The sequence below is a fragment of the Vibrio vulnificus NBRC 15645 = ATCC 27562 genome (assembly GCF_002224265.1).
Taxonomy (GTDB): Bacteria; Pseudomonadota; Gammaproteobacteria; order Enterobacterales; family Vibrionaceae; genus Vibrio; species Vibrio vulnificus.
This window is the reverse complement of the sequence record NZ_CP012881.1, coordinates 865,072-980,414: the sequence shown is the minus strand read 5'-3', so window position 1 is coordinate 980,414 and position 115,343 is coordinate 865,072. Positions and strand designations below refer to the sequence as shown.

93 protein-coding genes, 3 tRNA genes, 3 rRNA genes, 3 pseudogenes and 1 other annotated feature (2 of these 103 only partly in view) are annotated in these 115,343 nt (G+C 45.2%); of the genes and pseudogenes, 75 read left to right on the top strand and 27 right to left on the bottom strand.

Annotated features, from left to right (window positions below):
- From lgt to AOT11_RS04430, 6 genes and pseudogenes are all read left to right on the top strand, one after another.
- A protein-coding gene (gene lgt / locus AOT11_RS04455; RefSeq protein WP_011078605.1) for a prolipoprotein diacylglyceryl transferase crosses the window boundary here: on the top strand, positions 1-412 show its 3' portion. 404 nt of this gene lie to the left of the window's left edge; 412 of the gene's 816 nt are visible here — the last part of the coding sequence; its start codon lies off the left edge, out of view; the stop codon is at positions 410-412.
- Between the two features lie 9 nt (positions 413-421).
- Positions 422-979, top strand: a pseudogene (locus AOT11_RS04450) (thymidylate synthase); the annotation flags it as partial.
- A gap of 146 nt (positions 980-1,125) precedes the next feature.
- The gene (locus AOT11_RS04445) at positions 1,126-2,379 is read left to right on the top strand and encodes a tyrosine-type recombinase/integrase (RefSeq protein ID WP_017419722.1); all 1,254 of its coding nucleotides are present in this window, start codon (positions 1,126-1,128) and stop codon (positions 2,377-2,379) included.
- Positions 2,376-4,931: a tyrosine-type recombinase/integrase gene (locus AOT11_RS04440; RefSeq protein WP_017419721.1), complete on the top strand. Its 2,556-nt coding sequence runs from the start codon at positions 2,376-2,378 to the stop codon at positions 4,929-4,931. Before AOT11_RS04445 ends, AOT11_RS04440 begins: the two co-directional genes overlap by 4 nt.
- Before the next feature lie 2 nt (positions 4,932-4,933).
- A complete protein-coding gene (locus AOT11_RS04435) occupies positions 4,934-6,997 on the top strand; it encodes a hypothetical protein (protein WP_017419720.1) in 2,064 nt (687 codons plus the stop codon).
- Positions 6,997-7,470: a hypothetical protein gene (locus AOT11_RS04430; protein WP_017419719.1), complete on the top strand. Its 474-nt coding sequence runs from the start codon at positions 6,997-6,999 to the stop codon at positions 7,468-7,470. The genes AOT11_RS04435 and AOT11_RS04430 overlap by 1 nt, the downstream gene beginning before the upstream one ends.
- Before the next feature lie 32 nt (positions 7,471-7,502).
- On the opposite strand, the gene AOT11_RS04425 is transcribed toward AOT11_RS04430, so the two are convergent.
- On the bottom strand, positions 7,503-8,363 hold the full coding sequence (locus AOT11_RS04425) for a thymidylate synthase (RefSeq protein WP_017419718.1): 861 nt from the start codon (positions 8,361-8,363) through the stop codon (positions 7,503-7,505).
- Between the two features lie 416 nt (positions 8,364-8,779).
- Between AOT11_RS04425 and AOT11_RS04420 the strand changes: the two are divergent.
- Positions 8,780-9,575 (top strand): annotated as a pseudogene (locus AOT11_RS04420) (IS5 family transposase).
- Positions 9,576-9,704: 129 nt separating this feature from the next.
- On the top strand, positions 9,705-12,158 hold the full coding sequence (locus AOT11_RS04415) for an SIR2 family protein (protein ID WP_017419716.1): 2,454 nt from the start codon (positions 9,705-9,707) through the stop codon (positions 12,156-12,158).
- Positions 12,159-12,365: 207 nt separating this feature from the next.
- Here AOT11_RS04415 and AOT11_RS04410 read toward each other — a convergent pair whose 3' ends face one another.
- Positions 12,366-12,737 (bottom strand): hypothetical protein, encoded by a 372-nt coding sequence (locus AOT11_RS04410; RefSeq protein ID WP_017419715.1) that lies wholly within the window; start codon positions 12,735-12,737, stop codon positions 12,366-12,368.
- A 763-nt stretch (positions 12,738-13,500) separates the two neighbouring features.
- Complete coding sequence (locus AOT11_RS04395) at positions 13,501-14,757, bottom strand: ParB N-terminal domain-containing protein (protein WP_017419712.1); 1,257 nt, start codon at positions 14,755-14,757, stop codon at positions 13,501-13,503.
- Between the two features lie 148 nt (positions 14,758-14,905).
- Here AOT11_RS04395 and AOT11_RS04390 point away from each other — a divergent pair, with 148 nt between their 5' ends.
- From AOT11_RS04390 to AOT11_RS04355, 8 genes and pseudogenes are all read left to right on the top strand, one after another.
- Positions 14,906-16,078 (top strand): hypothetical protein, encoded by a 1,173-nt coding sequence (locus AOT11_RS04390; protein WP_017419711.1) that lies wholly within the window; start codon positions 14,906-14,908, stop codon positions 16,076-16,078.
- Positions 16,079-16,334: 256 nt separating this feature from the next.
- Positions 16,335-17,405: a PD-(D/E)XK nuclease domain-containing protein gene (locus tag AOT11_RS04385; RefSeq protein ID WP_017419710.1), complete on the top strand. Its 1,071-nt coding sequence runs from the start codon at positions 16,335-16,337 to the stop codon at positions 17,403-17,405.
- On the top strand, positions 17,398-18,519 hold the full coding sequence (locus tag AOT11_RS04380; RefSeq protein WP_017419709.1) for a hypothetical protein: 1,122 nt from the start codon (positions 17,398-17,400) through the stop codon (positions 18,517-18,519). Before AOT11_RS04385 ends, AOT11_RS04380 begins: the two co-directional genes overlap by 8 nt.
- A complete protein-coding gene (locus AOT11_RS04375) occupies positions 18,479-19,174 on the top strand; it encodes a hypothetical protein (RefSeq protein WP_237342678.1) in 696 nt (231 codons plus the stop codon). The genes AOT11_RS04380 and AOT11_RS04375 overlap by 41 nt, the downstream gene beginning before the upstream one ends.
- Positions 19,175-19,561: 387 nt before the next feature.
- Positions 19,562-20,404: a hypothetical protein gene (locus AOT11_RS04370; protein ID WP_017419707.1), complete on the top strand. Its 843-nt coding sequence runs from the start codon at positions 19,562-19,564 to the stop codon at positions 20,402-20,404.
- Positions 20,382-20,786 (top strand): hypothetical protein, encoded by a 405-nt coding sequence (locus AOT11_RS04365; protein WP_017419706.1) that lies wholly within the window; start codon positions 20,382-20,384, stop codon positions 20,784-20,786. The genes AOT11_RS04370 and AOT11_RS04365 overlap by 23 nt, the downstream gene beginning before the upstream one ends.
- A gap of 168 nt (positions 20,787-20,954) precedes the next feature.
- Entirely contained in the window at positions 20,955-22,202 is a 1,248-nt protein-coding gene (locus AOT11_RS04360) for an STAS-like domain-containing protein (RefSeq protein WP_017419705.1), read from the top strand.
- Between the two features lie 340 nt (positions 22,203-22,542).
- Positions 22,543-22,836, top strand: a pseudogene (locus AOT11_RS04355) (thymidylate synthase); the annotation flags it as partial.
- A 58-nt stretch (positions 22,837-22,894) separates the two neighbouring features.
- Here AOT11_RS04355 and AOT11_RS04350 read toward each other — a convergent pair.
- Positions 22,895-24,043 (bottom strand): flavohemoglobin expression-modulating QEGLA motif protein, encoded by a 1,149-nt coding sequence (locus AOT11_RS04350; RefSeq protein WP_017419703.1) that lies wholly within the window; start codon positions 24,041-24,043, stop codon positions 22,895-22,897.
- Positions 24,044-24,169: 126 nt separating this feature from the next.
- Positions 24,170-25,318, bottom strand: coding sequence for a Na/Pi symporter (locus tag AOT11_RS04345; RefSeq protein ID WP_026050206.1), 1,149 nt, complete (start codon positions 25,316-25,318; stop codon positions 24,170-24,172).
- A gap of 380 nt (positions 25,319-25,698) precedes the next feature.
- Between AOT11_RS04345 and nhaR the strand changes: the two genes are divergently transcribed.
- Both nhaR and AOT11_RS04335 read left to right on the top strand, forming a co-directional pair.
- Complete coding sequence (gene nhaR / locus AOT11_RS04340; RefSeq protein ID WP_011078601.1) at positions 25,699-26,589, top strand: transcriptional activator NhaR; 891 nt, start codon at positions 25,699-25,701, stop codon at positions 26,587-26,589.
- Positions 26,590-26,717: 128 nt separating this feature from the next.
- Positions 26,718-27,014, top strand: a complete 297-nt coding sequence (locus tag AOT11_RS04335; protein WP_011078600.1) for an ArsR/SmtB family transcription factor — start codon at positions 26,718-26,720, stop codon at positions 27,012-27,014.
- 124 nt (positions 27,015-27,138) lie between these two features.
- Here the strand turns inward: AOT11_RS04335 and rpsT are convergent, their stop codons facing one another.
- On the bottom strand, positions 27,139-27,399 hold the full coding sequence (gene rpsT, locus AOT11_RS04330; protein ID WP_011078599.1) for a 30S ribosomal protein S20: 261 nt from the start codon (positions 27,397-27,399) through the stop codon (positions 27,139-27,141).
- A gap of 249 nt (positions 27,400-27,648) precedes the next feature.
- Here rpsT and murJ point away from each other — a divergent pair, with 249 nt between their 5' ends.
- The 6 genes from murJ to ispH all read left to right on the top strand — a co-directional run bounded on the left by murJ (position 27,649) and on the right by ispH (position 35,370).
- Complete coding sequence (gene murJ / locus AOT11_RS04325) at positions 27,649-29,211, top strand: murein biosynthesis integral membrane protein MurJ (protein WP_017419701.1); 1,563 nt, start codon at positions 27,649-27,651, stop codon at positions 29,209-29,211.
- 71 nt (positions 29,212-29,282) lie between these two features.
- Positions 29,283-30,218 carry a bifunctional riboflavin kinase/FAD synthetase gene (gene ribF, locus AOT11_RS04320; protein WP_011078597.1) on the top strand — a complete coding sequence of 312 codons (936 nt, stop codon included), beginning with the start codon at positions 29,283-29,285 and terminating at the stop codon, positions 30,216-30,218.
- Positions 30,219-30,282: 64 nt separating this feature from the next.
- The gene (ileS, locus tag AOT11_RS04315) at positions 30,283-33,129 is read left to right on the top strand and encodes an isoleucine--tRNA ligase (RefSeq protein WP_017419700.1); all 2,847 of its coding nucleotides are present in this window, start codon (positions 30,283-30,285) and stop codon (positions 33,127-33,129) included.
- Positions 33,130-33,207: 78 nt separating this feature from the next.
- A complete protein-coding gene (gene lspA, locus AOT11_RS04310; protein WP_017419699.1) occupies positions 33,208-33,714 on the top strand; it encodes a signal peptidase II in 507 nt (168 codons plus the stop codon).
- A gap of 241 nt (positions 33,715-33,955) precedes the next feature.
- Positions 33,956-34,387, top strand: a complete 432-nt coding sequence (gene fkpB, locus AOT11_RS04305) for an FKBP-type peptidyl-prolyl cis-trans isomerase (protein ID WP_017419698.1) — start codon at positions 33,956-33,958, stop codon at positions 34,385-34,387.
- Positions 34,388-34,407: 20 nt separating this feature from the next.
- Entirely contained in the window at positions 34,408-35,370 is a 963-nt protein-coding gene (gene ispH / locus AOT11_RS04300; protein WP_017419697.1) for a 4-hydroxy-3-methylbut-2-enyl diphosphate reductase, read from the top strand.
- A 68-nt stretch (positions 35,371-35,438) separates the two neighbouring features.
- On the opposite strand, the gene btsR is transcribed toward ispH, so the two are convergent.
- From btsR to AOT11_RS04285, 3 genes are all read right to left on the bottom strand, one after another.
- A complete protein-coding gene (gene btsR, locus AOT11_RS04295) occupies positions 35,439-36,167 on the bottom strand; it encodes a two-component system response regulator BtsR (protein ID WP_017419696.1) in 729 nt (242 codons plus the stop codon).
- A gap of 19 nt (positions 36,168-36,186) precedes the next feature.
- Entirely contained in the window at positions 36,187-37,869 is a 1,683-nt protein-coding gene (locus AOT11_RS04290; RefSeq protein WP_017419695.1) for a sensor histidine kinase, read from the bottom strand.
- Between the two features lie 168 nt (positions 37,870-38,037).
- Positions 38,038-39,522: a carbon starvation CstA family protein gene (locus AOT11_RS04285; protein ID WP_017419694.1), complete on the bottom strand. Its 1,485-nt coding sequence runs from the start codon at positions 39,520-39,522 to the stop codon at positions 38,038-38,040.
- A gap of 236 nt (positions 39,523-39,758) precedes the next feature.
- On the opposite strand from AOT11_RS04285, the gene AOT11_RS04275 reads away from it, so the two are divergent.
- Positions 39,759-40,100 carry a DUF2799 domain-containing protein gene (locus AOT11_RS04275; RefSeq protein ID WP_017419692.1) on the top strand — a complete coding sequence of 114 codons (342 nt, stop codon included), beginning with the start codon at positions 39,759-39,761 and terminating at the stop codon, positions 40,098-40,100.
- A 32-nt stretch (positions 40,101-40,132) separates the two neighbouring features.
- A complete protein-coding gene (locus AOT11_RS04270; protein ID WP_017419691.1) occupies positions 40,133-41,929 on the top strand; it encodes a cation:proton antiporter in 1,797 nt (598 codons plus the stop codon).
- A 41-nt stretch (positions 41,930-41,970) separates the two neighbouring features.
- On the opposite strand, the gene AOT11_RS04265 is transcribed toward AOT11_RS04270, so the two are convergent.
- Positions 41,971-43,134, bottom strand: a complete 1,164-nt coding sequence (locus AOT11_RS04265; RefSeq protein WP_017419690.1) for an anhydro-N-acetylmuramic acid kinase — start codon at positions 43,132-43,134, stop codon at positions 41,971-41,973.
- A 51-nt stretch (positions 43,135-43,185) separates the two neighbouring features.
- On the opposite strand from AOT11_RS04265, the gene nagZ reads away from it, so the two are divergent.
- The 3 genes from nagZ (at position 43,186) to tyrA (ending at position 46,584) form a co-directional block, all read left to right on the top strand.
- The gene (gene nagZ, locus AOT11_RS04260) at positions 43,186-44,172 is read left to right on the top strand and encodes a beta-N-acetylhexosaminidase (protein WP_017419689.1); all 987 of its coding nucleotides are present in this window, start codon (positions 43,186-43,188) and stop codon (positions 44,170-44,172) included.
- Between the two features lie 194 nt (positions 44,173-44,366).
- A complete protein-coding gene (locus tag AOT11_RS04255) occupies positions 44,367-45,437 on the top strand; it encodes a 3-deoxy-7-phosphoheptulonate synthase (protein ID WP_017419688.1) in 1,071 nt (356 codons plus the stop codon).
- A 19-nt stretch (positions 45,438-45,456) separates the two neighbouring features.
- Positions 45,457-46,584, top strand: coding sequence for a bifunctional chorismate mutase/prephenate dehydrogenase (tyrA, locus tag AOT11_RS04250; RefSeq protein WP_017419687.1), 1,128 nt, complete (start codon positions 45,457-45,459; stop codon positions 46,582-46,584).
- A 70-nt stretch (positions 46,585-46,654) separates the two neighbouring features.
- Here the strand turns inward: tyrA and AOT11_RS04245 are convergent, their stop codons facing one another.
- The 3 genes from AOT11_RS04245 to ettA form a co-directional block, all read right to left on the bottom strand.
- Positions 46,655-47,659 (bottom strand): M23 family metallopeptidase, encoded by a 1,005-nt coding sequence (locus AOT11_RS04245; protein WP_017419686.1) that lies wholly within the window; start codon positions 47,657-47,659, stop codon positions 46,655-46,657.
- Between the two features lie 28 nt (positions 47,660-47,687).
- Positions 47,688-48,062, bottom strand: a complete 375-nt coding sequence (locus AOT11_RS04240) for a PilZ domain-containing protein (RefSeq protein WP_017419685.1) — start codon at positions 48,060-48,062, stop codon at positions 47,688-47,690.
- Positions 48,063-48,177: 115 nt separating this feature from the next.
- Positions 48,178-49,845 (bottom strand): energy-dependent translational throttle protein EttA, encoded by a 1,668-nt coding sequence (gene ettA, locus AOT11_RS04235; RefSeq protein WP_011078580.1) that lies wholly within the window; start codon positions 49,843-49,845, stop codon positions 48,178-48,180.
- 317 nt (positions 49,846-50,162) lie between these two features.
- Here ettA and sltY point away from each other — a divergent pair, with 317 nt between their 5' ends.
- Both sltY and trpR read left to right on the top strand, forming a co-directional pair.
- Complete coding sequence (sltY, locus tag AOT11_RS04230) at positions 50,163-52,118, top strand: murein transglycosylase (RefSeq protein ID WP_017419684.1); 1,956 nt, start codon at positions 50,163-50,165, stop codon at positions 52,116-52,118.
- A 15-nt stretch (positions 52,119-52,133) separates the two neighbouring features.
- A complete protein-coding gene (gene trpR / locus AOT11_RS04225; protein WP_011078578.1) occupies positions 52,134-52,442 on the top strand; it encodes a trp operon repressor in 309 nt (102 codons plus the stop codon).
- A gap of 29 nt (positions 52,443-52,471) precedes the next feature.
- Here trpR and yjjX read toward each other — a convergent pair whose 3' ends face one another.
- The 4 genes from yjjX to AOT11_RS04205 all read right to left on the bottom strand — a co-directional run bounded on the left by yjjX (position 52,472) and on the right by AOT11_RS04205 (position 55,856).
- Positions 52,472-53,008 (bottom strand): inosine/xanthosine triphosphatase, encoded by a 537-nt coding sequence (gene yjjX, locus AOT11_RS04220; protein ID WP_038940322.1) that lies wholly within the window; start codon positions 53,006-53,008, stop codon positions 52,472-52,474.
- Between the two features lie 24 nt (positions 53,009-53,032).
- Positions 53,033-54,211, bottom strand: coding sequence for a prephenate dehydratase (gene pheA, locus AOT11_RS04215; RefSeq protein ID WP_011078576.1), 1,179 nt, complete (start codon positions 54,209-54,211; stop codon positions 53,033-53,035).
- Positions 54,212-54,224: 13 nt separating this feature from the next.
- Positions 54,225-54,346 (bottom strand) — a sequence feature (Phe leader region).
- Positions 54,347-54,454: 108 nt separating this feature from the next.
- Complete coding sequence (hpf, locus tag AOT11_RS04210; protein WP_017419682.1) at positions 54,455-54,778, bottom strand: ribosome hibernation-promoting factor, HPF/YfiA family; 324 nt, start codon at positions 54,776-54,778, stop codon at positions 54,455-54,457.
- Positions 54,779-55,130: 352 nt separating this feature from the next.
- Positions 55,131-55,856 carry an outer membrane protein assembly factor BamD gene (locus AOT11_RS04205; RefSeq protein ID WP_011078574.1) on the bottom strand — a complete coding sequence of 242 codons (726 nt, stop codon included), beginning with the start codon at positions 55,854-55,856 and terminating at the stop codon, positions 55,131-55,133.
- Positions 55,857-55,992: 136 nt separating this feature from the next.
- Here AOT11_RS04205 and rluD point away from each other — a divergent pair, with 136 nt between their 5' ends.
- The 10 genes from rluD (at position 55,993) to mepA (ending at position 67,210) form a co-directional block, all read left to right on the top strand.
- On the top strand, positions 55,993-56,970 hold the full coding sequence (gene rluD / locus AOT11_RS04200) for a 23S rRNA pseudouridine(1911/1915/1917) synthase RluD (RefSeq protein WP_017419681.1): 978 nt from the start codon (positions 55,993-55,995) through the stop codon (positions 56,968-56,970).
- A gap of 3 nt (positions 56,971-56,973) precedes the next feature.
- Positions 56,974-57,690 carry a peptidoglycan editing factor PgeF gene (gene pgeF, locus AOT11_RS04195; protein ID WP_172840595.1) on the top strand — a complete coding sequence of 239 codons (717 nt, stop codon included), beginning with the start codon at positions 56,974-56,976 and terminating at the stop codon, positions 57,688-57,690.
- Between the two features lie 117 nt (positions 57,691-57,807).
- The gene (clpB, locus tag AOT11_RS04190; protein WP_017419679.1) at positions 57,808-60,381 is read left to right on the top strand and encodes an ATP-dependent chaperone ClpB; all 2,574 of its coding nucleotides are present in this window, start codon (positions 57,808-57,810) and stop codon (positions 60,379-60,381) included.
- Between the two features lie 479 nt (positions 60,382-60,860).
- Positions 60,861-62,403 (top strand): 16S ribosomal RNA (locus tag AOT11_RS04185).
- A gap of 65 nt (positions 62,404-62,468) precedes the next feature.
- A tRNA-Ala gene (locus tag AOT11_RS04180) sits at positions 62,469-62,544 on the top strand.
- A gap of 279 nt (positions 62,545-62,823) precedes the next feature.
- A 23S ribosomal RNA gene (locus AOT11_RS04175) occupies positions 62,824-65,710 on the top strand.
- Between the two features lie 126 nt (positions 65,711-65,836).
- Positions 65,837-65,952 (top strand): 5S ribosomal RNA (rrf, locus tag AOT11_RS04170).
- Together the 16S, 23S and 5S rRNA genes with 3 tRNA genes alongside form the textbook arrangement of a ribosomal RNA operon.
- A 30-nt stretch (positions 65,953-65,982) precedes the next feature.
- Positions 65,983-66,059, top strand: a tRNA-Asp gene (locus AOT11_RS04165).
- 35 nt (positions 66,060-66,094) lie between these two features.
- Positions 66,095-66,171, top strand: a tRNA-Trp gene (locus tag AOT11_RS04160).
- A gap of 208 nt (positions 66,172-66,379) precedes the next feature.
- Positions 66,380-67,210 (top strand): penicillin-insensitive murein endopeptidase, encoded by an 831-nt coding sequence (mepA, locus tag AOT11_RS04155; protein WP_017419957.1) that lies wholly within the window; start codon positions 66,380-66,382, stop codon positions 67,208-67,210.
- A 34-nt stretch (positions 67,211-67,244) separates the two neighbouring features.
- On the opposite strand, the gene AOT11_RS04150 is transcribed toward mepA, so the two are convergent.
- The 3 genes from AOT11_RS04150 to rdgC form a co-directional block, all read right to left on the bottom strand.
- Positions 67,245-67,499 (bottom strand): YfhL family 4Fe-4S dicluster ferredoxin, encoded by a 255-nt coding sequence (locus AOT11_RS04150; protein WP_011078569.1) that lies wholly within the window; start codon positions 67,497-67,499, stop codon positions 67,245-67,247.
- A gap of 3 nt (positions 67,500-67,502) precedes the next feature.
- Complete coding sequence (trhP, locus tag AOT11_RS04145; RefSeq protein ID WP_017419958.1) at positions 67,503-68,903, bottom strand: prephenate-dependent tRNA uridine(34) hydroxylase TrhP; 1,401 nt, start codon at positions 68,901-68,903, stop codon at positions 67,503-67,505.
- Positions 68,904-69,045: 142 nt separating this feature from the next.
- A complete protein-coding gene (gene rdgC / locus AOT11_RS04140; RefSeq protein ID WP_017419959.1) occupies positions 69,046-69,960 on the bottom strand; it encodes a recombination-associated protein RdgC in 915 nt (304 codons plus the stop codon).
- A 218-nt stretch (positions 69,961-70,178) separates the two neighbouring features.
- Here rdgC and phoB point away from each other — a divergent pair, with 218 nt between their 5' ends.
- Genes phoB through AOT11_RS04125 form a run of 3 tightly spaced genes read left to right on the top strand, consistent with a single transcriptional unit; the run spans position 70,179 to position 73,137 of the window.
- Positions 70,179-70,868 (top strand): phosphate regulon transcriptional regulator PhoB, encoded by a 690-nt coding sequence (phoB, locus tag AOT11_RS04135; RefSeq protein WP_011078566.1) that lies wholly within the window; start codon positions 70,179-70,181, stop codon positions 70,866-70,868.
- A gap of 20 nt (positions 70,869-70,888) precedes the next feature.
- Positions 70,889-72,187: a phosphate regulon sensor histidine kinase PhoR gene (phoR, locus tag AOT11_RS04130; RefSeq protein WP_017419960.1), complete on the top strand. Its 1,299-nt coding sequence runs from the start codon at positions 70,889-70,891 to the stop codon at positions 72,185-72,187.
- Positions 72,184-73,137, top strand: coding sequence for a PstS family phosphate ABC transporter substrate-binding protein (locus AOT11_RS04125; RefSeq protein WP_017419961.1), 954 nt, complete (start codon positions 72,184-72,186; stop codon positions 73,135-73,137). Before phoR ends, AOT11_RS04125 begins: the two co-directional genes overlap by 4 nt.
- 44 nt (positions 73,138-73,181) lie before the next feature.
- Here AOT11_RS04125 and ppx read toward each other — a convergent pair whose 3' ends face one another.
- Positions 73,182-74,681, bottom strand: coding sequence for an exopolyphosphatase (gene ppx, locus AOT11_RS04120; RefSeq protein ID WP_017419962.1), 1,500 nt, complete (start codon positions 74,679-74,681; stop codon positions 73,182-73,184).
- The gene (ppk1, locus tag AOT11_RS04115; protein ID WP_017419963.1) at positions 74,665-76,767 is read right to left on the bottom strand and encodes a polyphosphate kinase 1; all 2,103 of its coding nucleotides are present in this window, start codon (positions 76,765-76,767) and stop codon (positions 74,665-74,667) included. Before ppk1 ends, ppx begins: the two co-directional genes overlap by 17 nt.
- A 197-nt stretch (positions 76,768-76,964) precedes the next feature.
- On the opposite strand from ppk1, the gene AOT11_RS04110 reads away from it, so the two are divergent.
- From AOT11_RS04110 to phoU, 4 genes are read left to right on the top strand one after another with little or no spacing between them, the layout of a single operon-like run.
- Positions 76,965-79,157: an ABC transporter permease subunit gene (locus AOT11_RS04110; protein WP_026050313.1), complete on the top strand. Its 2,193-nt coding sequence runs from the start codon at positions 76,965-76,967 to the stop codon at positions 79,155-79,157.
- Positions 79,158-79,184: 27 nt separating this feature from the next.
- The gene (gene pstA, locus AOT11_RS04105; RefSeq protein ID WP_017419965.1) at positions 79,185-80,855 is read left to right on the top strand and encodes a phosphate ABC transporter permease PstA; all 1,671 of its coding nucleotides are present in this window, start codon (positions 79,185-79,187) and stop codon (positions 80,853-80,855) included.
- A gap of 1 nt (position 80,856) precedes the next feature.
- A complete protein-coding gene (pstB, locus tag AOT11_RS04100; protein WP_011078559.1) occupies positions 80,857-81,675 on the top strand; it encodes a phosphate ABC transporter ATP-binding protein PstB in 819 nt (272 codons plus the stop codon).
- A 24-nt stretch (positions 81,676-81,699) separates the two neighbouring features.
- Positions 81,700-82,398 carry a phosphate signaling complex protein PhoU gene (phoU, locus tag AOT11_RS04095; protein WP_017419966.1) on the top strand — a complete coding sequence of 233 codons (699 nt, stop codon included), beginning with the start codon at positions 81,700-81,702 and terminating at the stop codon, positions 82,396-82,398.
- Positions 82,399-82,405: 7 nt separating this feature from the next.
- Here the strand turns inward: phoU and ppk2 are convergent, their stop codons facing one another.
- The 3 genes from ppk2 to AOT11_RS04080 all read right to left on the bottom strand — a co-directional run bounded on the left by ppk2 (position 82,406) and on the right by AOT11_RS04080 (position 84,858).
- Positions 82,406-83,182 (bottom strand): polyphosphate kinase 2, encoded by a 777-nt coding sequence (ppk2, locus tag AOT11_RS04090; RefSeq protein ID WP_017419967.1) that lies wholly within the window; start codon positions 83,180-83,182, stop codon positions 82,406-82,408.
- A 53-nt stretch (positions 83,183-83,235) separates the two neighbouring features.
- Positions 83,236-83,988 (bottom strand): copper homeostasis protein CutC, encoded by a 753-nt coding sequence (locus AOT11_RS04085; protein ID WP_017419968.1) that lies wholly within the window; start codon positions 83,986-83,988, stop codon positions 83,236-83,238.
- Positions 83,989-84,249: 261 nt separating this feature from the next.
- On the bottom strand, positions 84,250-84,858 hold the full coding sequence (locus tag AOT11_RS04080; protein WP_017419969.1) for a peroxiredoxin C: 609 nt from the start codon (positions 84,856-84,858) through the stop codon (positions 84,250-84,252).
- A gap of 197 nt (positions 84,859-85,055) precedes the next feature.
- Here AOT11_RS04080 and AOT11_RS04075 point away from each other — a divergent pair, with 197 nt between their 5' ends.
- From AOT11_RS04075 to aceA, 3 genes are all read left to right on the top strand, one after another.
- A complete protein-coding gene (locus tag AOT11_RS04075) occupies positions 85,056-85,961 on the top strand; it encodes a hydrogen peroxide-inducible genes activator (protein WP_011078550.1) in 906 nt (301 codons plus the stop codon).
- A 607-nt stretch (positions 85,962-86,568) separates the two neighbouring features.
- Positions 86,569-88,203, top strand: coding sequence for a malate synthase A (gene aceB, locus AOT11_RS04070; protein WP_026050314.1), 1,635 nt, complete (start codon positions 86,569-86,571; stop codon positions 88,201-88,203).
- Positions 88,204-88,330: 127 nt separating this feature from the next.
- Entirely contained in the window at positions 88,331-89,644 is a 1,314-nt protein-coding gene (gene aceA, locus AOT11_RS04065; protein ID WP_026050315.1) for an isocitrate lyase, read from the top strand.
- Positions 89,645-89,750: 106 nt separating this feature from the next.
- Here aceA and AOT11_RS04060 read toward each other — a convergent pair whose 3' ends face one another.
- Entirely contained in the window at positions 89,751-90,206 is a 456-nt protein-coding gene (locus AOT11_RS04060; RefSeq protein ID WP_017419971.1) for a CBS domain-containing protein, read from the bottom strand.
- Between the two features lie 225 nt (positions 90,207-90,431).
- Here AOT11_RS04060 and AOT11_RS04055 point away from each other — a divergent pair, with 225 nt between their 5' ends.
- The 6 genes from AOT11_RS04055 to secF all read left to right on the top strand — a co-directional run bounded on the left by AOT11_RS04055 (position 90,432) and on the right by secF (position 97,542).
- Positions 90,432-91,634, top strand: coding sequence for a trypsin-like serine protease (locus AOT11_RS04055; RefSeq protein WP_017419972.1), 1,203 nt, complete (start codon positions 90,432-90,434; stop codon positions 91,632-91,634).
- A gap of 215 nt (positions 91,635-91,849) precedes the next feature.
- Entirely contained in the window at positions 91,850-92,902 is a 1,053-nt protein-coding gene (gene queA, locus AOT11_RS04050; protein ID WP_017419973.1) for a tRNA preQ1(34) S-adenosylmethionine ribosyltransferase-isomerase QueA, read from the top strand.
- Positions 92,903-93,118: 216 nt separating this feature from the next.
- Entirely contained in the window at positions 93,119-94,255 is a 1,137-nt protein-coding gene (tgt, locus tag AOT11_RS04045) for a tRNA guanosine(34) transglycosylase Tgt (protein ID WP_013572355.1), read from the top strand.
- A gap of 117 nt (positions 94,256-94,372) precedes the next feature.
- On the top strand, positions 94,373-94,702 hold the full coding sequence (yajC, locus tag AOT11_RS04040) for a preprotein translocase subunit YajC (RefSeq protein WP_011078543.1): 330 nt from the start codon (positions 94,373-94,375) through the stop codon (positions 94,700-94,702).
- Between the two features lie 21 nt (positions 94,703-94,723).
- On the top strand, positions 94,724-96,580 hold the full coding sequence (gene secD, locus AOT11_RS04035; protein WP_011078542.1) for a protein translocase subunit SecD: 1,857 nt from the start codon (positions 94,724-94,726) through the stop codon (positions 96,578-96,580).
- Positions 96,581-96,594: 14 nt separating this feature from the next.
- A complete protein-coding gene (secF, locus tag AOT11_RS04030) occupies positions 96,595-97,542 on the top strand; it encodes a protein translocase subunit SecF (RefSeq protein ID WP_017419974.1) in 948 nt (315 codons plus the stop codon).
- A 132-nt stretch (positions 97,543-97,674) separates the two neighbouring features.
- Here secF and suhB read toward each other — a convergent pair whose 3' ends face one another.
- Positions 97,675-98,478: an inositol-1-monophosphatase gene (gene suhB / locus AOT11_RS04025; RefSeq protein ID WP_011078540.1), complete on the bottom strand. Its 804-nt coding sequence runs from the start codon at positions 98,476-98,478 to the stop codon at positions 97,675-97,677.
- A 244-nt stretch (positions 98,479-98,722) separates the two neighbouring features.
- Between suhB and trmJ the strand changes: the two genes are divergently transcribed.
- The 18 genes from trmJ to der all read left to right on the top strand — a co-directional run.
- Positions 98,723-99,451: a tRNA (cytosine(32)/uridine(32)-2'-O)-methyltransferase TrmJ gene (trmJ, locus tag AOT11_RS04020; protein WP_017419975.1), complete on the top strand. Its 729-nt coding sequence runs from the start codon at positions 98,723-98,725 to the stop codon at positions 99,449-99,451.
- 117 nt (positions 99,452-99,568) lie between these two features.
- Positions 99,569-100,075, top strand: a complete 507-nt coding sequence (gene iscR, locus AOT11_RS04015; RefSeq protein ID WP_013572351.1) for a Fe-S cluster assembly transcriptional regulator IscR — start codon at positions 99,569-99,571, stop codon at positions 100,073-100,075.
- A 30-nt stretch (positions 100,076-100,105) separates the two neighbouring features.
- Positions 100,106-101,320 (top strand): IscS subfamily cysteine desulfurase, encoded by a 1,215-nt coding sequence (locus AOT11_RS04010; protein WP_013572350.1) that lies wholly within the window; start codon positions 100,106-100,108, stop codon positions 101,318-101,320.
- Positions 101,321-101,363: 43 nt separating this feature from the next.
- On the top strand, positions 101,364-101,747 hold the full coding sequence (gene iscU, locus AOT11_RS04005; RefSeq protein ID WP_011078536.1) for a Fe-S cluster assembly scaffold IscU: 384 nt from the start codon (positions 101,364-101,366) through the stop codon (positions 101,745-101,747).
- A gap of 72 nt (positions 101,748-101,819) precedes the next feature.
- The gene (iscA, locus tag AOT11_RS04000; protein ID WP_011149601.1) at positions 101,820-102,143 is read left to right on the top strand and encodes an iron-sulfur cluster assembly protein IscA; all 324 of its coding nucleotides are present in this window, start codon (positions 101,820-101,822) and stop codon (positions 102,141-102,143) included.
- A gap of 60 nt (positions 102,144-102,203) precedes the next feature.
- Positions 102,204-102,719 (top strand): co-chaperone HscB, encoded by a 516-nt coding sequence (hscB, locus tag AOT11_RS03995; protein WP_017419976.1) that lies wholly within the window; start codon positions 102,204-102,206, stop codon positions 102,717-102,719.
- A 21-nt stretch (positions 102,720-102,740) separates the two neighbouring features.
- The gene (gene hscA / locus AOT11_RS03990) at positions 102,741-104,594 is read left to right on the top strand and encodes a Fe-S protein assembly chaperone HscA (protein ID WP_017419977.1); all 1,854 of its coding nucleotides are present in this window, start codon (positions 102,741-102,743) and stop codon (positions 104,592-104,594) included.
- Between the two features lie 11 nt (positions 104,595-104,605).
- Entirely contained in the window at positions 104,606-104,944 is a 339-nt protein-coding gene (gene fdx / locus AOT11_RS03985) for an ISC system 2Fe-2S type ferredoxin (protein WP_011078532.1), read from the top strand.
- 80 nt (positions 104,945-105,024) lie between these two features.
- On the top strand, positions 105,025-105,219 hold the full coding sequence (gene iscX, locus AOT11_RS03980; protein ID WP_011078531.1) for a Fe-S cluster assembly protein IscX: 195 nt from the start codon (positions 105,025-105,027) through the stop codon (positions 105,217-105,219).
- Positions 105,220-105,371: 152 nt separating this feature from the next.
- On the top strand, positions 105,372-106,670 hold the full coding sequence (gene pepB / locus AOT11_RS03975) for an aminopeptidase PepB (protein ID WP_017419979.1): 1,299 nt from the start codon (positions 105,372-105,374) through the stop codon (positions 106,668-106,670).
- Between the two features lie 63 nt (positions 106,671-106,733).
- The gene (ndk, locus tag AOT11_RS03970) at positions 106,734-107,159 is read left to right on the top strand and encodes a nucleoside-diphosphate kinase (protein ID WP_017419980.1); all 426 of its coding nucleotides are present in this window, start codon (positions 106,734-106,736) and stop codon (positions 107,157-107,159) included.
- A 196-nt stretch (positions 107,160-107,355) separates the two neighbouring features.
- Positions 107,356-108,480: a dual-specificity RNA methyltransferase RlmN gene (rlmN, locus tag AOT11_RS03965; RefSeq protein WP_011078528.1), complete on the top strand. Its 1,125-nt coding sequence runs from the start codon at positions 107,356-107,358 to the stop codon at positions 108,478-108,480.
- Positions 108,481-108,844: 364 nt separating this feature from the next.
- Entirely contained in the window at positions 108,845-109,807 is a 963-nt protein-coding gene (gene rodZ / locus AOT11_RS03960; RefSeq protein WP_017419981.1) for a cytoskeleton protein RodZ, read from the top strand.
- A gap of 5 nt (positions 109,808-109,812) precedes the next feature.
- On the top strand, positions 109,813-110,931 hold the full coding sequence (gene ispG / locus AOT11_RS03955; protein WP_011078526.1) for a flavodoxin-dependent (E)-4-hydroxy-3-methylbut-2-enyl-diphosphate synthase: 1,119 nt from the start codon (positions 109,813-109,815) through the stop codon (positions 110,929-110,931).
- A 35-nt stretch (positions 110,932-110,966) separates the two neighbouring features.
- Entirely contained in the window at positions 110,967-112,235 is a 1,269-nt protein-coding gene (hisS, locus tag AOT11_RS03950) for a histidine--tRNA ligase (protein WP_017419982.1), read from the top strand.
- Positions 112,236-112,304: 69 nt separating this feature from the next.
- Entirely contained in the window at positions 112,305-112,919 is a 615-nt protein-coding gene (locus tag AOT11_RS03945) for a YfgM family protein (RefSeq protein ID WP_017419983.1), read from the top strand.
- Between the two features lie 12 nt (positions 112,920-112,931).
- Positions 112,932-114,092: an outer membrane protein assembly factor BamB gene (bamB, locus tag AOT11_RS03940; protein ID WP_017419984.1), complete on the top strand. Its 1,161-nt coding sequence runs from the start codon at positions 112,932-112,934 to the stop codon at positions 114,090-114,092.
- A gap of 201 nt (positions 114,093-114,293) precedes the next feature.
- On the top strand, positions 114,294-115,343 hold the 5' portion of the coding sequence (der, locus tag AOT11_RS03935) for a ribosome biogenesis GTPase Der (RefSeq protein WP_017419985.1). Its footprint extends 441 nt past the window's final position; the window shows 1,050 of its 1,491 coding nt (coding positions 1-1,050); the start codon lies at positions 114,294-114,296; its stop codon lies beyond the right edge, outside the window.

Sequence of the window (115,343 nt, the reverse complement as noted above, 5' to 3'; positions counted from 1 at the left end):
GCCATTTGGTTTAGGGGTAGGGCGTTTAGGCAATTTTATGAATGGCGAACTTTGGGGCAGAGTAACCGATGTGCCTTGGGCGATGGTGTTCCCAACAGGCGGACCACTACCACGCCACCCTTCGCAATTGTATGAGATGGCATTAGAAGGTGTGGTGCTGTTCTTTATCCTCAACTGGTTTATCCGCAAACCGAGACCTTTAGGATCCGTATCTGGTTTATTCCTTGCTGGTTATGGTACATTCCGTTTCCTCGTTGAATACGTGCGTGAGCCGGATGCGCAACTAGGTCTGTTTGGTGGTTTCATTTCAATGGGACAGATCTTGTCGTCACCGATGATTATTGGTGGATTGGCACTGATGGCTTGGGCTTATAAACGTGGCCACTATCAAGACAAAGTAACCGTGAAGTAAGGAATTGAAGTGAAACAATATTTAGAATTGTGCCATCGCATCGTTGATGAAGGGCACTGGGTTGAAAATGAACGCACCGGTAAGCGCTGCCTTACTGTGATAAACGCGGATTTAACCTACGATGTTGCCAACAATCAGTTTCCTTTGGTTACCACGCGTAAGAGTTTCTGGAAGGCGGCAGTTGCAGAGTTGCTTGGCTACATTCGAGGCTATGATAATGCGGAAGATTTTCGCAAGTTAGGCACGAAAACCTGGGATGCGAACGCCAATCTCAATGACGCTTGGTTGAATAACCCATATCGCAAAGGCGAAGATGACATGGGGCGTGTCTACGGCGTGCAAGGTCGTGCTTGGGCAAAACCTGACGGTGGCCATATCGACCAATTGCGTAAAATTGTCGATGACCTGACGTGCGGAGTAGACGATCGCGGTGAGATCCTCAATTTCTATAACCCAGGTGAATTTCATATGGGCTGCTTGCGCCCTTGCATGTACAGCCATCACTTCTCACTGCTGGGTGATACGTTATACCTCAACAGCACACAACGTTCGTGTGACGTGCCTCTTTTATAACCCTTATCACAAAATGCACAATCAATAATAAACAAAACCCTCCAGCCTAGTTGCATATGAAATTATTGTGCTATGTTTAAGTTGCACAATACGTTATCAGTAAAGGTTAATCTGATTATCAATGCACAGTTCGAGGGTTTATGGATAAGGCAGTTATAATTTCTTCTGGTGGGAAGATTGATACATCAACCTCTGTTGCTCATGAAAGCAGTGATATGTATCCCAATGTCCTTTTTCTGGAAGAAGGGGTAGCCGTTTTCAATGACCAAATGGAATTGTTGCCACTTATCTCTGATTTCCTAACATACTATAGGTATAACCATAGTGATAAATCCGTAATAACTTACGCAAATAACTTGCTCTATTTGGTCAAGTACCTGACAACGTATGATAAGAACCACATCGGTTCCAAACGCGATGATTGTCTGTTGACAGTACACACCAATGAAATTCAGAAGTACTTTAAATACTGTAGAAACGATAAAAATAAAGACGAGTCAGTTAAGCATGCCTTAATGGGGAGCACCATATCCAATAGAGACGCTACGTATGGAAAGTTTTTCTCTCATTTTTTGTGTGCCCCCCCCACTGGCTACAAGCTCATTAGAGAAGAAGATCCTTATAAAAATGGAAGCCTATCCGTTACGGCTAAAGAATCATTAATTAAGCCTGCACAGTTCTTAGATATAGAGGCTTTGATTCTTGTTTCTAATCATGAAAGTGAAAGGTGTCTCATCCAATTCTTATATGACTCTGGTGTACGCCGAGCAGAAGTTAAAGATATTCTTCACGAAGATATCTTGAAACTATCCAGAGCATATCGACAGAGTGTAATTGTAGATAGTGAGACCTTTCAAATATCTAGCCAATATGTCGCGATGGAAATTAAAGGCAACAAGGGGCGTGCTAGAGAATCTAAATATCGATATACGGTTATTACAAAAGAAACTCTCAATAGAGTCCAAAAATATAACTCAAGTCTCGAATATAGAAAGCACAAACGAAAATGGGGCAAGGTCCCCATGCCTGCCTTTCTAAATCAAAATGGTAATCCTTATAATGAAAGGTCAGTCAGCAAGTTAATCACTAAGCTATCTAAAAGAGCTTTAAAGCTTGGGCTAATTAAAGATCCATTGTCACCACATAAGATTAGACATGGTTTTGGAGCAATGCTTCTCAACTCCGAAGACTTAGGTAAGACGCAGCTTGATAGGCTGTTATTGCTTCAACAATGCCTTGGGCATAAGTCACTAGATACAACACAAAAATATACAAAAATTCCTGTTGGAGTCTGGGAACGATTCTTGGATAGCAATGGTATAGCTTTGAAAAGATACCAACTGATGGAAAAACTAAAAAAACGGACTAGAACGAATAAAGGGGGCTTGAGTTGAGTATTGATGAATGTAGGGAACTTCTCATTGAATGGTGGCAAGGGTTAAGTGTTGACCAAAAGAAAATAGTCCCCATCAGTCGGAATAAAATTGACTTGCGCGACCTTTTTATTAATACAGAAATTGAGTACTTCAAATTACGGGGGTATCTAAAAAAAGATATTCTTGAGATCGAAAAAGAGCTTAAGGGGTTAGGTGTATTATTTAATGATGATGATGAAGTAATAAAAAAATTAATGCTTGATTTTATCTCTGATTGTAAAGTTAATCCAGATCTATTGTGGAGTGTAGAGTTAACAAACAAGGTTGGAAAATCAAAGTTGGTCAATGGAGATCTAGATAGTTACTTTGATAAATTTGGGCTTATAAATAAAACATATTTGGCAAACAAGTTTTCATGTAAACCAAAAATCCTCGATAAGCCTGCTTTACTTGATCTGAGAGGTCAACTTAACCAACTGTTGTTGAAATACGAAGTCTCTCTCCCATATAGTCAAATTAAAGATAGTAGTCATTCTGTCGGTTATGACCTTAATAATCGGAGAATTTTTATTAAGTGGAAAAATAGCTTAACAGATGAAGAAAAACTAGCACTCCCAATGTGGGGAAATGCTATTGACAAATTGGCTTTTAGTCATCTTATCCCACCAGAGCGCATGAGAGTAATGCTTCCATTATTACAGGCAGAATTTCAAAAATTCTCAAGTGAGATCTCTGAACTCAAAAAAACTAATTACAAATCAGTAAAAGAGCGTAATGAAATACGTGCAGAAAAAGCTTTAGATAAAGAAGAAAGTAATATATCAGCATTCCTTAAACTTCGAGATAAACCACTGGTGTCAATTGATGACTTTAGCTCTGAAAATGGATACTACGGGGATGTACAACATGCCTTTGCAGTTGGGTCTTTAAAAGCCACTTCGAAATCAGGAATTGACAATTACTACATCGGATATAAGCATTACTGTGACTTTTTAGAAAGTAAAGGAGTCTCCTCAGACAGTGGTCTGAATAAGTGCATTGGAGCATGGTCTTTAAGAGATTTCAAAGAATACCTTGGTGGTAAAGTTGGTAATGCCGAGCTATCAACATCATCGGCAAACACTATTTTGTCATCCGCGAGAATGACGCTAGATAAACTTAAATTAGTTCGGAATTTTGACTTCAATTATTACACCACCGATGGATTTGAGATTGTCAGAGAGTCGATAGCATATAAGCCATACTCGCCAAATGAGAGAAAGCAGTTACGTAAAATGCTAAAGGAAGAGATGGCGTTAGCTAAGAAGAAGTTAGCTCCATATCAAAAATTAGATAGAGAGAGTGCTAATCTTAATGATTCAAAAATCCAAGCAAGGATTATTTTTGAAGATGATTGTAACTGCATACCCACTTATTACGATTCAAAAGAGCGTACTGAAGGACAGGGAAAGTTTATTAGTTTTATTTCAACAAGAAGGCTTTCTCTTCCTGAACTCTACGATGATTGGGGAGTGAAAAATCGGAGAGTTACAACGCGTGCCGTTGGCGTATATGTATTAAAAATGGCACAAGTATTGGGTATGAATTTAAACTCTATTTTAGAACTTGATATGGATGACTACCAAGAGCATCACCCGCTCACAAATAAACCGTGCCTTACTTACTGGAAAGAGCGCTCAACAGGTGAAAAGATGTTACATCTTGATCTATTCCACGCCAATCTACAATGGTTGACAGTGAGTCAAAAGCAATTTGTTGAAACCATATTTAATGAGGTCGCTCTTTTGACATGTGAAGCGAGAGAATACGTCTCACCTGAGTTATCAAAGCGGCTTTTTATAAATTTTGAAACAGTACCCAAAGCGATGAATGAAAGTTCTATGTCTAGCCTGTATTCAGAACTAATCGAGGAATATCAGTTAAAAAATGATGATGGTGAGCCTTTGGTGCTTACCACTACTAGATTCAGGCCTACGCTTGTGAGTGAGTTAGTTGAAGCAGGAGTCTCGCTTAGAGAAATCCAATATCTGCTAGGGCACTCTTCTATTTATACGACAATGAATTATCTAGAAAAATTAGAATTCGATAGGGTTATAAAAGAAAAAGCAAGAAAAGCAATAGAAGATATTTATAATAATGCCGCTCATTCAGGTAAACCCGAATCTAGTTATCACCAACATCGAAAATTTGATGAAAGCCAGATTATCATGAAAACTCCGCTTGGCGGTTGCAAAAACATATTTGATCCACCTGATTTTATCAAAAAGTCATCTTTATACGTGAAGGGAAAGCCCTGCTCTCAATACAACAAGTGTTTATCTTGTGAAAATGTGATGCTGACAGAGAAGCACCTTCCAGAGTTGTTTGCTATGCAAAGAGACTATTTGGCAACACTAGAAAGTGGCGAAGTTGTCCATACGCCCTACTATGTGGTTGTGTTAGAGAACCTCTCATTACTGGATGACATCTTGAATCCTGAAACCTCAGAGTTTGATGAAGATATTTTAACGCAAGCGAAAGAAGACTCGTTATTTATTGAAACCACCATGTTAGATAACTGGGGCCGATAACAATGGATAAACAACACTTACAACATTTGGAAAAAATAGACAGTCATTGGAAAGGTGTTTTCTCTAACCTGATGATTTTAAATAAAGTTGACTCCGTAGTGGTAAGTGATCGGATCGACGCGTATGTAGCGAAACTCGCCCTATTGCCAGTTTCTGTCAAAAGTGTATTTCGTGACATGTTGTGGGATTATGATGTTGAAACCTCAAAGCGAGCTGCTTCTGTTGGCTTAGCAAAAGTCCAACTTGATTTTTCTACCTATACGCATATTCCATTGGGAATTATTACTGAGATGAAGTGCTTGTTTTTGATTGTTTATGCTTCACCAAAAGAGTTCGGTAGAAAGAAAAATGCACTTAAGCCCAATACTCTGATTAGTGCATTCAAAGGAGGACTTAATTTCTTGGATTTTGTCTTTTCTGAAGTAGAGAAGCGACTAGGTAAAGAATTTGTACAAGCAAGGTACAGTAGAATCTCAGATATTACGCAGCTAGATTTTGAAGAGGCAGCTCAAAAAACGACATTAAAATTATCATCCGGGAATGATAATAACAGAGATTATAGTAGGTTTTTTGATTACGTAAATAGCCATAAAGCCAAAGAAGTTATTGGTATTGAATGTGCTACTGATTATGATGCAATAAAAAAAGCATATAAAGATATTCATAAAAATAACAGCGATAAGCCCAAAAAAAAACTGTCTTACCTTGAAACAATTAATTTTGACTTGGCTCTAAAGATGGCTTCATTTAATGTTGTGAGTTTTTTAAAGGCGGTTGAAGAAAACGTAAATGATCCTGTTATGGATAAGCATTACCAAACACTAGCTTCAAGGTACACTGAGTTTTTATATTCAAAGCAAGACTTTGAGAACTATGGCGCTTATCGTTTGAGCAATAAAGGATATACAATAGGTTATATCAACGAAGTTTTCCCTGAGAATGAAATAGTGATATTTAATTCTAATTTTCCACCGACGAATGCAATGGTCGTGGAGAAATTTAGGAAAAAATTTGGTTCTAGTGAACCTTTTCGAATTGCAATTAATAAAGCTTTTTACTCTGCTTTATGGGTCATCGGAAGTCTGATGGGAGCAAGACCAAATGTGTATTCAGATTTAGAGATTGATAGCTGCCTAGACTTAAAAGACAACACCATTGTATCGGAAGAACATAAGGGTCGAGATAACAGATGGAATTTATTTAACGACCGCTGGGTAGCAGTACCAATCATGATCGATGCACTAAAAGTGGTTGAATTGATAGGCGGTAAAGTTTTTCAAAACACATATGTATTTGCAAACGTTGATACCTTAAAGCCAAATGATATAAATACCCCAATGCCAAACCTCACTCACACTATTAAAAGTGCCTTCTTGGTATTAACGGGGCTATCTGACAAAGATATTCCCACTAAGCTCAACGGCTATGTATTTAGGCACAGTTTAGCGCACCAAATGTTTAGAGCAGATGTCGGTTTACCTGTTATTTCTTACCAGCTAAAACACATAGTTTCAGCAACAGATGAGCTTTCACGTAAAGGTAAAGTTAGTCAAACAACAATTGGCTATGGCGGTATAGCTAATCAGTTGACAAGCGTCAGTGGTAAGTCTAAATCGTTAGACTTAAGGCATGTTGCTGAATTAGAGGCAGTTAAAGCCAACTTTGACCCGAATGGCAAATACATGGGAGGAAAAGCAGATGAACACCTCTCAAATATTAAGAAGTTCTTCAATGGCTGCATGGAAGCTGGATATTCAGAAGAAGAAATATACGAAGCAATGGTTGATCAAGGTATAGCGATCATTAATGTGGGCAGTGGTTACTGCTTTGGTGGAGTAGAAGATTTTGATGATAGCTTGCCATGCATCGGCGGTTTAAGGTGCAACCCAGTACGCTGTCGCAATGCTATAGTGGGAAAAGCAAATGCTCCAAAGTGGCGCGAAATATACTTTGATAATATAAAACTGGTTGGTGCTGCGGGGTACGAAGACAGGCAGGATCAAATAATTGAAGCGATAGAAGAGTCGAAAAGAGTATTAGAGTATTTAGGTGAGGCGTTGATCTGATGGCTGAATATGATGAAAAGAATCAAGCACTGTATGAAGAAAATACGAATAAAATATGGGCTGCGCTGGATGCTATAAGTAGGGATAAGAAGCTGGCTGCGACTAAAAATCAACTTGCCGAACTGACTCAAATGCATCGTAACTCTTTCGCAGAAAATGGCTCTAGGGGGTGGGTCAGTCAAGAGCTTGAGAGTATTAGACGGAAGCGAAAAGTAGACTTAAATCGCGACAAAGTTAGCAAAAAACAACAAGAAGAAAACTTGCAGAATTTACTCGAGCAATCAAAGCTTGAGATTTTACACTGGTTTACGCTCTACTCTGAGTCAGAAAGAGAATTAGATAAACTAAGAAAACGATTAAACCAGACAAATGAGAGTTTAGAGTGGTACAAAGAAGAACTTAGTAAAGAGCGGAAAGTCCTTCAGGAAAGAATAGAGTTATTAGAAAGCTTAGTTAGTGAGGATGGGGGGTAGACTTATGCTTGAAGTATACCCCGTAAGTCTTGCTAAACAGCAAATGGATATTTGATTGGTTCGTGGTGCAGGTAGTCTACAACCTCAAAATCATCAACAGTAACCCACGTTTCCAAGTCTTCTAGTGATTTTATTTTGGGATTAATAATCAGTTTTGGCGCTGCATATGGTTGTCGTGTTACTTGCTCTTTCATTAGCTCTAGTTGATCTTCATAGATGTGGGCATTGACAATTTTATGGAACGCCTTACCAGCCTTCAATCCAGTTATTTGAGCTGTAATTTGGAGCAGCCAAGCCACTTGAACTTGGTTGAAGACCAAGCCCAATGGCACATCACAGCTACGCTGAGTGCTATTCAAATATAGCGTGTCACCAAGCAATGAAAAATGGTGGTTGTACATACACGGACGCAAACAACCCATATGGAATTCACCGACATTGTAGAAAGAGAGGATTTCACCCCGATCATCAATTCCTTTTCTCAAGTCATTGATAATTTTCTTATACTGGTCAATGACTACACCATCTGGCCCTGACCATGATCTACCTTGAACACCATAGACACGACCCATATCATCCTCACCTTTACGGTGTGGATTGCTTAACCACGCTTCATTCAAGTTTGCGTTAGCATCCCAAGTCTTTGTGCCGAGCTTTCGAAAATCAGCGGCATTGTCATACCCGCGCAAGTAACCAAGCATTTCAGCGATAGCACTTTTCCAAAAAGCTTTACGTGTTGTAACTAAAGGAAATTCATTAGCGGCAACATCGTATTCTAAATCTGCATTAATGATGGTTAAGCATCGCTTTCCTGTTCTTTCGTTCTCTACCCAAGTGCCTTCAGCGATGATTCGCTTACACAAATCTTCATATTGGCTGGAATTAGTTTTCATGTTGTATACCAAGTATCTTTTCTTTGATCATATCAATTTTATCCTTCGATGTTTACATCAAAACTGACTTTTTGTCTCATTTATCTTGGTAGGGTAACGGGGGAAAAAATGCCTAGGCTCAAAGGCTCGTGACGATGCAGGCCCAGTTATGGGAAGGCTTCCTTCCTAGTTTTTGTTTAGCTAATATAGCAAAATCACTGGTATGGCTTTATCTAGAACCTTCAATTTTGATATTTGGTAACTCAGAAGTGCCCCGAAGCTTGTTAGCCTGAAGTTTAAGACGCTTTTTTTGCCATTAATTGACTTACTTTAGGTAATAGTAAATTTGCCTATAATTCTGGTGGCTATTCAAACATTAGAACCTATCTCAATAGGTGTTGTCTGAGTTAAATAAACACCTATCGGAAATATTGTAAATGAGTTCAACACAATACCTAATCTCTGATGCTCTTTTGGCCAAAATTGAGCCTCTGCTGCCTATCCATAAGACTAACCATCCTCTCGGAACACACCGAAAGAGAGTCGATAATCGTGATGCCATGAACGGAATTCTTTTTGTTCTCAGAACAGGTTGTCAGTGGAATGCGCTAAATGCGACTGGTATTTGTACCTCTAGCTCTGCACATCGTCGCTTTCAAGAGTGGCGGACGCAGGACTCTTTGAGCGATTTTGGCAAAATGACCTGATTTACGAGGGTGTTGATTGGCGTTCGATATCAATGGATGGCTGCCAAACTAAAGCGCCTTTAGCTGGCTCAAAAAAACAGGTAAGAACCCAACAGATAGAGCGAAACAAGGCGTAAAACGCAGTTTGTTGACGGACGTGAATGGATTGCCCCTTGCCGTTGTCAGCGACGGGGCGAATGTCCACGACATCAAGTTGGTACTGCAAACTTTAGATGCATTAGAGTGTTATCGCCCACCTTTGAAAGTGCCATTGTATCTGGACAAAGGTTATACAGGGCAGTGGTTACATGATGAGTTGGTCGCTTTGAACTACATTCCCCATGTTCAATCACGGGCTGAAGAGGCCGCGAGTTTAAAACAATCGGATGATTTTAAGGCTCATCGTTGGGTTGTGGAACGAACCCATAGTTGGCTAAATCGTTATCGTAGATTGCTTGTTCGTTGGGAAAAGAAAATAGAAAACTACGAGGCCATGCTGCATTTTGCTTGTGGCCTCATTGTTTGGAATAAATCCCTTTTGGGATAGATTCTTAGTTTTTTGAACTCGATACTAGAAAATGCTTACAGCTCAGTGGATTAATTGAATATACTAATTCAAATGTTGGTGAAAACACAGCAATGCTCAATAATACAATTGCCGCTGGGAGAAAACTTTATGCTAAAAGGTTTTGATATAACTAAAGCGAAAACTCAAGAAGTAGATACCGAGCTGCTCAAGCGAAGAATCTCTACAGGTAAAGCTATAGTATTTACAGGCGCTGGCTTTTCTTTTGGAACAACAAACGTTCTGAATACCGTTCCCCCCATGGCAGGCGCACTTGCAAAAAAGCTATGTTCACTATCAAATTTGGAAGAATCAGATGACTTGATGTTCGCTGCCGATGTGGCAATTGAGTATATAGATCATGACTCCATATTAGAATTACTTAAAGATAACTATACTCTTAAAGCGGTATCACATAGCCATGAGAATATATGTAAGCTTCCATGGAGAAGGTTTTTTACAACTAACTATGATAACTCTATTGAACTAGCGAGCTTAAATGCAGGTAAGCGCATCGAATCTGTAGACTTATCATATAATCCGATAACCTACTTAAGAAAGGATAATGTTTGCCTTCATATCAACGGAAAAATTGAAGGTGCGGAACCCGAAGATTTAATATCTAAAATCAAACTTTCAAACTCTTCATACCTTTCTCCTGATTCTTTCGTAAATTCAGATTGGTATTATCACTTCAAGAAAGACTTGGAAACTGCAAGTGCCATTGTTTTTATGGGTTACTCCATGTACGACATGGATGTAAAAAAGTTCCTTTTTGAAAACCCTTCACTGCAAGAGAAAACATACTTTATTGTAAGAGATGGGGCTGACTTCAAGGAGATTTTTACACTCAGAAAATATGGTCATGTATTACCTATAGGTATCGATGGTTTTTCTGAATTAGCCAAGAATGTAACAAAACAAGAGGTAGAAGAAGGTATTATATTTACCGACTCTTTAATTAAGCATGAAGTTTACGAAGGCCAAACTGATTTTCGTGATATTGATAGTGAAAAGCTTTTTCTCTATGGCGACTACGAAACAGAAAAGTTGCATGATGCACTTCGAAGGATAGAGTCGATACCTTACTTCATCAAACGTGATATTGTGTCCGTCTGCCTTGATAACATAAAAAGCAACAACAACTTACTTCTTATTGGTGACCTAGGTAATGGAAAATCAATAATTCTAGAGATGTTAGCCTATGAGCTTACTACAAATGGATACCACACCTATACATTATGTGACAATGGTGGGGATTACATTTCCGATCTTGATATAATCTCTAAGCATGAGCGTAACGCTGTAGTTATAGTTGATAACTTTTCAAACTACCCAGATCTAGTTAAGCATATCTATGAGACTAGGTTTGACAATTTGCTTTACATATTTGCTGATAGAAATTCAAGTAACCTCAAGAGCATGGAGTCGCTAGATTTCATCGAGCATCATGTCGATTTACTATCGAGCAAAGAAATCGAAAATGCAGTTAAAATTATAGATAACTTAGCGGCATGGCAGGATTTTTCTGCGTTATCTCTTGAAAGAAAAGGTAAGTTGGTAGCTGAAAAATATGGTTCCCAAATATCTTTACTGCTTCTAGGGCTTCTGAATAGTCCAAATATTAAAACTAAAATCCAACAACAGACTGAATTAATTTATAGCAATACTGAGTTTAAGAAAACAGTATTCGCTATTTGTGTTTGTGAAGTGGCAAATGTTAATCCAACAGCTAGTTTAGTGTCTGAAATATCTGGTTCTAATGCGATTTATAACATTTCACTTAGAGAACTAGACCCATTTAAGCAACTTTTCAAACTTACTGGAACGACAATCAAATCAAAGTCGAGTATTTTGTCTTTATCTTTGTTAAACAATACTTTTTCAGACATTTATGTAAGAGATACTCTCCTAGATATCGTTGAGAGAACAGATTCAATAAAAGACCAAGAGATTGAAATAAAGAAAATATTTAAATCACTGCTGAGATTTCATGTGGTTGAAAGAATACTACCTCAAAATCAGGCCGTTTTAGATAGATATTACGAACAATTGAAGTTTAGATGCACATGGTTGATTGAAAGCCCTCACTACTGGGTTCAATACGCAATGTGTCGACTGTCTTTCTCTGACTATCCTAGGGCTCAGAATTATCTAACTAACGCATACCAAAAGGCTGAAGCCAAAAATGGATCTTATCATACTGATAACATAGATACTCAACAGGCTCGCCTGTATCTTAATCAATGTATAGACACAAACAACGCTTCAGAGTCTTATCAGCTTTTCGAAAAAGCTCACAAGCTTCTAGATAGCTTGCCTATCGAAGGGCGGAAATTCAGACAGGTTTTGCTATATAAAAAAGTTTATGACACGAAGTTCCAAAGTTTCAATAATAAAAATAAAGTAGCTTTTGAACATGCGTGTAAGAGGCTGTTAGAGCAGGCTAAATGTCATAACTTAAATGACGACATACATCATAACAGCAAGATGGTTAAATTTATCTATTTAGCAGAAGATATATTGATAGAAATAACTAGCTCAATTCAAAACATAAGAAAGTAAACAACATGCCCAGAGGGTGGACAAAATGCCAAAACTTGAGACTTTACTGCATTCATAAAAGCCTTGAGGATTATCAGTGTTCGCGTGGATTTCCATACATTTCTTTATTCGAGATACTTTAGTTACAGCTCAATTTCTAACTCACTTATGTCCAAAACCTTCATAGTTGGCACTTGTAAGAAATAACTCAGTCTGCTGCTTTCATCTTTATTGGCTTTCTTCAATCAAATGCTTGACGGTTTTATCCATATTTACAGTGAGGCAGCAATCCAGTTGCATTAGTGAAGAGTGCTCTGCATTTTCAGTTAAAGCCTCTATTTTATAAACAAAATCATTATGTTTTAGCCATTCAATTACTCCAGTCTCAACCGCAACTTGTGTCTCATTATCAAGCAAGTACGCTGCAATTAGAGGTGTGTCGGCATCATGATATCGAACAAAAAACTGGTGCTCACCTTCCATCAGGTCTACGGTAAATCGATTTTGTTTACCACCAAAAGTTAGATTAATATGGTCATTAGTGAAAACAAGTGAGTCGGATGCGCCTTTGAACTCACTGAGTACAGATTGGTAACTCATATAGAACTCCATTTTATTTTTCATCGTATCGAAGTCTCTGATGCCATACACAGAGATTTTATGAATTAATCGCTAGGCAACCTTTGTTTTATATTGTTTTTTCTAATTCATGTCCATTTTAGCTTCGATGGTTAAACTCAATTATGAGTTATAAACTAGAACACGGTATGGGGTTTGCCAACTATTTTTGTGGAAATTTGAGCTAAACACCCTAATGCTCTTTCATCATTATTGGATTGGAAAATCAGTTGATTAACTCAGCCACTATTTTTAATAGCTCAGATGCAGGCCTTACCGATGCGGGAGTTTTGTAGACCACAACCTTATCGCCGTACTGGACTATAAGGTTTCCGGCATCACTGAGTGTGACCGATGCGATTACCTTCTCACCCATCTCGTCTTGTATTATGTGTAGTATGTCTTCCGAAGTCATGAAGTTAACCTCGTGGCCTCAAAGTATGACCCTGAAAAGTAGCTACTGCCAACGATGAATATGTCGTATTTGATTGTTACCTCTCTGGCTAGATTTGTGTGATCTATCTTAGCTTTTAGGCAGTGCTTACATGTTATGAGCCATCGGCTCAAAATCTGGGATGACGTTTGGATAGTTAAGTCAAACTCTGCAAAATTCCCTTGTATCCTCACATTATCGACCGTAAACAAATACAACGCATCAGTATCTAACAGGCTTAGTTCGTGGATAAGCTCATTCATAGTTTTTCCTTAAAATGGCTAGGCAGGCTCGTGTGCCTACCTAAAATCTCTATTTTTTAATTTCTACATTGCTTTGTTTCTGAACTCGTTTGGGCGTCGGCCCTTTGGGGAGGCAAGGGACGCAAAATGCCTCATTGATGTTACCTGCGGCAGGGAGCGGTATATTATTACCATTTTCATCTTTTTTATATCTAGCCACTCGACGCACACTAATTCGGTTCCCCGGAACTGAAAGGCCAAGATGGAGGTTCCAACCTTTGAAAATAGCGGACAGTTTACATAGCAACGAATAGGATGTTGATTCATGAACGATTGATTGAAGATAATTTCTAACCTGATATTCGATATCATCCTCGGAGCTAAGGCCTAATGAAGAGATTACGCGAGTGAGATACGTTTCTGGACAAAGAGGTAGGTTCTCATGCTCACAAACAGAAAGCTGTTTCTTTATTAGATAATGCGCGAACGCGTAGATAGTCTCAGACGCCTGACTCTCAAGCCTATGTTTTTTAAAAACTTCTGAAATAAAATGAACAGACAGGGCAAGTTCATTGTGTTCTTCTACATATGCTAATATTTCTGCGGGTTGAAATGACGTTCCCTGCGTTCCGCGAAAAGCATATGGATTTCTTGTCATATCATATGCTTTGGCGAGCATCGCAACGCGAGAAAGGACGGAAGCGCTTACCTTAACTCCAGCCATCTCTAAAACTTGCGATCTTGAACGTATATTTCCCACATCTATATGAGCAAAACTGAGATCGTCAGTAACACCATAAGTAATGGGCGCTATAAACCCAACACAAGCCTCACACGCAGCCTCTAGCCTATGATGTCCATTCAGAATTTCACCTTCATAAGAAATGATGATTGGCTCACCAGTTAGACACCATTCGCGTCGTTTCATCGATTCAGCGTATTTTCTGACTTTTGTTTTACTGAGACGTCGGTTTTTATTTTTTTTATTTACCGAACCTCGACTAGAAAACGTCAACATGTTTCTCGCTAACTGAGGACTAATAAAAATGGTTGTGTGCTTCAGTGTTGTTTGTACGACCTTTATTCCTGCGTAGTATTTAGCGTTAACCTTGAAGATTTCTTCTAGCTGAGCAGGTGTGAGTAAATCAGTGGCATTTTTCAGAAGAGTAGTAGAGCTGGCTAGATAGCTCGTTCTTTCGCTTTCATCAAATCGATTGACTAAGCTGCTGACAATCGAGTTCTCTAGATCTGCATTTGAAACCTCATCGGTATCACTGATATGTGGTTCTGTCATGTTTTTCATCCTGTGCCCTGCCTGTGGCAACATAGTGCGCAATCATGCGAGTAAGATTGTGATTCTCACCCATTATTGATCCGACACGCATGTCGGATCAAATTTAATTTTTAAATTACACTGCGAAAAACACGATATTGGACATAAAGAGTTGAAAGTTTTTGAGCAAAAAATCAGCGGCATGTTGTTTTCGACTAAGGAAAAAACCTTTAAAACCTTAATTTCAACTATTCCAATGGTTGAAATTGATGCCTATTTTTCTGCTGAGAATGTTCAGTCGGAGTTGAAGTGGGTTGTTGATGCTGCAACCAATTCGACTAACGTAGATAAGGTAAAGGCTATTCAGGCTGAGCTTGAGACACGAGTAATCAAGGATGATGTTTTTGCACCAGTTTCTCTTACCTTTGCTGTTGAGGGGAAGCCAATCTTAGATGGCACGTCCCGCACCCTTCCGACATTGTCTTTCAACTCAAACAGTACCTACATCGTTGGTAATGTGCTTACTTTCATTGCTATTTGCAGGATGCTTGGAGTTAAAACTTTCTTGTTTAGTTCAAGATTAAGCGCAAAAGAAATTAATCAAAAAAGCCTAGCTCGGCAGCGATTAGCCATGGAAAAAGTTGAAATTCGGATTATTTTCGACGATGAAAATGGGCTAGATGCCACAGATATCGTTCATTTATTTAAGAAGAATGCTCTCTTTGATACAGCTTTAAATCTGCCTCATGTTGGTGATGGAGATAGCTTGTCTAGTAAAGGTGGTTTCCCATTACACCCATTTATTCTTCAGTTGATCGAAGACACTGATATCGAGTCTTATGGTGGCGTCAGCTTTGATGCTAAGCATGTGAAAGTGTCTGAGAGTACTATCACCACTCAATATGTTTTGTTTAAGTTGCTTGTCGGTGCGGTAGCCGGAGCTGGTACTCAAGAATACAGTAAGATGCCTAAAGACATAACTTTGGAATCAGGAGAGAGCCTCACATCGATACTAGCTGGAGACTATATGAATAATATCTCTGCATTCATGAGTGGATGGCTGAAACCTTTGAAAGAATCGTTTGTCAGCAATCGTTCCGGATATCAACTGTCTCCTCAAGTGTGGCAAGCGTTAGGTCTCGTTATTTATCAACTAGTGAAGGATGGTATGTCGTCAGAGGAACTTGAAAATGCAGGGCTAGCGCTGGGTAAGCTTGACTATAGCAAGAATGCTAAGCATTGGAAAAACTGCTCTGTGATGGAACTAGATGCTCAAGGTCGACTTTATAAAAATGCCGCAAACTCTACACGTCAGTTTAGGTTTGGTTTGCAGGAGTACTTCCTGAAAGTGATCAGTGATGAGGCTTACAATTAATAAAGTACGCAAGTTTCCAGTTCGGCTAATGCCTCTTAAGCATAAATACAATGCAGAGTGAGCTGATGCGGATAGCCTAGAATTTCCCCAAGTTAGTTTGACCAACGTTAACGCAGCCGCTTTAGATAAGGCACATCACAATCAAGAGAAAAACTCTATGGTACATTGAGTTAGCCACTAGAAGCTAAGTAATCAATCGCATATTATGAAACTAAGTTTGGAGCAAATTTAACTTTCAATAGTAGGGGTAGAGTTAATGGCTGAAAATGGGCCTCGTGAAGAAATTGCAAAAGTTGTATCTTCCAATTTGCTAAGTATTTTTAGATGGGAGCAATATGGCCCATATGATCAAGATTTTCCATGCAGAAAACAAGACAAACACTTAGATAAAGACAAGACTCAAAAGCATACACATCCAGTTGATGTTGTTTTTGGCTATAGAGACCCTTATAGCAATAAGAACATTCTTTTTAATACCGACTTGAAAAGCTACGGTAAGGGTTCGATAAGCCCTACGAAGATAGAAGAAGCTTTAACATCACTAGCTAAGACGATTGACTGCGCAGAAAATAGCAAGCAATGGCAAGCCAAATACCTCATTCCTGCGGGTGACTTTGAAGTACGAGGATTGTTGTTTGTTTATAACCATGACAACCAATATCAAAAAGGCTTCTATGATTTTTTCTATCCACCTAAGCGAGAGAGAGGTCAGAAAGGCAAACTACCCAAGCCTGTTCAACTTTCAAAGATACCAGTCCCTAAAGACAAGAAATTGCACTTCGTTGAACCACTTCAGATTAACTATTGGATGACAATTGCCTCTGATATTAACGAGATGATTCGTCATAGCACGTTTCCGAAAACAGAGTTTGGTTTTTACTATCCAGAGTTGACGTTCCACAAGGTTGTTTCTTCTGAAAAGTACCTCCCTGCGACTATTGAGATGTTGTCATCCCCTTTCATTATCATTAAACACGATGAAGTGAATGATATCGTTGATCGAGAAATTAAGAAGGTTTATGAATCAGGTTACGTTGTCTACTACAACCGAGCGGCGAACACCGATAACGAATTTCTCTACCTTTTGGACCTACTATCAAAGTTTCAACTGTTAAATGCCGAAAATAAAATTCGACTGAAAGTGCCACATACTGAAACCAGTGGGTCAGCTCGCTCCCACTTTAACCGAGCATTAGAAAAGTACGCACATGAGTGGGGGTATGACGAAGAAATGAAGAAGAGACTCGATATCAAGCTTGAGTTGATTCCATACAAAATAGAGTTTTATAACTCAGAGGATATTGGTTGGAAGGGTGTTCATGCATAAAAATTACCTTTATAGCGTTACTGATAAGGCCTTGTTTGACGCGCTTAACACTTCGAAGATTAACAACTCTGAATTAAGGGATTTGTTCCTTTCTCGAGGCGTAATCATATCGACCGAAACTAAAAGAGAAGAACTCGCTCGTGAGTTTTCTAAGTACAACCACGATTACTACGACCACCAAAGAATTGCTTCGGCGATGGGCGTGGTTCAGCGTAAAGAGAAAACAACGACGAGCGACTACGCCACTGAGGTAGATAAAGATTCTTTAGAAAAGACGTTAAAAGTTCTTAAGAAGCAAATCACTGAAGAAAAGGATTTATGTATCTGGCATGAAGATGAAAATGGAAACTATGTCATTGATATAAATTACGAAACACCTGATTACACTAAGTCTGATTTCAAGCAAATCGTTAAGAAAGAAGCAACAATAACAATAGAGAAAACGGACTCTGGCTATACAGTCAGATACCCAGACAATCCCAAAGTAAAAGAGTATGAAAGAACGATTCGAGAGTCTGTTGCATTGACGGCAGAGGAAGCTGGTCAGAAATTCGACTCTACTCGTATCAATTTGGCTGCTATAGAGGACCCTGATGCCCGCACTAGCTTCTTCCGAAAGCTGCTGAATAGATTGGACGGATTTAAGCTATTGGATGTTACGGACGTTTATGTGTTCCATCCAATGCCAACAGATGAAGAAAGAGCCAAATCTGGGGATTCTGGCATACATATCAGCAGAGCTTCACTGAAAGGCGAGGGTGTACTCCAGTCTGGCGAGCTTCAAGAATTCTACAATCGCGGATTTTATATCTCCAAGATTAGATGGAAGTTTGAAGAAGAACTGGTGGGTTCGGACATCTATGTGATTGAGGCGATGTTCGGTGAGCCGGAGACTTTTGAGGATTTCTCCTATATCACAAGAGGTAAGTTCAAGTATAAAGCCAAAAATGAGTACAACAAAAACCCGTCTAAATTGGACAAGGAAGAAGAGTTACGGATATCTAGGCTAATCGAGAACACTGCGCGTGCAATAGTCGATGAAATCGTAGCAGAAACTCTAGGGGAGGACGAAAATGAGTCGTCAGAGGCTGAAGTTACTACTGATAAACAGTAAAAAGAGTGTTTCAGAAATGCTGACCAAATTGAGGCAGCAGTCTGATGAGCAGCATGACTTTACATTTCACGGCGTGTCGCTGAATGAATCTGAAGAACTTCACGCCACATACTCTGAAAAAGTAGAGTTTAGCGACGAAACCTATGACCAATTTGGCAATGTCATAGATGAGATATCGTACGTTACCTATAGAAACATTAACTTCCATATTGAGGCTCTCGATACAAATAAACTGTTAATGGTGATCTATAACTCGCCTAAGTCAACGAGGTCGTTTTTGGATTGCTTCGCAAGGCTGTTCGACTTTCAGGTTGGCTTCAGTAACCCAGAACTGAACTTGAAAACCTTTAAGGTTACACTAGAAAGTGATCTCAAGGCTAAACTAGAAGGTACGGGAAAAGTAAAAGTTAGTCGTGTAGTTATAGATAAAGCTGCGAAGGCCAGTATCGAGATAACAAGTATAAAAGACGCCTTTGAGTCGCTAGATAAGCTAATAGAAGGTAAAGAATACAAGCTAGACAAACTTAGTAGCTCTGTTTACGTTGATGGTCATACAGTTGATTTTGAACTTTCTAAAACTTGTAGTTTAAGGGTTAGGGATGAATATCTTGGTTATATCTTGCCATCAATTAAAATCACGCTCATAAACCAATAGCTGATCAGTTAAAGTAAAGATAACCCAGTTGATATAAAAATCAGTTGGGTTATCCTCGCATGCATCTGATCACGACTATTTCTCCTACTACCATATTAGAGCTAGATCTAATACGTTTATGCCCCAAAACGTTTTAGTCATATCGCTCTTTTCTATCCTGTTAATGCTAATTTGCCCTACTAAATGTTATCCAATGAGCATGCGGTAGGTCGCATTATAATGAGGTTTGATCATGTATGACTTTAAAAAATCGAGGTCGATACAAGTCGGCGACTTAAGAAGACAATATGTTTAGTCTGACTAATGGTGAGGTCAAACATTTGTTGGGACTTAAATATGATGTAAGATTCATAACCATATGAACAATAATGATTAACGGACTAGGAAATGGAAGCAACGGTTTTAGAGTTTCACCTTGAATACAACTCTAACAGGAAGAACCCTGCGGAAGTATTTCACGCTATGGGAGATTTCATTTCAGCATATCAGGAGATGGGGCAAATTATTGCTCAGGCTGTTGATTCAGAGATGATCTTTGATGTTGAGCTGCAAGAGGTTACTCATGGTTGCATTCTCGCTAAGTTGTTATTAAAGGTTGAGGAGTGGACAAGACCTGACTCCCTTTTCAGGGAGTTGACTGGTGAGATGTCTAAAAAAGAGCAGGTTCAACACATCACTAATAATGAAAGGGATAGACTGAAGAATGAGATGGCTAAAAGAGGTCGCTCAAGTCGACTTGATCCTTACATTAGTGATTTAGATGTTGCTTTAGTTGCTGAGAAGTGGTCTGAGGGCAATAAAAAGCTGTTACCTGATGAGTATCTTAAAGTTTGCAATGAAGGTGCTAAGTTAGCTGAGGTAATCCCTTTTGACCCTAACTTCAGATTCACAGGTAATGTCAAAAAGATGTTCTCTAGCGACCAAGGTCATTTTGACGGTGAAGAAATCGTTGAAGTTTTTAAGCCTTGTAAAAAGGCTACTTCTAAGTGGGAAGTAATTAGCACTAGGACTCATAAGAGATACAGCGCAGAAATTTTACACAAAGAGTGGTTGGATGAATATCTGAACTCTGAGGTTCGTCTGGGGGGAAGTGACTATCTGAGAGTTCACGCTGAGTATGATGTTGTCGTTGAGAAAGGTGAAGAACGTATCAAGAATGCAAAGATAAAAGAGATCAAAGAAGTCATTACTTATCGTGGAACTCAGAATGAAATACCAACATCAGAATGAGTTTAAGGCGGTAGCTACATCTTATCTGTTCATTATCACTCCATTCATCTTGCTTGTCTTGGTTAAGGTCTTGACGGGGAAGTATGATGATTTGTTGCTTACAGGTGATTGGTCTATTGCTAGTGCGATGATTTATTCAAGTTCAATTATCAATGTTCGAAGTGCTACTAGAAAGTACCATGGCAAGCTAAATGAAGTTGGTCTTGATTGGTTTATGACGATTACCAGTGTGATGTCAGCAATCAGCGTTACGATTTATGTAGTAGCTTTAATGCAACCTAGTAAATGGGTAGGCGCGTTGCAGATAACTCTATTCGTTGCTGCTTCATTTGCACACATGAAATATGGGAGATTAGCTTATCGCCTTAGAGGTGAGAGTTAAGCGACTTTCTATGTCTGAGTTAATTAATGGTTTGCTAACGCAAAATTGTTTTGGGGCTGGTTGGTGATGCATGAAGGATTGAATGAATTAAGCAGAATTTTGTGGATACGGACAAGTTCTGTTTGTTGTCTGTCTAACAACTGCTGTTAGCAATGCTGAGGAATTTTCGTGCTAAATAGAAGAAAAAATAAATTTAACTTTAGAGAAAATTTAACTGTACTCGATATTCAAAGTCTTGAACGGTCTATCTCATTGCAAGCGAGTAATTTTACAGAGTGGGTACTGGATTTTAAAGACCTTGAGTCTGCTCCGATGAGCGAAACACTAGGGTTGGTCTGTCAAGTGCTATCCAAAGCAAATGATGGTCATGATTTCACTGTTATTGTTCCGAAGAAAAATTCTTTAGCTAAAGAGTGGCGAGATAAAAATATTCTTAACCTTCTTGATAAAAAACATAGTGTATCTTCTTATCAAGGTTCCAGCTTCTATCCAGCACAACATTACACTAACTCGGATGATCATTTTGCTATAGTGAATAACGTGTTTAAAATGGTTCTTTCTGGTGCCGAAGGAATTTCTCGCTCTGATTATGCAGCTTTAGAATGGGCAATTAACGAGATCTCAGATAATGTTCTTGTCCATTCAGAATCACCAGTAGGTGGAATCCTGTTAGTCAATCGAATAGATAAGCAAAGTGGAAAAGTTAATTTTTTAGTTGCTGATTGTGGTCGAGGGATAACTAATACTTTAGGAGAAAAATTTCAAAATGAGTCGGAAGTATCCGTTCTCGATAAAGCTATTCGAGAAGGTATAACGAGGGATAAAAGTATTGGGCAAGGAAATGGTTTATTTGGCTCTTACGAGATAAGTCATCAAGGTAAAGGTTCTTTTAAAATACTTTCAAACAATGCGGTACTTCGTCATGAAAAAGGCAAACTAGAGATTAGCAAAATCGACTCAAACTATAGGGGAACTATTGTTGAAGCTACTGTCGATTTTTCTATTGAAAATTTGATGGCGAGTGCATTGACAATAAATGGTCAACAGTATGAGCCTGTAGATTTTATTGAATTGTGTTATGAAGCCCCTGATGACGACTATATTAATTTTCTGGTTCGGGTAGAAGCTAGTTCTTATGGAACAAGATTTGCTGGTGCTCCATTGAAGGGACGACTAGTTAATTTTGTTAATATGTATGACCATCGAATAGTCATAAATTTTAATGATCTCCCTCTAATTTCAAGTAGTTTTGCTGATGAAGTTGTTGGTAAGTTACTGTTACAGCTTGGTGAACATGTATTTAGAGCTAGGTTTACCGTAATTTGTTCAAACGAGCAAAATAATGCAATTATACAACGTTCGGTTGCACAGAGAATCAATGATTTGAATGAAGTTGCTTTATCTAATGCAGCCTAGTGTCACTAACACACGATCAAGGCATCAACATACTTTTCCTAATCTGACAGTACCCTTGTAGATCATCAGGTCGAACAAGGTTCTGTCCACTTGTGAGTTGCAACTATTGGGCCTTCTTAGTTTACCGAAGCCAAGTTCGATGCACTTTTACTAATGCTAGAGGAGATGTGTACCAGCCCGATCAGATACACCCTTGCTTGTTAACCCCATTTGTATGTATTAGCCTTCGTCATGGGTGTGCATAATTCTTAATGCACAGTGATAATAGCATGCTTCTTTACTATGATTGGCTTGTAAATGCTACAGGTTGTGCATATAGAGTTGGGGTCTAAATTTATAGGGGCTGAATTTCAACATGGTTCAAGTGTATGTGTTCTTGGCAATCATGGCGCAGATTACGGGCAAGAAACCGGGTCAAGCGTTTCATAAGATTGTGAATGCACATATTTATGAAGATCAGCTAGCGCTGATGCGTGATGTGCAACTCAAGCGAGAACCGTTACAAGCACCAACGTTTCACATCAATCCTGAGATCAAATCTTTGGAAGATCTGGAAACTTGGGTCACTTTGGATGATTTCTGGGTAGAGGGGTATGAACATCATGACCCAATCCAGTACCCATTCTCGGTATAACATCACGATGGTTGAAAAGGGCTCCTAGAGCCCTTTTTTGTTACTTGCTGCGTCAGTGCTATTTGAGCGCATTGGCGACAAACTTATAGATAGGATCCGCAGGCGCGGGTTTGGCGATAGCTGGACTAATGAATTTTGGTGGAAGAATAATGTCCTCTTTTATCAGCGATTTAATTGCTGAGAAGTAGCGTATCTCGGTTTTTCCAGCCAGCAATACATTGAAGTCATCGCCTAATTGGTCGTAGGCATTGAGTATCTCTCTAAAGCCACGCAAGTAGAGATAGTCTTTGGTGTAGCCACCGCCACGATAAACTCGAGCTGTGATGGTAAATGCCGTCATGTCTTCCACTTTGTACTGTTCTTTCAACAGCAAAAAAGTGTTTCTAAAATCACGATCTTTGATCATCGACTCTACCGCAATCACACGCAGCGCTAAGGTTCTAAGACGTTTAAGACTAAAGTGCCCAGAAAGGAACTCACATAAAATGGCCAAACCTTCCTGCGTGGTCGTATTTACTGGACAACCCAAGCTGAGTAACTTCAGTGGTTGCGCCCGGCCATTGAGCGTTGTTAATAGATGAACACCTAACTCGTGATGAGCGAGCGCATGAAGCTCTTTAGTTGTGATACTTGCAGAAGCGTTGATTTTAACTTTAGTGCCAGAGACCAACGCATTAGCAATCATACTGTTGCTGATTTCAATTTCACCAGTGTAACCATGATCTAGACAAAACTGCTGCATGAAGGCTGCAATCTCGTTGCAATCATGACGCTGTGGCGCCTCTTCTTCGATAGGGAGGTGCAGTAAGAAGTTAGCATTGCGAATATCTTTACTGCTTGGTTCACCATAATAGCGTAGGGAGTTGTAGAGAAACTCAGGTTGGCCAATGCTGCACAGTTGATCCAGTTTATCTGCGTACGATTGAATGACTTCGGCATAAAGTTGACGAAGCTGAGGGTGCTCTATTAGTTCAATCGGCAGAGAGTAGAGGTTTCTCTTAGCCTGATGTACATCGAAGGTTTGATTTTTATAAGTAAACACAGGTTCGACAGAGAAACGATTATCGAAAAATCGTTGTCGCTCTTCTTTGTAGTTTTGTGGCGTGACACTACTCAGAATATCAATGTTGTCTACTAACAGCGAAAGCTGCTCATCAATTTTTCCTGTTGCGGATAGAAGTTGTTGCTTATCTGAATGTTCCATCATTACATCACGGCTGTTTTTTCTTAGTGTGTATCAGACAAAGACTTTTGCCAATGAAAAGTGATGGTTATTGGAAATAAAAAAAGGAGAGCATGAAAGCTCTCCTTAAGTAACTTAGGCAACAGCCAACTATGTTGTTAGCGCCAAAATCGTACCTGGGATAAAGATAAAGACCGCGAGTAGGTAACCTGCTACCACAGCTTTGTTCTTAATCGCCATCTCTGAGATAAACTCAGCGCCTTTGATTGGCAGTTCACGCAGGAACGGAATACCAAAGATAAACAGTGTCGCTAATACGTTAAAGGTTAAGTGAACCAACGCAATTTGCAGAGCAAACACAGCAAACTCACCAGAAACTGCCGTCGCTGCAAGCAGTGCGGTAATACAAGTACCAATGTTTGCACCCAACGTGAATGGGTAAACATCACGTACTTTCAGTACACCAGTACCAACGAGTGGAACCATCAAGCTGGTTGTTGTTGATGAAGACTGAACCAACACCGTTACGATAGAGCCTGACACGATACCGTGGATAGGACCGCGGCCGATTGCGTTCTTCAGGATGTCACGAGCGCGGCCAACCATTAGACTCTTCATCAATTTACCCATCACAGTGATAGCAACGAAGATGGTAGCAATACCTAGAACAATCAGCGCAACACCTGCAAAAGTATCACCAAATGTGCTTAGTGGGCCTTTCACTGCACTTACGACAGGTTTGGTCATTGGCTTGATGAAGTCAAACCCTTTCATGCTCATATCGCCAGTGTTCAATAGTGGAGACACAAGCCAATGAGACACTTTCTCTAGAATGCCAAACATCATTTCCAGAGGAAGGAAGATGGCAACCGCGAGTAGGTTGAAGAAATCGTGAATTGTCGCACTTGCGAAAGCGCGCTTGAATTCTTCTTTACAGCGAACATGGCCAAGAGAAACCAAGGTGTTTGTTACTGTGGTGCCAATGTTTGCACCCATAACCATAGGGATTGCAGTTTCTACTGGTAAGCCACCAGCGACCAAACCGACGATAATCGAGGTCACGGTACTGGAAGATTGAATAAGAGCTGTCGCCACAAGACCAATCATTAGGCCCGCAACAGGGTGTGAGGCAAATTCAAAAAGTACTTTAGCTTGATCGCCAGTAGCCAGTTTAAAACCACTGCCTACCATAGATACTGCTAAAAGTAGCAGGTATAACATGAATGCCAAGTTAGCCCAGCGAAGCCAACGAGTTGTGCTCGAAATTGGCGTTGCTGCCGTAGTAGCTTGGTTCATCATAATTTTCTCCATTGACCGTCTAAATCTCAGTTTGGTCTGTTGTTGAAACTGAGGCCGATAGTAGAGATGAAATATTTCAGTAATATGACAATTCGGTGTCATCTGGATTTTTTCACCGCTGAGCACAAGCTAATTTGTTGAAATGAAAATAGGGTAAACTTAAGCTTTTGATTTTTATTTATTTTTAACCTTTTCTCGTGTGGTTGTTTTTTGTTCTATTAGTGGGTGATATGTCACAAAATATGACAATATGAAATTGATTGGCTCTGTTTTTTTTAATGTTATGGCGTTTTCAATTCGGTTTTTTCGATATAATTGGCGACATCTGTCATATTTGTCATGTTCTCAGGGACGGCAGTGGTTTCTTTTAAGGAAGGGTTATGTCACATCTCAATTATAATCACCTCTACTATTTCTGGATGGTTTGTAAGCAAGGTTCCGTTACTAAAGCGGCAGATGCGCTGTTTCTCACGCCACAAACGGTGACAGGACAGATCAAAGCGCTAGAAGATCGTATGAAAGGCAAGCTCACAAAGCGAAACGGCCGTACCGTTGAACCAACGGAGCTTGGGCAATTGGTATTCAAATACGCTGACCGCATGTTTGGTCTAAGTTACGAAATGCTCGATATCGTCAACTATAGCCAGCATGCCAATATTCTATTTGAAGTCGGTGTTGCTGATGCGCTGTCAAAACGATTAGTGAGTAAGGTGCTGAAAACCACCGTGCCTCAAGATAAAAAAATCCACTTATGTTGTTACGAATCGACGCACGAATTGCTGCTGGAACGTTTGGCACAACACAAGCTCGACATGATTCTGTCTGATTGTCCTGTCGATTCGACACAAAGTCCCGGCTTATATAGTAAGAAACTGGGTGAGTCGAGCATGAGTTTTTTCTCTTCCACCAAAATAGATAATGCTGAATTCCCAGCCATTTTGGAGCAGAAAAAACTATTGATTCCTGGGAGCCGAACGGCGATGGGACGTAAGGTTTTACAGTGGTTTGATCGCCAAGGGATTCAACCTGATGTATTAGGGGAATTTGATGATGTGGCCTTAATGAAAGCTTTTGCTCGTTACCATGATGATGTCATTTTCCTTGCCCCGACCGTTTATATCTCAGAAATCGAAGAAGATCTGACTTTACAACTCATTGGCCATGTTGACGATCTCAAAGAAGAGTATTACGTGATCTTTGCTGAGCGTATGATTCAACATCCCGCAGTAAAGAATGTGTGTGACGCAGATTTTAGCCAATTGTTTGAATGAAACCGTTCCCTTGAATACCCCAAATAGATTACTATCTACAAAAATATAAACCTAAATTATAAAATTGTTTAACACAACTATCTGCAACAACCGTTGGGACATGTGAGTTGTAGCTAGAGGACCAACACATGAACTTAAAAGATATGGAGCAGAATTCTGCTAAAGCTGTCGTATTACTCAAAGCCATGGCCAATGAAAGACGCCTGCAAATCTTATGCATGCTACACAATCAAGAGCTATCGGTCGGGGAACTTTGTGCCAAGTTACAATTAAGTCAGTCTGCATTGTCTCAGCATCTGGCATGGTTGCGTCGTGATGGTTTGGTGACCACGCGCAAAGAAGCACAAACGGTTTACTACACTCTGAAAAGTGAAGAAGTAAAAGCAATGATTAAACTGCTGCATAGTCTTTATTGTGAAGAATAATGCCTTTGCGTGCCGTGTAGAAAAGAAAAGCTGGCTTACAAGCCAGCTTTTTTTTATATGGGTAATTTGATAGCAATAAAAAAACCGGCATAAAGCCGGCTTTTTTCACTGAATCGAGACTCTATTAAAGAGCTTTGATTTGTGCAGCGAAACGAGACTTGTGACGAGCTGCTTTATTCTTGTGAATAAGGCCTTTAGTCGCCATGCGGTCTAGGATCGGTGTAACTACAGCGAATGCAGCAGTTGCAGCTTCTTTATCGCCAGCAGCGATTGCAGCAACAGTTTTTTTCATGTAAGTGCGCATCATTGAACGACGGCTAGCATTGTGCTGACGACGTTTCTCAGCTTGGATAGCGCGCTTCTTAGCAGATTTGTTATTTGCCAAGGGTCTAACTCCCAAAAACTTTAGTTCGGTGACAATTTAAGGGCGAGGAATATCCCTCATTTATGCCCGATTGTCAAATGATTTGTGCAAAAACCCATCGCGACCAAAACAAGTTTTGGTAAGAAAGGGCATCGCGGTTAAGATGGCGGGGATTCTATCAGCATTTTTAGACCAATGCTAATAAATATCCGCGTCTGTCCTAACAAAAGACGGATAAAAGTTAAGCTACGGTGATATTTCGAGGTTACAGTGAGTAAACGACTACTCAAGTCCGGCATGATCGTCAGCGCTATGACGTTGGTTTCTCGTGTTTTAGGCTTAGTGCGCGATGTGGTTGTCGCCAATTTAATGGGCGCAGGTGCCAGTGCCGACGTATTTTTCTTTGCCAACAAAATTCCGAACTTTTTAAGAAGGCTTTTCGCTGAAGGGGCCTTTTCTCAAGCGTTTGTTCCTGTGCTAACGGAATACCACGCCAGTGGCGATCTAAACAAAACACGGGATCTCATCGCTAAAGCATCAGGGACGCTCGGAGTGATCGTTTCCATTGTGACGATTTTAGGGGTGCTTGGTTCTGGCGTTGTCACGGCATTATTTGGCGCGGGATGGTTTATTGACTGGTTACATGGTGGGCCAGCCGCGGAAAAATTTGAGCTTGCCAGCTTTATGCTCAAAATTACGTTTCCTTATCTTTGGTTTATCACCTTTGTTGCTTTGTCTGGAGCGATTCTCAATACCATGGGCAAATTCGCGGTGTCGTCATTTACACCCGTTTTTCTCAACGTGATGATCATTCTCAGTGCATGGTACATATCACCGATCATGGCTCAACCAGAGGTAGGTTTGGCGATAGGGGTGTTTCTGGGTGGTCTAGTACAGTTTCTTTTTCAAATGCCCTTCCTTATTAAAGCGGGGGTTTTAGTCAAACCGAAGTGGGGGTGGCGCGATCCAGGCGTGGTCAAAATCCGTACCTTGATGATCCCCGCTTTATTTGGGGTGTCTGTCAGCCAAATTAACTTATTGTTTGATACCTTTATCGCCAGTTTCCTGCAAACCGGTTCGATTTCATGGCTTTACTATTCTGATCGTTTGCTTGAGTTCCCATTGGGCCTATTTGGCATTGCCATTGCGACGGTGATCCTTCCTGCGCTCTCTCGCAAACATGTGGATGCACACAGCGAGGGTTTTGCCCATACCATGGATTGGGGGGTTCGTATGGTCACCCTACTAGGCATTCCAGCGATGCTCGGTTTGATGGTGTTGGCCAAGCCAATGCTGATGGTGCTGTTTATGCGTGGTGAGTTTACCCCACAAGATGTGCATCAAGCCTCTCTGTCTCTTTTGGCGTACGCTTCTGGGTTGTTGAATTTTATGCTCATTAAGGTACTCGCGCCTGGCTACTATTCTCGTCAAGACACCAAAACACCAGTGAAATATGGCATTGTCGCTATGGTAACCAATATGGTGTTTAACGCGATTTTTGCGTGGTTCTATGGTTATGTTGGTTTGGCTATTGCGACCGCTCTGTCTGCCTTTGTTAACATGGCACTGCTGTACCGAGGTTTGCACATCGCTGGTGTTTATAAAATCTCTCGACGTACGTTTCTATTTATCAGTCGTTTAGTGGTTTCTGGTGCGGTGATGGTGGCGGCGATTTTGTGGCAACTTGATGAGATGAGTGTTTGGCTTGAGTGGACCACCGGCCATCGTGCCGCAATGTTGACGATGTTAATTGGCTTGGGTGCTATTGCATACACTGCTTGCGCCTTTTTGCTCGGGATTCGGGTAAAAGACCTAAAAGCTGGGACAGAGTAAGGTGGATTGGTATATAATCCGCCAGTTTGACACTGCATAAAACGAAAACAGAGGCATTTCGCTGTATCCAAATGGAACTGATTCGAGGTATACACAATATAAAACCACAGCATCGCGGCTGTGTATTGACCATAGGTAACTTTGATGGTGTGCATTTAGGGCACCAAGAAGTGTTGCGTCAAGTCTCTCTGCGAGCTCGGGAAATGTCGTTACCTTCTGTCGTGATGACATTTGAACCTCAGCCTTTAGAGCTGTTTGCCAAAGAGAAAGCCCCAGCGCGCTTAACGCGTTTACGCGATAAGTTCGTCCAATTAGGTAAGCTTGAGATCGATCGATTGTTGTGCGTCAACTTTAATCGTCATTTCGCTTCCTTAGATGCGGATGCCTTTATTCGCGACTTGTTGGTTGAGCGTTTGGGTGTTAAGTTTCTCGTTGTTGGCGATGACTTTTGTTTTGGTAAAGCAAGACAAGGCAATTTTGCCATGCTGCAAGAAGCGGGCAAAAAATACGGTTTCACAGTCGTGAATACCCAAAGCTTCTGTTTAGCGCAGTTAAGAGTCAGTAGTACCGCCATTCGTGAAGCGCTTGCTCACGATCAGTTAGCGGTTGCCGCTCAAATGTTAGGGCGGGATTATAGCATTAGCGGACGTGTTTCACATGGCCGTAAATTAGGCAGGACGATAGGTTTCCCTACCGCCAATATTCCGCTGAAACGCTGTGTTTCTCCCGTCTCTGGCGTGTATGTCGTTCAAGCGCTAGGCTTGGATAACAAACCGATTGGTGGTGTGGCCAATATTGGCCAAAGACCGACGGTCAACGGTGTTCGTCAGCAGTTAGAGGTACATTTATTCGACTTTCAAGCCAACTTGTATGGCAAACAGTTAGAAGTGGTACTTCTGCATAAACTGCGTGATGAAAAGAAGTTTGAGTCTTTTGACGCACTCAAACAGCAAATTGAATTGGATGCTGAGGCAGCAAGGGTGTGGCTGCGTCAGCTAAAGCGTTGAACGGTTTATTCCACCGAACAACATAATGTCTAACTTTCGCCCAATATAACGGAATTAAGAATCGATGAGTGAGTATAAAGATACCCTGAACTTACCTGAAACAGGGTTTCCGATGCGCGGCGATCTGGCTAAACGTGAGCCAGAAATGCTAAAGCGTTGGTATCAAGAAGACCTTTACGGTGAAATCCGTAAAGCTAAAAAAGGCAAGAAATCATTTGTGTTGCATGATGGTCCTCCATATGCAAACGGTGATATTCACATTGGTCACGCACTAAACAAGATTCTTAAAGACATTATTATTAAATCCAAAACACTTTCAGGTTTTGACGCACCTTACGTTCCAGGTTGGGACTGCCACGGTCTGCCAATTGAATTGATGGTAGAGAAAAAAGTGGGTAAGCCAGGTCAAAAAGTGACTGCTGCTGAGTTCCGTGAAAAATGTCGTGAATACGCAGCGGGCCAAGTAGAAGGTCAAAAAGAGAGCTTTAAACGTCTTGGTATCATGGGTGAGTGGGATAAACCTTACCGCACCATGGACTTCACGACGGAAGCCAACATCATCCGTGCGCTTGGTCAGATTGCTGATAATGGTCACTTATTGAAAGGTTTCAAACCGGTTCACTGGTGTACCGATTGTGGTTCTGCATTGGCAGAAGCAGAAGTTGAGTACAAGAACAAAGTATCTCCTTCTATTGATGTTCGCTTTAAGGCTGCTGACGAAGCGGCACTATTAGCTAAATTCTCTTTGAATGAAGGCCATCAAGGTCAAGGTGATGTTTCAATCGTCATCTGGACAACTACGCCTTGGACACTCCCTGCAAACCGCGCAGTGTGTCTACGTGATGATCTTGAGTACGTGCTTATCCAAGTTGAGGGTGACAACCCTGAGCGTATTATCGTTGCGGCGGAATTGGCGAAAGACGTGATGGATCGTGCGGGTATTGAGCACTTCCATAACCTTGGTTTTGCCAAAGGTGCAGATCTTGAGCTTACTCAGTTCCAACACCCATTCTACGACTTCACTGTTCCGGCGATCCTTGGTGATCACGTGACGACTGATTCAGGTACTGGTGTGGTTCACACTGCGCCTGGCCACGGTCAGGAAGACTTTGCGGTTGGCCAAAAGTACAACCTAGAAGTGGCAAACCCAGTGGGCTCAAACGGTGTTTACCTACCAGACACAGAACTCTTTGCTGGTCAGCACGTATTTAAAGCGAATGACGCTGTAGTAGAAACGCTAAAAGAAAAAGGCGCGCTATTGCATCACCACGCTTACGAGCACAGCTACCCACATTGCTGGCGCCATAAAACGCCGATCATCTTCCGTGCAACGCCTCAATGGTTCGTTTCTATGGACCAAGCAGGCCTACGTGCTAAAGCGCTTGAGTCTATCAAAGGTGTTCAGTGGATGCCTGAGTGGGGTCAAAGCCGTATCGAAGGGATGATTGAAGGTCGTCCTGAATGGTGTATCTCACGTCAACGTACTTGGGGTGTGCCAATTGCCCTTTTCGTTCACAAAGAAACCGCAGAATTGCATCCAAACACCTCTGAGCTGATTGAAAAAGTTGCTCAAGTGGTGGAGCAAAAAGGCATTCAAGCATGGTGGGATATCGATGCTGCGGAACTACTTGGTGATGACGCTGCTCAATATGAGAAAGTCCTAGACACCCTAGACGTTTGGTTTGACTCCGGCGTAACACACTACGCAGTGGTTGATAAACGTGAAGAGTTTAACGGTGCGGAAGCAGATATGTACCTTGAAGGTTCAGACCAACACCGTGGTTGGTTCCAATCTTCATTGATCTCTTCTATTGCGATGAAAGGCAAAGCGCCTTACAAGCAAGTGTTGACGCACGGTTTCGTGGTTGACGGCCATGGTCGTAAAATGTCGAAATCGATCGGTAACGTGGTTGCGCCAAAAGATGTCACCAACAAATTGGGTGCAGACATCCTGCGTCTATGGGTTGCTTCTACAGACTACACGGGTGAAGTTGCGGTTTCTGATGAAATCTTAAAACGTTCAGCCGACGCTTACCGCCGTATTCGTAACACTGCGCGCTTCTTCCTTGCTAACTTGAACGGCTTTAATCCTGAAACGGATATCGTGCCAGTTGAAGAGATGGTCGCGCTTGACCGTTGGGCAGTAGGTCGTGCACTAGCTGCGCAAAATGAAATTGTTAAAGCGTACGATGAGTACAACACGCACGCAGTAACACAGCGCTTGATGCACTTCTGTTCTATCGAGATGGGTTCATTCTATCTTGATGTGATCAAAGACCGTCAGTACACCGCCAAACTGGGTGGTCACGCGCAACGTAGCTGTCAAACCGCGCTGTACTACATCGTAGAAGCCTTGGTTCGTTGGATGGCACCGATTATGTCGTTCACTGCCGACGAAATCTGGAATCAAATGCCAGCTTCTCTTCCTAGTGGAGAAAGCCGTGACAAGTTCGTCTTCACCGGTGAGTGGTTCGATGGTTTGTTTGGTCTAGCTGAAGGCGAAGAACTGAATAACGCATTCTGGTCTGAAATGCAGAAAGTGCGTGGTGCGGTGAACAAACTGCTGGAAGCGGCACGCACTGATAAAACCATTGGTGGTTCTCTGCAAGCAGAATTGACTCTATTTGCTGACGATGCCCTAGCGGCGAAAATCAACAAGTTGGAAGATGAACTGCGCTTTGTTCTGCTCACGTCTGCCGCAACAGTGAAACCACTGAGCGAGAAATCAGAGGCTGCGCAAGCAACCGACATCGAAGGTCTGTTCGTCGAAGTTCGTGCAACGGAAGCTGAGAAGTGTGACCGTTGTTGGCACCACACTCCAGACGTAGGCACCATTGAAGGTCACGAGAAGATTTGTGGCCGTTGTGTGTCGAACGTGGATGGTGAAGGCGAAGCGCGTAAGTTCGCTTAATCGATCCTTTCAATACGATTGAACTTTTTTTAAATTTTATAGCCCCAGTATCGACTGGGGTTATTTTTAGGAAGAAAGATGAGCGGTAAAGCGCAGATATTCAAACAAACGGGTGTACGTTGGTTGTGGCTGGCACTGGTGGTCTTCTTAGCCGATATCGGTATTAAATTCATTGTGATGGAAAACATGGGGTATGGCTGGGCAAATCGCATAGAGGTTTTGCCTTTCTTTAATCTGCTCTATGTGCATAACTACGGTGCCGCATTTAGCTTTTTGAGCGATCAAGCTGGCTGGCAACGCTGGTTCTTCACGGGCATCGCTTTTGTGGTCACGGGTCTATTGACCTACTGGATGAGCAAGCTACCAGCGGCAGAAAAATGGAATAATGTCGCTTATGCCATGATCATTGGTGGTGCGATTGGCAACGTGTTTGATCGCATGGTGCATGGCTTTGTGGTGGATTACCTCGACTTTTACTGGGGTACTTACCATTGGCCTGCGTTCAACTTAGCCGACACGGCAATTTGTCTTGGCGCGGCGATGATCATTCTCGATGGCTTCCGGAAAAAGGAAGAAGAGAAGTAATCTTTGCGAGATCGCGAATAACCCTAAGCGTCGTCGGTTGATTCTGGCGACGCTTTTTAGTATACCCGTCATATTTGAAGCTGCGGCGTTGTTGACTGCGATAGTTCCCCGGTACGCCGGCCGTCCTAATTACATAGCGCATTATGCTCATAGGGATGAATTATCTTGTCGCCTAGCCGCAACGCCCACTATTTAGGGTATACACCAAGAAAAACAATAATGACCTCAAGGAAGCAGTAACGTGAGTACAATCAATCATAATTCCGCAGTCACACTGCATTTTACGATAAAAATGAAAGACGGTTCTGTCGCAGACAGCACGCACAATATGGGCAAACCCGCGAAGTTTGTTATGGGTGATGGCAGTTTAAGTGAGAATTTTGAGCAGTGTTTGCTCGGCCTCACCGTCGGGGAAAATAAAGCGATTGAGCTAAAGGCGGCGGACGCTTTTGGCATGCCTAACCCAGACCATATTCACCATATGGACCGCACAAAATTTGTTGGCGAAGCGCAAGTGGAAGTCGGCACAATCATGGCGTTCAGTGGGCCCGATGGAATGGAGATCCCTGGTATCATTACTGAAATAGCCGGTGATTCAGTGACGGTGGATTTCAATCATCCACTGGCCGGTCAAGATGTGACTTTTGAAGTTGAAATTTTGTCAGTAGAATAGCCAGCGAAAAGAAAATTACCATGAGCAATGAAATGAAAATCTTGTTAGCGAACCCACGTGGATTCTGTGCGGGTGTCGACCGTGCCATCAGTATTGTTGAGCGTGCACTGGAACTGTATCAACCGCCTATCTACGTACGTCATGAAGTGGTGCATAACCGTTTTGTGGTGGAAGGCTTAAAGCAGCGTGGCGCGATCTTTGTCGAAGAGTTGCATGAAGTGCCAGACGACAATATCGTTATTTTCTCTGCTCATGGTGTCTCTCAAGCGGTGCGTCAGGAAGCCAAAGAGCGTGCGCTCACCGTGTTTGATGCAACGTGCCCACTGGTGACGAAAGTGCATATGGAAGTGGCGAGAGCCAGCCGTAAGCATATGGAAGTGGTGCTGATCGGCCATGCGGGCCACCCAGAGGTAGAAGGGACCATGGGGCAATATGCCAGCTTGCAGGGCGGTATGTACCTCGTCGAAAAACCGGAAGATGTACTTGGCTTGCAAGCCATTGTTAAAGATCCGAGCAATTTGCACTACGTGAGCCAAACGACCTTATCGGTGGATGAAACCGCGGATGTGATTGATGAGTTGCGTCGAGTTTTCCCTGAGATCCAAGGCCCACGCAAAGACGATATCTGCTATGCGACACAAAACCGCCAAGATGCGGTACGTGAATTGGCGAAAGATGTCGACGTGGTAGTGGTGGTGGGTTCAAAGAACTCCTCAAACTCGACCCGACTAAAAGAGTTGGCGGAAAAATTAGGCACACCAGCCTACTTAACGGACTGCCCGCAAGACATCGAGCCACAATGGTTTGATGGCAAAGTAAAAGTGGGCGTAACGGCAGGGGCTTCTGCACCAGAAGAACTGGTCAATCAAATTCTAACCCGCATTAAAGAGTTGGGTGCTCAATCGGTTGAAGAAGTGCTAGGCCGCGAAGAGAACATGTTCTTTGAAGTGCCTAAAGAGCTGCAAATTAAGCAGATTGACTAACGAGTCGCCCTGATTTGAATACCTAAGCTCAACAGACCCTAGTAATGGCGATCTCAGTATCGCCATTTTTAATGGCTGAGTCCCAGCATTTCTTTGAGCAATTTCAGGTAGCGGCGGCTGACAGGCACTTCAAATCCGGTTCTGGTGACGATTTCCGCTAACCCATTTTCCAGCAGTTTGATCTCGCTAATGGCTTTAATACTGATCAGGTATTGGCGGTGGCAGCGCACCAATGAGGTTTTTTCTTCCAGCACTTTTAACGTGAGCTGAGTGCTGGCGGTTTGGCTGGCTGAGCGCACATGCACACCACTGATGTCGCTGTAGGCACATTCGACGCTCTCTGTCGCCATGATCACAATGCGGTTGTGACCAATACAGGGAATTTGATCGAGGGTCTCTGGGGCTAAACTGGCGATGTGCTGGCTCAAGGCGGAATGACTGGCGGCTTTACTCAGGCGTTTAACCGTTTTGCGTAAGCGTTCTGGATCAACGGGCTTGAGTAGGTAATCAAACGCATTGTCTTCAAAAGCTTGGATAGCGTATTGGTCGTAAGCGGTGACGAAGACGACGTAAGGCATGGTGTCGGGATCCATCATCCCTAGCAGTTCAATGCCCGTAACTTGTGGCATCTGAATATCGAGAAACACCACATCCGGTTTTAACTCATTAATTTTCTTTAAGCCGACAATCGCGTTGGCGGCATCGCCAATCACATCAATGTCACCTGTTTCGCTAAGCAGGTCTGTGAGCTCTTCGCGAGCAAAAGGTTCATCGTCGATTACCAGTGCGGTCAACATCCGTTTACTACCTTGTTGGCTAAATTGCAGTGTGATGGCTGCGGGGAATGATAAAGCTCATTTTAGTAAATTGATGCTCTTTCGCCTCGATTTTTAGTGCTGAGTCACGCCCAAAATGGTGTGTAAGCCGTTTATCGACAATTTCCATTCCCAGTCCCGAATGATTTTCTGCTGGGGGCTGATAGCTACCGGCATTATCTTCGACCACGATAAGATCACCTTGCTCACAAGGTTGGCTGTAAATGCGCACCCGTCCTCCCTCAAGCATATTTGAAATACCATGCTTAATGGCGTTTTCCACCAAAGGCTGCAAGGTAAAACTGGGCAGTTTGATATCAAACAGATCGGGCGTGATGTCAATTTCTATCTCTAGGCGGTCAGCAAAACGCGCTTTTTCAATGCTGAGGTAAGCATTCACATGCGCCAGCTCTTCTTTTAGAGTGACGGTATTGATGTTCTGTTTTAAGTTGCTGCGAAAGAAATGCGACAGGTTCTGAATCAGTTCGCGCGCTTTATCTGGGTCGCGGCGAATCACCGCGCTAATCGTGTTTAACGCATTGAATAAAAAGTGTGGGTTTACTTGAGCATGCAGCAGCTTAATCTCAGATTGCGTCAGCAGAGTTTGTTGCTGCTGATAATCGCCATAGAGAATTTGGCTGGAAAGCAGTTGGGCAATACCTTCTGCCATCGACATATTAATGGTTGAAAACAACTTGCGCTTCGGTTCGTACAGCTTAATGGTTCCTACCACCTCTTTACCTGCTCGCAGTGGAATGATCAGTGCCGAGCCTAATTTGCAGTCGGCCGCGAGAGAGCATTGATATGGACGCTCGCTACCATCGAGGTAAATGATGGCGTTTTGACTCATCGAATCAAGAGTGCTTTGCGACGAAATGGGCGTATTAGGCTTGTGGTGATCATCGCCGATGCCGACAAACGCGAGGATCTTCTCTTGATCGGTGATCGCAACCGCGCCCACATTGGTTTCTTCATAAATAATGCGGGCGATTTTTTCTGCGTTGGTGCTGTTAAAGCCTGTGTGCAAGATCCCGACAGAGCGATCTGCGATGGTCAATGCCCGACGTGAAAAGGTCGCTGAGTACTTTTCAAAGATGGTTTTTCTGTCTTGTAAAATGCTCATAAACAACGCTGCGCCCACCGAATTGGCAATGATCATCGGCGCAGCAATGGTCGAAACGAGGCTGTATGCTTGGTCAAAGGGCTTCGCGACCACCAGCAAAATGATCATTTGTATAATTTCGGCGACGAAGGTGATGCTAAAAACCACGGAGGGATTAAACAGCTGTGCGCCTTTGTTTCTCTTAATCAGATAGATATGCAGCAAGCCACCAATTAAGCCTTCAGCCGTGGTTGAAATCGCACAGGCTAAATCGGTGAACCCCCCTAAGGTGTAGCGATGTAAGCCACCGGTTAATCCCACCGCAAAGCCCACAATCGGCCCGCCAAACAAGCCGCCCATGACAGCCCCAATCGCACGAGTATTGGCTATGGCGTCATTGATGTGTAAACCAAAATAGGTGCCCAAGATACAGAAGGCGGAAAACAATAAGTAGCAAAGAACGCGGTGGCTCAAACGCGATGAAATGTTCAGCAGTGGTAAGATGATGGGGGTCTTGCTGAGCATATAGGCCAAAACAAGATAGACACACATCTGTTGTAGCAGTGAAATCACCAGTTCCATATTGCCCCTTCGTGGCTACTGTTTGTTGTCGGTGGCATCAGCGTTCGTGAGTCATGATTATTGACAACACCGAAAGTGAGAAAGCGTTAGTCTGCCTGAGTTTAGCGGATAAAAACAGAGCCTACACTTGGCAGGCTCTGTTGGGTTTAGCAAGCAAAGGTGGATTGATTAAGCGGTTTCAGTGACGCCTTGAGGTTTTTCCTCATCGGCAAGGTCCGTTTCGCCTTTGCCTTTTGATGTTTTAATCACGTAAGCGGTCACCGCTGTCGCGAAGAGTACGCCAGCGATAGTGGAGATTTGCATTGGCAAACCAAAGCCCAAAGCGCTGTTGTTGAGGATGAAGGTCACACAAACCGTTGTCATGAAGAAAGCGGGTACTGTCGTGATCCAATGTAGCTTGTTATGACGCAGTAGGTACGCTGATGCTGTCCACAACATCATGACTGCAGTGGTTTGGTTGGCAAAACCGAAGTAACGCCAAATGATGCCAAAATCGACTTGAGTCAGAATGCCACCCAGTACGAACAGTGGAACGGCCATTAATAGTCGGTTACGCAGGGTTTTCTGTTCCATGTTGAAGTATTCAGCAAGGATCAAACGGCTAGAGCGGAACGCTGTATCACCCGAAGTGATAGGAAGAATGACCACACCTAGGAAGGCTATCACACCGCCAAATACGCCAAGCAGACCAAATGATGCGCTGTAAACCACATTGCCAGGACCACCGTTTTTCACCGCTTCTGCGAGTCCTTCAAGTGTGCCGAAGAACGAGAGTGCGATAGCACACCAGATCAGTGCGATAACACCTTCACCAATCATCGCGCCGTAGAAGACAAAGCGGCCGTTTTTCTCGTTTTCCATACAACGAGCCATCAATGGTGATTGCGTCGCGTGGAAGCCAGAGATCGCACCACAAGCAATCGTGATGAACAGAGCAGGCCATAGAGGCATATCATTCGGGTTTAAGTTAGTGAACATGTCGCTGACTTGGAAATCACCCATCACGGTGTGCTCAGAAGAGAACGCAATCGCCGTCATCAGACCAACTGACATGAAAATCAGCAACGCACCAAACAGTGGGTAGAAGCGACCGATGATTTTATCAACCGGTACGATGGTTGCGATGATGTAGTAAGCAAAAATCACCACAACCATGGTGGTCATGCTCACTGAGAAGCTGGTTTGGTCATTGATCAGATTGGTGATCATGCCAGCAGGCGCGGATACGAATACCACACCAACAAGCAGCAGCAAGACAATGGCAAAAATGTTCATAAAGTGTTTCGCGCCATTGCCAAGGTAGCGACCAGTGATGGTCGGCACTGACGCACCACCGTTACGCACAGAAAGCATGCCAGAGAAGTAATCGTGTACTGCACCTGCGAAGATACAGCCGACAACAATCCAAAGCATCGCCGCTGGGCCGTATAGGGCACCCATGATTGGACCAAAGATAGGGCCAACGCCAGCAATATTCAGTAGTTGTACTAAGTAGACTTTTTTGGTCGACATTGGCACATAGTCAACGCCGTCGGTTTTTGTATGGGCAGGGGTACGGCGATTTTCATTGATACCAAATACTTTCTCAACGAAAGCACCGTAGATGAAGTATCCGCCAATCAGGGCTGCGACACAGGTAAGAAACCACATCATAGCAATTTGTCCTTGGATAATTAATTAAGCTCAGGATGGATAGTAAAGCGTGGTTTGGCGAGATGCATTCGGTGTTGAAGTCAGTGGTCGAATATCGAGTTGAGTGGTCGATGGGCCAATTAAGTGGTTTTAACGTTTGCTCAACGGTCAGAACAAAACTATTTTTTGTGCACGAGCGGCATATTCGCTGTTTTGATGATAATGTATTTGCACAAACAATCAGTTAAGGAAATGGAATGAAAACAAGTGCGCTAGGATTGGCCGTGCTTCTATTGGTGGGCTGTGTCGCTTCAACAGAGCAACTTGCTCAGCAAGGCGATTGGCAGCAAATTGGTTATCAAGATGGCATTGCTGGACACACTCAGCGCAGCTATAAAGCGTTGGCGGAGTTAGGTGAAGTTAACAAAAGTGACTATGAACAAGGTTATCTGGAAGGAGTAGCGGAATATTGTAACCCCGATTTTGCCTATCAGATGGGCCTCTCTGGTCAATACTATGAAGGTGTTTGTGAAGGGACAGAGCAAGCACAAAAATTCCGCATGGAATGGCAGCGTGGTTGGAATGAATACCAAAACTAATTCTAATTAATGCAACGAATGAGGCAACGGATATGCAAACCGAAACAATCGCACTATGGCTTGCGGGTATAGGGATCATAGGACTTGCCTGTCAGTGGTTCGCTTGGCGGTTAAAATTGCCTGCGATTCTATTTTTATTGGTGGCGGGCTTATTGGTTGGACCCGCGAGTGGTTGGCTTCAGCCAGAGATTCTTTTGGGCGATTTGCTTTTTCCTATGGTGTCATTAGCGGTCGCTGTGATTCTGTTTGAAGGCAGCTTAACGCTGAACTTTCGAGAAATACGCGGTGTCAGTAACACCGTTTGGAGTATCGTTACGCTCGGCGCAGTGGTTTCATGGGGATTAACCAGTACCGCGACTCATTATCTACTGGGGTTTGATTGGCCGCTTGCGTTGTTGTTTGGTAGCTTGACCGTAGTAACCGGACCAACGGTGATTGTGCCGCTGCTGCGTACCGTTAGACCATCGACGCGTCTTTCCAACATCTTACGCTGGGAGGGAATCTTGATCGATCCACTCGGTGCTCTGTTTGTGGTGATGGTGTATGAGTTCATTGTCTCCAGCAGTGAAACGCACAGTTTGGTGGTATTGGCGTGGATTCTGGCCATTGGCCTCGGGTTAGGCGTTTTGTTTGGTCAGTTTCTCGCGGTGGTGCTGCGACGTGGCTGGTTGCCTGAATACCTGCAACCGTTTGCCGTTTTAAGCTTAGTGCTGGGCGTGTTTGCGCTCTCGAATCATCTGGAACATGAATCAGGCCTATTAACGGTCACCGTGATGGGGATGTGGTTAGCCAACTCCAAAGGGGTGGATATCAAGCATATTCTTCACTTTAAAGAGCATCTCACCATTCTCTTTATCACTGGCTTATTCATTTTGCTGGCGGCGCGCATTCAGCCGGAAGACTTTTACACACTCGGCATCAGTGCCTTGGTCTTATTTGCGTTTATTCAGTTTGTCTCTCGTCCGGTCTCTATCTATCTTGCGACGCTGCGCAGCTCGCTGAATGGTAAAGAAAAGGCCTTTTTGGCTTGGGTTGCGCCACGTGGCATTGTCGCCGCCTCCATTTCGTCGTTATTTGCGATCAAGTTAGAGTCACTCGGCATGTCTGAGGCTGCGTTGTTAGTGCCACTTACCTTTATGGTGATTATTGGCACTGTGGTTCTGCAAAGTGCAACGGCTCGCCCAATGGCGGTGGCACTAGGGGTGTCAGAACCCGCTCCAAAAGGTTTCTTGATCATCGGGGCGAACGATGTCGCGCGTACATTAGCGCAGGCAATCAACAAGTACGATTGCCGCGTAGTGTTAACGGATTCGAACTGGGATTACATTCGTCAAGCGCGTATGGCTGGGCTGGATAACTATTTTGGCAACCCGGTATCAAGCCACGCGGATGAGTATCTTAACTTAATTGGTATCGGGCATGTGGTGGCGCTGAGCCCTGATCGCTACTTCAACATTATGGCGTGCATGCACTTTCTCAACGACTTCAGTGATAAGCGGATTTTCTGTTTATACGATAAGTCCAATGGCAATGGTTCGGGTGACAAACATTCGGTGTCCGATGGTTACAAGGGGCTGCCATTCTTAGATGAAGCGATCAGTTATAAAAAGTTAGCCAGTCTGATCAACCAAGGGGCGGAAGTGCGTCACACCAAGATCAGTGAAAACTACACGTACGCAGCTTATCGTGAGACTCACGCGAATAGTTATGTGTTGCCGCTGTTTGTGGTGGACACCAATGGGCGTGTGCAAATTTGCCACAACAGTGCGAATTTCTCGCCAAAAGAAGGCGAAACGATTGTCTCTTTGATTAAGGTGCAAGCCGCCTAATTTTACGCGGTGACAGGTATCGATTCGTCACCGCGTGTTATCTAGGCTTTGGGATAGAGCACACCGAGACTCGCCAAGCGGCTCGCGCCAGTCACTTCGGGTAAATTACTCGGTAAGCGGTGCAGGTGGCGATAGGCTAACCAAGCAAACGCCATGGCTTCCATGTAGTCACCACTGATCCCTTTTGCATCGGTCGTTGAAACCTGCCAGTGAGGCAGTTGCTGCTGCAATCGTTGCATCAGCAGAGGGTTGCGAGCCCCGCCACCACAAACCAGCAATTGTGGTGTTGGACCATAGCGAAAGCGCTCAACTTCTTTACTAATGGTTAAGGCGGTGTACTCACACAAGGTGCGCTGTACATCTTCGCTTCGATAGTTCTGCCCCTGTAATTTTGCTGCCAGCCATTCCATGTTGAAAAGCTCGCGCCCAGTGCTCTTTGGAGCGTCTTGATGTAAATAAGGCTCTTGCAACAGCGTATTCAGTAATGCCTCGTTCACCTCTCCTTGGAGAGCAAACTGCGCGTCTTTGTCGTAATTCTGTTGTGTGTGTGTTTCACACCAAGCATCCATCAACATATTCCCAGGTCCTGTGTCGTAACCAAGAACGGGGCGAGTTGGGTGGAGCACGGAGATATTGGCAATCCCGCCGATGTTCAACACCACGGTCGTGGAATCTTGCAGCGCGAACACATTTTGGTGAAAGGCCGGAACCAAAGGAGCGCCTTGACCACCCAATGCCATGTCTTTGCGACGAAAATCTGCCACGGTGTCAATGTTGGTGCGGGTGGCAATAATGTTGGCGTCGCCCAATTGGATGGTAAAAGGAAACGCGCCATTCGGCTGATGAAATACCGTCTGGCCATGATTACCGATAGCGCGAATCTGGCTCGCATCGACGCTTGTTTGGTTGAGTAAATCCATCACGGCATCGGCAAAGAGATGACCGAGGCGGTGATCAAGTTCGCCGATCTGCTTTAAGTTGGTGGTTTGACCGGTGCAAACGGAGAGCAGTTGCTGGCGCAAGTCTGCTGGCATCGGGTAGTCACTGTGGGCAATTAAGCGGACTTGCTCTTGGTCGAACTCCACGAGGGCACAATCTACCCCATCCATACTCGTGCCGGACATGACACCGATATACAACTCTTTTGTGCTCACACTCATTTCCATTGTGTTTTCATCATGCAAACCATTGTAATGCAAATTCATTCGGAATAACCTCGATGAGTTTGAGATATTCCGTCGATTTTGGAGAGAAAAATGGGGCCACTTTGGGTTGATGTCGCAGGTTATGAACTGAATGCAGAAGACAAAGAAATTTTACAGCATCCATCCGTTGGCGGATTGATCTTATTTACCCGCAACTATCACGATAGTGAACAGCTGTTGGCGCTCACATCGGCCATTCGTCAAGTGGTCAAGCGTCCTTTTCTGATTGGTGTCGACCAAGAGGGAGGGCGAGTGCAGCGTTTCCGTGAGGGTTTTTCTCCGATTCCCGCCGCGGCAGAGTATGCCAAACAGGCCAATGGGGAAGCAATGGCACAAATGGGCGGTTGGCTGATGGCGGCCGAACTGATTGCCCATGATATCGACCTGAGTTTTGCGCCCGTGTTAGACCAAGGCTTTGGATGTAAAGCGATTGGTAACCGAGCGTTTGGTGAAGACTCGCAGGCTATTTTGCGCCATAGCAGCGCCTACATGCAGGGCATGAAAGCGGTGGGGATGGCAACCACGGGCAAACACTTCCCTGGTCATGGCGGCGTAGTAGCCGATTCGCATCTTGAAACCCCGTTTGACCAAAGAAGCGATATTGTTGAGCAGGATATGGCGATCTTCAAAGCGCAAATTGATGCGGGAATCTTAGACGCCATGATGCCTGCGCATGTGATTTACCCGCATTACGACCCTCAACCAGCGAGTGGTTCAGAATATTGGTTAAAACAGGTGTTACGCCAGCAATTAGGCTTCAAGGGCTTAATTTTTTCTGATGATCTCACCATGGAAGGGGCCGCCGTGATGGGAGGCCCTGCAGATAGGGCTTTACAAGCATTGAATGCGGGCTGTGACATGCTTTTGATGTGCAATAAACGTGATGCTCAAGTGGCCGCCTTGGATGCACTGCCTATCGTCGAGGTTCCTTTGGCATTATCTTTGTTGAAGAAACGCAGCTTCAGCCTCTCTGAACTGAAATTGGCGCCGCAATGGAAAGAAGCAAGAGAAAACATGCTACGTATAGTGGGCCACTAAAACTTAAGAAAAGACGAACTTGAAAACCAAAGCGAGATGCTTTGGTTTTTTTATTGTATGTAATTAATATTTTACACTTTATGTTTTTTATTGTTTACGGTTGATTTTTAATTCAACCCTGTTAAGTTGTTTTCAAACAGACTTCGACTCTCAGGGATATGAGGGTGTAAAAAATAATATACAGGTTAAATGCCATGCAGAAAAGTGAACTAAGCAATATCAATATCAGCGATGAACAAGTTCTGATTACGCCAGAAAAGCTAAAACAGAAACTGCCACTGAGCGACAACGCCCGCCGCTTCATTCAAGAATCGCGTAATACCGTTGCCAATATTATTCATAAGCAAGATCATCGCCTGCTGGTGGTTTGTGGCCCTTGTTCTATTCACGATCTGGACGCAGCAAAGGATTACGCGCGCCGCTTAAAAGCGCTCTCTGCCGAGTTAAGCGATCAGCTGTATATTGTGATGCGTGTTTACTTTGAAAAACCTCGTACTACTGTGGGTTGGAAAGGGCTCATCAACGACCCTCATCTGGACGGTAGCTTCGATATTGAGCATGGTCTGCATGTTGGCCGTCAATTGCTGGTAGAACTGGCTGAAATGGAGATCCCTCTGGCGACAGAAGCGCTCGACCCAATTAGCCCGCAGTACTTGGCTGATACATTCAGTTGGGCTGCGATTGGTGCGCGCACGACAGAATCACAAACTCACCGTGAAATGGCCAGTGGTTTGTCTATGCCGATTGGTTTTAAAAATGGCACGGATGGCAGCTTGTCAACGGCGATCAACGCAATGCAAGCGGCCTCTTCCAGCCACCGTTTTATGGGGATCAATACGGAAGGCCAAGTGGCATTGCTGACAACTCAAGGTAACCCAAATGGTCATGTGATTCTGCGTGGTGGTAAGCAGACCAACTACGACTCTGTGTCGGTGGCGGAGTGTGAGCAAGACATGGCCAAAGTGGGTTTGGATGCGTCATTGATGGTGGATTGTAGCCATGCCAATTCACGCAAAGATTACCGTCGTCAGCCTTTAGTCGCTGAAGATGTGATTCATCAAATTCGCGAAGGCAACAAATCGATCATTGGTTTGATGATTGAAAGCCACATTAATGAAGGTAATCAATCCTCAGATTTACCGCTTTCTGAGATGCAGTACGGTGTTTCTATTACCGACGCCTGTATCAATTGGCAGGCAACTGAGGCACTATTGCGTAAAGCACACAAAGAGTTAGTGCCGCATTTAGAAAACCGTCTCAAATAAGGATAGAGCAAGGTAAATCATGGCAGTTGAACTGAACGCATTGCGTGACCAGATTGATGCAGTAGACAAACAGATGTTGGAGCTATTGGCTCAGCGTTTGGCATTGGTAGAGCAAGTTGGTCATGTGAAAAGCCAACATGGCTTACCCATTTATGCACCCGATAGAGAAGCGGCGATGTTGGCCTCTCGTCGTGCAGAAGCAGAAAAAATCGGTGTGCCACCACAGCTTATTGAAGATATTTTGCGACGTACCATGCGCGAATCTTATGCCAGTGAAAAAGACTCCGGTTTTAAATGTTTGAATCCTGAGCTGCGCTCTGTGGTAATTATTGGCGGCCATGGTCAATTAGGTGGTCTGTTTGCTCGTATGTTTACCCTCTCGGGTTACCAAGTCAAAATCTTAGGCAGTAAAGATTGGCACCGCGCTGATGAGATATTGGATGGGGCTGGATTGGTGGTGGTCACTGTGCCGATTCATTTAACCGAAGGTGTGATTGAAAAGCTGACCCAACTGCCATCGGATTGCATCTTGTGTGACCTTACTTCGATCAAATCGAAGCCGCTGAAAACCATGCTCGATGTGCACTCGGGGCCGGTTGTTGGTTTGCACCCTATGTTTGGTCCCGATGTGCCGAGTTTAGCCAAGCAAGTGATTGTCTACTGTGATGGTCGAGGCGCTGAGCAATATCAGTGGTTACTGCAGCAGTTTAAAATTTGGGGTGCAAGCTTGTGCCAAATTGAGGCCAGCGAACATGACCACGGCATGACGTTAATTCAAGCGTTAAGGCACTTTACCTCCTTTGCGTACGGCATGCATTTGAGTCAGGAAAATCCAAGTCTGGATAAACTGCTGAAACTGAGCTCGCCCATTTATCGTCTTGAGTTAGCGATGGTGGGGCGTCTGTTTGCCCAAGATCCAAATTTGTATGGTGACATTATTCTTTCGTCGCAAGAGAACATCGACATGATCAAGCGTTTCCATCGCCGCTTTGGCGAGGCGCTAGAGATGTTAGATCAGCACGATAAAACGCGTTTTGTTGAACGTTTTACTCAAGTGAGTGACTGGTTTGGTGGTTACTCGCAGCAGTTTATGGCGGAAAGCCAAAATTTGCTCAAACAAGCGAATGACAACTTGCATCGCGATTAACCTTTAAGCGTATTAGCAATAGAAAGAGCAGCCTGATGCTGCTCTTTCTATTTTCGGCTTACCCATTGCATTAGTTGGTTTGTAAGCTTGGGTCGAGGGTATTCTCTTCACTGGAAACCGTGTCAATACTGGTGTCACGATAGGGAGATTTGGTGAGATTGACTTGTAAGCGAACCACGTTATCAATCATCTTGACCAAAGGACTCCATTTTACCGTTTTCTCTTTTTCAAACAGATAGTTGAAGTTCTCTTGGTTCCAATCCATGGTGTACTGTGGATTGAGGGCTCGGCCCAAAAAACGCACTTCGTAATGCAGGTGAGGGCCGGTTGAGTTTCCTGAGTTACCACAGGTGGCAATCACATCGCCTTTACTGACAAATTGGCCGCTTTTGACGTTGAAGCTCTGCAAATGCGCATAAGAGCTCATGAAACCAAAAGAATGGCGCATGGTGATGAAGTTGCCAAAGCCTTTCTTACTTGGACGCACTGTCTCAATCACCCCATCAGCAGGTGCCACAATTTCTTCCCCGCGTTTACAGGTGAGATCGATACCGGTATGGGTATGGCGTTTACCAGAGATAGGATTGGTTCGACGTCCGAACGAAGAAGAGACACGCAAGTAAGAGATTGGTGAATCATTTGGGATCAAACGGAACATGGTGGCTCGCACCGCAGAGTCAATAGCAGCGGTATCGATGCGCTCTTCCAGAGAGTTCTCATCGACGATGACCTCTTCATCGGCAATGCCGAGTACGGATTCCACATCAAATACCCGTTTGCCTAGCAACTGAATTTGGTTGCTTTTTTCGGTTAACGTCTGCGACAGAGAGTGATTGGTATCAAGCTGCTCTTGGTAGTCGGCCATCAATTGCTGCTTTTCTGATGTCAATACATCAAGTTGAGCACGCAATTGTTGGGATTGTTCGCTTTGTTGTTGATACCAATACCAGCCGCCACCGAGTACCAATGGAAAAGCGGTGATAGAGAGCAGTAGGGTAGCAACGGTACCTTTACCCAAATAAAAAAGCTGATCCCCATTTTTAGTGGGGATCTGCATAGTAATTTTTTTCGACATAGCTATATGATTATATTCGTCAGGCAATCTAACTTGCTTCGTCACCGAGATCAGACAAATGTTCTATTTCTCGATGAAGCAGCGTGTCATCACCCACATTAAGTTCAACCAAGCGTTTTAAATGACTGATACTATCTATATCAATGTGGGTAATTTTAAGTCTAATTGTCTGTTGATCAAAGCCCACAACATCTGCTTCGAGACTGATATCAATATCACTATCAGAAAGTGTGAAGTCCACCAACACAGTGTCGTTGTTCCTTAACGTATGCATTGAATCAGTACGTAACAACAGCCCGTGCAGTGAGAGATCCTGAATCGTAGTATGCAACACATATTGCTCCTGTTTTACTATCGCAGGGACTTGATACATGATGCGTGAAAATCGACGTCGTTCAGCCATATTTACTCTCTCAAAGTTTCCGTTTTGGGCTGGATGGCAATGGGAACAGTAGACCGTAATTAAAACAAAGGCCGCTATATTAGCGGCCTTTGCACAAATTTCAAGCAATAATCGATTACTTAGTCATACGCTTGTATTTGATACGGTGTGGTTCCGCTGCCGCAGGACCTAGAGTCTTCTTCAGCCACTCCATGTACTCAGTATAGTTGCCTTCGTAGAAGTTAACCTGACCTTCATCACGGTAATCAATGATGTGAGTCGCAATACGGTCGAGGAACCAACGGTCGTGCGAGATCACCATGGCACAGCCAGGGAACTCAAGCAGCGCTTCTTCAAGTGCACGCAGTGTTTCAACGTCAAGGTCGTTGGTTGGTTCGTCCAGTAAGAGAACGTTGCCACCGGCTTTGAGCAGCTTCGCTAAGTGAACACGGTTACGCTCACCACCCGAGAGTTCGCCGATCACTTTCTGCTGATCCACGCCTTTGAAATTAAAACGTGAGCAGTAAGCTCGTGCTGGAAGTTCGAAGTTGTTGATCTTGATGATGTCCGCACCTTCAGAGATCTCTTGGAATATGGTGTTCTTATCATTCATTGAATCACGGAACTGATCAACCGACGCCAATTTCACCGTTTCGCCCATCTCGATAGTACCGGAGTCAGGCTGCTCAACACCACTTAGCATCTTGAAGAGCGTTGATTTACCCGCACCGTTGGCACCGATGATGCCGACGATCGCCCCCTTAGGCATGCTGAATGATAGATCGTCGATCAGAACACGACCGTCGAATGACTTAGTCAAATTCTTCACTTCGATGACTTTATCACCTAAGCGCTCACCTGGTGGGATGAACAACTCGTTGGTTTCGTTACGTTTCTGGTGGTCGGTATTTTGCAGCTCTTCAAAGCGTGCCATACGCGCTTTAGATTTGGCTTGGCGACCTTTTGGATTTTGACGAACCCATTCCAGTTCTTTCTCAATGGTTTTTTGACGAGCTTTTTCTTGCGAGGCTTCTTGTTGTAGACGCGCATCTTTTTGCTCTAGCCATGAGGTGTAGTTACCTTGCCATGGAATACCTTCACCACGGTCAAGTTCTAAAATCCAGCCTGCGGCGTTGTCTAGGAAGTAACGGTCGTGGGTGATGGCCACAACAGTGCCTGAGTAATCTACCAAGAAGCGTTCAAGCCAAGCGACAGATTCTGCATCCAAGTGGTTGGTTGGTTCGTCAAGCAGCAGCATATCTGGTTTTTCAAGCAGTAGACGACAAATAGCCACACGGCGACGTTCACCACCGGACAAGTGCGCCACTTTTTGATCCCACTCTGGAAGACGCAGTGCATCCGCAGCACGTTCAAGCGCGTTATCTAAGTTATGGCCATCTTTTGCTTGAATCAGAGCTTCAAGTTCGCCTTGTTCTTTTGCAAGCGCATCGAAATCCGCATCAGGATCGGCATAAGCGGCGTACACTTCATCAAGACGTTTCAATGCTCCTGCCACATCGGCAACCGCTTCTTCTACCACTTCACGGACAGTTTTGCTTTCATCAAGAACAGGCTCCTGTGGAAGGTAGCCCACTTTCAAACCGGGTTGTGGACGTGCTTCACCATCAATATCGGTGTCCAGACCTGCCATGATGCGCAATAAGGTTGATTTACCTGAACCGTTTAGGCCCAAAACACCGATTTTTGCACCAGGGAAGAAGCTTAGAGAGATGTCTTTAAGAATTTGACGCTTAGGTGGCACGATTTTGCTCACCCGCGACATGGTATATACGTATTCAGCCATTGCCGATCGTTCCTAATTTTAAATCCACATAGAGGCAGTATTTTATATCAACTGCTGAGGATTTGTTACTGTCCAAAGAGAAATTCAGTGGCCATTCCACACTACTCCGCTCACAGAGATTGGTCTGCAAATGAATAAAATTGACAACACGATGACCGCATTAATGTGTAACTGTGTTTCATTAAAATGAAATCACTATTATTTACATCTGTCATCTTTACAACACTATAACAGAACGGTGTAATTGGATGCATATCGTGAGTTATTTGGCCCTAATACCCTTATGGGCAATGAGCGGTAAAAAAACGTCTGGGGATATGACGCTAATGAGTTTAAAAAATATTGGGAGAGAGTCGGCCACAAAATGGCTGATGGCAGCGTTGTGTGGCGTGGCGATGAATGTCAGTGCAGCGGATGTGGTGACATTAGAAAAACAGCGCGTCTTGTATGAACAAGCGCAAAAACTGTTGGATGACAAAAACGATGAGGCCTATGTACAAGTGCGTTCTCAACTGGACGAGTATGCTCTTACGCCTTATCTCGATTACCGTTTTTTCTTGGCGCAGCTGTCAAAAAAATCGCCAACAGAAGTGGAGCAATTTATCACTCAAAGTCGTGATTACCCGTTTTCACAACGTATTCGCGCGCCGTATCTTGATGCTTTATATCGCCAACAAGCATGGTCTGAAGTGGTGTCATTTCAGCAGCAAGAGCCGAGAGGCGAAAGTTATCAATGTATTTATTACTACGCGCAATACAATCAAGGGCAGAAAAAACTGGCCTATCAAGGCGCAGAGCAATTATGGCTAAGCGGATTAGAAATTGCAGATGAGTGTGATCATTTGTTTACGGTTTGGGAGCAGGCGGGAGGCCGAACCGACAACCTGATTTTGCAACGTATGTTGCTTGCGTTTGAGCAGAAAAACAGCAAGTTAATGACTTATCTGCTGAAATTGCCGAAAAGTAGCCAAGCGAAAAAGCAAGCCCAAGAGATGAAAGCGCTGTTCAATCGTCCTGAGTCGGTGTTGGAGTTTGCCAAGCAGCATAAAGCCAACGAATTTTATCGTAAGCAAACCGAGCTAGCACTAGAGAAACTGGCACGTAAAGATATCAAACGTGCTCAAGAGCAGTACGCACAGGTCATCAAAGCTCAAAAGTTTTCATCGGTACAAGCTCAGGAGTTGGCCGAATATTTGGCTTTCCGTTTGATTAATACCGAATCGGAAGCGCTGGCTCAGTGGCGTGATGCAGCGCTGAAAAAATCACATAAGCAAAACCTCATTGAGCGTCGAATTCGTCTTGCTTTACAACAGGCGGATTGGAAAGGCGTGCAAAGCTGGGTTGCTCAGTTGGATGATGAACATCGAAACTCATTGCGTTGGCAATATTGGTTGGGGCGCAGTGAAATTGAAATGGGCAAAGCAACCCAAGGGAAGCTGCGACTGAGTAAACTGGTTGGCCAACGTAATTTTTATAGTGTCGCGGCAGCGAAAGAGATCGGACAGTCTATTAATTATCCTACCTCCACGTTGAAGTTGGATAGCAGCTTGGTTGAACCTTATCGTCGTTCATTAGCGCGTATCGAAGAATTGATTGCGCTAGACAAAATTGCCGCAGCGAAAAGTGAGTGGCAATACCTGCTGTCTCGCAGTGACGAACAAACTCAAGGTATGCTTGCGGTCTATGCGGCCTCTAAGCGTTGGTATCATTTGACGGTGACCGCCAGCATTGCGGCGCAAATGTGGGACAACATGGAAATTCGCTTTCCGGTGGCGCATCGCTGGTGGTTCAACTTCTATGCTGAGAAGCACGATATTGATCCTATCATGTTGATGTCACTTGCCCGTCAGGAGAGTGGTATGGATGCCGAAGCAACCTCTCCAGTGGGGGCTCGCGGTATCATGCAAATAATGCCGGCAACTGCCAAGTACACCGCTCAAAAGTATCAATTGAGCTATGAAGGTTCTGATGATTTATACCAAGTCGGTAAGAACATCGAAATTGGCAGCCACTATCTCAATGGTTTATTGGAACAGTACGATAATAATCGAATTTTTGCATTTGCCGCTTATAATGCAGGTCCACATCGAGTAAAAAGCTGGCGTGAACGTACTGGCGGGAAATTGGATGCGTACGCGTTCATTGAAGCCATTCCATTTAAAGAAACACGTGGGTATGTACAAAATATCCTGATGTTTGAAACCTATTATCGAGATATTCTCGGGGTAGATGGTGCGTTCCTAAATCAGCATGAGCTTGAGACTAAATACTGAGATAGGTAAAGAGTAATGTCGCAACAACCAGAATATACAGACTGGCAACAAATTGTGGATTTGGTCAAGCACAGTGTCGAGCAAAAACAGCATGATATGTTATTGACGATGCTAATGACGCCTGACGAACGTGAAGCTTTAGTCTCTAGAGTGAACATCGTTCGTGAGTTACTGAAAGGCGAGCTTTCCCAACGACAAATCAGCCAAATGTTGGGTGTTGGTATTGCGACGATTACTCGAGGTTCCAACGAGCTGAAGTTAAAGTCAGATGAAGACAAAGCGCGCTTGAATCAGTTATTGGAAGGGACGAAAAAAGGCGGTTGATACCGCCTTTTTGCTCTTGAGTTCTTATCCTAGCTTAAGTTGGCAGGGAAATGCTCAGGATTGGTAAAAGGAATTAAGGCTAAGATCAACGCTTGATGGTAGACCGAACTACGCGTGAGCTGGTTTTGCGTCAATAAACTAATGGCCCCACCTTTTTGTTTTATATTCTCAGTGCCAAATACCTCATCCATCACATCGCCCAACTCGTTTGCATTGGCCAATTTGGCAATGACATTCGGTGGCAACATCAAACTGGCTGAACGAGATTCACCACGATGAGTGTGGGATTCAATCACCATCCAAGCGAAGGTGACGTTACCATCAATGCCCGCTTCCAAACCAACATAAAATGCACCGTCTGATCGGCGATCCTTAGCATTTCTTACTCGATTAAGAGCACCAAGGTGAGTTTCGCTGTCGCTCATTGGTTGATCGGCCACTTCACTAGGGACATTCACCCCCACAAACTCAAAGGTACCGTCGGGAAAGGCGCTTGTGAATGCGCTTTCCACTGCGGTAATTTTGGCTGGGTTCAGCGAAGCAATAATGACTTTTTGAGTTGCCATGATCTTTTTGCTCATTCTGTACTTTTAGCTCAGTTTAACTTGGGTCGGTTTAACATTTTCACTGGGGTAGCAACCAAGCACTTTCAGATGTTTGGTGATCTTAGTGAGTTCTCCAAGTGCCAGTTGCATCTCTTCAGAATCAAGATGTGCTTCGAGATCGACGTAGAACATTTCTTCCCAAGGATTGCCCATGATAGGGCGCGATTCTAGCTTGGTCATATTGATACCATAGCGTTGCAACACCAACAAAGTTTCTACCAACGACCCCGCCTTTTGTGAGGTAGACATGATCAGTGTCGTCTTGGCTGGGATCTGTGCGGACACTTCAACTGGCTTACGTGCCACGACAATAAAACGTGTGTGGTTCTCTGTTTGGTTGGCGATGTTGCCCTGAATCGGTTGCAGCCCGTAAAGTTTGCCACTGGATGCGTTGCCAATCGCCGCCACATCATCACGGTTTAGCTCTTGTACCTTCTTCATCGCATCGGCAGTGCTCGCGCACGATTTGAGGGTAACGCCTTTAAGGCGGCCCAAAAACTCGCTGCATTGTTGATGAGGCTGTGGATGAGAGTAAAGCACTTTTATTTCTTCGAGACGCACGTCTTTGGTGGCCACTAAGCAATGCTCAATAGGTTGTGTCAGCTCGCCAACAATGTAGAGCGTGGTATGTTGCAGTAAATCGTAAACTTCGTTGATCGAGCCTGAGCTGGTGTTTTCAATCGGCAAAACGCCAAAATCTGCGTGGCCCGATTCCACGGTTTGGGTGACTTCTTTGAAGTGATCACAATTGAGTTCGATCAGCTCAGTGTTTTTGCGACTAAAGTATTCACGGCTTGCCAGATGCGAGTAGGAGCCCTTAGAGCCTAGAAATGCGACTCGAGCGAGAGGTTTCCGGCTCTGCTCAGGGTTGAGCAGGTTTTGCAGGTACGATTGCTGTAGCAGCACTGAATCTTCAATAATGGTATGGAACAGCTTGGTGATGTACTGAGCGTCGAGCTGATATTTCTCACGGCCATTGGTGATCAGTTTTACCAGTAATTGTTGTTCACGCGAGGCGTCTCTGACTGGTTTCGAGGTTTCAACTTTGCTTTTAGCAACTTCAATGCTGAGCTTGCGACGCTCAGAGAGCAAGCTGAGTAGTTGGTCATCTAAATCATTTAATCGCAAACGAATCTCATCGAGAGAAAGTGGCTGTTCAGTCATCGCTCATTTCCTTAATAAAAAAGCCCCCCGATGTGGGAGGCTTTCTGTTTGTTTTTGACTTTTCTTTCACAAACGAGTTAGCCCCTCCGCTATCGAAGAAAAAAGAAGTCAAAAATAAACAGAGAGTGGATTTGCATAAATAGTAAACTTTTGTGAATGTGGGAACACAATAAGCAAGCCGGCATTGAGCGTCAAGCAAAAAAATGGCGCCTTTTGGCGCCATTCCCTCAATCTGGTTGATGATTACTCTTCTTCTACGACTTCTGGTTTTTCAGCTCGACGTGCATCAGGCTTATGTTGCAGTTTGTTCAATTGTCGTTCTAGTTTTTGTTCCACCTCGTTGATGGCTGCGTATAGATCTTCATGAATCGCGGAAGCAATTAGCTGTCCTTTAGGAACCTTAATCACGGCCTCGAACTTCATCTGTTTTCCAGGTGCTTCACTAAAGGTCGTTTGACAACTAATAATGTCGGTTTGCCATTTTTCTAGCTTTTTAAATTTGCTCTCAATGTGATTGCGGATAGCAGAGGTGATTTCGATGTTTTTACCAGTGATGTTTAGTTTCATAAATGCGTTTCCTCTGTTGCATCCCTCATGGGTTGACTCCAGATTACGATTTTAAGGATAAAAAAATGTGACACGAATCACATTTTGATGGGCATTTTTTATTGTTCAAGAGGAATGTGATCTTTCGCAAGCCTTGTTGTTTTTTCTTTGAAAAAAGCTTGTGCTTCGATAGGAAAACAGTAGATTGGGTAGAGTAGATGGCTGAAATTCAACTGGTTTTCAGGGGAGCTGTTCAGCTTAAATAACGAGTTGTATCAAAAAGTAACCAATATCGATTTGTGATCTTTGTCGCTATGATTCATATAAAAACGCCGCTGTATAGCGGCGTTTTGTGTTTCTTGTCATCGTGGCATTAGAGCGGATTCAGACGTATCAACTCTTCGGTGCGTGCGATGGCATCTTGTAAACCTAATTGTTTATACGCCTCAAGCTGGATTTTGAGTGATTTTCTCGCAGCGATGGTATCTGGATAGGTTTTCTGCAACTCCTGAGAACGGTTGATGGCTGCAATCCAAGCTTCGCGACGCAAATAATAATCAGCGGTTGCTAGGTCATATTCTGCTAAACGGTTTTTTAGAGCAAACATGCGCTTTTGCGAATCTTCCGCATATGGGCTGTTTGGGTAGCGCTCAAGCAGTTTTTTGAAATCATCAAAAGCTTGCTTTACTGGCTCAGGATCGCGATCGCTACGATCAATGTTAAACAAGTCATGCATGAAGTTACGATCTTGTGCCATGTGGGTGAGACCACGCATGTACAACACCCAATCCATTTTCTCATGTGTTGGATTTAAACGCGTAAAACGCGAAATGGTCGCTAAACCCAAAGCCAAATCATCGTTCTTGTAATAGGCGTAAATCAAATCAAGTTGTACTTGTTCTGAGTAAGCACCAAAAGGGTAGCGGGAATCTAGCGCTTCTAGTTTCTCAATCGCGGTGAGCCAGTTTCCTCCTTGAAGAGAGGTTTGTGCTTCTGCATACAGCTCTGCTGGTGGCACATCCGGCACAATTTGTTCACTGCTTGAACAGCCAAACAACACTGATACCGCGAGCAGGCCTGCTAAAGTATGGTGTTTCATGTCAGGAGTCGATTCCTTGATTCTAAATATTTCTTAAGCTTCCGTTACTTTCTTGTCAGTAACAGATACAATGTTGCAATACACTATTTTTCCACAGTAGTGAGCATTAGTCTCACAGTTTTTAAAAAAGTTCGATATGGCTCAGCAGATTGAATTAACAAATACCGTAAAAGATAGCCAATTAGGCCAACGCCTAGATCAAGCTATCGCAGAGTTGTTCGCAGACTTTTCTCGCTCGCGCCTGAAAGAATGGTTGCTTGACGGAAAAGTCACCGTGGACGGTAACGTAGTCACCAAACCCAGAACGAAAGTGATGGGCGGGGAGGTGATTACTGTTTTGGCCGAGCTGGAAGATGAAGTGCGCTGGGAAGCGCAAGATATTCCTCTGGATATTGTCTATGAAGATGACGATATCTTAGTGATGAATAAGCCTCGTGATTTTGTCGTCCACCCAGGAGCTGGTACGCCAGATGGTACAGTGTTAAACGCATTGCTGTTCCATTGTCCTGAAGTGGCGGAAGTGCCGCGTGCAGGCATTGTTCATCGTTTGGACAAAGACACCACGGGTCTAATGGTTGTGGCGAAAACCGTACCGGCGCAAACACGTTTGGTGCGTGCTCTACAAAAACGCCATATTACGCGTGAATACGAAGCCATTGCCATTGGTCGAATGACGGCGGGGGGCAAAGTCGATAAACCGATTGGCCGCCATGCAACAAAACGCACCTTAATGGCGGTGAGCCCAATGGGTAAGCCTGCTGTGACGCACTTCCGTGTTGCCGAGCACTTCCGTGAGCACACACGTATCCGTTTGCGTCTTGAAACCGGCCGTACTCACCAGATTCGCGTGCATATGTCTTACCTACAACACCCTTTATTAGGTGATGCAGCTTACGGTGGGCGCGCGCGAATTCCTGCGGGTGCTTCTGAAGAGGTTACGGCAATGATCCGAAACTTTGATCGCCAAGCGCTTCATGCGGTGATGCTGCGCTTTGAGCATCCTATCACGGGTGAAGAGATGGAGTTCCATGCGCCTGTGCCAGACGATATGGTTGAGTTGACCGAAACTTTACGTCGTGATGCACAAGAGCATGGTCTACCAGACGAGTACTGATTGATGATAATCCCCAACTGGCCTGCGCCTAAGAATGTCAAAGCATTATCGACGACTCGCCAAGGTGGCTATTCGACGGGTGTTTACGCTGGTTTGAATTTAGGCACACATGTTGGGGATGATTTCTCTATAGTAATGAGAAATCGTCAATGGTTAGCCGAACAGGCGCAGATGCCTAGTGCACCGATTTGGCTCAATCAAACTCATTCCACGACGGTGATGGAAGCCACAGTTCCAACCGAAGTCATCCTTGATGCTGATGGGGTTTTTACCCATTCTTCTGGTGTCGTTTGCAGTGCGATGACTGCTGATTGCTTACCTGTATTAATCACCAACACTTCAGGAACACAAGTTGCAGCCGTGCATGCTGGCTGGCGCGGTTTGGCGGGTGGGATCGTTGAGGAAGCACTTCGTCAATTTTCACAAGATGTGCTTATTTGGCTTGGTCCTGCGATCGGTCCTCAGGCTTTTGAAGTCGGAGACGATGTAGTGGAGGCCTTTTGTCAACAACACCCTCAAGCAGTGAATGCGTTTTCTGCTCATACCACACCAAACAAGTGGTTGGCAGATATGGATCAGTTAGCGCGTATCCGTCTCTCTTCAATAGGGGTTGAGTCGATTTACTCTTCTAAATTGTGTACCTATCAAGATTCACGCTTTTATTCTTACCGTCGAGAAGGTGTCACTGGACGTCAAGCGAGCTTTATCTGGTTTGAATAACATCCGTTTTACTTTACCGAGCGTTAGTTTTTAATTCCCCCTTGAAAAACGATTTTTGCGTAGCCATCTTTCATACTGATTAAAGAATTTACTTCAGTTGAGGTTAGGAAGGTAGCTATGCGTCTTGATCGATTTACCAGCAAATTTCAAATCGCTATCTCTGATGCACAATCATTGGCGTTAGGGCGCGATCATCAATACATTGAACCTGTTCACTTAATGGTGGCGCTGCTTGATCAAAATGGCAGTCCTATTCGTCCACTGTTGACCATCTTAAATGTGGATGTCACCCACCTACGTTCAAAACTCAGTGAAATGCTGGATCGCTTACCCAAAGTGAGCGGTATTGGTGGTGATGTACAGCTCTCCTCGGCCATGGGCGCGATGTTTAACCTGTGCGATAAGATTGCACAAAAACGCCAAGATGCTTACATCTCATCTGAAATCTTTTTGCTCGCAGCAATCGAAGATAGAGGGCCACTTGGTCAACTCTTCAAAGAACTTGGCTTAACCGAACAAAAAGTGAGTCAAGCTATCGAGCAAATTCGCGGTGGTCAAAAAGTGAATGATCAAAATGCGGAAGAACTTCGCCAAGCGTTAGAGAAATTTACCATTGATCTGACGGAACGCGCAGAGCAGGGCAAACTTGACCCTGTGATTGGTCGTGACGATGAAATTCGTCGCACCATCCAAGTATTGCAGCGTCGTACCAAAAACAACCCCGTGATCATTGGTGAACCCGGTGTCGGTAAAACCGCCATCGTTGAAGGCTTAGCGCAACGCATCATCAATAACGAGGTGCCTGAAGGTTTGCGTGGTCGCCGAGTGTTATCACTCGATATGGGCGCTTTGGTGGCTGGAGCGAAGTACCGTGGTGAGTTTGAAGAGCGACTTAAATCCGTATTGAATGAGCTCTCTAAAGAAGAAGGCAATATCATCCTCTTTATTGATGAGCTTCATACCATGGTTGGCGCAGGTAAAGGTGAAGGTTCGATGGATGCCGGCAATATGCTCAAGCCCGCACTAGCGCGTGGTGAGTTACATTGTGTGGGCGCCACGACACTCGATGAGTATCGTCAGTATATCGAGAAAGATCCGGCTCTTGAGCGCCGCTTCCAAAAAGTGCTGGTGGATGAGCCAACAGTGGAAGATACCATTGCGATTTTGCGTGGTTTAAAAGAACGCTATGAGCTGCACCATCACGTTGAGATCACCGATCCTGCGATCGTTGCTGCGGCCAGTTTGTCGCATCGCTATGTTTCTGATCGTCAATTACCGGATAAGGCGATCGATCTTATCGACGAAGCAGCATCCAGTATTCGTATGCAGATCGATTCTAAACCCGAAGCCCTGGATAAGTTGGAGCGCAAAATCATCCAACTTAAGATAGAGCAACAGGCGCTGAGTAATGAACACGATGAAGCAAGTGAAAAGCGTCTGCGCTCACTCAACGAAGAGTTGAATGAGAAAGAGCGTGAGTTTGCTGAGTTAGAGGAAATTTGGAACGCGGAAAAAGCAGCTCTATCTGGCACTCAGCATATTAAAGCGGCGTTAGAGCAAGCGCGCATGGATATGGAGTTTGCAAGACGAGCTGGGGATCTTAGCCGCATGTCTGAGCTTCAATATGGTCGTATTCCAGAGCTTGAGAAGCAACTTGACTTAGCAACGCAAGCGGAAATGCAGGAAATGACCTTGTTGAAAAACAAAGTCACCGATAATGAAATTGCGGAAGTGCTTTCAAAGCAAACGGGTATCCCTGTCTCCAAAATGCTTGAAGCAGAAAAAGAAAAGCTGCTTCGCATGGAAGAGGTGTTGCATAAACGCGTCATTGGGCAGAAAGAGGCGGTGGAAGTTGTTGCGAATGCGATACGCCGAAGCCGAGCAGGCTTGTCTGATCCCAATAAACCGATTGGTTCCTTCTTATTCTTAGGTCCAACCGGCGTGGGGAAAACGGAACTGTGCAAGACATTGGCGACCTTCATGTTCGACAGTGAGGATGCCATGGTGCGTATCGACATGTCCGAGTTTATGGAGAAACACTCAGTGGCGCGCTTAGTCGGTGCTCCTCCAGGCTATGTGGGTTATGAAGAAGGTGGCTACTTAACGGAAGCCGTTCGACGTAAGCCTTATTCAGTAATTTTGCTCGACGAAGTGGAAAAGGCGCATCCTGATGTGTTCAACATCCTGCTGCAAGTCTTGGATGATGGTCGATTGACGGATGGACAAGGTAGAACAGTGGATTTCCGCAATACCGTGGTTATCATGACATCAAACCTAGGCTCCAGCCGCATCCAAGAAAACTTCGCTATGTTGGATTACCAAGGCATCAAAGAACAGGTAATGGAAGTGGTAACCAAGCACTTTAGGCCGGAGTTTTTGAACCGTGTTGATGAGACTGTTGTCTTCCACCCACTAGGCCAAGACCACATTAAGTCGATCGCTGCGATTCAACTTAACCGCTTGGCGACTCGCATGGAAGAGCATGGCTATCAATTGGAAGTGTCCGATAAAGCGCTCGACTTGATCGCGCAAGTTGGTTTTGACCCGGTTTACGGAGCAAGACCATTGAAACGAGCGATTCAGCAAAGTATCGAAAACCCGCTGGCGAAATCTATTTTGGCGGGCTCGGTGCTACCGGATAAGAAAATACAGCTTATCGTCAACAACGACCAAATTGTGGCACACCAATAAATAGAGTGATTTTCTCTTCTTTGGGGGAGGGAGATAGTAAATCAAAAGAGGCGAAACGCCTCTTTTGATGTTTTTAAATACAACCTGAGCAAAAAGCAAGCAAACGATTTGCTTTTTTCTTTTTTTTCCAATTTTGCTCTTGTGCATGTGAAGAAACTACCTATAATGCGCATCCACTGACACGGCAGACAGCGTAAGGCTTCAGCAAGTGGAAAGTTAAGGTAAGTTCCTGAGAAATAAATTTGAAAAAGTGTTTGACTCTTCAAATTAACTCGCTAGAATGCACCTCCGCTTTGAGAGAAAAACTTCTCGAAAAGCAAAGCTCTTTAACAATATAAACCTATCAATCTGTGTGGGCACTCGTTGATGATAATCCAAAAGATTTATCAATGAACTGAGTGACCAAAACGATACTAAGTATCGGCACAGTCAATTTATTCAGTATTCATTGAGCCGAAGCGAAAGCTTCAAAAAACTTTTAATTGAAGAGTTTGATCATGGCTCAGATTGAACGCTGGCGGCAGGCCTAACACATGCAAGTCGAGCGGCAGCACAGAGAAACTTGTTTCTCGGGTGGCGAGCGGCGGACGGGTGAGTAATGCCTGGGAAATTGCCCTGATGTGGGGGATAACCATTGGAAACGATGGCTAATACCGCATGATAGCTTCGGCTCAAAGAGGGGGACCTTCGGGCCTCTCGCGTCAGGATATGCCCAGGTGGGATTAGCTAGTTGGTGAGGTAAGGGCTCACCAAGGCGACGATCCCTAGCTGGTCTGAGAGGATGATCAGCCACACTGGAACTGAGACACGGTCCAGACTCCTACGGGAGGCAGCAGTGGGGAATATTGCACAATGGGCGCAAGCCTGATGCAGCCATGCCGCGTGTGTGAAGAAGGCCTTCGGGTTGTAAAGCACTTTCAGTCGTGAGGAAGGTGGTAGTGTTAATAGCACTATCATTTGACGTTAGCGACAGAAGAAGCACCGGCTAACTCCGTGCCAGCAGCCGCGGTAATACGGAGGGTGCGAGCGTTAATCGGAATTACTGGGCGTAAAGCGCATGCAGGTGGTTTGTTAAGTCAGATGTGAAAGCCCGGGGCTCAACCTCGGAACTGCATTTGAAACTGGCAGACTAGAGTACTGTAGAGGGGGGTAGAATTTCAGGTGTAGCGGTGAAATGCGTAGAGATCTGAAGGAATACCGGTGGCGAAGGCGGCCCCCTGGACAGATACTGACACTCAGATGCGAAAGCGTGGGGAGCAAACAGGATTAGATACCCTGGTAGTCCACGCTGTAAACGATGTCTACTTGGAGGTTGTGGCCTTGAGCCGTGGCTTTCGGAGCTAACGCGTTAAGTAGACCGCCTGGGGAGTACGGTCGCAAGATTAAAACTCAAATGAATTGACGGGGGCCCGCACAAGCGGTGGAGCATGTGGTTTAATTCGATGCAACGCGAAGAACCTTACCTACTCTTGACATCCAGAGAATCTAGCGGAGACGCTGGAGTGCCTTCGGGAACTCTGAGACAGGTGCTGCATGGCTGTCGTCAGCTCGTGTTGTGAAATGTTGGGTTAAGTCCCGCAACGAGCGCAACCCTTATCCTTGTTTGCCAGCGAGTAATGTCGGGAACTCCAGGGAGACTGCCGGTGATAAACCGGAGGAAGGTGGGGACGACGTCAAGTCATCATGGCCCTTACGAGTAGGGCTACACACGTGCTACAATGGCGCATACAGAGGGCAGCCAACTTGCGAAAGTGAGCGAATCCCAAAAAGTGCGTCGTAGTCCGGATTGGAGTCTGCAACTCGACTCCATGAAGTCGGAATCGCTAGTAATCGTGGATCAGAATGCCACGGTGAATACGTTCCCGGGCCTTGTACACACCGCCCGTCACACCATGGGAGTGGGCTGCAAAAGAAGTGGGTAGTTTAACCTTCGGGAGGACGCTCACCACTTTGTGGTTCATGACTGGGGTGAAGTCGTAACAAGGTAGCGCTAGGGGAACCTGGCGCTGGATCACCTCCTTATACGATGATTATTGCGATGAGTGTTCACACAGATTGATGGTTTATAACGTTATAGAGATAGATGTGGGGCTATAGCTCAGCTGGGAGAGCGCTTGCATGGCATGCAAGAGGTCGACGGTTCGATCCCGTCTAGCTCCACCATTACTAAAGGTTTTCATTTAGAATCTTTAATAATGGTTTCGAAAGAAATCTGCTCTTTAACAATTTGGAAAGCTGACAAAACAACAATTTATTGTTGTTTGTAAAGTTCTCAATGTTTGTCTTTATGACAAACACCAACAAACACATTCAAGTGTTCTTGGGAATGTCACTGTTAAGTGACTATTCGAAATTGAGTCCGGCAAAATCAACGCTATCTCGCTCATTCAAATAATGAGATAGCAACTTTGGTTGTTTAACAAAGACCCTTTGGGGTTGTATGGTTAAGTGACTAAGCGTACACGGTGGATGCCTTGGCAGTCAGAGGCGATGAAGGACGTAGTAACTTGCGATAAGCGTAGATGAGGCAGTAACAGCCACTTGAGTCTACGATTTCCGAATGGGGAAACCCACTGGCATAAGCCAGTATCATTGAGTGAATACATAGCTCAATGAAGCGAACCGGGAGAACTGAAACATCTAAGTACCCCGAGGAAAAGAAATCAACCGAGATTCCGAAAGTAGCGGCGAGCGAAATTGGATTAGCCCTTAAGCTTTACATGTGTTAGACGAACGGTCTGGAAAGTCCGACGATACAGGGTGATAGTCCCGTAGTTGACGATGCATGTTCAGTGAAATCGAGTAGGGCGGGACACGTGTTATCCTGTCTGAATATGGGGGGACCATCCTCCAAGGCTAAATACTCCTGACTGACCGATAGTGAACCAGTACCGTGAGGGAAAGGCGAAAAGAACCCCTGTGAGGGGAGTGAAATAGAACCTGAAACCGTGTACGTACAAGCAGTAGGAGCACCTTCGTGGTGTGACTGCGTACCTTTTGTATAATGGGTCAGCGACTTATATTCAGTGGCAAGGTTAACCATCTAGGGGAGCCGTAGGGAAACCGAGTCTTAACTGGGCGCCATAGTCTCTGGATATAGACCCGAAACCGAGTGATCTAGCCATGGGCAGGTTGAAGGTTGAGTAACATCAACTGGAGGACCGAACCGACTAATGTTGAAAAATTAGCGGATGACTTGTGGCTAGGGGTGAAAGGCCAATCAAACTCGGAGATAGCTGGTTCTCCCCGAAAGCTATTTAGGTAGCGCCTCGGACGAATACTACTGGGGGTAGAGCACTGTTAAGGCTAGGGGGTCATCCCGACTTACCAACCCTTTGCAAACTCCGAATACCAGTAAGTACTATCCGGGAGACACACGGCGGGTGCTAACGTCCGTCGTGGAGAGGGAAACAACCCAGACCGCCAGCTAAGGTCCCAAATTACAGCTAAGTGGGAAACGATGTGGGAAGGCTTAGACAGCTAGGATGTTGGCTTAGAAGCAGCCATCATTTAAAGAAAGCGTAATAGCTCACTAGTCGAGTCGGCCTGCGCGGAAGATGTAACGGGGCTAAGTTGTAAACCGAAGCTGCGGCAATGTTCTATGAACATTGGGTAGGGGAGCGTTCTGTAAGCCGTTGAAGGTGTGTTGTAAAGCATGCTGGAGGTATCAGAAGTGCGAATGCTGACATGAGTAACGACAAGGGGGGTGAAAAACCTCCCCGCCGGAAGACCAAGGGTTCCTGTCCAACGTTAATCGGGGCAGGGTAAGTCGACCCCTAAGGCGAGGCTGAAAAGCGTAGTCGATGGGAAACGGGTTAATATTCCCGTACTTCTTACAATTGCGATGGGGGACGGAGAAGGCTAGGTGGGCCTGGCGACGGTTGTCCAGGTTCAAGTGCGTAGGCTGAGTGTTTAGGTAAATCCGGATACTCTTAAGGCTGAGACACGACGTCGAGCTACTACGGTAGTGAAGTCATTGATGCCATGCTTCCAGGAAAAGCCTCTAAGCTTCAGATTGTAAGGAATCGTACCCCAAACCGACACAGGTGGTCGGGTAGAGAATACCAAGGCGCTTGAGAGAACTCGGGTGAAGGAACTAGGCAAAATGGTACCGTAACTTCGGGAGAAGGTACGCTCTTGATGGTGAAGTCCCTTGCGGATGGAGCTGACGAGAGTCGCAGATACCAGGTGGCTGCAACTGTTTATTAAAAACACAGCACTGTGCAAAATCGTAAGATGACGTATACGGTGTGACGCCTGCCCGGTGCCGGAAGGTTAATTGATGGGGTTAGCGTAAGCGAAGCTCTTGATCGAAGCCCCGGTAAACGGCGGCCGTAACTATAACGGTCCTAAGGTAGCGAAATTCCTTGTCGGGTAAGTTCCGACCTGCACGAATGGCGTAATGATGGCCACGCTGTCTCCACCCGAGACTCAGTGAAATTGAAATCGCTGTGAAGATGCAGTGTACCCGCGGCTAGACGGAAAGACCCCGTGAACCTTTACTACAGCTTGGCACTGAACATTGAACCTACATGTGTAGGATAGGTGGGAGGCTTTGAAGACGTGACGCCAGTTGCGTTGGAGCCGTCCTTGAAATACCACCCTTGTATGTTTGATGTTCTAACGTTGGCCCCTAATCGGGGTTGCGGACAGTGCCTGGTGGGTAGTTTGACTGGGGCGGTCTCCTCCCAAAGAGTAACGGAGGAGCACGAAGGTGGGCTAATCACGGTTGGACATCGTGAGGTTAGTGCAATGGCATAAGCCCGCTTAACTGCGAGAATGACGGTTCGAGCAGGTGCGAAAGCAGGTCATAGTGATCCGGTGGTTCTGAATGGAAGGGCCATCGCTCAACGGATAAAAGGTACTCCGGGGATAACAGGCTGATACCGCCCAAGAGTTCATATCGACGGCGGTGTTTGGCACCTCGATGTCGGCTCATCACATCCTGGGGCTGAAGTCGGTCCCAAGGGTATGGCTGTTCGCCATTTAAAGTGGTACGCGAGCTGGGTTTAGAACGTCGTGAGACAGTTCGGTCCCTATCTGCCGTGGGCGTTGGAAGATTGAAGGGGGCTGCTCCTAGTACGAGAGGACCGGAGTGGACGAACCTCTGGTGTTCGGGTTGTGTCGCCAGACGCATTGCCCGGTAGCTAAGTTCGGAATCGATAACCGCTGAAAGCATCTAAGCGGGAAGCGAGCCCTGAGATGAGTCTTCCCTGATACTTTAAGTATCCTAAAGGGTTGTTCGAGACTAGAACGTTGATAGGCAGGGTGTGTAAGCGCTGTGAGGCGTTGAGCTAACCTGTACTAATTGCCCGTGAGGCTTAACCATACAACACCCAAAGGGTTTTGATGGACTCAAAGCAAGAACGAATTGAATGTGTAGAGAACGCAAACAGCTTTCCAGATTTTTTGCCTTCAGTTTTTAGAAAAAGCTGAAAGTAAAAGCAAGAATTTGCTTGGCGACCATAGCGTTTTGGACCCACCTGAACCCATTCCGAACTCAGAAGTGAAACGAAATAGCGTCGATGGTAGTGTGGGGCTTCCCCATGTGAGAGTAGAACATCGCCAGGCTTTTAATTTAGACTTAGGTCTAACCAGTGCGGAGCGGTAGTTCAGTTGGTTAGAATACCGGCCTGTCACGCCGGGGGTCGCGGGTTCGAGTCCCGTCCGCTCCGCCACTTATTCGAGAGTCGTCTCATTAAAAACGAACTACAGGGGTGTAGCTCCAATTGGCAGAGCAGCGGATTCCAAATCCGCGTGTTGGGAGTTCGAATCTCTCCACCCCTGCCATATCCAAGGCTCTGAACGAAAGTTCGGAGCCTTTTTCATTTCTTTTCCATTCCTATACCGATAATCGTTGCCTAATCATCCAATCCTTTAGACGATGGATGTCACTGTTACTTGTATTTCACGCTTTTGTTCGCTTCAATTGAGAGCATGACTTCCTGGCAGTAATATGCTGTAGAAGCCTCTCTTCACAATAAGCAAGGATCAATGGATGTTCACTAAAATACTGGCATCATTGTGCGCGATGTATTCAATACCTATTTGGGCATTGCAAATGACAGCGTGGGAGCTGGTGACGACACCAACACGTGAACGCGCTCAATCGATAGGATCGTACGCAAATGGCTGTTTAGATGGTGGTATCGCTTTGCCACTAGAGGGGGCGGGGTATCAAGTTGTGCGTGCAGAGCGTAATCGCTACTTTGCGCATCCAGAAACCGTCACTTTTATACAAGAGTTAGGCTATTACGCGGATACACGTTTGGCTTCTACTCTAATGATTGTGGATGTCAGCTTACCACGAGGCGGCCGTTTTTCTTTTGGTCATGCGAGTCATCAAACCGGACTCGATATTGATGTGTGGCTTAAGCTAAACACTTCTCCTTTGAATAAATATGAGCTTGAACAGGCCAAGACAGCGAGTGTCGTCAATTTCGATACCATGACAATTCGTGCCGATGAATGGCGTGAGGAGCAATTCGAGTTGATCCGAGCCGCAGCCGAAAATGGTAGGGTAGCGAGAATTTTTGTCCACGCCGTTATCAAGCAACGTTTATGTCAAATGGAAACATCCAGTCATAGGTCGTGGCTGAGAAAGGTAAGGCCTTGGTGGGGGCATTCTTCACACATGCATGTGAGACTCTCTTGCCCACAAGGAAGCGATGACTGTGTTGAGCAACCTTTGCCGCCGGAGGGGGATGGGTGTGGTGAAGAAGTGTTGAGTTGGATAGAGCGTCCAACACCACCGGCGAAAAAAGCGCAGGAGCCAGCGCCTATTTCTGAGGCATGTGTGACAGTACTAAAGCAGAAACGTGAGAAATAAATAAAGCGCTCATTGGCGCTTTATTTGATATCGATTAGGCTAAGCCTTGGATGATGACAAACTTTTCAAGCAGTTGCTCTTCCGTTTCGATGTGGTTTGGATCCGTAATGATGCATTTTGTAATAGGACAAACCGACTGACAGGTCGGCTTGTCGTAATGCCCTTTACACTCGGTGCAGAGGTTCGGGTCGATTTCAAAGATCTTATCGCCCATTGAAATTGCCCCATTTGGGCATTCAGGATCACACATGTCACAGTTGATGCACTTATCCGTGATAAGCAATGCCATAGCTTAGTTACCTGTTGGGTTACGGGTATCCTGACCTTCGTTTAGGTTACGCATAAGTAACGCGTAGCTCAGATCCATATCCTGTGGAACTGGAATAAAGACGAAGTGACCGTTGCCTTTGGCATCGTCAATTGACTCAGACTTACGGTTTTCCATTTGTTCAAGAGTGAAAACAACGTTACCTTTTGGCGTCATTAACTCTAGGCTATCACCCAGAACAAATTTGTTTTTCACTTCTACTTCCGCCAAGTCACCGCGACGTTTGCCAGTAAACTCACCAACAAACTGTTGAGCATCGGAAACGGAGTAACCATAGTCATAATTTTGGTATGCGTCATGCGTGTGGCGACGTAGGAAGCCCTCTGTGTATCCACGGTGAGCAAGGCTTTCTAGAGTGCCCATTAGCGTTTCGTCAAATGGTTTGCCCGCTACCGCATCATCAATGGCTTTGCGATAAACTTGCGCTGTACGCGCGCAATAGTAGAAGGATTTAGTACGGCCTTCAATTTTCAGAGAATGAACCCCCATTTGGGTTAAGCGCTCGACGTGTTGAACTGCACGGAGATCTTTTGAGTTCATGATGTAGGTGCCGTGTTCATCTTCAAATGCTGCCATTTTTTCGTCAGGGCGATGGCTTTCTGATAGAAGAACAACATCATCGATGGGTTTGCCACGGCCAATGGTGGTTTCTGGGCGCTCTTCTTGTACTTCAATCGCTTGCGCAGCATTTGGATCAAATTGTTCTACAATTTGGCCAGCATCGTCTTCTTTGCCTTGCTCAACTTTGTATTCCCAACGACAAGCATTAGTACAAGTGCCTTGGTTAGGGTCGCGTTTGTTGATGTAGCCAGACAGTAAGCAACGGCCTGAATAAGCCATACACAATGCGCCATGGACGAACACTTCGAGTTCTGTTTCTGGACACTGTTGACGAATCTCTTCGATCTCTTCGAGTGATAGCTCACGAGAAACAATGACACGCTCTACACCATATGCAGCCCAAAACTTGACTGTTGCCCAGTTCACCGCGTTGGCTTGAACTGAAAGGTGAATCGCCATATCAGGGAAGGCTTCACGCACCATCATGATCAAGCCTGGGTCAGACATAATCAGCGCATCTGGGCCCATATCCACAACCGGCTTCAAATCTCGGATAAACGTTTTTAGCTTAGAGTTGTGTGGTTGAATGTTACATACCACATAGAACTTCTTACCTAAGGCATGCGCTTCGTCGATACCAATTTTTAGGTTCTCGTGATTGAACTCATTGTTACGAACACGAAGGCTGTAGCGAGGTTGCCCTGCATAAACCGCGTCAGCGCCATAAGCAAATGCGTAACGCATATTCTTTAGGCTACCCGCAGGCGACAATAGCTCAGGAACAAAGGATGTATTTGATGTCATTGCTTGAATTCTCTTTTTATCTGATCACAGGTCAGTACGATTCCACCATATGGAATCGGGGCGCAAATTTTACGCCAAATTGTGATCATTGACTAGGTAAAAGAGAGAAAAACGCCTTCTGTGGTGAAGGCGTTGAAAAGGCTTAAGCGTTAGGGTGAGGTAAACCACCCAGTGCTTGAAAAAGATTAGGCAAAAATGCAGACAGCTCGCCACACATGAGAGAAAAGTCTGCATCAAAGCGTGCTGCTTGATCTTCTCTTGGAATATCGTCGTTCTGATCGCGTAATTCATCAGAAAACTTCAAACGTTTGATGCTCGCGTCATCGGCCAGAACAAACTCCAATCGCTCTTGCCAATTGAGAGCTAGTTTTGTCACCACTTTATCTGCAGCGATATGGCTGAGAATTTCGTCGCTGGTGAGCTCTTGCTTCTTACAGCGAATAATGCCGCCATCTTCCAGAACAGATTTAAGTTCGGCTTCATCGAGTAAATGGAAACCTTGTGGTGTTTGGCCTGTTTTTACCCATTCAGTCAACGTAGTCTCAACCGCTTTTTCTGGAATCGCAGGTACAACAGGTAGGCTACCCATAGTTTTGCGCAGCAGTGCGAGCACGTCTTCCGCTTTTTTGTAGCTGCTGGCATCGACCAAAATAAACCCTTCTTTTGGCAAGATGAGCACATAGGTGTGACTACTGCGGCTGAAAGCTCGTGGTAGAAGATCGATAATGATGTCTTCTTTAAGTGTTTCTTTCTCTTTTTTCTTCAGCGGGCGGCCTTCTTGGGCTTCCATCGCTTCCACTTTGGCATTCAGTGATTCTTTGATCACCGAAGCGGGCAGCATTTTTTCTTCTTTTTTAGCACAGATAAGAATGCGGTCTTCTGACACGTGGGTCATCATATCACCGTGTCGTCCCATCGCGCTTACCCAGCCAAATTTTTGCTTATCCTGGCTGCCACAAGGCGTATAACGGAACTCTGCCAATTGTTTTTCAAGTTGATCTGCGTTGAATTCAATCTCGCGATTCACGCGATAGACCATACAGTTTTTAAACCACATAGCGCTTCTCTAAGATAAATACAGGGGCAACATGATAGGCAATTTTTTCTAGCTTGTCCTAATCGAGTTGGAAAAAAACAAGATGAATCAACAAAGACAGTTATATGAAAATTTGTTTGCAAAGGTCACAAAAGTGTCATAATTGAACGTGATAATGCTTTCAGTTGCAAAGGGCTAGGGCCTATAAATTATTCAAACTTACATAAGGTTATTCAATTATGTCTAGAAGGATTCTGGTAGTAGAGGACGAAGCGCCAATTCGCGAAATGTTGTGTTTCGTGCTTGAACAGAAAGGTTACCAGGCGGTTGAAGCTGAAGATTATGATACGGCAGTAAACAAACTTGCTGAACCCTTCCCAGATTTAGTATTACTGGACTGGATGCTGCCAGGTGGCAGTGGCATCAATTTTATTAAGCACATGAAGCGTGAAGAGCTGACTCGTAACATCCCTGTGGTGATGTTGACGGCTCGTGGTGAAGAAGAAGACAAAGTTCGTGGCCTTGAAGTCGGTGCGGACGATTACATTACCAAGCCTTTTTCGCCAAAAGAGTTAGTGGCTCGCCTTAAGGCGGTGATTCGCCGTGTCACGCCAACCGCACTAGAAGATGTGATCGATGTTCAAGGGCTTAAACTCGATCCTGTTTCTCACCGTGTGACGGCCAATGACGCGCCTGTTGATATGGGGCCAACAGAGTTCAAGATGTTGCATTTCTTTATGACCCATCAAGAGCGCGTATACAGTCGTGAGCAACTGTTGAACAATGTGTGGGGAACCAATGTTTATGTGGAAGATCGCACGGTTGATGTTCACATTCGTCGCCTGCGTAAAGCGCTAGAAGATGCAGGGCATGATAAACTGATTCAAACAGTGCGAGGCGCGGGCTATCGTTTCTCTACGAAAGCGTAAATACCATGTCGGAGTCGTGAGTGGTTGAAAGATTAACTTGGAAAAAGCTGGCATGGGAGCTGGCTTTTTTTTACACCCCCTGGGTGATTGTGGGGTGGATATTCGGATATATGCCGTGGCTGCTTTTGGTGGCGACGGCTTTGCAGCTTGGTTGGCATTTAAACAATCAGGTACGTTTGTCTGCGTGGCTCTGGGATGAAAAGCGTTTAACGCCACCGTCGGGCAGTGGCAATTGGGAATCTCTGTTTAATGGCCTTTATCGCTTGCAGCAAAGACAGCGACGCAAGCGCAAAGAACTGACGAATTTGATCCGTCGTTTCCGCAATGGGGCAGAATCGTTGCCTGATGCGGTTGTGGTGTTTCGTGCGGAGGGCAACATTGTTTGGTGCAATAAACTGGCGCAACATCTATTAGGTTTCCATTGGCCTGAAGATTCTGGTCAGCCTATTTCTAATCTTCTTCGTACTCCTGACTTTATTAAATATCTCTCTGGCAATGATTTTTCTGAACCGTTGGAAATGTGTTCGCCACTGAACGTTGAACGTACGCTGGAACTGCGTATTGTTCCTTATACTGAAGGCGAGCACTTGATGGTGGTGCGTGATGTGACGCAGTTGAAACAGCTAGAAGGCATGCGTCGAAACTTTTTTGCTAATGTTTCCCATGAGTTACGTACGCCAATGACGGTGCTTCAGGGTTATCTCGAAATGACCGAAGACCCGGACATGTTGGTTGGCCCCATGTGGGGTAAAGCCCATCGTGTGATGACGGAACAACTGAATCGAATGAACAGTTTAGTGAATCAGTTGTTAACCTTGTCCAAGATCGAAGCGTCGCCAATCCATGAGTTGGATGAAGTGGTTGATGTGCCTGCCATGCTGGAAGTGTTAGAGAAAGAAGCGGTAAGTTTGAGTGGTGAGAATCAGCACGCCATCTCTTTCCAAGTGGATAAAGCGCTCAAAGTCTATGCCGATGAAGATCAACTGCGCAGTGCTATTTCGAACCTAGTATACAATGCCGTAAAGTACACACCAGCTGGTGCAAAAGTACAGGTTCGCTGGTATCGCAATAGCAAGGGTGCTTGCCTAGAAGTGGAAGACAGTGGTGATGGTATTGAACCGCAACATATCCATCGTCTGACAGAGCGTTTTTATCGTGTTGACAAAGCACGCTCTCGCGACACCGGGGGCAGTGGTTTAGGTCTGGCGATTGTAAAACATGCTTTGACTCATCACGACACACATTTGGATATCCAAAGTAAAGTTGGCAGTGGCAGTAAGTTTTCATTCGTTTTACCGGCAAAGTTGGTGGCGAAATGAAACGATGGTGGTTGAGTTTAGTGTTGATGGGTGGAATGAGTGCGAGTGCTCAGGCATTGGATAAACCGTTGCAACCTTATCAAAAGCTTCCCGGTGTTTCTGGGAATTTGTTATCTGTCGGCTCGGATACGCTCGCGGGGATGACCACGCTATGGGTGGAAGAGTTTAAGGCACTTTATCCGAACATTAATGCTCAGGTGCAAGCCTCTGGCTCTTCAACGGCACCTCCCGCGCTGACGGAACAAACGGCGCAGTTTGGTCCGATGAGCCGTCCGATGCGTTTAAGAGAAGTGGAAGCGTTTGAGCGAACTCATGGTTATAAACCCACTGCGTTGCGAGTTGCGATTGATGCCATCGGTATTTTTGTTCATCAAGATAATCCGGTTAAAGGTCTCAACTTTCTGCAGTTGGACGCTATTTTCTCTGCAACTTTACGCTGTGGTGCAGAGGATTTTGTCAGCACGTGGGTGCAACTGGGTATTAATGCGGAGTGGGCAAAGCGCAACTTTCAGCTCTTTGGGCGCAATTCGGTTTCTGGAACCTACGGTTACTTCAAAAAGCACGCCCTGTGTGGCGGCGATTTTAAAAGCCAAGTGAATGAGCAGCCGGGGTCGGCTTCGGTAGTGCAATCGGTGGCCTCCACGCTCAGTGGCATAGGCTACTCTGGAGTGGGTTATCGTGTGGCGGGTGTGCGCCTACTTCCTATTGCGAAGCGAGGTAATGAGTTTGTTTATCCGAGTCGAGAAAATATTCTGACTGGCGATTACCCTCTATCTCGCTACTTGTACGTTTACGTGAACAAACACCCCAATAAACCGTTGAGTCCCATTGAAGCGGAGTTTATTAAGTTTATCTATTCTGCTCAGGGACAAGCGTTAGTGGAAAAAGATGGCTATGTTTCTATCACCCGTGATTTTGCTCAAGCAGAGTTAGCAAAAGTTGGCCTATAAAAAAACAAGGCTTACACAGCCTTGTTTTCAGTCCTTGCGGAGGATTATTTTAGCTCAAGCTTCCAATTCACTTGTGACCAACGTTCTTGCTCACTTTGTAAATCGGCAGAAAGCAATTTGTTGTTCTCCAACCAATCTTTGTCTTTACCGCTGAGTAACCAATGATCATCGTTCACTTCCAAAGTAAAGTCTGGCAATGGGTCATCGTTGCGTTGACCATTGATGAGAATGGCGAGGCGCAAAAGGCGAATAAGATTGATCACTTGTTCTCTACTGTAGAGGTGGAAATCGGGCAGTTCGGTGAGCTTAAGGGATTTGCGCTGATAGCGAGTGAGCGAGGCCAGCAGAAGTTGTTGTTCACTGTTAAAACCTGGCATATTCGTGTGTTGTAAGATATAGGCTGAATGGCGATGAAAACCACGTAAGCTAATGCTCAGTCCGACTTCATGAAGCAAGGCGGCCCATTCCAATAAGTGGGCCAATTCACTCTCACGTATTATTCCTAACTTTTTATGCGCTTGCTCAAGCAGTTCACCGGCTAAACCTTTAACACGCGCAGCATGTTCCAAATCCACCAAGTGCTTTTTGGCTAAGTTCTCGGTTGTTCTCATTCTCAGATCTGAACGAGCAAAGCCACTTTCCATTTCATAGAGTAAGCCTTCACGCAGAGCGCCATCAGAATAGTGCATTTCTGACAATTTTAGTGTTTGGAAAACCGCCATGAGGATTGCCACCCCAGCAGCAAACACGGGTTTTCGCTCGTCAGTGAGCCCGGCCAGTTGAATGTCATCGATAGTATCAAAGCTACACAACATGTCGATCAAAGTGCCGAGCCGATTTTGGGTAATAATGCCATCTTCAAACCCGAGGCCTACGAGTACTTCGTGAATCGCCTTAATGGAACCTGATGAACCATAGGCTATCTCCCAACCTTTTTTGCGATACTGGCTAGCGATGGATTCCAGCTTTTGCTCACCCGCAGTGATCGCTTTGTTGATGTTCTTTTTGGTAATTTTTCCGTTGGAAAAGTAACGACTGGTGAAACTGACGCACCCCATTTGCTTACTGTTGAGTAGCTCTGGTTCAAAATCGCGACCGATGATCAGTTCGGTACTGCCACCGCCAATATCAACCACCAGTTTAGAGGAGACTTCTAATTGTGTATGTGCCACGCCGAGATAGATTAAACGCGCTTCCTCTTCTCCCGGAATTATTTCGATGGGGAAGGGTAGGACTTGCTTGGCGCGTTGTAAGAATAGATGAGCATTATGCGCTTGTCGTAAGGTATGCGTGGCCGCGATGCGAACATTATCTGGTTCAAAACCTTGCAGTCGTTCGGCAAACATGGCTAAGCACTCAAGCCCTCGCTCCATCGCTGAGTGGCTCAGATTCATTTCGTTATCCAAGCCATCAGCAAGGTAAACGCGCTGTTTATGGCGACTGATTAATTGCAGATCTTCATCGACGACTTTGGCTACTATCATATGGAAACTGTTGGAGCCTAGGTCGATAGCGGCAATATCTCGACTATGGGTTGTTGTCATTCTGTTCTACTTGCCCTTTTTGCTTACGCGTGTGTTTCTCAACATTTTTAAGATAGTCGTAAATGGCTATCTGAGAACGTATTTTTTTCCGATTGCCGCGTTCAACATAGTTATTGCTCATCTCTTTGTCGATTCGGCGCGCCTTCACTGTATCAGTAAACTGGATGTTGAGAATATCGATAATGCGTTGTTTGATTCGTGGATCACGTACAGGAGACATCACCTCAATACGGTTATCGATGTTGCGTTCCATCCAGTCAGCAGAGGAAATATACACTAACGGTTCACCATCATTATGGACAACCAAGACTCGGGGGTGTTCTAAGAAACGATCGATAATACTGATGATTTCGATGTTGTCACTGAGTCCTTCTAACCCAGGTACCAACGAGCACATGCCGCGAATGATCATGCGAATTTTCACCCCGGCACTGCTTGCCTCATAAAGTCTACTGATCAGCCCTTTATCGACAAGATTGTTCACTTTGAGTGTGATAGCGGCTTTTTTCCCCGCTTGTGCATTGGCAATTTCGTTATCGACTAGACGATATAGTTGTGAGCGAGAGTTTCGTGGCGATACAATCAAGTGACGAAATCTAACGGGCTGGAAGGGGTTCATGATGTAACTAAACACCCCTCTTACCTCAGCAGCGAGTTCTTGATCAGCCGTGAGGAGGGAAAAATCGGTATAAACACGGGCTGTCCGCTCGTGGAAGTTCCCTGTGCCAATATGCGCGTAGCGCATGAAGCCCTCTTCTTCACGGCGGGTGATAAGGAGTAACTTGGCGTGAATTTTTGTGCCGGGCACACCAAAAATGACGTGCACTCCTGCATCGGTTAGGCGTTTAGACCATTCAATATTGGCCTCTTCGTCAAAACGAGCCTGTAACTCAACAACCACGGTGACACGCTTGCCGTTATGCACTGCATCGATCAATGAGTTCATTAATCGCGAATTTTTGGCAACACGATAAACGTTGATCTTGATGCTGACGACTTTAGGATCAAATGACGCCTGACGTACCAGTTCCGTGATGTGCTCAAAGCTGTGGTAAGGATAGTGCAGCAGTATGTCTTGATTGCGAATGGCATCAAAAGCGTTGGCGTAGCCTTCAAAATCTGCGCAGGTCAATGGTGGCAGTGGTTTGTTCTCCAAGTAGTCGCGTCCAACATTTGGGAAGGCGATAAAGTCCTTAAAGTTGTGATATCGGCCACCGGGAATCAAGCTGTCGTAGTGAGAGATTTTGAGTTTGTAGCAGAGATATTTGAGCATGTCCTCGGGCATATCTCGCTCGTAAACAAAGCGCACTGGCAAGGCAGTTAGGCGCTGGCTGAGGCCTTCAGACATCTGCTCTAGCAAGCTGTATTCAACTTCATGACGCAAGTCGTATTCGGCGTCTCGGGTCATTTTCATTGCATAGCCGTTGAGCTCCTCGTAGTCAAAAAAACCACCGAAAATGTCGTTTAAACAGAAGCGAATAATGTTGTCGAGTAGAATAATGGTTTTCTTCCGCTTGCCTTTTTGCTCCGGAACCATAATGAAGCGAGGAAGGTGATCGGTGGGGATTTCCAGCAAGGCGTATTTCGATTGTTCTTGCTTCTTCAGTTCGACAGCAATATAGGCATATTCATCTTTGAGAAACTGCAATACGTCGATTTCGTCAGTCAACATGAGGGGCGTGATGTGAGGAAGAACTTCTTTTCGGAAGTACTTCACGATCCACTTTTGCTGAGCTTCATCGAGTTGGCTTTCGTTGACAAGAAAAATATGCCGTCTTGCCATATCTCGGATCAGTTCATTGTAGAGTTCATCAAAGCGTTCGTTGAGTTTCAAAGCTTTACTTTGCATTTTTGACAGTAAGTGCTTTGAGATGTCATTGCCACCTTGTTCTCGATTAATCAAGATTCGGCGTTTCACATCCGAAAATCGCACTTTGTAAAACTCATCCAAGTTATTGGAGAAGATACCAAGAAAGCGAATGCGCTCAATGAGCGGCACGGTTTTGTCGGCGGCTTCTTGTAATACCCGTTCATTGAATGATAGCCAGCTAAGCTCTTTTTCTATATAGAATTTATCCGCACTCATAAATTGGCCTGACGTTGATCATGTAATTAAAAATGGACTCAATAAGGAGGCACAGTATGTGTTTTTTGTTACAGATTTATTTCATACCATGACTATCATAATAGTTGTATTATTTTCATATGGTTAATGTGATCTGTAATATAATTGTCATCTTAACGAAATATTATGTCAGCACGTCAAAAAGGGTAGAAAATTCGATGGCCAGAGCCGAGTTCACATTGCAGACCAGAGACAAGTCGAGATTGTTAAAAGATCGCTTGGTTCGTATGGCTGTAACCAGTGGCGGTGTTGGGGTTTTGGCTGCGTTAGTGTTGATTTTTGTCTATTTAGCGATGGTGGTGATCCCACTCTTTTCGGACGCTAAACTAGAACCCAACAAACTCAGTATGCCTATTGCGACGAAGCCGCCCGTCGCGATTGCTGTTGATGATTATGGCCTTAGAGCATTAACTATTACCGAAGGTGGTCGTCTAACGTTTTGGCAGCTAGATAGTGGTGAAGCAGTATTCGAAGCACAAATCAGTGAGAATCCGACCGCTTTTGCCAAGAGTGTTTCTGCTTTAGACAGCTATGGCTTTGTTTCTCAGCAAGGGCTAGTGACGTTATTTAAACCTCGTTTTAACAGCTCGCTGGCTAAGAGTGTGCAGCGACCTGAGGTTGAGATTTATTCCCCTAGCTTTGATTTTCGTCTTGCGGCGCAAGGCAGTGATATCGCACGCTTTGCGTTCAGTAACTTAGAACCTTCTCCAACGCTAACTTGGCTAACAAACGATGGACGAGTTCATGTTCGCTGGCAGCAAAGTGTGCAAGGAGAGTGGGTGCAACGCGATTTCCAGTTCGCAACCACCTTTGATGTGGCATCGCAACTTCTTATAACGCCAGATGGAGAGACTCTCTATGTGCGTTCTGGTTCTGAGTTGGTGGTGGCGAAGAAGCGTGATGAGCAATTTGTCGTGCGAGAGATTGTTGATCTCACCTTGGGTGACCAGAAGCACTCAGTACGTCAAATAGACCTGCTTGCAGGAGCCTACTCTTTATTGGTCACTCGCAATGATGGCCGAGTGTCGCAATGGTTTGATACCCGTCAGCAAAATCAGCGCAAATTGACGCACATTCGTGATTTTAAGTTAGCTTCAGAAGTGCAATTCCTCTTGCCGGATACGCATCGTAAAGGTTTCTACAGTTTTTATACCAACGGAACGTTACAGAGCCACTATACCACCAGTGAAAAATTGGCTCTGTTTTTACGCGCTTATCAACAAGCCCCGCAGATGGCGGCCATGTCGAACAACGAACAATACCTTTTAGCGTATTTTCCAGAACGATTAACACTGGCGACGGTGGATAACCCATACCCTGAAATTTCGCTGTCATCGCTTTGGCAAAAAGTGTGGTATGAAGGTTATCCAGAGCCTGAGTTTGTTTGGCAGTCAACGTCTGCCAGCGATGATTTTGAACCGAAGTTTAGCCTTATTCCTATCGCATTTGGCACAATAAAGGCGGCCTTGTTTGCCATGCTTTTCTCGGTGCCGATTGCCGTACTTGGGGCTATTTATACCGGGTATTTTATGGCGCCGAAAATGCGTCGTATCGTCAAACCTTCCATTGAACTGATGGAAGCGATGCCAACGGTGATTATCGGTTTTCTTGCCGGCTTGTGGTTTGCACCGATAGTTGAACAGCACTTGATCAGCGTGGTCACCTTGATGGTGGTGTTACCGTTGAGTACCGTCTTCATTGGTGGACTCTGGACTCTGTTGCCAGCGACGATACGACATCGTATTCCTAATGGTTGGCATGCTCTGATCTTAATCCCGAGTATGGTGCTGGTCGTCGCGCTCGGAATGCAGTTTGCTCCTGAATTGGAAGCGCTATTTTTTTCCGGCGATATTCGGTTATTTCTATCGCAGCATGGGATTGGTTTTGACCAGCGTAATGCGATGGTGGTGGGATTAGCCATGGGCTTTGCTGTGATTCCAACCATTTTTACCATAGCGGAGGATGCGATTTTCTCCGTGCCTAAGCATCTCTCTGATGGTTCTTTGGCGCTGGGCGCGACAGCGTGGCAAACGCTCACTCATGTGGTGATTCTCACCGCGAGCCCGGGAATTTTTTCTGCCATCATGATGGGGCTTGGGCGTGCTGTTGGCGAAACCATGATCGTTTTAATGGCGACTGGAAACACGCCGCTAATGGATTGGAATATTTTGGAAGGGATGCGCACCTTATCTGCGACCATTGCTGTTGAGTTGCCGGAATCAGAAGTGGGCAGTTCGCACTTCCGATTATTGTTTTTAGCAGCCCTATTGCTGTTTGTTTTCACCTTCGCCGTCAATTCGCTGGCCGAGTGGGTGCGCCAAAGATTAAGAGATAAATATCGTGCGCTGTGATCATAGTCGAATGTTAGGAGAGCTAGCGTGCTGAAATGGATTCGTTCGGGAGCGCCGTGGATTTGGCTGACAGGGGGGGCGGTCAGCATCAGCTTGCTTTCGGTGTTGGCACTGCTGCTTTTGATTGGTTGGAAGGGGCTTAATTACTTCTGGCCAGCGCCTGTCTATCAGTGGACGATAGTAAAAACCTCACCTCAGTTGTCGCCACAAACATCGGTTGGAAGCCTTGTGATTGGCCAGGTTTATCAGCGAAACCAAGTAGACTCTTCGCAACTGCCGCCATCTTTACAGGCCATTGTGCAAGATGAGCAAGAAGCTGTTCGTTTGAAGATCAAAGTGGCGAATCGAGGTCTGTATCCCTCCGAATTTATTTCGGTGTTGGAGTTGCAACTCAGTGAACCGACAACTCCGGAAGAGATTGTTGTGTTTGAACGCAGCAGTGGCGGCGATTTCTATGGCCGCTACTTGGCATTTCGTGATGGCGATACTCAGACCAGCGAGAATATTTTCCCATTGTTGCAAGACAAGCTCGAATACGCTGAACGTTTACGTGAAGAAATTGCGCTGGTGGTTGAGCAAAACATCAAACCGTTAAGTTGGAAATTGGAACAGCTCCGTCTGGATAAGCGGCGCAAAGAGCTCAATGGCACGTTGAGCGCCGAGTATTTGCAGCAATATCAAGCAGAACGCGAGCACTATGAGCAGGAGTTGGCCAACTACGACCAGCAGCTTGATGGGTTACGTTTGCAACTCACGGGTTACACGCTGCTGGTGGAAGAAATGAGTGGTAATGTGGTCTCTATTCCTCTCAGTGAAATTTTGGATTTTTGGCAGCCAAACAAAATGAATGTTGGCGATAAAATTGTGCACTGGGGGAGAGAAATTTGGAAATTCCTCTCAGAAAATCCACGAGATTCCAACTCGGCAGGTGGCGTCTTTCCTGCCATATTTGGTACGGTGTTCCTTGTTTTGATCATGTCGATTATTGTGATGCCGTTGGGGGTTATTGCTGCGATCTATCTGCATGAGTACGCCAAAAATAACGCCTTTACTCGTATCATCCGTATCGCAGTCATTAATCTTGCTGGTGTGCCTTCCATTGTGTATGGTGTTTTTGGTTTAGGCTTTTTTGTTTACACCATCGGTAGTTCAATTGATAACCTATTTTATGCAGAGCGCCTTCCTGCTCCAACCTTTGGGACGCCGGGGCTGTTGTGGTCTGCACTGACCTTGGCTGTATTGACGCTGCCCGTGGTCATCGTGACAACGGAAGAAGGATTAACACGCATCCCCAACTCGGTTCGACACGGCTCACTTGCGCTTGGAGCGACGCAATTTGAGACGTTGTGGCGTGTGGTCTTACCGATGGCGACTCCCGCCATCATTACGGGATTGATTTTGGCGATTGCACGCGCGGCAGGAGAAGTGGCACCGTTGATGTTGGTTGGTGTGGTTAAGTTGGCGTCCAGCTTACCCGTGGATGGCCAGTTTCCTTATATCCATCTTGAGCGTAAGTTTATGCATTTGGGCTTTCATATCTATGATGTGGGCTTCCAAACATCTAACATCGAAGCGGCGCGACCACTGGTGTATGCCACGTCCTTTTTATTGGTGACGGTGATTGTCGGCTTGAACTTAACGGCTATCAGTATCCGCAATAATTTACGCGAAAAATATCGAACATTGGGGCAAGACTAAGATGTATTCTTTCAATGACACTCTGGGCTACCACGCCCCTTTAGATGTGAATAATCTGCCTGACGATAAAACGGCCATTACGATTGAGAACTTGGATCTGCACTATGGTCAAAGTCAGGCACTGTACGACATTTCGATGCGCATTCCTAAAGGGAGAGTGACGGCATTTATCGGTCCGTCAGGTTGTGGTAAGTCAACGTTGCTGCGTTGTATCAACCGCATGAACGATCTGGTGGAAGGATGCAAAGTGACAGGTAGCGTTAAACTGTATGGTAGCAATGTTTACGATCCAAGTGTCGACGTCGCGACCTTAAGGCGTCGGGTTGGGATGGTGTTTCAAAGGCCCAATCCATTTCCTAAATCCATCTATGAAAATGTGGTGTATGGTTTACGTTTGCAAGGTGTGAAAAATAGCCGAACGCTTGATGACGCAGTAGAGCGCTCTTTGCGCTCGGCAGCGTTATGGGATGAAGTGAAAGACCGCCTGCATGAGAATGCCTTTGGTCTCTCTGGCGGGCAACAGCAGCGATTGGTCATTGCCCGAGCGGTCGCCATTGAGCCAGAAGTGCTGTTATTGGATGAACCTACATCGGCTTTGGATCCTATATCAACTTTAACGATTGAAGAGCTTATCAACGACCTAAAGACTCAATATACTGTGGTCATTGTCACTCACAACATGCAGCAAGCTGCGCGAGTCAGCGACTATACTGCCTTTATCCACATGGGTAAGCTTATTGAGTATTCGGACGCAGACACTATCTTCACCTCTCCGATGAAAAAGCAAACTGAAGATTACATTACCGGCCGCTACGGCTAGCACATATTTTAGATAAGGATCGTTATGCATTTCGGGCGTCATATCTCAGGGCAATTCAATGTAGAACTTGAGTCTATTCGTACTCATGTCTTGACGATGGGAGGCTTGGTTGAACAGCAGCTTTCTTTTGCCATGCAAGCGCTGCATAACGACGATATCGACCTCGCCAGACGAGTGGTGCGTGATGATCACAAAGTCAATGCGATGGAAGTTTCCATTGATGATGCCTGCACGAGAATCATTGCCAAGCGCCAGCCAACCGCAAAAGATTTGCGCCTTATCATGGCGATCATCAAAACCATTACCGACTTAGAACGCATTGGTGATGTGGCAACTAAAATGGCCTATGTCGCCATCGAAAGCCCTTCATCAAAAGAGCGTCAGTTTAATGTTTCCTTAGAGCCACTGGCTCGACAAGCTATTCAGATGCTGCACTTGGTGTTAGACGCGTTTGCTCGGATGGACGTGGATGCGGCAGCCGAAGTGCATAAAATGGACGATAAAATTGATGCGGAATATGAGGCGGTGATTCGTCAGCTCATGACGTATATGATGGAAAATCCGAAGAATATCCCCAACATCCTTCAGGTGATGTGGTCTGCTCGTGCTATTGAGCGAGTTGGGGATCGTTGCCAAAATATCTGCGAGTACATCATCTATTTCGTCAAGGGAAAAGATGTGCGTCATTTAGGTGATCAAGGGATCAATGACGCACTGAAGTAACTGCGTGCTAATAACGTTCAGGCACAAAAGTCTGCTCTTCAACAGGGGAGCGAACATACCCTTCTTTGTTGAGTTCAGGAAGTGTCACAGGAGGATGAACCACTTCTTGGTAATCAATGCTACTGAGCAGGTGACTAATGCAGTTAAGGCGAGCTCGGCGTTTTTCATCTGAGGGAACGACCCACCACGGGCAATGTTTCGTATCGGTATAAGCAAACATCTCATCTTTTGCTTTGGAATACTCGGCCCATCGATTGCGCGATTCAAGGTCCATTGGGCTAAACTTCCAGCGTTTGATTGGCGTATTGATCCGTTCAATAAATCGTTTCTCTTGCTCTTCGTCAGAAACCGAGAACCAATATTTCAACAGGATGATACCAGAGCGCTGCAGCATGCGTTCAAATTCGGGGCAAGATCGCAGAAACTCTTCGTATTCCTCATCGTTGCAAAATCCCATCACTTTCTCAACACCTGCGCGGTTGTACCAGCTGCGGTCAAACAGCACAATTTCACCGCCGGCAGGTAAATGTGCGACATAACGTTGAAAATACCATTGCGTTTTTTCTTTCTCTGTCGGAGCAGGCAATGCTGCGATGCGACAGACTCGAGGATTCAGTTTTTCAGTGATGCGTTTAATAACACCGCCTTTACCTGCGGCATCTCGCCCTTCAAAAATGACGACGACTTTGAGTTTTTTATGCTTAACCCATTCTTGAAGTTTGACTAACTCAATTTGTAAGTTCTCGAGTTCTTGTTCATAGAACTTTTTTTTCAGCTTTCCCATACGCCCTCCTTTGCTTTGTTAAATCATAGCATTGAAGGAGGGAATTCGGGCAGTTAGCGGATTGATTTGAGAGCTAATACGGTATCGCGAATGGTGGTTGTATGAGTTACCGGAACAACAAAATCGTCTTGATCCGCTGCGCCCATCTTGCTGTCAGAAGCAATAAAGGTCATTTTACTTGGACGAGTGTGCTTGCCTGAAAGATGCAGCTCTTTAACCCCCGTTGTCAGTGCCAGATCGGCAACGTTAACAGGGGAGACTCCTGCGCCAGCCATGATAGCGAGGCGAGACTGGCTTTGAACCACGAGCTGAGTCAGCGTTTCTTTACCTAAAGGCGCGCTGGCGGAAAGCCCGGAGGTTAAGATTCGCTCGCATCCAAGGTCAATGATTTGCTCTAAAGCGGTAAAGGGATCTCGGCATTGATCAAAAGCACGGTGAAAAGTTACGCCAAGCCCTAGTGAGTGGGCAAGTTCGACCAACACGCGCGTTCTTGCGACATCAATCTCGCCGTCTGCTGTCAGCAGGCCAAATACCACGCCTTGTAAGCCCGCCTGTTGAGCAGACAAAATATCTTGCTGCATGATCGCAAACTCATCATCACTGTATAAGAAGTCTCCCTGCCTTGGCCTGATCATGGCGTAAACCGGAACCGTCGACAATTTTGCCGCAAGGGTCATAAACCCATAGCTAGGGGTTAGCCCACCTAATGCGAGGGAAGAACAAAGCTCGATACGAGTCGCTCCGCCTTCAAGAGCATTGTGTAGAGATTCGATATTATCGATACAAACTTCGACTTGGTAACTCATGTTTTTTCGTTTGAATAGAGAGAACAGAAGTTCATCATAGCAGGAGCATGATGAAGAATAGGGGTAAACTTTTTCGCTTCAATTACCGGGTTTTAGAGGATGTTTTGCGCGAAAAAGAAAAGCCCGATGCAATGCATCGGGCTTTGGAAGGACTTTACTTTATACTGATTGGCGTGTTGCGGTTTCCGCAATCTATTGTTTTATTGCGCTCTTTGAGCGTTTCCAACCATTCACCCGTTTGAGCTCGGGTGTTAAAGAACCTTATTTTTTAAGGTCAGCTGCGTGCTCAGATAGGAACGCTGCAACACCTTGAGGTGATGCGTCCATACCTGCTTTACCTTCTTCCCATTGAGCAGGACATACTTCGCCGTGCTTCTGGTGGAAGTTTAGTGCATCAACCATGCGTAGCATTTCGTCGATGTTACGGCCTAGAGGAAGGTCGTTCACTACTTGGTGACGTACAAGACCATCTTCGTCGATTAGGAAAGAACCACGGAAAGCAACGCCTGCTTCTGGGTGTTCAACATCGTACGCTTTACAGATTTCATGCTTAACGTCAGCAATAAGAGGGTATTTAACTTGACCGATACCGCCATTTTCAACTGGCGTGTTACGCCATGCGTTGTGAGAAAACTGAGAGTCGATAGATACACCGATCACTTCAACGCCTTTTGCTTTGAAATCTTCGTAACGGTTGTCGAATGCGATCAGTTCAGATGGGCAAACGAAAGTGAAGTCTAGTGGGTAGAAGAAAACAACGGCTTTCTTACCTTTAGTAAACTCTGCAAAATTGAAGTTATCAACGATTTCACCGTTACCTAGAACAGCAGCTGCAGTAAAATCAGGGGCTTGACGACCTACTAGTACCATTTTTTTGCTCCTAAAAATGTCTTATTTCTAAACCAGAGATTAAGTTTTTGGCTTAGTCCGTGTTTGTACGCGACAAACTATAGTACAGATTGTAGTATTGAAAAAAGCGAATTAAATAGATTAACTTCATCGAAAAAAGCGATAAGAGCAATTCTATCGAGTTAATCATACAAACGACGGTAAGTATTAATAATTTTATGAATAAATGGCCCAGTCTGAAGCAGTTACACTATCTTATTACTCTGCATGAAACACGGCATTTTAGTGATGCGGCTGAACGTTGCTTTGTGAGCCAATCGACGTTAAGTAAAGGCATACAAAATTTAGAAGAGTTGATCGGCTGTCCTCTCTATGAGAAGAAAGACAAAAAAAGCCCTTTGGTTTTTACTCAAGCAGGTGAACTGGTTGTAATGCATGGTAGAGAGCTATTGGCAAAGGGGCAAGACTTGGTTGAACTGGGTAGCCTTTGTCAAGGAGACAGCATGCAAGGGCAATTGAAACTGGGTTGTATTCCTACCATCGCTCCATTTTTGTTGTGCGATTTAGTACAAGAGATCAATCAACGTTTTCCTCAACTGAATCTTCTATTGCGTGAAGATACAACAACCAACTTGTTGACGGCTTTACGTCATGGTGAACTGGACGTATTGATCCTCGCTTTACCGGTTGAGATCGATGGGATGGAAAGTCGCGTTGTCGGACAAGATCCTTTCAAAATGGTGATTAGCCGCCATCAAGCTGGGGCAATTAAAGTTCCGATCAAATACGATGACCTTCCCGATGAATCGGTTTTCCTACTGGAAAAAGAACATTGTCTCACTGAGCACGCGGTGTCGGCCTGTAAACTGACTGACAAAGAGAAGATTAACCCATTTAGCGCGACCAGTTTGCATACCTTAGTACAAATGGTGGCAAATGGACTTGGCACTACCTTTATTCCTCAAATGGCCATCGATCACGGCCTGCTGGACAACCAAAACTTAGTGGTGATCGAGCCTCCTGGCCAGCAAGCTTATCGTGATATTGGGTTGGTTTGGCGGCCAAGTTCTTCACGCAGTAAAACATTTAATCAACTTGCAGAGGTTGTTTCAGAACTGCTTTAGCAAATAGTAGTAGCCAACAAATCGCCGTAATGAATAAAAAGCGCACTAATTTTAGTGCGCTTTTTAGTATTTTATTCTGATGGTGTAGTTTGACTTGTAAAATTTCACATAACTTTCTTAATGAAGCTTTCATAAAATTGTGAAATTTCACATTGTTAATTTTACATATACAACTTGTTTCTTTGTTTAAACTTCCACCTCAAATCTCTCTCGAAGTCTTAACTCTACAGGCTTTCACTCCTTTTAGATGAATTCATACGCTTGTTTAAAACTGATTTTTGTAAGCTCACTTGGTGTAATTAAATTACGTAATTAATTACATATTGATATCAAAAATCAAGCACTTGTTTGAAACGGAATAAAACTTTGAATTTAACCTTTTGTTTACTTTTGAACTTTTACTCTAATGGTTGTTGGTGTAAGTTATTTAAAGGCTTGTAAGACTTATGTCTAGATTGTCATGTGACGTCTCATCATGGATGTTATAAGCCTAAAGACGAAGTGCCAGATGGATTTTTGAACAGGATGTAGTTTGATTTTTTGTGGTTTAAAACTTACAAATGTTGTTCTGGAATCGTCGTAAAGCAAAATGAAAGGAAGAAGAATGATGCTTGCTCAAACGCCCGAAAAAGAAAACACACAGGCTGAACAACAGACCCAAGGCATGCTTGAAGTAACAGGAACCCTGTCTCCTGAACATCAAGCTATTTTCCCTGTTGAAGCCCAAACCTTTTTATCTCAGCTGTGTGAGCGATTCTCATCGCGCGTCGATCAATTGTTAACTGCCCGAGAAGAGAGACAGAACAAGATCGACCAAGGAGAGTTACCTGATTTTCTTGCAGAGACTCAGGATATTCGAGAAGGGAGCTGGAAAATTTTGGGGATTCCCAACGATCTACAAGATCGTCGAGTCGAAATTACCGGGCCAACTGATCGCAAAATGGTGATCAACGCTCTAAACGCCAATGTAAAAGTCTTCATGGCGGATTTCGAAGACTCGATGTCTCCAGCTTGGGATAAGGTGTTGGATGGCCAGATCAACTTGCGTGATGCGGTCAATGGCACCATCTCTTACACCAACCCTGACAATGGCAAGCATTATCAGCTGGCGGAAAATTCAGCGGTGTTGATCTGCCGTGTTCGCGGCCTTCATCTAAAAGAAAAGCATGTAACGTGGCACGGTCAGATCATTCCAGGTTCCTTATTTGATTTTGCACTTTATTTCTTTAACAACCATAAAGCGTTGTTGAAAAAAGGCAGTGGTCCTTACTTCTATCTTCCCAAGTTACAGTCTCATCATGAGGCGAAATGGTGGAGTGAAGTGTTCCATTTCACCGAAGAGTATTTCGGTTTGGATACCGGCACCATCAAAGCCACGGTATTGATCGAGACGCTGCCTGCCGTCTTTGAAATGGATGAGATTCTCTTCTCGTTAAAAGAACATATTGTTGGCCTCAACTGTGGCCGTTGGGATTACATTTTTAGCTACATCAAAACGTTGAAGAAGCATCCAGACCGTGTGCTGCCGGATCGTCAGGTGGTGACCATGGACAAGCCGTTCTTAAATGCTTATTCGCGTTTACTTGTCCGCACTTGTCATAAACGTGGCGCGTTTGCGATGGGAGGGATGGCCGCCTTTATTCCAGCCAAAGATCCACAAGAGAATCAAAAGGTATTGGATAAGATCCAGAACGATAAATCACTCGAAGCCAGCAATGGCCATGATGGCACTTGGGTTGCGCATCCTGGTTTAGCCGACACCGCCATGGACGTGTTTAATCGTGCTCTAGGTGAGCGTAAAAACCAGCTTGATGTCACTCGCCAAGACGATGCGCCGATTACAGCTAAACAGTTACTGGAGCCTTGTGATGGAGCAAGAACAGAACAAGGTATGAGACACAATATTCGTGTTGCATTGCAGTACATCGAGGCATGGATCTCGGGTAATGGCTGTGTACCGATTTATGGCTTGATGGAAGATGCCGCGACCGCAGAAATCTCACGCGCTTCTATCTGGCAGTGGATTCAACATAGTAAGTCGTTAGATAACGGTGAAATGGTGACCAAAGCGCTGTTTAAGCGTTACCTCGACGAAGAGATTCAGGTCGTGAAACAAGAAGTGGGGGAGACTCGTTTTGACTCAGGCCGTTTCCATGAGGCCGCAGAGTTGATGGCTAGCCTGACCATAAGCGACGAGCTAACCAATTTCTTAACCGTACCGGGGTATGACTACCTAGATTAATGAATAAACCAATCAACAACCAATAACGTGAACCTTCATTGGCGGATCAGGATGTACCGCTAACGAAATGGGCTATATAGCGCACTTAATTTTAATAATCAGCGCTCATCAATAGAGGGAAAGACCGATGACTAATTTAACTCGCCGCCAACAAATCGAAGCTCTAGAAAAAGATTGGGCAACCAATCCTCGCTGGAAACATGTTAAACGTACCTACACGGCAGAAGAAGTGGTGGCATTGCGTGGCTCTATGGTGCCAGCCAATACCATTGCACAGCGTGGTGCAGATAAGCTTTGGTCTCTGGTAAACGGTAGCTCGAAAAAAGGTTATGTGAACTGTCTAGGCGCACTAACCGGTGGCCAAGCGGTGCAGCAAGCTAAGGCGGGTATTGAAGCGATTTACCTATCAGGTTGGCAGGTTGCAGCGGATAACAATACGGCTTCAACCATGTATCCTGATCAATCTCTTTACCCCGTTGATTCGGTTCCTTCGGTAGTAAAACGCATTAACAACTCGTTCCGTCGCGCAGATCAAATCCAATGGTCGAATGGTAAATCGCCAGAAGAAGGCGGAATTGATTACTTCTTGCCTATTGTTGCCGATGCAGAAGCGGGCTTTGGTGGTGTGCTCAATGCGTATGAGCTAATGAAGTCGATGATTGAAGCCGGGGCTGCTGGTGTGCACTTTGAAGACCAATTGGCTTCGGTGAAAAAATGTGGCCACATGGGCGGTAAAGTATTGGTTCCAACGCAAGAAGCGGTGCAAAAACTGGTTGCTGCGCGTCTAGCCGCCGATGTTGCTGGCACAACGACCCTCGTTATTGCACGTACCGACGCTAACGCAGCAGATCTTCTCACTTCTGACTGCGACCCATACGATGCGGACTTTATTGTTGGCGAACGCACTCAGGAAGGTTTCTATCGTGTTCGTGCAGGGATTGACCAAGCGATCTCACGTGGCCTTGCTTATGCGCCGTATGCGGATCTTATCTGGTGTGAAACGGCAACGCCTTGTCTTGAAGAAGCGCGTAAGTTTGCTGAGGCTATTCATGCCGAATACCCAGACCAACTGTTGGCATACAACTGCTCGCCATCATTTAACTGGGAGAAGAACTTGGATGCAGAGACCATTGCTAAGTTCCAACAAGAACTTGCAGATATGGGCTACAAGTACCAGTTCATCACCTTGGCTGGAATTCACAACATGTGGTTCAACATGTTTGAACTGGCACACGCATATGCTCAAGGTGAAGGCATGCGTCACTACGTCGAGAAAGTTCAGCGTCCTGAATTTGAAGCGGCGGAAAAAGGCTACACCTTCGTTGCACACCAACAAGAAGTGGGTACGGGTTACTTTGATAAGATGACCAACACCATCCAAGGTGGTAACTCTTCAGTCACGGCACTGACGGGCTCTACCGAAGAAGACCAGTTCCATTAATACCTTTCCATCTTTAGGTATTAACCACTGCATGAGCGGCGAAAGCCGCTCTTTTTCTTTTCCTATCAGGACAAACAGGTGCTCGCTGATAAGAGTGTAGAGTGAGTTATAAATCGTCTTCGACTTCTAACTCTTCTGGCTCGGCTTCTTCTTGCAGCTCTAGTAAATTGATCGCGATAGTGACGAAATCAGTGTCGGTAATGATTCCCACTAAGTGCCCTTTTTCAACCACTGGCAAACATCCCACTTTGTGTTTTTGCATGTAGAGTGCACTTTCTTTTAAACCTGCTTTAGGTTCTACCGTCATAATGCTGGTATGCATCATCTCATAGAGAGGGGTTGCGAGGGTGAAAGATGACTCTTGCGATACACGGTTGAGGCTTGATTCTTGAGCGGCGAGTATGTCTCGTTGGGTGACAATACCGAGCAGCTGTTTGTTCGCATCGACAACGGGAATGTGTCGAATATCCAGTGCTTCCATCATGTTTTTGGCGTCACCTAATGTGTGTGAACGCAACAAGGTATGAGGGTGGCGAGTCATCATATCTTCGACTTTTATCATGGTGTCCTCCTAGAGTTCCGTTCTCTTTTTACTATAGAAACAAATGGCATAAATATCTGGGAGCTAGACCATTTTTCCGCAACAAAATTGATGCGAGTCAGTTTGCATTTTGGGCGTAAGTGTTGCGTTCTAAGCGAGTGTGGAAAAGACATTCCTCGCACATTTTCGGGCAAGGGATTTCACAATTAAACAGGCTGCATGAATATGAGCTCAGTTGAGCGATAAGTGGTCTTTATTATGTGGAAAAAAACAGTTCTTTTGTCAGGGATGTTGGCGATCAGCAGTGGTGCCCAAGCCATTATTATGGGGGAGGCGGATCCGGATGCAACGTATCGAGTGACCATTCGTGCCAGTAATATGGCCGAATTTCCAATTTGTGGCGGAACGGTCGTCGCTCCTCGATGGGTGTTAACCGCAGCACACTGTGTGGTGATGGGCGAAGGCACCAATGTCGCCAGTTACTATGTGACGAAGCCTAGTGAGATTTCAGTCACGGCGAGAACACCGGATCTTAATAGTTCAACAACGGACAATTACTTCACTGTTTCACATGTGGTGGTGCACCCGAAATATACTCGCTTAACGGAATATAAGAAGAATAACGACGATAGCTATACTTTGGTTAGCACCAGTTTAGATAGCGATGTTGCTCTACTTTATCTCGATCGCCCCGTTACCGGAGCGCCTCTCTCAGATTTGCCCACAGCAGCAGAAATGAGCGATATAGAAAGCCGACTCAATAAAGAATGGGATGATGAGTTTGCTACCAACGTCCGAGCAAAAAATGTCACCGCGTCTGGGTGGGGGGCAACTGTCGCGGATGCGTCAACTCCAGCCATCACTTTGCAAAAAACACAGTTAACTTATCTGCCCATAGCAAATTGCTATCAACGATTAGAGCTAGGTAACCACTTACCGGGTATTATTGAAGCTCCCACCAATGTGACCAAAATTTGCACCATGCCCAATGAAGTGTTGCCTTGGCAGCCAGATGAACGCACTCAATATGGCAATAATGTGTGTAAAGGCGACAGTGGTGGTCCTTTGATTGACGACGTCACTGGCAAACAAATTGGTATTGTCAGCGGCATCCCGCTCATTACGCCGATTTGCGCCTCGGTTACGCAGCCGAGTTTTTACACCAGAGTGAGCAATTACTACGACTGGATTCAAAGTTATATTACCGCGACTAACCCTCCAAGCAGTCACATTCTAAAACCAGACTTCATTTTGAATGCGGGTTCTGGTGGTGGCAGTGGTTCCGGGGGTGATAATGGCAATGGGACAGACGGAAATGGCGAAGGTTGCCACGGGGGGATTTCAACCAACAGTTGCAGTTTTACTGGTACTGCAGAAGGTGGAAGCCTTGGCGCGTTGACGCTTTTCGCCCTGTTTGTGCTGGGTAGATATCGTCGAAAAGTCGCTTAACTTAGCCACAAGTTGTGTTTGCTATGTCTACGCTCCACTCATTTGAGAGGAGCGTTATTCTTTCTTTGTGTCCCCCTCAAGCTGGCGGGAAGTTGTTACATTCTCAATCTGAACTTTTCTTGCTATTGACTGGTCTCGCTCTATACTAGCCCACTGCGAAAATTTTACTCGCAACAGAATTCCTTTATTTCGACAAATTTACCAAGAGCAGTAGCATGCAAGTTTCAGATTTTCACTTTGACTTACCTGACGAACTGATCGCTCGTTATCCTCAATCGGAGCGTACCGCCAGTCGTCTACTTCAGCTAAATGGCAACACCGGCGCTGTAAAAGATGGCTCGTTCAAAGATGTGTTGGAGCTGGTTCAAACGGGGGATCTTGTGGTGTTTAACAACACGCGAGTGATTCCTGCACGCATGTTTGGTCGTAAAGAATCTGGCGGCAAGTTGGAAGTCTTGGTCGAGCGCATGCTTGATGAGAAGCGCTTCCTCGCGCATGTACGCAGTTCTAAGTCTCCGAAACCGGGTACGTTAGTCTTTCTTGGAGAAGAGGACCAATACTCAGCAGAGATGGTGGCCCGCCAAGATGCGTTGTTTGAACTTCACTTAAAGGCGGACAAAACCATTCTCGAAGTGTTGGAAGAAATTGGCCATATGCCTCTTCCTCCTTACATTGACCGCCCAGATGAAGATGCGGATAAAGAGCGTTACCAAACGGTTTATAACCAAAAACCGGGTGCGGTGGCTGCCCCGACTGCGGGATTGCATTTTGACAATCAACTGCTTGAGCAGATCAAAGCCAAAGGCGCTGAGTTTGCTTACGTGACGTTGCATGTCGGCGCTGGCACATTTCAGCCAGTGAAAGTGGATAATATTCTTGAGCATCACATGCACTCTGAATATGCTGAAGTGTCGCAAGAGGTGGTGGATGCGATTAAAACCACAAAAGCGCGGGGTGGCCGCGTCATCGCGGTTGGCACCACGTCAGTTCGCTCTTTAGAGAGCGCGGCGCAAGAGTCGTTGAAAAACGGCACTGAGTTGATGCCTTTCTTTGGCGATACAGAAATTTTCATTTTCCCAGGCTATCAATATCAATTGGTGGACTGTTTGATCACTAATTTCCATTTGCCAGAATCGACGCTGATTATGCTGGTGAGTGCATTTGCCGGTTATGACCACACCATGAATGCCTATCAGCATGCCGTGACCAATCAATATCGCTTTTTCTCTTACGGGGATGCGATGTTCATTGAGAAGAAAACGCAATAAGCAATAACAAGCGCAACAAATCTTATCTAAAGTGAAGTAAGTTTCATTTTAGTGGTGCAGATCGGGATAATCTTGGCTGCATGAAAAACGAGTGCTAGCAGCAGGCTAGAGGGATGGATTCACTCCATTTTTTCGCAAGGAAAACGCGACCGCTCTGGTGGGACGGAAACGTCCGTGACAAAACCGTCAGACTGTTTCTCTGACGTTGGAGGCTTCGTGAAATTAAAATTTGATCTTAAAAAGAAAAATGGCAATGCCCGTCGTGGTCAGTTGACATTTGAGCGTGGAACTGTGCAAACCCCGGCGTTTATGCCTGTCGGTACTTACGGTACGGTGAAAGGTATGACACCAGAAGAAGTCAAAGAGACGGGTGCAGAAATTTTACTAGGTAACACATTCCACTTATGGCTGCGTCCTGGCCAAGAAGTGATGAAAATGCACGGCGATCTGCACGATTTCATGAACTGGCAAGGTCCTATCTTGACTGACTCAGGCGGTTTCCAAGTATTCAGCCTTGGTGATATTCGTAAAATCACCGAAGAAGGAGTGCATTTCCGCAACCCAGTCAACGGTGACAAGATTTTCATGGATGCTGAGAAATCGATGGAAATTCAAAAAGACCTCGGTTCTGACATCGTAATGATTTTCGATGAGTGTACGCCTTACCCTGCGACTCACGCTGAAGCGAAAAAATCGATGGAAATGTCTCTGCGTTGGGCACAACGCTCGCGTGACCATTTCGATAAGCTTGAAAACCCGAACAACTTGTTTGGTATTGTTCAAGGCGGTGTCTATGAAGATCTCCGTGATGTGTCAGTTAAAGGGCTAACAGAGATTGGTTTTGATGGCTACGCGGTTGGTGGTCTGGCGGTTGGTGAACCTAAAGAAGACATGCATCGCGTACTTGAGCACACCTGTCCTCAGTTACCAGAAGATAAACCACGTTACCTAATGGGCGTGGGCAAACCAGAAGACTTGGTTGAAGGGGTTCGTCGCGGTATCGACATGTTTGACTGTGTAATGCCAACGCGAAATGCACGTAATGGACACCTATTTGTGACTGGTGGTGTGATCAAGATCCGTAATGCGACACATAAAACGGATACAACCCCTCTCGATCCGCACTGTGACTGTTACACTTGCAAAAATTACTCTAAGTCGTATCTGCACCACTTGGACCGTTGTAATGAAATCCTTGGTGCTCGCTTAAACACTATCCATAACCTGCGTTATTACCAACGTCTCATGGAAAGCATTCGTAAAGCGATTGATGAAGATCGCTTCGAGCAGTTTGTGGAAGAGTTCTACGCTCGACGCAATCGCGAAGTGCCACCACTCGGTAAACAGGCATAAATTCGCAATAGTAAAAAAGTGTTACGCCATCTTGTTTTTGTGAGTGAACTCGCTTGAAAATGAGGTGGCGTTACCCAATTTATTGGATTATTAATAAAAATTAATGAGGATGTTTTAATGTTTATCTCTCAAGCTCACGCAGCAGCAGAAGGCGCACAACAAGGTGGCATGTTTGAAATGCTGATCATGTTGGGTATGTTCGGTGTGATTTTCTACTTCATGATTTACCGTCCACAAGCAAAACGTGTTAAAGAGCACAAGAGCCTAATGGCATCCATGGGTAAAGGTGATGAAGTTCTGACCAATGGTGGTCTTGTGGGTAAAATCACTAAGATTGCAGAAGACAATGACTTCGTGACAATCGAACTTAACCCAAACAACGAAGTTGTGATCAAAAAAGACTTCGTTACCGCTGTGCTACCAAAAGGTACGCTTAAATCTCTATAAAACAGCTAGAGGATCCTCGCTGTGCTGAACCGTTATCCTTTATGGAAGTACTTGATGGTTATGTTTGCCATTGCCATCGCTGCCTTGTACGCACTTCCAAATATCTACGGTGAAGATCCGGCTATTCAAGTTACAGGGGCGCGTGGCGCCTCTGTAGATATGTCAACGCTGGATGCTGTCACTAACGCTCTTAATAAAGAGAATCTTTCCCATAAATCCATTGCTTTAGAGAATGGATCCATTCTTGTTCGTTTTAACGACACCGATACGCAAATTAGTGCTCGTGATGTGATCAGTGAAGCGTTGGGTAAAGACAAAATTGTTGCTTTGAACTTAGCACCTTCAACGCCAGATTGGCTTGAATCGATTGGTGCTGCTCCTATGAAACTGGGTCTTGACCTACGTGGTGGTGTGCACTTCTTGATGGAAGTGGATATGGATGCCGCGATGGAAAAGCTGGTGGGCCAACAAGAAGATGCTTTCCGCAGTGAACTTCGTGATGCAAAAATTCGCTATCGCTCCATTCGCCCTGTTGGCAGTGATGCGATCGAAGTGTTGCTCAGAGATGGTGAAGAGCTATCTCAAGCGAAACGTGAGCTTGAAAAATTGCATCCTGATATGGCTTTTGTCGAATCCGACAAAGATGGCCGTTACGCCTTAATTGCTACCTTTACTGAAACCCGTCTGCAAGAAATCCGTAACTATGCTGTTGAACAGAACATCACCATTCTACGTAACCGTGTGAATGAGCTAGGTGTTGCTGAACCTTTGGTTCAACGTCAAGGTGCTAGCCGTATCGTGGTTGAACTACCTGGTGTGCAAGATACTGCTCGTGCCAAAGAAATTTTAGGTGCGACAGCAACACTAGAGTTCCGTGAAGTGGATGACAAAGCGGATCTTGCCGCTGCGGCAAGTGGCCGAGCGCCAGCGGGCAGCGAAATCAAGCAAGATCGCAATGGTCGTCCTGTGGTGTTGAAGAAACGCGTTATTCTCAGTGGGGCAAGCATTACCGATGCAAGTTCAAGTGTTGATGAATATGGTCGTCCGCAAGTAAACATCTCGCTCGACAGCGAAGGTGGTAACAAGATGGCTGCGTTTTCGAAGAAAAACATTGGCAAGCTAATGGCTACCGTGTTTGCGGAATACAAAGACAGCGGTCGTAAATCTCCAGAAGGCAAAGTCATTTTGACCAAGCATGAGGAAGTCATTAACCAAGCCACGATCCAGTCGGCTCTTGGTCGTAACTTCCGCATTACGGGTATCGATTCTGCTGCTGAAGCACATAACCTTGCGTTGCTACTGCGCGCTGGTGCTTTAATCGCACCTATCTCAATCGTTGAAGAGCGTACCATTGGTCCATCAATGGGTCAGCAAAACATCGATATGGGTATCCAAGCGTGTATTTGGGGTATGGTTGCCGTGATGCTGTTTACACTGCTTTACTACCGCAAGTTTGGTCTTATTGCCAACGTCGCCTTGATGGCAAACCTTGTCCTGATCATCGGCGTGATGTCCATGATTCCAGGTGCGACGATGACGCTACCAGGTATTGCCGGTATTGTTTTAACGGTCGGTATGGCGGTCGATGCAAACGTACTGATCTTTGAGCGTATTCGTGAAGAGCTGCGTGAAGGTCGCAATCCTCAGCAAGCGATTCACCAAGGTTATGCCAACGCATTTAGCACCATTGCGGATGCGAACATCACAACCTTGATTACCGCGATTATTCTATTTGCCGTCGGTACGGGTGCAATCAAAGGCTTTGCTGTGACGCTCTCCATCGGTATTTTGACCTCAATGTTTACAGCCATTATTGGTACACGTTGTATCGTGAACCTGCTTTATGGTGGTAAACGCATTAATAAATTGTCGATCTAAGGCTGGGAATTGTTATGTTTCAAATTCTAAAAGCAGAGAAAACGATCGACTTTATGCGTTGGTCGAAGTTCGCATTCATCTTCTCTTTATTGATGATCGGTGCGTCGATTTTTACTCTCTCAACCAAATGGTTGAACTGGGGGCTGGACTTTACAGGCGGTACACTGATTGAAGTGGGCTTTGAGCAGCCAGCGAACCTTGAAGAGATCCGTAGTGCGCTTGAGGCCAAAGGTTTTGGTGACGCAACGGTACAGAACTTTGGTTCTGCTCGCGATGTCATGGTTCGCCTTCGCCCTCGTGAAGATATGGCAGGTGAAACCTTAGGGAACCAAATCCTAAGTGCGATCAAAGAAGGTACGGGTAAAGCTGTCGAGATGCGCCGCATTGAGTTCGTTGGCCCAAATGTGGGTGATGAGCTGACAGAAGCCGGTGGTCTGGCGATCTTGGTGTCGTTGATCTGTATCTTGATCTACGTTTCGATGCGTTTTGAATGGCGTTTGGCGGCAGGTGCGGTAATGGCGCTAGCACATGACGTTATCATCACATTGGGTGTGTTCTCTTTGATGCAAATTGAAGTCGATCTCACCATTGTGGCAGCATTGCTGACGGTGGTGGGTTACTCACTCAACGATACCATTGTTGTATTTGACCGTATTCGTGAAAACTTCCGCAAAATGCGTAAGGGTGAACCTGCTGAGATCATGAACAGCTCGATCACACAAACACTAAGCCGTACGTTGATTACCTCAGGTACGACCTTATTTGTGGTGATTGCACTGTTTGTTCAAGGTGGGGCGATGATTCACGGTTTCGCGACCGCATTGCTACTTGGTATTACCGTCGGTACTTACTCTTCTATCTATGTGGCATCCGCTTTGGCGCTCAAACTGGGTATCCAGAAAGAGCACTTAATGCCACCGCAAGTCGAGAAAGAAGGTGCAGAATTCGAAGAGATGCCTTAATACTCTGCTCGAATCATCGATTGAAGCCACTGCGATTGCAGTGGCTTTTTTTGTTACTTTAACGGCGATATAAAAAAGCCCCCGCATAATGCGAGGGCTTATTCAAAAGTAATCAGCGTGACGGGCTAGAGATTACTTAAGAATCGCTTCGTTGCCGTTTTCACGGATGTGTTTCAGTAGTGATTTAACACCACGAGCACTTGATGCAACAACGTTACCTGACTTGATGTATTCTGTACCGCCAGCAAAGTCAGTGATGATCGCGCCTGCTTCACGAGCAATCAGTTCACCTGCAGCGATATCCCAAGGTTTTAGGCCTAGCTCAAAGTAACCATCTACACGGCCAGCTGCCACGTAACATAGATCAAGTGCAGCTGAGCCAGCGCGGCGGAAATCTGCCACTTCTACAAACATCGCAGACATGATCTTGAAGTAAGACTCTGAGTGTTGCTTTTGCTTGAATGGGAAACCTGTTGCGATGATTGCGCCTTGAAGGTCTTTTGGTTGTTTAACGCGGATACGTGCGTTGTTAAGTTGAGCGCCAGCACCACGTTGAGCGGTGAATAGCTCGTTTAGCATTGGGTCGTATACACAAGCAACTTCGGTTTTGCCTTTGATGCGTACCGCGATTGAAACAGCGAAGTGAGGCAAACCTTTTACAAAGTTTGTCGTGCCATCCAGTGGGTCGATGATCCATTGCACATCTTTATCTTTACCGTTGATCAGGCCGTTTTCTTCAGCCACGATGCAATGCTCAGGGTATGAGCTCTTGATGGTGTCGATGATGATTGTTTCAGCTTCTTTATCTACGTTAGTCACAAAGTCGTTTGTGCCTTTTAGTGTAGATTCAATCTTCTCAACGTTTTCTAGTGATTTAGCAATATGGTTACCTGCTTTTCGCGCAGCGCGAATAGCAATGTTTAGCATTGGATGCATACGATTTTCCCAACGGATGTTAAAGAACAAATAAAAGCGGCGGGGAGTATACCAGAGAAAACCCAAAATGGAAGTGGTTAATTTTTGTTCTTTTGAGGTTGGCTGGTGTGACGAAACTCAAGAAATCGTTTACATAAAAAAGGGAAGAGAGGGCGTGAGGCCTGTTCTCATCATATCCAATATAGGGTGTGGGAAAAAACTATGATAAAATCCCGCGGTTTGAAATCAGCCATTGAAAGTTTGCATGTTAGATAAAGTAAAAGTCGTCCTTGTTGGTACCTCTCACTCCGGAAATATTGGGTCTGCAGCTCGTGCCATGAAGGTGATGGGTTTATCGCAGCTTGTGCTTGTTCAGCCTGAATGTGAGGTTGACGCTCAAGCCATCGCTTTGGCATCGGGAGCGGCGGATATCGCATTGAATGCCTTAGTGGTGAATTCGTTAGAAGAAGCGGTGGCCGATTGTGCGCTGGTTGTCGGTTCGAGTGCCCGCTCTCGTACCCTTGAATGGCCGATGTTGGAACCGTTTGAATGTGCGGAAAAGTTTGTCCAAGAGGGGCAAACGAGTCATGTGGCTTTGGTGTTTGGCCGTGAGCGTACTGGTCTCACAAACGATGAGCTTCAACGCTGCCATTATCACGTTTGTATTCCTGCAAACCCAGAATACAGCTCATTGAATCTCGCGATGGCAGTACAGACCTTAAGTTACGAAGTTCGTATGGCTTATTTGCGTCATCAACAAAGCCAGTATCCAACGCAAGAAACTGCGGAATACCCACGCCACAGTGAACTTGAACTGTTTTATCAGCACTTAGAGAAAGTGTTACTGACAACCGAATTTGTGCGAGCTGATCAACCTAACCAAGTCATGAATAAAATGCGCCGACTGTTCAGCCGAGCTCGTCCAGAAGCGCAAGAGTTGAACATTTTGCGTGGCATTTTGACTTCGGTAGAGAAGAGCATCAATAAGCAATAGTATCCCTGCTATTCATAGGGATGAATACCTGACTATTTTAGTCAAATAAATACTTGACCATTTTAGTCGGGTATGGAAAAATCCGTATCATTACAAACAGTGTGGATACGGTGTGATATGAAACTGACATCTAAAGGAAGATATGCGGTAACGGCAATGCTGGATGTGGCACTGCATTCGCAAAAAAGTCCTGTACCTCTGGCAGATATTTCCGAGCGTCAGGGGATTTCGCTCTCTTACTTAGAGCAACTTTTTTCCAAATTGCGTAAAGCAGGTTTGGTTGCGAGTGTTCGTGGTCCTGGCGGAGGTTACCGTCTTGGCGCAGACGCATTTACCATTTCAATTGGAACGGTGATCGCGGCCGTTGACGAATCGGTTGACGCAACTAAGTGTCAGGGCAAAGGAGATTGCCAAGGCGGCACTCGCTGCCTTACTCATACACTTTGGCGTGACCTGAGTTCGCGCATTACAGACTTCCTAAACAACATCACGCTTGGCGAGCTCATGAGTGATAATGAAGTCATCGAAATTTCCGACCGTCAGGATATTGATCTTGCGGTAAATCATGGGTTGGCTAACAAAACAATTAACACCGCGCCCATCGGTGTAAATTTCCGCTCTTAAGCGGCCAAAAAGTTTACATTGGAGTGAAGAATGAAACTGCCTATTTATCTAGACTATTCGGCAACTTGCCCGGTAGATCCACGTGTCGCTGAGAAAATGGTTCAGTACATGACGATGGATGGTACCTTTGGTAACCCAGCGTCACGTTCTCATCGCTACGGTTGGCAGGCAGAAGAAGCGGTTGATACCGCGCGTGAGCAAATCGCAGAATTGTTGAATGCCGACCCTCGTGAAATTGTGTTTACATCTGGTGCAACAGAATCAGATAACCTAGCGATCAAAGGCGCAGCTCACTTCTACTCAAAACAAGGTAAGCACGTCATTACTAGCAAAACTGAGCATAAAGCCGTACTGGATACTTGCCGTCAGCTTGAGCGTGAAGGTTTTGAAGTGACTTATCTCGAGCCTGAATCAAATGGTCTTATCAGCCTAAGCAAGCTTGAAGCCGCAATGCGTGACGACACTGTTCTTGTGTCTATTATGCACGTGAACAATGAAATTGGTGTGATTCAAGATATTGAAGCCATTGGCGAACTTTGCCGTTCTCGTAAAATCATTTTCCACGTCGATGCAGCGCAGTCAGCGGGCAAAGTGGCGATTGATGTACAGAAGCTAAAAGTAGACTTGATCTCGCTGTCTGCACATAAGATTTACGGTCCGAAAGGTATCGGCGCGCTTTATGTACGCCGTAAGCCACGTATTCGTCTTGAGGCTCAAATGCATGGTGGTGGTCATGAGCGTGGTTTCCGTTCAGGTACGCTACCGACTCACCAAATCGTTGGCATGGGTGAAGCTTTCCGTATCGCCAAGCTTGATATGGAAAAAGATTACCAACATGCGTTAGCGCTTCGTAACCGTCTGTTAGATGGCGTGAAAGACATGGAAGCGGTGACCATCAACGGCGATCTTGAGCAGCGTGTTCCACACAACTTGAACATCAGCTTTGCTTTTGTTGAAGGTGAGTCGTTACTGATGTCTCTAAAAGATCTTGCTGTATCGTCAGGCAGTGCTTGTACTTCAGCGAGTCTAGAGCCTTCTTATGTGCTGCGTGCTCTCGGTCTAAATGATGAGTTAGCACATAGCTCGATTCGTTTCTCTTTTGGTCGTTTTACCACGGAAGAAGAGATCGACTACGCAATTGAACAAATCCGTGTAGCGGTTGAAAAGCTGCGCGACATGTCTCCTCTATGGGATATGTACAAGGAAGGAATTGATCTCAACACGGTTGAGTGGGCTCACCACTAAGATCAATTCATAGACAAGTTATAGAGGATTCGAGGTAAATATCATGGCATACAGCGAAAAAGTAATTGATCACTATGAGAACCCACGTAACGTTGGTTCGTTTGACAAAGAAGATCCATCGGTAGGTAGCGGCATGGTTGGTGCTCCTGCATGTGGTGACGTAATGAAACTGCAAATCAAGGTAACGCCAGAAGGCATCATTGAAGACGCAAAGTTCAAGACTTACGGTTGTGGTAGTGCGATTGCATCAAGCTCATTGGTTACCGAATGGGTAAAAGGCAAGAGCATCGAAGAAGCGGCTTCGATCAAAAACTCGGAAATTGCAGAAGAGCTTGAATTGCCACCAGTGAAAGTGCACTGTTCAATTCTTGCAGAAGATGCAATTAAAGCCGCAGTGGCTGACTACAAGAAAAAACACCAACTTTAAGGTTTTTTTTGAGGTTATAATGGGGGCCTTATGCTCCCATTCCATTGGTAAACTATTTAACTAAGGTGCAGTATGGCCGTTACATTAACAGATTCCGCAGCAAATCGAGTAAGAGCATTCCTAGATAACCGAGGCAAAGGCATTGGTTTACGTTTAGGTGTGAAGACGACTGGTTGTTCGGGTATGGCCTATGTCCTTGAGTTTGTTGACGAACTGAATGAAGAAGACGAAGTGTTTGAACATTCAGGCGTTAAGGTGATTATCGATAAAAAGAGCTTGGTGTACCTCGACGGCACGCAACTTGACTACGTAAAAGAAGGGTTGAATGAAGGCTTTGAATTCAACAACCCAAATGCGAAAAGTGAATGTGGTTGCGGTGAAAGCTTCAACGTCTAATGACTGAAATTCTGAGCCGTTACCGTCGGCTCAGAAGGTTTATTCAAGGACCATAGATCAATGAATCACTTTGAATTGTTTGGGCTACCACCTCAGTTTTCGCTGGATGGTAGCCTTCTTTCTTCTCAGTTCCGAGAATTGCAAAAACGCTTCCATCCGGACAATTTTGCGACCGCTTCTGAACGCGATCGTTTGTTAGCGGTGCAAAAAGCAGCGCAAATTAATGACGCTTACCAGGTGCTGAAAAATCCCATTTCTCGTGCGGAATACCTTTTGTCGCAAAACGGTTTAGAAATCTGCGGTGAGCAGCAAACCATGCAAGATCCCATGTTTCTGATGGAACAGATGGAATTGCGTGAAGAGTTGGAAGAGATCCCTCAAAGCTCAGATGCTGAGAGTGCTTTGGCTGCGTTTGATGCCAGAGTGAGCAAAATGTACAAACAACATCTCGCAACGATTGAGCAAGAGCTGAATGACGCTCAGTGGCCACAAGCCGCCGATCGCGTACGTAAGCTGAAATTTATTGCCAAACTAAAGAATGAAATAGAGCTAGTGGAAGAGAAACTCTTCGGCTAGTTTGAAAAACAAGGATCCATCATGGCATTACTTCAAATTGCAGAACCGGGCCAAAGCTCGGCACCTCATGAGCACAAAAGAGCAGCCGGTATCGATCTTGGTACCACCAACTCTTTGGTCGCTTCAGTCAGAAGCGGCACCGCAGACACTTTGAAAGATGCTCAAGGTCGTAGTCTTCTTCCATCGATTGTTAATTATGCTAATGACGAGGCGATTGTCGGTTACGCGGCGAAAGCACTGTCTGAATCTCAGCCGCAAGATACCATTATCTCGGTAAAACGCTTATTGGGTCGTTCGTTAACGGACATTCAGACTCGTTATCCTTCTTTGCCTTATCGTTTTAAAGCCAGTGAGAATGGTTTGCCTGTTCTTGAGACGACTCAAGGGGACAAAAACCCAATTGAAGTTTCTGCCGATATCCTAAAAGTGCTAGCAAAACGCGCAGAAGAGAGCCTCGGTGGTGAGCTTTCTGGTGTCGTCATTACCGTTCCTGCCTACTTTGATGATGCGCAGCGAGCTGGCACTAAAGATGCAGCGAAACTTGCTGGCCTGCATGTGCTTCGCTTACTGAACGAACCGACAGCCGCCGCCATTGCGTATGGTTTAGATTCTGGTCAAGAAGGGGTCATTGCGGTCTACGATTTGGGTGGTGGTACATTTGATATCTCAATTTTGCGCCTTTCAAAAGGGGTGTTTGAAGTGCTGGCCACCGGCGGTGATTCTGCGTTGGGTGGCGATGATTTTGACCATTTGTTGGCCGATTTTCTTGCCGAGCAAGCGGGCTTAGAGATGCCTTTGAGCGCAGAAAAAAACCGCACCCTACTGAACATTGCGACGACCACTAAGATTGCCTTCTCTGAGCAAGACTCAGTTGAAGTGGATATCTTTGGTTGGAAAGGAATCGTTACGCGTGAGCAATTTGAAGAGCTGATTCGTCCGCTAGTGAAAAAAACGCTGATGTCCTGCCGTCGAGCGTTGAAAGACGCAGATGTGGACTCTGACGAAGTACTTGAAGTGGTCATGGTTGGCGGTTCTACTCGCACTTTATTGGTTCGCGAAATGGTGGGTGAGTTCTTTGGTCGCACACCATTAACCAACATCAACCCTGATGAAGTGGTTGCCATTGGCGCTGGTATTCAAGCGGATATTCTGGCGGGCAACAAGCCTGACTCTGAAATGCTATTGCTGGATGTGATCCCTCTTTCGTTGGGGATTGAAACCATGGGTGGTTTGGTTGAGAAAATCATTCCTCGCAATACCACCATTCCGGTAGCACGCGCTCAAGAGTTCACCACGTTTAAAGATGGCCAAACCGCAATGAGCGTTCATATTGTTCAAGGTGAACGTGAGATGGTGGATGACTGTCGTTCGCTCGCTCGCTTTTCACTCAAAGGCATTCCGCCAATGGCTGCGGGTGCTGCTCATATTCGCGTTACCTACCAAGTGGATGCAGATGGCCTGCTGTCAGTGACCGCGATGGAGAAAAGCACAGGTGTTCAATCAGAAATCCAAGTGAAGCCATCTTATGGTCTGAGTGATGACGAAGTGGCGAACATGCTTCGTGACTCAATGACGTATGCCAAAGAAGACATGCAAGCTCGCGCTTTAGCTGAGCAACGTGTAGAAGCGGATCGAGTGATTGAAGGTCTTATTGCCGCGATGCAAGCTGACGGGGATGAGCTACTCAGCGAAGCTGAAAAAGCCACCTTACTGCAAGCGATTGAATCCTTGATTGAACTGCGCAATGGCAACGAAGCGAATGCGATTGAGCAAGGTATTAAAGACACTGACAAAGCGAGCCAAGATTTTGCCTCTCGTCGAATGGACAAGTCTATTCGTGCAGCACTGGCTGGCCAGTCAATTGACACTATTTAAGAGTAACAACTATGCCTAAGATTATTGTATTGCCTCATGAAGATTTGTGCCCAGAAGGTGCCGTGCTAGAAGCAAATAGTGGTGACACAGTATTAGATGTGGCACTGAAAAATGGGATTGCGATTGAGCACGCGTGTGAGAAGTCCTGTGCTTGTACTACGTGTCACGTCATCATTCGTGAAGGCTTTGATTCACTAGAAGAAAGCGATGAGTTAGAAGATGACATGCTCGACAAAGCGTGGGGCCTTGAGCCAGAATCGCGTTTAGGCTGTCAAGCGAAAGTAGCGGATGAAGACCTAGTGGTTGAGATTCCAAAATACACGCTCAACCACGCATCGGAAGACCATTAATCGATGGTCACGCAGTTCGTTGGGCCTATTGGCCTAGCGAACACATACCCAAGTGACTAATTTTTCGAAGGAAGATGAGTATGAAATGGACAGATTCACGTGATATCGCCATCGAGCTCTGTGAACGATTTCCAGATATGGATCCAAAAACGGTGCGTTTTACCGATCTGCATCAGTGGATTTTAGAGATTGAAGATTTTGATGACGAGCCCAATCATTCCAATGAAAAGATCCTCGAAGCAGTGATTCTTTGCTGGTTGGATGAATGGGAATAAATCCAGCCCAGTTAACAAAATTCATCAAAAAAAGCGGACCTTTTGGTCCGTTTTTTTATCAATTTGACATTTCTACCCTACATAATGCTAACATCCGTGAGTTATTCAAATAGAAAGGCGTAGGTAACGCCGTTATAAGGCAAGGAGAAACCATGTCTACACAGATGTCTGTATTTTTAAGTCACGAAGTCGCAGCTCCACTGTGGGGCGATAAAGCACTGGTATCATTCAATGAGCAGGGCGCTCTTATCCATACAGGCGAAAGTACGGATTTAACTAAAATCCAACGCGCAGCGCGCAAGTTTGATGTGCAAGGCATCAAGAACGTATTTCTAGATGGCGATGGTTGGGATGTGGAAGCGATTTGGGCTTTCCACCAAGGTTACCGCAATCCAAAAAAATATAGCCAAGTTGAGTGGGTTGCGTTAGAAGAGAAAGCACAAGCAGAGCTGGAAGCTCGCATTAAAGCCACTGAGTTTACTCGCGATATCATTAACAAACCGGCGGAAGAAGTCGCCCCACGTCAACTTGCGACGATGGCGGCAGAGTTCATTCGTTCTGTCGCTCCTGAAGGCACAGTGACAGCGCGTATCGTAAAAGATAAAGATCTGCTTGCTGAAGGCTGGGAAGGCATTTACGCCGTAGGCCGTGGTTCTGATCGCACTTCAGCGATGCTTCAACTCGACTTTAACCCAACGGGTGATGCAAATGCCCCTGTTTGGGCATGTTTAGTCGGAAAAGGCATTACTTTTGACTCGGGCGGCTACAGTATCAAAGCGTCCAATTTCATGGATTCAATGAAAGCGGACATGGGCGGTTCAGGTACGATCACGGGTGGTTTGGGCTTAGCGATCATGCGAGGACTGAACAAGCGTGTAAAACTGATCCTATGCTGTGCGGAGAATATGATTTCTGGCCGAGCGTTGAAACTGGGTGATGTGATTACCTACAAAAACGGTAAGACGGTTGAAATCATGAACACCGATGCGGAAGGTCGCCTGGTGCTGGCAGATGGCCTGATTTACGCCTCGGAACAAAATCCAGAGTTGATCATTGATTGCGCGACCTTAACGGGCGCGGCGAAAAATGCGCTAGGTAACGATTACCACGCACTATTGACGTTTGACCAAGCACTTGCGCAAGAAGTACTAAAGTCAGCAGCAGAAGAAAAAGAAGGTTTGTGGCCACTGCCACTAGCAGAATTCCATCGTGAAATGCTGCCATCAAACTTTGCCGACCTGTCTAACATCGGTGGTGGTGACTACTCTCCTGGTGCCAGCACGGCGGCGGCATTTCTTTCGTACTTTGTGCAAGATTACCAAACAGGTTGGTTGCACTTCGATTGTTCGGGCACTTACCGTAAGGCTGCTAGCGACAAGTGGTCTGCGGGTGCGACAGGTATGGGGGTTTGTACTCTGGCCAACCTGTTAGTGGCACAAGCGAATAAGTAATACTTCACAGCAGTCCAATTGGGCTGCTGACTATAACAACGACATGAAATAAAGGGACACCTTATGGCTCTAGAAAGAACATTTTCGATCATTAAGCCTGACGCTGTAGAACGTAACTTAATCGGTGAAATTTACCACCGTATTGAGAAGGCGGGATTACGCATCATCGCGGCAAAAATGGTGCATCTTAATGATGAACAAGCAAGTGGCTTTTACGCTGAGCATGAAGGAAAAGAATTTTTTCCAGCATTGAAAGAGTTCATGACTTCAGGACCCATCATGGTTCAGGTTCTAGAAGGCGAAAATGCCATTGCACGTTACCGTGAGTTGATGGGTAAAACCAACCCAGAAGAAGCGGCTTGTGGCACCATTCGCGCCGATTATGCATTAAGTATGCGTCACAACTCCGTGCACGGTAGTGACAGCCCAGCATCAGCAGCGCGTGAAGTTGCGTTTTTCTTCCCAGAGTCAGAAATCTGTCCTCGTTAAGCGGTTTGAATAAGTCGATGAATTCCCAAGCCCAGCACGCAAGCTGGGCTTTTTTCTGACTCAGGAAAAGTGTGGTGATATTTTAATCGTTTGGTTTTATCGCCTTAGCATCTTCGTGGTTTTACAGCCCTTGTTGTCACTGCATAAAGCCTGTACAATTCGCGCCCTTAATCTTGTTCAGTCATTGAGAGGCACCATGAGCACTGAAAAAATTAATCTACTCGACTTTGATCGCAAAGGCATGCGTGAACTGTTCGCCCAAGAGTTAGGCGAAAAAGCGTTTCGTGCTGATCAGGTAATGAAGTGGATCTACCATTTCGGTGTCGATGATTTCGATAACATGACCAACATCAACAAGCAGTTGAGAGAGAAGCTTAAGCAGAAATGCGAGATCGTCGCCCCTGTTGTTTCAGAAGCTCAACACTCATCAGATGGCACCATCAAATGGGCCATGCGTGTTGGTGATCAAGATGTTGAAACGGTCTATATCCCAGAAGAAGACCGCGCAACGCTTTGTGTTTCATCTCAAGTGGGTTGTGCACTGGAATGTAAATTCTGCTCAACGGCGCAGCAAGGTTTCAACCGTAACTTAAAAGTGTCAGAAATCATCGGTCAGGTGTGGCGTGCGGCACGTGAGGTAGGGCTTGAGAAAGAGACTGGACGTCGTCCGATCACCAACGTGGTGATGATGGGCATGGGCGAACCGTTGCTGAATATGAAAAACCTCATTCCGGCTTTGGAAATTATGCTGGATGATCTGGGCTTTGGTCTCTCTAAACGCCGCGTGACAGTGTCGACTTCGGGTGTGGTTTCTGGCTTAGATCAGATGACGGGCAAAATTGACGTCGCACTGGCGATTTCTTTGCATGCACCTAATGACAAATTGCGCAGTGAAATTATGCCGATCAACGATCGTTGGGATATTCAGGATTTCTTAGCATCGGTGCGTCGTTACATTGCTTCTTCCAATGCCAACCGCGGTAAAGTGACGGTGGAATACGTGCTACTTGATCATGTTAACGATGGTACTGAACATGCTCATGAGCTTGCGCAGTTGATGAAGGATACACCTTGTAAAATCAACTTGATTCCATTTAACCCATACCCAGGCTCGCCGTATAAGAAACCAAGCAACTCACGTATTGATCGTTTCCAAAAGACATTGATGCAATATGAGCATACGGTGACGATTCGTAAGACGCGCGGTGATGATATTGATGCCGCATGTGGTCAGTTAGTGGGGGACGTGATCGACCGAACCAAACGTACCGCCATGCTGAAAGCGGCCAAAGGTGAGACCATCGAGGTTAAGGCGCTATAAGCTACCATTTTCTTATTAAACAGCCAGAGCTTCGCTCTGGCTGTTTTGCTTCTAATCGTAATTTTTTGCTTGTTTGGTGGATTTTCCATGCCGAATTGGACGATATATCGAATTTCTTGTGTCAAACTTTGGACAAAAGCTTGAGCTAAAGGTAAATTTCTCAGCATAGAGTTTTTGTCAATAACACAGTTTGGCTTATCATGTTTAAAGCTGCAGCTGTATTTTGGCAGTGTAGGTTGGCTAATAAAATAATTAGGGCTGCGTCCAAAGTACCGCGGCAAACTTTTTCCAAAGTTCAGTGCAAACCAAGAACGATGAATAATAAGCGCACTTAACTTTCATTATTTGAAGATTTTAGACAGTTATGACTACAGATAACGATTTTTCACAAGACAGTGCCACAGAATCTCTCGCCATTGAACAAGTCGGTACCTTGCTCAAACGCAAACGCGAATCAATGGGTTACACGCAAAAACAAGTCGCAGATCGATTACGTTTACGTGTTAACGTGATTGAACAGATTGACGATAACCAGTTTGAAAGTGGCCAAGTGGCGACTTTTACTCGCGGGTATTTACGTTCTTACGCCAGATTGGTTGGCCTTGATGAAAAAATCATTCTTGATGCGTTAGATAATACAGGTGACGCACAGCACCAAGAACAGGAGATGCAGAGCTTCTCACGTAAAACCAATACGGAGAAACACAATAGCCGCATCATGCTGATTACTTGGGGTATTTTCATCATCATTACGGGGATTTCTTCACTTTGGTGGTGGCAAAATCAGCAAGAGAACAGCTTAGCTCAGTCGGTTAATCAAGCCGCTCAACTTGAAGACGCGGTGATCGAAGAGAGTGAACCTCCACTCATTGATGATGTGGTGATGCAGGAAATGGATGCGACGACAGAGAGCAATGAGCAAAACGAAGCGAGCTCAGAGGAAAGTCCGGCATCGCCTGAAAGTGTAGAAGCCTTGGAAGTCGAGACTTTAGAGCCGATAGTTGAAGCAGAAGCTGACGCTGGATCGCAAGTTGAACCTCAAGCGGCAGTGGTTGAGGTTACATCTGAAGCCCCCCAAGCCAATGGTGAAACTGCCTTAACAATGGCTTTTCGTTCGGACTGCTGGGTTCAAGTTAAAGACGCCAGTGGTAAGACATTGATTTCTGGCATCCGCAAATCGGGTCAAGATTTAAACCTATCTGGTCAGGCCCCTTTTAACGTTATTTTGGGCGCGCCAGAAGGCGTGACCATGACATTTGCAAGTGAACCTGTCGACCTTTCTCGGTATACTGCAGGCAAAGTAGCTCGATTCACCTTACCTTTGTAAAGATTATGCACAACGAATCTCCAATTATCCGTCGTAAATCGACGCGAATTTATGTGGGCGATGTTCCAATCGGTGATGGTGCGCCAATCGCGGTGCAATCCATGACCAATACTCGCACCACGGACGTAGCAGCAACCGTTGCTCAAATTAAAGCATTGGAAAATGTCGGCGCCGACATTGTTCGTGTTTCTGTTCCGACGATGGATGCGGCTGAAGCTTTTAAGCTGATTAAACAGCAAGTATCGATTCCATTAGTTGCTGATATTCATTTTGATTATCGTATCGCACTGAAAGTGGCCGAATACGGGGTGGATTGTTTACGCATCAACCCGGGCAACATTGGTAATGAAGAGCGTATTCGCTCAGTCGTTGATTGTGCGCGTGACAAAAACATACCAATTCGCATCGGTGTCAACGGTGGGTCGCTAGAGAAAGATCTGCAAATGAAGTATGGCGAGCCGACACCAGAAGCTTTGGTCGAGTCTGCTATGCGTCATGTTGATATTCTTGATCGCCTCAACTTTGATCAATTTAAAGTCAGTGTCAAAGCGTCAGACGTTTTCCTTGCGGTGGATTCCTACCGACTGTTGGCGAAGAAAATCGATCAACCTCTGCATCTCGGCATTACAGAAGCGGGTGGTGCTCGCGCTGGTGCTGTGAAATCGGCGGTTGGCTTAGGCATGCTTTTAGCGGAAGGTATTGGCGATACGCTACGTATCTCTTTGGCGGCGAACCCTGTTGAAGAGATTAAAGTGGGTTTTGATATTCTTAAGTCATTGCGAATTCGTTCGCGAGGCATCAACTTTATCGCGTGTCCATCGTGTTCACGTCAGGAGTTTGATGTCATCAGCACGGTCAATGCACTGGAAGAGCGACTGGAAGACATCATTACGCCGATGGATGTCTCCATCATTGGTTGCGTTGTGAATGGTCCGGGTGAAGCAGAGGTATCGCATCTCGGTCTGGCTGGTAGCAACAAGAAGAGCGCTTTTTACGAAGATGGTAAACGTCAAAAAGAGCGCTTCGACAACGAAGATCTGGTGAATCAACTAGAAGCTAAGATCCGTGCAAAGGCTGCGCGCATGGATGAAAGCAACCGCATCGATATTAAAGTGCAGAACTAAATCTCAACGAAGTCATTCAAATTACGGTAATTATTGTGGCAAAAACAATCCAAGCAATTCGAGGCATGAATGATTGTCTCCCAACTCAATCACCACTGTGGCAGAAGCTAGAAGGCGCAGTGAAGAACGTAATTAGCGCATACGGTTACAATGAAATGCGCATGCCAATCGTTGAGATGACGCATCTATTTAGCCGTGCTATTGGCGAAGTGACCGATGTGGTGGAAAAAGAGATGTACACCTTTGAAGACCGTAATGGTGACAGCTTAACATTGCGCCCTGAAGGCACCGCAGGTTGTGTGCGTGCTGGTATTGAAAACGGTTTGCTGTACAACCAAGAGCAGCGCGTTTGGTACATGGGTCCTATGTTCCGCCACGAGCGTCCGCAAAAAGGCCGTTACCGTCAGTTCCACCAGTGTGGTGTAGAAGTATTTGGTCTTAATGGTCCTGACGTCGATGCAGAGCTGATCATGATGACTGCGCGTCTTTGGCGTGAACTTGGCATTGATAAACATGTGCGTCTAGAGCTGAACTCGATTGGTTCGTTGGAAGCGCGCGCAAACTATCGCACTGCACTGATCGCATTTCTTGAGCAACATATCGATGTGTTGGATGAAGATTGCAAACGTCGTATGCATACTAACCCACTACGTGTATTGGATACCAAGAATCCAGATGTACAAGCGATTTTGGGCGATGCGCCACGTCTATCTGACTACCTAGACACAGAGTCAACGCAACATTTTGCGGGTTTGTGTGAACTTCTTGACGCTGCGGGTATCGAATACACAGTCAATGAACGCTTGGTTCGTGGTCTGGATTACTACAACCGCACGGTTTTTGAATGGATCACGGAAAGCCTAGGCTCTCAAGGTACCGTTTGTGGTGGTGGCCGTTATGATGGCCTAGTCGAGCAACTTGGTGGCAAAGCCACACCAGCGGTGGGTTTTGCGATGGGCTTAGAGCGTTTAGTGCTAATGTTGGAAACGTTAGAGCTGACGGATGTTCGTCGTAGTGTGGACGTTTACGTCGTCACTGCGGGTGAAGGCACTATGATGGCTGGCATGAAGTTGGCAGAGCAAGTGCGTGAAGCCATTCCTGGGGTTCGCGTGATGAACCACTTTGGTGGTGGTAACTTTAAGAAACAATTTAAACGTGCTGACAAAGTAGGTGCGGTCGTAGCCCTAGTACTGGGTGAGAATGAAGTTGCAGACAACACCGTTGTATTGAAAGATCTCGCTGGTGGTGAGCAAGTTACGTATTCACAGCAAGAGATTGCCAGCAAAATTGCTGAGCTGATTTAAGCTCTTGCAGCAGTCACAACAATGGCAGCGGTTTCGCTGCCATTGAATCAGTTTTAAAGAGGACAGGAAGTGGAAGTTTACAATACTGAAGAAGAACAAGTTGAAGCGATAAAAGATTGGTGGAAAGAGAACGGCAAAGCCGTGATCATCGGTGCCGTTGTTGGTCTCGGTGGTCTATTTGGCTGGCGTTACTACCAAGATAGCGTAACGCAAGCGCGTGAAGCCGCTTCACAAAACTATACTTCCGCAATTAATGCATTACAGGCGAAAGGCGCTGAAGCGGCTGCGGATGTTGAAGCTTTCATTGCCTCCAATGATGTCAAAGAGTATTCGGTACTGGCGGCGTTACAACTGGCTAAAGCACAAGTAACCGCTGGTGATCTTGATGCTGCGCTAACCCAGTTAAAATGGGCTCAGAGCAACAGCAAAGATGCGGCTCTTATTCCGTTAACGACTTACCGTATTGCGCGAGTAGAAGCAGAGTTAGGCAATTTTGATGCAGCGAAAGCGGAGCTAGCAAAAGTCACAGATGCTAGCTGGGCGGGCCGTGTAGCAGAATTGCGTGGTGATATTGCTTTGCGTCAGGGTGACAAAGAAGCCGCTTATGCTGCTTATTCTGAAGCGCAACAAGCCGCTGATGCAGGCCAAACTCTGCAAATGAAATTGGATGATCTGGCAAAATAAGGACTTCATGGCATGAAGAAAATGGTCAGGAAAGCCTTATTAGGCATGATTACAGTGGGTGTGTTGGCGGGTTGTGCCAGTGAAGAAGACACCATTGTAATGGCACCATTGCCACAGGTGAATAGCCAGTTCACACCGCAATCAGCTTGGAGTACCAGTGTGGGTGATGGTGTCGGACATTACTTCTCTAAACTCTCACCTGAATATGCTTACGACAAGCTATTTATCGCCAGTCGTGATGGTGTGGTCAGAGCGTTGGATCCGACATCAGGTAAGCAATTGTGGAGCCAAAACGTTAAGCAAGGCGACACAGCGAGATTGTCTGGTGGCTTAACCGCGGCTTACGGCCATGTCTACATTGGCAGTGAAAATGGTGATTTGATCGCTTTGGACGAAGCGAGTGGCGAGATCTCTTGGCGCATCTCTGTAGTCGGAGAGATCTTAGCAAAGCCCGTTGCTGAAAATGGTCTAGTGATTGTGAATACCAGCAATGGCGTTTTGATGGCCTTCGACCAAGATAATGGTGAACAAAAGTGGACCATCAGCACCGAAGTACCTAACTTGACTTTGCGCGGCGATAGTACGCCGACGGCGGTATCAGGCGGCGTATTTTGGGGAACGGCGAATGGCCGTTTAGCGGCCGCTATCGTCGAGCGTGGTCAGTTGATTTGGCAACAACCAGTTGGTACACCAAAAGGTGCAACCGAAATTGACCGTTTGGTGGATGTGGATTCGTCACCAATCGTTTTGGGTGGCACACTGTATGTCGTGGGCTACAACGGTCAGTTAATCGCACTTGATTTACGTTCAGGCAATGCCGTTTGGAAGCGTAATTATTCGTCAGCTATTGATATGGCGACCGATGGCAGCCGTTTGTTTGTCGTGACAGACAAAGATCACGTAGTGGCGGTCGATGCACGTAGCGGAACGGAGCTATGGCAAAATGAACAGCTAGAGTATCGTTTGTTGACCGCCCCAGTGATGGTAAACAACTACTTAGTCGTTGGAGACAGCCAAGGCTATTTGCATTGGTTGGATCGCACCACTGGTGAGTTCGTGGCTCAGCAGATGATCAATGACAGTGGTTTCGCCGTTGGTCCAACGGTATTGCCAGATGGTTATGTCATTACCACGCGCAATGGCGATGTAAAGAAACTGACGATCAACGAATAATATCGTGATATAATTCACATTCGGCTCCTGGCTGGTGACAGTTAGGAGCCGTTTTGTTGCTAATTTTTAATAACACGCTGCAAAGTTCAACATTGCAGTTGTGACAAGACGATTGTGGTTATAGGTAAAAAGCTGGTTTGAAATGCTATCAAGCAAGTGGTTACCTATAACTACAGATCAAAGATTATTGTAGAGGTTGTTATGATACCTGTTGTTGCTCTAGTCGGTCGTCCAAACGTAGGTAAATCTACGTTGTTTAACCGATTGACTCGCTCTCGTGACGCATTGGTGGCGGACTTTCCTGGTCTGACTCGTGACCGTAAATATGGTCAAGCCAAAGTAGGTGAGCACGACTTTATTGTGATTGATACGGGTGGTATCGATGGTTCTGAAGAAGGCGTTGAAACCAAAATGGCAGAACAGTCACTTGCTGCGATTCGCGAAGCTGACGTTGTGTTGTTTATGGTGGATGGCCGCGCAGGATTGACGCCATCCGATGAGGCGATTGCTGCCCATTTACGTAAAATCGAAAAAGCCACCATGCTGGTGGTGAACAAAGTGGACGGCATCGATGCGGATGCTGCCAGCGCAGACTTTTGGCAACTGGGCGTTGATGAGATGTACCAAATTGCCGCTGCGCATGGTCGTGGTGTGACTGCGCTGATTGAACGTGCACTTGATCCATTCTTTGATAATCTTCTCAGTGCTAACAGCGAAGGTGAGATCGAAGATCTGACCGATATGGAAGATGAAGACGCAGAGCAGCAAGAGTACTCTGAAGAAGACGCCGAAGAGTCACTGAAGCGACTGCAAGATCAGCCAATTAAGCTCGCGATTATTGGTCGTCCAAACGTGGGTAAATCAACGCTGACTAACCGTATTTTGGGTGAAGAACGCGTTGTTGTCTACGACATGCCAGGAACCACGCGTGACTCCATTTACATTCCAATGGAACGTGATGGTCGCGAATACGTATTGATCGACACCGCAGGTGTTCGTCGTCGCGGTAAAGTACATGAAACGGTTGAAAAATTCTCTGTTGTTAAAACATTGAAAGCCGTTGAAGACGCCAACGTTGTACTGTTAGTGATTGATGCTCGTGAAAACATCTCGGATCAGGATTTGAGCTTATTGGGCTTCGCACTTAATGCGGGTCGTTCTATCGTACTGGCCGTGAACAAGTGGGATGGCTTGGATAACGAAGTGAAAGAGAATGTGAAGAAAGAGCTCGATCGTCGTCTTGGCTTCGTC

Bases quoted from the DNA above. Each gene is read 5' to 3' on its own strand.
- AOT11_RS04445 (WP_017419722.1), top strand. From the start codon at position 1,126: ATGGATAAGGCAGTTATAATTTCTTCTGGTGGGAAGATTGATACATCA.
- AOT11_RS04435 (WP_017419720.1), top strand. From the start codon at position 4,934: ATGGATAAACAACACTTACAACATTTGGAAAAAATAGACAGTCATTGG.
- AOT11_RS04430 (WP_017419719.1), top strand. From the start codon at position 6,997: ATGGCTGAATATGATGAAAAGAATCAAGCACTGTATGAAGAAAATACG.
- AOT11_RS04425 (WP_017419718.1), bottom strand. From the start codon at position 8,363: ATGAAAACTAATTCCAGCCAATATGAAGATTTGTGTAAGCGAATCATC.
- AOT11_RS04415 (WP_017419716.1), top strand. From the start codon at position 9,705: ATGCTAAAAGGTTTTGATATAACTAAAGCGAAAACTCAAGAAGTAGAT.
- AOT11_RS04410 (WP_017419715.1), bottom strand. From the start codon at position 12,737: ATGAGTTACCAATCTGTACTCAGTGAGTTCAAAGGCGCATCCGACTCA.
- AOT11_RS04395 (WP_017419712.1), bottom strand. From the start codon at position 14,757: ATGTTGCCACAGGCAGGGCACAGGATGAAAAACATGACAGAACCACAT.
- AOT11_RS04390 (WP_017419711.1), top strand. From the start codon at position 14,906: ATGTTGTTTTCGACTAAGGAAAAAACCTTTAAAACCTTAATTTCAACT.
- AOT11_RS04385 (WP_017419710.1), top strand. From the start codon at position 16,335: ATGGCTGAAAATGGGCCTCGTGAAGAAATTGCAAAAGTTGTATCTTCC.
- AOT11_RS04380 (WP_017419709.1), top strand. From the start codon at position 17,398: ATGCATAAAAATTACCTTTATAGCGTTACTGATAAGGCCTTGTTTGAC.
- AOT11_RS04375 (WP_237342678.1), top strand. From the start codon at position 18,479: ATGAGTCGTCAGAGGCTGAAGTTACTACTGATAAACAGTAAAAAGAGT.
- AOT11_RS04370 (WP_017419707.1), top strand. From the start codon at position 19,562: ATGGAAGCAACGGTTTTAGAGTTTCACCTTGAATACAACTCTAACAGG.
- AOT11_RS04365 (WP_017419706.1), top strand. From the start codon at position 20,382: ATGAAATACCAACATCAGAATGAGTTTAAGGCGGTAGCTACATCTTAT.
- AOT11_RS04350 (WP_017419703.1), bottom strand. From the start codon at position 24,043: ATGATGGAACATTCAGATAAGCAACAACTTCTATCCGCAACAGGAAAA.
- AOT11_RS04345 (WP_026050206.1), bottom strand. From the start codon at position 25,318: ATGATGAACCAAGCTACTACGGCAGCAACGCCAATTTCGAGCACAACT.
- nhaR (WP_011078601.1), top strand. From the start codon at position 25,699: ATGTCACATCTCAATTATAATCACCTCTACTATTTCTGGATGGTTTGT.
- AOT11_RS04335 (WP_011078600.1), top strand. From the start codon at position 26,718: ATGAACTTAAAAGATATGGAGCAGAATTCTGCTAAAGCTGTCGTATTA.
- ribF (WP_011078597.1), top strand. From the start codon at position 29,283: ATGGAACTGATTCGAGGTATACACAATATAAAACCACAGCATCGCGGC.
- ileS (WP_017419700.1), top strand. From the start codon at position 30,283: ATGAGTGAGTATAAAGATACCCTGAACTTACCTGAAACAGGGTTTCCG.
- lspA (WP_017419699.1), top strand. From the start codon at position 33,208: ATGAGCGGTAAAGCGCAGATATTCAAACAAACGGGTGTACGTTGGTTG.
- ispH (WP_017419697.1), top strand. From the start codon at position 34,408: ATGAGCAATGAAATGAAAATCTTGTTAGCGAACCCACGTGGATTCTGT.
- btsR (WP_017419696.1), bottom strand. From the start codon at position 36,167: ATGTTGACCGCACTGGTAATCGACGATGAACCTTTTGCTCGCGAAGAG.
- AOT11_RS04290 (WP_017419695.1), bottom strand. From the start codon at position 37,869: ATGGAACTGGTGATTTCACTGCTACAACAGATGTGTGTCTATCTTGTT.
- AOT11_RS04285 (WP_017419694.1), bottom strand. From the start codon at position 39,522: ATGATGTGGTTTCTTACCTGTGTCGCAGCCCTGATTGGCGGATACTTC.
- AOT11_RS04275 (WP_017419692.1), top strand. From the start codon at position 39,759: ATGAAAACAAGTGCGCTAGGATTGGCCGTGCTTCTATTGGTGGGCTGT.
- AOT11_RS04270 (WP_017419691.1), top strand. From the start codon at position 40,133: ATGCAAACCGAAACAATCGCACTATGGCTTGCGGGTATAGGGATCATA.
- AOT11_RS04265 (WP_017419690.1), bottom strand. From the start codon at position 43,134: ATGAATTTGCATTACAATGGTTTGCATGATGAAAACACAATGGAAATG.
- nagZ (WP_017419689.1), top strand. From the start codon at position 43,186: ATGGGGCCACTTTGGGTTGATGTCGCAGGTTATGAACTGAATGCAGAA.
- AOT11_RS04255 (WP_017419688.1), top strand. From the start codon at position 44,367: ATGCAGAAAAGTGAACTAAGCAATATCAATATCAGCGATGAACAAGTT.
- tyrA (WP_017419687.1), top strand. From the start codon at position 45,457: ATGGCAGTTGAACTGAACGCATTGCGTGACCAGATTGATGCAGTAGAC.
- AOT11_RS04245 (WP_017419686.1), bottom strand. From the start codon at position 47,659: ATGTCGAAAAAAATTACTATGCAGATCCCCACTAAAAATGGGGATCAG.
- AOT11_RS04240 (WP_017419685.1), bottom strand. From the start codon at position 48,062: ATGGCTGAACGACGTCGATTTTCACGCATCATGTATCAAGTCCCTGCG.
- ettA (WP_011078580.1), bottom strand. From the start codon at position 49,845: ATGGCTGAATACGTATATACCATGTCGCGGGTGAGCAAAATCGTGCCA.
- sltY (WP_017419684.1), top strand. From the start codon at position 50,163: ATGACGCTAATGAGTTTAAAAAATATTGGGAGAGAGTCGGCCACAAAA.
- trpR (WP_011078578.1), top strand. From the start codon at position 52,134: ATGTCGCAACAACCAGAATATACAGACTGGCAACAAATTGTGGATTTG.
- yjjX (WP_038940322.1), bottom strand. From the start codon at position 53,008: ATGGCAACTCAAAAAGTCATTATTGCTTCGCTGAACCCAGCCAAAATT.
- pheA (WP_011078576.1), bottom strand. From the start codon at position 54,211: ATGACTGAACAGCCACTTTCTCTCGATGAGATTCGTTTGCGATTAAAT.
- hpf (WP_017419682.1), bottom strand. From the start codon at position 54,778: ATGAAACTAAACATCACTGGTAAAAACATCGAAATCACCTCTGCTATC.
- AOT11_RS04205 (WP_011078574.1), bottom strand. From the start codon at position 55,856: ATGAAACACCATACTTTAGCAGGCCTGCTCGCGGTATCAGTGTTGTTT.
- rluD (WP_017419681.1), top strand. From the start codon at position 55,993: ATGGCTCAGCAGATTGAATTAACAAATACCGTAAAAGATAGCCAATTA.
- pgeF (WP_172840595.1), top strand. From the start codon at position 56,974: ATGATAATCCCCAACTGGCCTGCGCCTAAGAATGTCAAAGCATTATCG.
- clpB (WP_017419679.1), top strand. From the start codon at position 57,808: ATGCGTCTTGATCGATTTACCAGCAAATTTCAAATCGCTATCTCTGAT.
- mepA (WP_017419957.1), top strand. From the start codon at position 66,380: ATGTTCACTAAAATACTGGCATCATTGTGCGCGATGTATTCAATACCT.
- AOT11_RS04150 (WP_011078569.1), bottom strand. From the start codon at position 67,499: ATGGCATTGCTTATCACGGATAAGTGCATCAACTGTGACATGTGTGAT.
- trhP (WP_017419958.1), bottom strand. From the start codon at position 68,903: ATGACATCAAATACATCCTTTGTTCCTGAGCTATTGTCGCCTGCGGGT.
- rdgC (WP_017419959.1), bottom strand. From the start codon at position 69,960: ATGTGGTTTAAAAACTGTATGGTCTATCGCGTGAATCGCGAGATTGAA.
- phoB (WP_011078566.1), top strand. From the start codon at position 70,179: ATGTCTAGAAGGATTCTGGTAGTAGAGGACGAAGCGCCAATTCGCGAA.
- AOT11_RS04125 (WP_017419961.1), top strand. From the start codon at position 72,184: ATGAAACGATGGTGGTTGAGTTTAGTGTTGATGGGTGGAATGAGTGCG.
- ppx (WP_017419962.1), bottom strand. From the start codon at position 74,681: ATGACAACAACCCATAGTCGAGATATTGCCGCTATCGACCTAGGCTCC.
- ppk1 (WP_017419963.1), bottom strand. From the start codon at position 76,767: ATGAGTGCGGATAAATTCTATATAGAAAAAGAGCTTAGCTGGCTATCA.
- AOT11_RS04110 (WP_026050313.1), top strand. From the start codon at position 76,965: ATGGCCAGAGCCGAGTTCACATTGCAGACCAGAGACAAGTCGAGATTG.
- pstB (WP_011078559.1), top strand. From the start codon at position 80,857: ATGTATTCTTTCAATGACACTCTGGGCTACCACGCCCCTTTAGATGTG.
- phoU (WP_017419966.1), top strand. From the start codon at position 81,700: ATGCATTTCGGGCGTCATATCTCAGGGCAATTCAATGTAGAACTTGAG.
- ppk2 (WP_017419967.1), bottom strand. From the start codon at position 83,182: ATGGGAAAGCTGAAAAAAAAGTTCTATGAACAAGAACTCGAGAACTTA.
- AOT11_RS04085 (WP_017419968.1), bottom strand. From the start codon at position 83,988: ATGAGTTACCAAGTCGAAGTTTGTATCGATAATATCGAATCTCTACAC.
- AOT11_RS04080 (WP_017419969.1), bottom strand. From the start codon at position 84,858: ATGGTACTAGTAGGTCGTCAAGCCCCTGATTTTACTGCAGCTGCTGTT.
- AOT11_RS04075 (WP_011078550.1), top strand. From the start codon at position 85,056: ATGAATAAATGGCCCAGTCTGAAGCAGTTACACTATCTTATTACTCTG.
- aceB (WP_026050314.1), top strand. From the start codon at position 86,569: ATGCTTGCTCAAACGCCCGAAAAAGAAAACACACAGGCTGAACAACAG.
- aceA (WP_026050315.1), top strand. From the start codon at position 88,331: ATGACTAATTTAACTCGCCGCCAACAAATCGAAGCTCTAGAAAAAGAT.
- AOT11_RS04060 (WP_017419971.1), bottom strand. From the start codon at position 90,206: ATGATAAAAGTCGAAGATATGATGACTCGCCACCCTCATACCTTGTTG.
- queA (WP_017419973.1), top strand. From the start codon at position 91,850: ATGCAAGTTTCAGATTTTCACTTTGACTTACCTGACGAACTGATCGCT.
- yajC (WP_011078543.1), top strand. From the start codon at position 94,373: ATGTTTATCTCTCAAGCTCACGCAGCAGCAGAAGGCGCACAACAAGGT.
- secF (WP_017419974.1), top strand. From the start codon at position 96,595: ATGTTTCAAATTCTAAAAGCAGAGAAAACGATCGACTTTATGCGTTGG.
- suhB (WP_011078540.1), bottom strand. From the start codon at position 98,478: ATGCATCCAATGCTAAACATTGCTATTCGCGCTGCGCGAAAAGCAGGT.
- trmJ (WP_017419975.1), top strand. From the start codon at position 98,723: ATGTTAGATAAAGTAAAAGTCGTCCTTGTTGGTACCTCTCACTCCGGA.
- iscR (WP_013572351.1), top strand. From the start codon at position 99,569: ATGAAACTGACATCTAAAGGAAGATATGCGGTAACGGCAATGCTGGAT.
- AOT11_RS04010 (WP_013572350.1), top strand. From the start codon at position 100,106: ATGAAACTGCCTATTTATCTAGACTATTCGGCAACTTGCCCGGTAGAT.
- iscU (WP_011078536.1), top strand. From the start codon at position 101,364: ATGGCATACAGCGAAAAAGTAATTGATCACTATGAGAACCCACGTAAC.
- iscA (WP_011149601.1), top strand. From the start codon at position 101,820: ATGGCCGTTACATTAACAGATTCCGCAGCAAATCGAGTAAGAGCATTC.
- hscB (WP_017419976.1), top strand. From the start codon at position 102,204: ATGAATCACTTTGAATTGTTTGGGCTACCACCTCAGTTTTCGCTGGAT.
- hscA (WP_017419977.1), top strand. From the start codon at position 102,741: ATGGCATTACTTCAAATTGCAGAACCGGGCCAAAGCTCGGCACCTCAT.
- fdx (WP_011078532.1), top strand. From the start codon at position 104,606: ATGCCTAAGATTATTGTATTGCCTCATGAAGATTTGTGCCCAGAAGGT.
- iscX (WP_011078531.1), top strand. From the start codon at position 105,025: ATGAAATGGACAGATTCACGTGATATCGCCATCGAGCTCTGTGAACGA.
- pepB (WP_017419979.1), top strand. From the start codon at position 105,372: ATGTCTACACAGATGTCTGTATTTTTAAGTCACGAAGTCGCAGCTCCA.
- ndk (WP_017419980.1), top strand. From the start codon at position 106,734: ATGGCTCTAGAAAGAACATTTTCGATCATTAAGCCTGACGCTGTAGAA.
- rlmN (WP_011078528.1), top strand. From the start codon at position 107,356: ATGAGCACTGAAAAAATTAATCTACTCGACTTTGATCGCAAAGGCATG.
- rodZ (WP_017419981.1), top strand. From the start codon at position 108,845: ATGACTACAGATAACGATTTTTCACAAGACAGTGCCACAGAATCTCTC.
- ispG (WP_011078526.1), top strand. From the start codon at position 109,813: ATGCACAACGAATCTCCAATTATCCGTCGTAAATCGACGCGAATTTAT.
- bamB (WP_017419984.1), top strand. From the start codon at position 112,932: ATGAAGAAAATGGTCAGGAAAGCCTTATTAGGCATGATTACAGTGGGT.